Genomic DNA, 114,678 nt, shown 5'->3' on the forward strand with positions numbered 1-114,678 from the left:
TGATTTCGTTCTCCATCGGCAGCGAGAATTTTAGGTTTTTGAGAAATGCACCGACATTCGGGCATTCCTGCAGATACCCCGCACGGACGTTGGTACGCACTTCCGCGCCGCCCAAATTCGGGCCGAAGACATCGTCACCGCCGGTGAGGTAGGTCAACTTCAAGTTGGCATTCATCGGATGCGGCTCCCACCCCAGGAAAACAATGGGTTCGCCTGCCCTGTCGGCGCGCATCACCTGAGCCAGCATCGCCTGCTCGGACGATTCGACGACTTCGAGCGCACCCAGGCCGAACTGGTTTTTCTCGATCATGCCAAGGATCAAACGGTTGCCGTCATTGCCGGGCTCGATCGCGTAGATCTTGCCGCCGAGCGCATCGGCATGGGCAACGATATCCTTGAAGTCCTTGATGCCGAGTTCGGCGCCTTTTTCATTTGTTGCCAGTGTGTATTTGGCGCCAACGAGATTGGCGCCGAGCGTCTCCACGCTTTTATCCTCAAGATAGGGACGGATATCGGCTTCCATGGTCGGCATCCAGTTGCCGAGGAACACATCGATGTCCCGGGTCTTCATCGAGCTATAGGTGACCGGCACAGAGAGAAGTTTGGTCTGGGGCTTGTAACCCAAGGCTTCAAGGACAACCGATGCGGTCGCCGTGGTCGCCGAGATATCACTCCAGCCGACGTCCGAAAACCTTACGGTTTTGCAAGCGGCCGGTTCTTGTGCCTGGGCGTCGACAGCACTCCCGATCACGGAAGCGGCGATTGCCGCGGTAACAGCCAAGAGTGATTTGATGCGCATATTTCATTGCTCCATTTCCAGCCAGGGTCGTATCAGCACGCTGAGAGGAGAAGCAAGCATTTGATGGCGGCAAAGAATTGCGACCGGCAAGACGATTGAAAGCCAAGCTTGAGCCTGCCTATTTGCCATCCCGGCAACAACGGCCAATCTTTCTGCAGCTCTTTTCTTGTGTTTCGGCGTGGAATAATGACCCACATACGAACCTGATTGCCGCTACGGCGACACAGGCCATGTTCCAGGCATAGCGATGCCCGAAATGATTTGCATGGCAGCTCTCCGGCATAACCGCCAATGGCGCGAAGCCGCCATCAGCAATCCACCAACGCCTCCCTTTACACCTTCAACCTCGGTGCATTCCCCGGCCCAAGATCCGGCGTCGATCCTTCCGACGGCGCCGGTTCCGGCGCGATAATACCAGATGGCATGCGAGACCGCAGTTCGTCGTCCTGATCATTCATCACCGGTTTCAGCCGCGCGGTAATGCTGGCCTGGCGGTTTTCGTTAGTGATCTTCATGCCGACGATATCGGTGACGTAAAACGTATCGATGACCTTTTCGCCGAATGTGGTGATATGGGCTGACTTGATATCCAGCGACAGGTCCGACAGCACGGCAGTGATTTCCGCCAGCAGGCCGACGCGGTCGAGGCATTCCACCTCGATGACGGTGAACTTGTTCGAGAGCGCGTTGGAGATCGTCACCGACGGGTGAACGGAGAACGTCTTGTTGCGCTTCTTGGATTTTGCGCGCGAGGCAATGACTTCGGGTAAGCGTTTTTTGCCCGAAAGAACATCCTCGATCATCCGGCCGATCGTGCCGGCGCGGCGCAATTCGTCCGCGTCATCGGTGAATTCGCGGCTGACGAGAATGGTATCCAGCGCGCGGCCGTCATTGGTGGTAAAAATCTGCGCGTCGGCGATGTTGGAACCGGCCGCCGCGCAGGCGCCGGCGATGATAGACAGCAGGCGCGGATGGTCGGGCGCCAGAACCGTGATTTCGGTGATGGCGCGAAAACTGTCGGTGCGCACCATGGTGGCGAGCGCCTTGCCGGCCTTGTCGGTATCGCGGATGAATTCCGCATGGCGGATCTGGTCGTCCAGCGGCACCGAGAGCAGGTACGGCTGGTAATGCATGCGGCCGTAAAGTTTTCTGTCTTTTGCAGTCCAGCCATTTTCGAGCGCCTCAACGAGCGCTTCTTCCGAGGCCTTGGCGCGCTCCTTGCGCGAGCTTTCGGAAAAACCGCCGGACAGCAGAAGTTCGGTTTCATAATAGAGCGTGCGCAGGAGCTGGCCCTTCCAGCCGTTCCACACGCCCGGGCCGACGGCACGGATATCGCAGACGGTGAGGATGAGCAGCGCCTTCAGACGCTCCATCGACTGAACACGTTCGGCAAAATCGGTAATCGTCTTGCGGTCGTTGAGATCGCGGGTCTGGGCGGTCATCGACATCAGCAAATGCTGGTCGATGAGCCAGACAACCAGTTCCGTCTGTTTCGGATTGAGGCCGAAACGCGGGCAGAGTTTTCGCGCCACGCGGGCGCCGGCGATGGAGTGATCCTCTTGGCGGCCCTTGGCGATGTCATGCAGCAGCACAGCCACATAAAGCGCCGTGCGATCCTCGATGGTCGGCATCAGCTTGTTGATCAGCGGATGTTCGTCACCGAATTTGCCCTTGTCGATATCCGACAACGCATCGACGGCGCGGATCAGATGCTCATCCACCGTGTAATGGTGGTACATGCTGAACTGCATGAGGGCGACGATCTTGCCGAATTCGGGAATGAAGCGGCCGAGAACGCCAGCCTCGTTCATGCGGCGCAGCGTCATGCCCGGCGTGCGCGGCGAAGTGAGGATGGAGAGAAAGAGGCGGTTCGCCTCTTCGTTTTCACGCAGGTCGTTGTCGATCAGCCGCAGGCCGCGATTGACTTGTTTCAGCGCATCCGGGTGATATTCCAGCCCGGCCAGATCAGCGACATGGAAAAAGCGGATGAGGCTGACCGGATCACGGCGAAACACATCGGGATCGGTAAGAGCGATACGGCCGCGATCCTCCACGAACTCACTGCTGCCGGGGATTTTTCGCGTACGGTAGCGGAAACGGGAGATCACACCGGTCAGGCCCGGCGCTGGCTTGGCCTGCTCTTCCTCGAGTGCCGCGCAGAGAATGCGGGTGAGATCGCCGACATCCTTTGTGACGAGGAAATAATGCTTCATGAAACGTTCGACGGCCGAAAGGCCCGGACGCGCGTTATAACCGATGGCGGCGGCCACTTCGCGCTGGATATCGAAGGACAGACGCTCTTCCGCCTTGCCGGTCAGGAAATGCATGTGGCAGCGAACGGCCCAGAGAAAATCCTCGGCCTTTTCGAACAGGCGCAGCTCGGCGCGGGACAGGACGCCGCGTTTGACGAGTGCGGCCGCATCGCGCACGCCATAATGATATTTGGCGATCCAGAACAGCGTCTGGATATCGCGCAGACCGCCCTTGCCTTCCTTGACGTTCGGCTCGACCAGATAACGGGTATCGCCGGCCTTCTGGTGGCGCATGTCGCGCTCGGCGAGCTTTGCAGCAATAAAATCCGGGCCGGAATTGTGGACGATCTCGCGATCGAAACGATGATCCAATTCTTCCGCCAGCGACTGTTTTCCGCAGATGAAGCGGGTTTCCAGAATGGCGGTGCGGATGGTCATGTCCTCACGCGACAGGCGGATACATTCTTCCACCGTGCGGGTGGCATGGCCGACCTTGAAGCCGAGATCCCACAGTACGTAGAGCAGAAACTCCACCGACTTGCGCATGGCATCGGTGCTGGAGGACGGTAGCAGAAACAGAAGATCGATATCCGAGCCCGGCGCCAGCGTGGCGCGGCCATACCCACCGACGGCAGCGATCGCGGTGGCGCCGGCCGCCTGCGGATAGACATGCGCGTCGACCAGATCATGGATGGCGACGATCAACTGATCCTGCAGCCAGGAGATCCGCTCCGCGCACAGAATCCCGCCGCCCTTGGTGGCTTCCAGCAGTTCGCGCGCCTTGTTGCGACCATCCGTGTTGACGGTGCGCAAAAGCGGCAGAAGGGCCGCACGCATATCGGCGGGCTTGCCGGCATGGATGGTGGCGATCGCCTCGATATCGGCCTTCAGTTTGGCGACGTCGAGCAGTTCTTCAAAATCGGTATCGGGTCTGGCCATGTCTTCCTACCGGTGCCAGGTCGCCACTTGTCCAACCGACTGGGCTTCGACCTTTTTCACGCACCTTCTTGCACATGATTATGATTGCTGGATGTTTCCAACTTGTTGCGTTCCCGCAACAAGATCAACCCCATAACCTGACAGAGCAGATGTGTTTCTGTCGCGTGCCTTCCATTGACGCGGGCTTTTGGCCGTGACACGGCGGAATTCGCGATTGAAATTCGATTTGGTCGAAAAACCGACCTCGAACAGGATCGTAGTTGCCGATTTTCCCGTTTCATCCAGCAGGCGGCATGCCTCGGCCACACGGCGGTTGTTGACGAATTGTGAGACGTTCAGGCCGCTGGCGCGATTGATGGCAGCCGAAACATCGCGCGCCGGCAGACTGGCCTTGCGGGCAAGCCGCGCAAGGCTGAGATTTTCATCGGCAAACAGCGTTTCGAGAGCCGCCGAGACGAGGGTCAGAATGGCCTCGTCTTCCGGCGATGCGTCAGGCACTCTCTCCTCTCGCGACCGAGGCAACGACGTCGGCATCTCCGGCCAGAGATAATAGGCGATCACCGCGACGATGGCGGCAAGGTTCATGACCGAAACGGCGAGCGGCACTTCGGCATTGCCATAAAATTCCGCATAAACGGCCAGCGCGCCATCGCTGACCGCAAAAAACAGCATGAGGGCAGCGGTCAGCCGCGCGGCGCGAAACGCCGGACGCATGCGCTGCAAGGCGGCTTCGGCCATCACCTCATCGCCGCCTGCGCGGGTGATGCGCCAGAGCGCCACACTGTAACCGACAAAGATGAGAAACAGCAGCAGATCGACAAACTGCCGGGCAAAGGCAACGGAAATGGCAACAGCCAGCGGCGGCAGGATGTGCACCCAAAACCTTTCGACCGGCATGGCGGTCAAACTGCGAAAGGCGAGATAGGCGAGCGGCGGCATGCACGCGGCCGTGACTGGCAGAAGGGGCACGAGGCTTTCGACGCCATAACCGAAGCGCAGACCGATGCCGATACCCTGCGCCGCATAAAGCGCCAGAAAGACATTGAAGATTTTTCGCGTGCCTGGCAGCGCGACACCCTTGAGGCTGAGATGGAGCGTCAGCACGAAAACAAGGCCGGCGAAAAATGGTAGGGGGATGGTGAGCAAGGCGGCGCCCCGGAAATGACGGTGAGTGTGGGTCAGTCGGGGCGGGTTATAACATCGCCCTCGGGGTGATGCATCCCGTGATGGTGGGAGGCGGCTTCCCGATCGAGGTCGGAAACCTAATGCGCCAACTGCAGGCGCAGGCGCGGCCCAACCCAATCGAGAAAACACCTCACCTTTTGCGGCAGGGGATCGGCCGGCTGGTGTATGACGTTGACCGGCAGCGGTTCCGGAGAAAAATCGGTCAGCAATTCCTGCAATGCTCCGGAGCGCAGGTGATCGGAGATCTGATAGGACAGAAGGCGGATGATGCCGATACCGGAAAGTGCGGCCTGAATGGCTGCCTCAGTTGTATTGACCGCCAGTCTCTGGCGCGGTTCGATGGCATAGGCGGTACCATCGCGGCGGTAACGCCATTCCGGCGATGTTGCAAATCCTTGAAAACTGATGCCGTCATGCAGCGCGAGATCTTCGGGCATGCGTGGTACGCCTTTGCGAGCAAGATAATCGGGACTGGCGCAGATGACCCGGCGAACGGCGCCGACACGCGTTGCAATCAGTGCGCTATCGGCCAGATGCCCGATTCGAAGGGCCACATCGACCTGCTCATCCATCATGCTCAGCTGTCGGTCAGCCAATGTCAGGCGCAGGTTTATATCCGGCTGCTCTTTCAGAAACTCCATCGCGATCGGCAGAAGATGGCGTTCGCCGAAGGCAATCGGCGCGGTAACGTGCAGCCCGCCTCGCAGTGTACCGCCGTTCACCTGCCGCTCCGCCGCATCCAGTTCCTCCAGAATGCGGCGCGATGCTGCGACGAAGGCGACGCCCTCTTCCGTGAGGGCGAGACCGCTGCGGGTGCGCAGGACCAGACCTACACCAAGGTGCTTTTCCAGTTCGGCCACCTTGCGGCTGACGGTCGCCAGTGGCGAACGCAGCCGCCGCGCTCCGGCGGACAGGCTGCCGGCCTCGACCACGGCAAGCAATACCGACATTGCCTCGAACCGATCCATGACGATCCTTTCGAAAAACGGGAGGAAATCTCTCAAAATGACAGAGTATCGGATCATTCCCGCACGGCATAGCCTGCACGCGCTCTTTGGGCGATGGCTTTCGCCCGCATTTTCATTGATCCGGGGGACCGCTTCATGCCACAATTTTCACGCAGATCCTTTGTCAGCACCCTTCCTTTCGGCATTCTCGGGACAGGTCTGATCAGTGGCGTTGCGACGCCCACTCTTGCCGCAACACAGGCGACCGCGATGGCAACGGGAAAGCCGGTCAGCGTGACGCCGCTGGCGCAGATCCGCATCGGCCGCTTCACCGTGACCGCACTGACGGACGGTTATGCCGACATGCCCTATGACTATTTTCCAGGGCGCGCGCCGGCCGATGTCGAAAAAGCGGCAAACGCGCAATTCACCGCCCGGCCGAGTGGCGTTCGTTTTCTCTTCAACCAGTATCTTGTCGATGATGGTGAGCACCGTATCCTGATTGATGCCGGTGCGGCGGGGTCTATCGGGCAAACCGGCGCGCTGCCGCAGGCGCTTGAAACACTTGGCCTGCGACCCGACCAGATCGACGCGGTGATCGTCACGCATATGCACCAGGACCATATGGGCGGCCTGATTCTGGGGGACAAGAACAACTACCCCAAGGCGGAGGTCTATATCGATCGCCGCGACGTCAAGCACTGGACCGACCCGGCCAAGCGCAGCGGTGCGCCGGATTATCTAAAGACCAGTTTCGACATGGCGGCAGAAGTCGTGCGCCTTTACCCGAAACTGCAGGCGATCGACGGCGAACGCGAGATCGTGCGAGGCGTCTCGATCGTCGATCTGACCGGCCACACACCCGGCCATATCGGCGTGCGGGTGGAAGATGGCGGGCACAGCCTGATCATGGTGTCGGACATGATCTTTCCGGTCGTGCATCCCGGCGCGACGGATGTATTTTTCCTGTTCGAACAGGACAGGGAGGCGGCCAAGGCAATGCGTGATCGCTTCTTCCCGCAGGCCGCAGCGGAAGGCGCGCTCATTGCCGCCACGCACATGCCCTTCCCCGGCCTCGGGCGTGTCGTTTCCGATGGCGGGCAGATGCGCTGGCAGGTGGCGGATTGGGCGTTGCAGACCTGAGGTATGAGGTGGAGCAATTTGTGAGCGTGGCCATCTCGAGACGAGACATGCCGCGTTTGCGCAAAACTACAGGGGAATGCGATAAAAGGCTGCGCCTCGGAGATCTGAGTTAAGCGGTGGGGCGGGCAATAACGTTGGTCGGGGCGCGACGAAGGGAGTGGCAAGTCGTCAGCCCTCCTTTCTCAAAAAGTGCGGCAATCAGCACTACGATCGTGAAAAAGAGGCGTGAGTATGCGATCCTGTTCGTGCATGTTTGCCTGTCATTGATCGTCTCAGAAAGGCTGTAGGCTGAGCAATGCGTAAAGCGGCTCATGCGAAACCTTTCGGCGCCGGACCGCACCGCTATTTGAAAGGCCCGGCCAAAGCCGGGCCTTCACTTACCTCAGATCGGGCTGAGCACACCGGTGAACAACAGGCCCAGCAGAACGACGCCAATGAGCAAACGGTACCACACGAATGGCATGTAGCTCTTGGTCGAGACCAGTTTCAGGAACCAGACGATGACCGCGTAACCGACCACGAAGGCGATCAGCGTGGCAACGGCCGTCGGGCCGGCGGCGACGGCGGTTTCCTCGCCCATCGTCTTGAACAGCTGGTAGAAACCCGAACCAAACACGGCAGGGACGGCGAGAAGGAAGGAATAACGGGCGGCCGCTTCACGCGTGTAACCCATGATCAGGCCGGCGGTGATGGTGCCGCCGGAGCGGGAAACGCCGGGGATGAGCGCCATGGCCTGCGCGAAACCGAAGATGATGCCATCGCGCCAGATCAGTTGTTTCAGCGCGTATTTTTTCTTGCCGATATGATCGGCCCAGCCGAGGATGAGGCCGAAGACGATCAGCATGATCGCGGTGATGTAAAGGTTGCGAAGCCCGTGTTCGATCGCGTCCTTGAAGGCGAGGCCAAGCACGATGATCGGCAGCGAACCGATAATGATCAGCCAGCCCATGCGGGCGGCATCCTTGTCGTAATCGCCCAGACGAAAGACCTGCCGCAGCCAAGCGGTGGCAATCGCCATGATATCCTTCCAGAAATAGACGAGAACCGCGGCTTCCGTACCGAGCTGGGTGATGGCGGTGAAGGCCGCGCCCGGATCAGTGCCCGATGGCAGGAATTCACCGAGTATGCGCAAGTGCGCGCTCGAGGACACCGGCAGGAATTCGGTCAACCCCTGCACAAGTCCAAGGATGGCAGCATCGGTCCAACTCACGCTCATGGCAACTCCAGGGTTCTGTCTTACGGGGGTATGATTTGCGAAAGGAAATAGGCGGATTTTGAATAGCTCAAGTGCGGCGCGACGCCATTTTCAAGCGCCTGTCTTTCGAACCGGCAATGTGACGATTGTATGATTTTCGAACATTTTCATGTGCGATGTGGCGACACGCTTGTTCGATGGGGAGAGCCAGCCGGCCGTCGGCACGATGGACAGGATGTTGCGCATACAGTGGTCGAATTCTCCGTGTGGCGAAGAGGATCGGCAGGCCTTGTTGCAACGCACAATAATCACGCGTTTCCGCAATAGCCAGCACAAACGAAACAGACTCGGATTTCGCCGATATGACAGTTTGGCAATGAGCTAACCTCTTATTAGGAAATTATTGACCATAATTGCTGATCCGCGGCGCTCCAGAGGAGTGTCAGATGTCCCGCGTAATCTGGGTTTGCAGTTGTCATGGTGGCGTTCGAGTTCCCGCACGGCGTTTCGGTCGTAACTTCCTTTTGCCGAGATGCAGCAACCCGAATGTGCCGCTCTGCGACGCGGCCGGCAAAGGCTTTGGCCGCGGCCCTGCTGGCCCTCCCCTTGCTGATGGCCAGCAGTGGTTTTGCGGCCGCAGAGACGCGGTCTCTCAAGCTCTATTTCACCCATACGGGCGAGCGCGCCAATATCGTTTACAAACGCAATGGCCGTTTCGACCAGAAGGGCCTGAACCAGATCAACCGCATCCTGCGCGACTGGCGCCGCAACGAGCCGACGAAGATGGACCCGCGCCTGCTGGATCTCGTCTGGGAAGTCTATGGCCGCGTCGGCGCAAGAGATTACATTCACGTAGTTTCGGCCTATCGTTCGCCGAAAACCAACAACATGCTGCGTGGCCGCTCACGCACGACCGGCGTTGCCAAGAAAAGCCAGCACATGCTGGGCAAGGCCATGGATTTCTTCATTCCGGGTGTAAAAATTTCGACACTGCGCGCCACCGCCATGCAGATGCAGGTCGGTGGCGTCGGTTATTACCCCACCTCCGGTTCGCCTTTTGTGCATCTGGATGTCGGCAGCGTGCGTGCATGGCCGCGCATGTCGCAGCGAGAACTTGCAAACCTCTTCCCGAACGGACGCACGCTGCACCTGCCCACCAATGGCCGGCCGCTGCCGGGCTATCAGCAGGCGCTTGCCGATTACAAACGCCGGATCGGCCCACGTTCGATCGAAATTGCAGCCACCGCCGAGGATGACGATGATGCAGCACCTGTCATCGCCCGCGGCCGTTCGCGCGACGCCGATGACAGCGGCCTTGTGACTGCCATGCTGCCGACCCCCAAAAGCCGGGCACAGGCGGCGCTCGACATGCAAAGCAAATTCGGAGGCAGCCCGAAGGAAAAGACCGAGATTGCCGAGAAGCGTGAGGAAAAGCAGGTTGAGCTGCTGGCCGCCGCTATTCCGGTTCCCTCACCGCGACCGAAGCCGGTCGAGACGACAGAACTGCCGCCAGACAATATCGTTGTGGCGTCGATCGGCCCGATCCCGGCGCAGCGACCAACTCTGCCCGCCCCCGTCTCCAAGCCGTTTGGCGATCCGGCCATCCGTCAGGATCTCGCCAAGATTCGCGTTCTGAAGGATGCTGCTCCAGCCACTGGCACCGCATCTGCCGAACCTGTCGCTATCCGGTCTCTTGCGCACTGGGCGCTGCTGTCGCCTGGCCAACGTGTCGCCATGAAACCGCCGGTTCTGGTAAAACGTTCGCTGGAAACCGAACCGGGTGCTGCAACGGAAACCGTGGAGCAGAAGCCGATGGCAGCGGGTGGCGCTTTCGATTTCGGTCGATTTGTCGAGGATGAGGGTTAAGCCGCGCGATCAATACGCTCCGTAATCGGGCGGCAAATGCCGTTCCAGTTCCATGGCATCATGCAGAATGCGACCGATACTGATTAATTCGGGATTGAGAACACGATAAAGCACCAGATGCCGGGGGTGCTTCACGATGCCGGTTTCATGACGGGCGCGTTTCCCGCTGTGACGCAGGTGATAACTAGACACGCTATCGCCGAGTTCGGGACGCCAATGACATCCGATCCGCTCGGGATCATCTGCCAGATCACGCAGGGCCGTCACCAAAAGTTTCTGGTAGCGGTCACGCGCGGCACCTCCGAAACGGTCTTCCGTTTCCGCCAGAATATCGATGATATCGGCCCGCGCCCACACGGACAGACGATACGTGCCGCGCTTGGTCACGGGTGGACCTTGCGGACCCTCGCTTCGGCTTCGCGGCCGAGAGCAGCGATCGCATCTTCCAGTTCGTCGTCGGCAATATCGGTAAAGCGACCCTCTTCCAGATCCGCAAATCCCAGTCGCGCGGCTTTTTGCAAAGCTTCCAGCTTGGCGGCTTCTGCCACCTCACGCCGTTCCACCAACCGCAGCCCTTCGCCCAAAACTTGGCTGGCATTCTGATAACGGCCGGATTTCACCAGACGATCAATGACGTCTGCATCGTGATCCGTCAGGACGACATTGCGGGTGGGCATGACTGGACCTCGCGGGTGCGGTTGCGAGGTCCATCATACCAGAATGGCATCATCTGCCAATGCACCCTTGGGCGCGTCACTTCTCCGCTAGCTGCTTGCGCAGCGCATAAAGCGCGTCCATTGCCTCGCGTGGGGTCATGTCGTCCGGGTTAAGCGCTTTCAGCGCTTCCTCAACCTTGGACGGACCACGTCGCGTTTCTTCCTTGCGCACGGCGATCTGGAAGAGCGGCAGGTCGTCGATCAGCTGGCTGGCCGGGTTCTTGCGATCGCTGTCTTCCAGCTTGGTCAGCACATCACGGGCACGCTCCACCACCGCATCCGGCAAGCCGGCGAGACGGGCGACCTGAATGCCGTAGGACCGATCGGCCGCACCGGGGCCGACTTCGTGAAGGAAGATAACCTCGCCATCCCATTCCTTCACCTTCATGGTGGCGTTGGAGAGGCGGTTCAGCTTTTCCGACAGGACGGTGAGTTCGTGGAAGTGGGTGGCGAACAGGCCACGGCAGCGGTTGGCCTCGTGCAGGTGTTCGACCGAAGCCCAAGCAATCGACAGGCCATCGAACGTGGCGGTGCCACGGCCGATTTCATCGAGAATGACCAGCGAGCGGTCAGTCGCCTGATTGAGAATTGCGGCGGTTTCGACCATTTCCACCATGAAGGTAGAGCGGCCACGTGCCAGATCGTCCGACGCGCCGACGCGGGAGAACAGCCGGTCGACAACACCGATATGAGCGGAGGCAGCGGGCACGAAGGAGCCCATCTGAGCTAGGATGGCGATCAGGGCGTTCTGGCGCAGAAAGGTCGATTTACCGCCCATGTTGGGGCCGGTGAGCAGCCAGAGCGCGCCGAATTCTCCGCCATCCTTGGGCGAAAGATCGCATTCGTTGGCGATAAAGGCACCGGCCGACTGGCGGCGCAGCGCCTGTTCGACCACCGGATGGCGGCCGCCTTCGATGGCGAACATGCGGCTGTCATCGACGATCGGGCGGCGATAACCCCATTCCTCCGCCAGCATGGCAAGGCCGGCAGCGACATCGATGATGCCGAGCGCGCGGGCACCGGCCTTGATGGCTTCGGCCTGTTCCGTGACCGCGTTGTTCATGTGGGTAAAGGCTTCGAGCTCGATGACCAGCGCTTGGCCTGCGGCATTGGCGATGCGGGTTTCGAGATCGGCCAGTTCCGTCGTGGTGAACCGCATGGCATTGGCCATGGTCTGGCGATGGATGAAGCGGGCCTTTGCTTCCGGCGTATCGGTCATCGGGCCGGCATTGCCGGCGGTGACTTCGATGAAATAACCAAGCACGTTGTTGTGCTTGATTTTCAGCGACTTGATGCCGGTCTCATCGGCATATTGCAGCTGCAGCCCGGCAATGACTTTTCGCGACTGGTCACGCAACGCGCGGACTTCATCGAGTTCTGCATAAGCGCCATCGGCAACAAAACCGCCATCGCGTTTCAGCAGCGGCAGTTCTTCGGCCAGCAGGCCGGACAGCAGGTTTTCCACATCATCCGGCAGGGCGGCGAGCGAGGCCATAGCCTCTTCCAGTTCTGGCGGCAGCATGACCTTCGACAGGCTCTGACCAACTGTGCGAGCGGCCTGCAGGCCTATGAGGATGGCGCCCAGATCACGTGGGCCACCACGGTCTAGAGCGAGGCGCGACAGTGCGCGCGGCATGTCCGGCACGTGTTTGAGGCCAGTGCGCAGATCGCCACAGAGCGAAGGCTCATCGATCAGGAAGGAGATGGAATCGAGGCGGTGGTTGATAACCTCGGGGTCGGTCAACGGCGACATCAGCCGTTCGGCGAGCAGACGTCCGCCGCCGCCGGTAACGGTGCGGTCGATGGCTTTCAGCAGCGAACCGTCACGGCTGCCAGAAAGCGTTTTCGTCAGTTCCAGATTGCCGCGCGTGGCGGGATCGATGAACAGCGTGGAATTGCCGCTTTCGCGCTCCGGCCTGCCAAGCGGTGGGCGCTCGGCGATCTGTGTCTTTTCCACATAGGCGACGGCAGCAGCGGCGGCCGTCAGTTCCGCGCGCGAAAACGTGCCAAAACCGTCGAGCGTTTCCACGCCGAAATAACGGGTGATGCGGCTTTCGGCCATGGCGCTGTCGAACAGCACGGCGGGCTGCGGCACTGCAACGCGGCCGAGCACATCGAACACCGGCTTAAGTTCGGGATCATGGAAAATGGCATCGGCAAGGATGAATTCGCGCGGTTCGATGCGCAGGATATCGGCGAGCAGACGCGTATGCTCGGTTTCGGCCACGCGGAAAACCCCGGTGGAGATATCGATCCAGGCCAGCGCCATCTGCTGTTCGCTATTGCCGCGGATGCGAGCAAGCGTCATCAGGTAGTTGGATTCGGAAGCAACGAGCAGCTTTTCTTCCGTCAGCGTGCCGGGCGTGACTAGGCGCACGACATCGCGTTTCACCACCGATTTCGAGCCACGTTTCTTGGCCTCGGCCGGATCTTCGATCTGTTCGCAAACGGCGACGCGATACCCCAGCGAAATCAGTTTTTGGAGGTAATCGTCGGCAGCATGGACTGGCACGCCGCACATGGGGATATCATAGCCCATATGCTGGCCGCGCTTGGTGAGCGTGATGCCGAGTGCACGAGACGCTTCAGCGGCATCATCGAAGAACAGCTCGTAGAAATCGCCCATGCGATAAAACAGCAGCGAGCCAGGATTGTTGGCCTTGATCTCGATGAATTGTTCCATCATCGGGGTGGCCGAGCTACGGCTTTCCTCGGTGATCAGGCGGGCTGTATCGAGCGTGTCGGTCGGCAGGCGTTGCAAATCGATGGTCCGTTTTGTGTTGCTTCCGGGAAAAGGCGACCTTATCGATGATGCACCCGGAAACACAACAATGGCGGCGGCAATCCGGCCTTCTGCCCACATGATACTGATAGAAAAACAGGGAAACGGAAACACCATGGCAGCAGACAAGACGCCCAAGGGCCGTGCATCGGTTACCGATCGCGAGGCACTCGACTTTCACGCCAACGGCCGCCCCGGCAAGCTGGAGATCACACCCACCAAGCCGATGGCAACCCAGCGCGACCTGTCTCTGGCTTATTCCCCAGGCGTTGCAGTGCCGGTGAAGGCGATCGCCGCTGACCCTGCCACGGCTTATGATTACACGACGCGCGGCAACATGGTGGCCGTGATTTCCAATGGCACCGCCATCCTGGGCCTCGGCAATCTCGGCGCCCTGGCATCGAAGCCGGTCATGGAAGGCAAGTCGGTCCTGTTCAAGCGCTTTGCCGATGTGGACAGTATCGACCTTGAAGTCGATACTGAAAATGTCGACGAGTTCATCAACTGCGTGCGTTACCTCGGCCCCTCCTTCGGCGGCATCAACCTCGAGGACATCAAAGCACCGGAATGTTTCATCATCGAAAGCCGGTTGCGCGAGCTGATGGACATCCCGGTTTTCCACGATGACCAGCACGGCACGGCGATCATTGCCGCCGCCGGCCTGATCAATGCGCTGGAACTGACCGGCCGTGACCTGAAGACGACCAAGCTCGTCTGCAATGGCGCCGGTGCTGCCGCGATCGCCTGTATCGAGTTGATCAAGGCGATGGGTTTCAACCCGGAAAACATCATTCTCTGCGACACCAAGGGCGTGATCTATCAGGGCCGTACCGAGGGCATGAACCAGTGGAAATCGGCACATGCGGCAAAGACCGACCGCCGTTCTCTGGAAGAAGCCATGAAGGGCGCCGACGTGGTGTTCGGCCTTTCGCAGAAGGGTGCGTTCACCGACGAGATGATCCGCTCGATGGCGGATCAGCCGATCATTTTTGCGATGGCCAACCCGGACCCGGAAATCACCCCGGAAGAAGTAGCGCAGATCCGCGACGACGCGATCATGGCGACCGGCCGTTCGGACTATCCGAACCAGGTCAACAACGTGCTCGGCTTCCCCTACATCTTTCGCGGGGCGCTGGATGTGCGCGCCGTGCAGATCAACGACGCGATGAAGATTGCCGCCGCGCAGGCGCTGGCCGATCTTGCCCGTGAAGATGTGCCGGACGACGTGGCCGCCGCCTATCAGGGTGTTCGCCCACGTTTTGGGCCGCAATACATCATTCCGGTACCGTTCGATCCGCGCCTGATCTCTGCCATTCCGGTGGCTGTCGCCAAGGCTGCGATGGATAGCGGCGTGGCGCGGCGCGACATCACTGATCTGGCGCTTTACGGCCGCCAGCTTTCGGCCCGTATCGATCCGATCGCTGCCAACACGCAGGACATTTTTGAACGCGTACGCCAGTATCAGAAGCGCGTGGTGTTTGCGGAAGCAGAAGAAGAACAGGTCATGCGCGCCGCTGTCGCCTATATGGCGCAGGGGCTTGGCACCGCCATTCTGCTCGGCCGTGACGACGTCATCCGCGCCACAGCGGAAAAAGCCGGCATAGAGCTGGATCGTCCCGGTATCGAGATCGTCAATGCGCGCATCTCGACCCGCGTCGAGGCGTATATCGACTATCTTTATGAACGCCTGCAACGCGAAGGTTATCTACTGCGCGACGTGCAGCGCCTCATCCACAATGACCGTAACCACTTTGCCGCCTGCATGGTGGCGCTGGGTGATGCGGATGCGATGGTGACCGGCACGACCCGCAACTATGCCACGGCTCTGGCCGACGTGCGCCGCTGCATCGATGCCAAGCCGGGCCACAAGGTGATCGGCGTTTCGATGATTCTGGCACGCGGGCGCACAGTGTTTGTGGCCGACACCGCCGTGCATGACATGCCGACGGCCGACGATCTGGCTGAGATTGCCATCGAAGCGGCGCGGCTGGCCAAGCGCATGGGGCATGAGCCCCGCGTGGCGATGCTGGCCTATTCCACCTTCGGCCAGCCGATCGGCGAGCGTTCGGAACGGGTTCGCGAGGCCGTCAAAATCCTCGACGGCCAGCGGGTCGATTTCGAATATGACGGTGAAATGGGTGCCGATGTGGCGCTCAATCTGGAGCGCATGCAGCAGCAGTACCCGTTCTGCCGTCTTTCCGGCACGGCCAATGTTCTCGTCATGCCGGCGATCCATTCGGCCGCGATTTCGACACGCATGCTGCAGGAACTGGGTGGCTCAACCGTGATCGGCCCACTGCTGGTCGGTCTCGACAAGTCTGTGCAGATCGCGCCGATGGGCGCCAAGGACAGCGACATCGTCAACATGGCGGCGATCGCGGCCTATAACGCCGGTATGTAACCGGCAGCGCTCTCCTTGAATGGCGACCGCGAGTGGATTACCTTGGGAGTACAGGTCCACTCGCGGAATGTCGCTCATGAAGACCGTCAATATTCAGGAAGCTCAGAAAGATCTGGTGCGGCTTTTAGAAAAGGCCGCGAAGGGGGAGCCGTTTGTCGTTGCCCAAGAAGGGAAACCGTCGCTGAAGGTGGTGACGGTGGAGGAAGTTGAGCTTATCGAGGCTCCGAAGAAAAAACGGCGGATCGGTTTTCTCGAAGGGCAATTTTCGGTGCCGGACAACTTCGACACGATGTTCGCCGAGGAGATTGAGGAGATGTTCTACGGGAAGAGTAAGTGAGATTTCTGCTCGACTCCCATCTGTTGGTCTGGCTGGCAGCGCAAACGACCAAACTACCTATGGCGGCTCGGCAAATCATTGAAGACGATCGTAATACGCTTTTCTTAAGTTCCGCGAGCATTTGGGAATTGACGATCAAATACACACTGGGCAGAGACGAAATTCCGGTTCACCCAAAGGTTTTGCATCGCTCACTTCAATATAACGATTTCCAGGAGCTCGAAATCAGAAGCGATCACGCCTTTGCGCTGGAAAGACTACCGCCCATCCACAAAGACCCATTCGACCGAATCCTCATCGCGCAGGCGATCTCCGAGGACATGATGCTCATGACCTCGGACGAAACGATTGCCCAATATGAAGGGCCGATCCGGCTGGTGCGTTAGCTCGCGAACCGGCCGGCATCGGCGCCGAAATGATTGATATAGCGACCGGAGATGACGGCGATGGGGAGCACGATCAGCACGTCCGTGGTGTTGAAGGCCTGATCGACCACGGCGCCGTCACCGATCATGGCGCCGAGACGCAGATAACCCTTTACGAGCGGCGGCATGGCCGACAGTGCCTGACGCGGGTTGATTTCTTCTGCAGGCACCATGTTCATGTTTTTGTAGAGTTCCGGTAGCGCCGAAACCATCCACTCGTCCTTCACCTGCGAATTGTGGTGGAGGAAGGAGAGCGCCAGTGCGTGTTCCTGCGGATCGATGCCCGGGAACGAAGCGCAACCGAACATGGCATCCATACCGTGTTTCAGCGCATAGGCCCAGTTGCCCAACCAGAGAAGCTCGACGGTGCGCTTGGTGCGATAGTCAGGCAGGACACAGGAACGGCCAAGCTCCATGAACTGTTTTCCCGAATGACGGGCGAGAAGCGGCGCGAGATCGAATTCTGACGAAGAATAGAAGCCGCCATGGGCCATCGCCACTTCCTGGCGCAGCAACCGATAGGTGCCGACGATCTGGTCTTCAATGTCACCTTCGATGGCATGATCCAAAACGAGAAGATGGTCACAAATATCGTCGAATGCATCGAAATCGCGCTGCCGTCGCATCGCTTCCGCCGGCAATTGTGCGCCCATTTCCTCAACAAAGACACGATAACGGACGGCCTGCGCAGCGTCGATCTCGCGGGAAGATCTGGCAAGGCGGGTTTCGAGAGTGCCTATCCGGCCGAATACGTCCGTGCCCGCAGGGGGCTGCGGGACAAGCTGGTTAGTTTCGATGGCGACGCCCCGAGTCAGCAGTTCGACAGTCATTTTTTTCGCCCGTAAATAGCGCTTCGATGGCTGTCATAAATCATTTCCATGCGACATTGCCGTGACAGTGTTTGTCACATTGGCTGGCGACGTCAAGATGCCTGACGCATGGCTGCCGTTCCGAATTGCCGCACCGAGGACAGAAGTGCGTCTGGCGTGACCGGCTTTTCCATGACATGTGCGGCACCGGCCGAGATGACCTGTGCATGCTGGCTTTCCCTGCTCTCGCCTGTGAGAATTATGACAGGCAGGTTTTGGCCGCGGAGGCTTGATGCGGACGTGATGTTGCCGAGGGCTTCAATGATCTCACCGCCCGGCATATGCATGTCCGAAATAACAAGATCGGGTGGCGTATCGCCGCAGGCGGCAGACAAGAGCGAAGGGAAATCCGCAACACGCGTGACCGTATGTCCGGAGCGTTTCAGAATGGTGGCATAAAGCATAGCGCTGACGGCATCGTCCTCGGCAAGCACGATGGACAGGCCCGGTTGAGCCGTCGCTCTGGTCTCGATAGTCGGCGCCGAGCCTGGCGTTTCGACCAACGTCGCGGCGGCTGGCTCGCGACCGCCTAAACGCCCACGCAGGACATCGATCAGCGTGCGTTCGCGTAGAGGACGGATGAGCCAGGCGTCATACAGTTCCTGTGGCTGGCTGCCACGATCTTCGGGGTTGACCAGAAGAATACGACGCAGACCATCATGAACGAGCGTACCGGCGGGGCCACCGGCGAGACGGTGATCAACGATGAGATCGGTGAAGCGATCCGCACCTCTGCCCGCATCCTCGATCCGCCTTTCGGCCTCGGCATTGCTACCAACCTGAATGCATGTGCCACCCAGCGTTTCGATCAGGCCGATGATGGCCGAAGAAGACGGGCCTTGCGGTGCAAGCAGCAGCACGCGAGATGGGCGCAAAGCCTCGGCGCGGCCAGACGGCTGAGCGCGAGTGCCCTCAACAAAAGCGGCGGCGCTTTCGGTCGGCGCCAGCGGCAGGCGGATGGTGAAGGTGGAGCCGACGCCCTTTTCGCTTTCCACAGAAAGGGAGCCGCCGAATTCCTGTACGATACGATGCGAAATCGCCATGCCGAGACCGGTTCCGCCACTGCGGGCCTCGGCCGTGCCTGCCTGTTCGAATTCGCCGAAAATACGCGCTTGTTCTTCCGCTGTCATGCCGGGGCCGGTGTCGGATACGGTGATGACGACGTTTTCCGTTTCCGGCCAGGCGCGGATGAGGACACCGCCTGTCTGGGTAAACTTCACCGCATTGCCGATAACGTTGAACAGCACCTGACGCAGGCGGGCGGGATCGAAATCGTGCAGATCCGGCAGGTCGGACATGACGGTTGCGCCGATTTCCACCTGCTTTTCGTGGGCGCGCGGGGCAACCATTTCCATAACGCTTTCGATCAACTGGCGCAGGTTCTCGGCGCGCGTGTTGAGCTTGAAGCGACCGGCTTCCATGGTGGAATAGTCGAGAAGATCATCGACCAGCTGGGCGAGTGCCTGCCCGGCCTGGCGGATGCCGCCGATATAGTTCTGCTGCTCCGGCGACAGATGCGTGCGGCCGAGAAGCTGTCCCATGCCAAGAATGCCGTTGAGCGGGGTGCGCAACTCGTGCACGACCGTAGCAAGCTGGCGGGATTTGGTGAGATTGAGCGCTTCGGCTTTCAGCCGCGCAACTTCCTGTTCTTCGCGTGCCAGACGTTCCTCGGTGACATCGCGAGCAAAACCGTGCAGCATAACGTTGCTGTCGGCGTCGCGGACAGGAACATCGCGCCACCAGAAGATGCGAAAACCGGATGGACCGGTGATTTCAAGATCGCGACCCGTGAGTGTCGGCTCTGCGAGATCGATCGGCTGGGCGGACTGGGCACGAGCACGAAATCCAAGCCCTTCGAGCGTGCGACCTTCAGGTGCGTCGCAACGGGTCAGCCGCCGGAAGATGCCATTGGCATCGACGATACGACCATCGACCGTGCGGGTGACGGCAACCTCGCCGAGAGCATCGGCCAAATTGGCGGGATCGATGGGCGGAGCGGCGACGGAAACCGGCGCCCCGCGGTGACTGCCGAGACGGGAAAAGAAGTTCAGCCAGGCCGGACTTGGCGGTGTTTCCGCAACGGCCTGCTTTGGAAAGGCGATCGGAGCCGCAGCATCGTCGCGTGCGCGCTCCTCCTCGGACGGTGCCGGGGCACCGAAGGCAGCGATCAGACGATTTTGCATGTCGGCTATCTTGCGCATGTTTAAAAACTAACATGCGCTTCCTTCCGAATGCTTTCGGGCGAAGGTTAATGGTTTAGATTTTTGGCTGTTCGGGTTTCTTGCGGATCGAACCCAGAATCTCATCCAGAATGACACAGCCGGCCCCGATGGTGATGAAACTGTCGGCGAGGTTGAAGACGGCGAAGGACCAGGTGGATGTATAGAACAGAATGTAATCGATCACATGGCCATAAAGGAAACGGTCGAACAGGTTACCGAGCGCACCGGCTATGATGAAGGCGAAACCGGCATGGGCAAAAGTGCGATCCGCCGGGGTTCGGCGCCACAACCAGATGACGAAGGCGCAGATGGCGAGGCGCATGGTAACGATGAACCAGCCATCCATATGATCGAGCATGGAGAAGGCAACGCCGGTATTATAGGTGCGATACAGTGCCAGCATGGGCACGACATGCACCGCCTCCTCCAGCGGCAGGTAATTGTCGACCGCGATCTTGATGATCTGGTCGAGGATGAGGGCAATGATGATGAAGATCGCGATCGGCAGCGGCCGCGAGAGAAGCGTCGGTCGAAGCGGGGCGGTTTCGGTCGTCATGCCGGTCCTTTTCAGATTTTCAGAAGATGGCGGCGGGCTTCGAACAGCATGACCGCCGTTGCCACCGCGAGATTGAGGCTGTCTGCCAGACCCTGCTGCGGAATACGCACCAGACGCGTGGCCGATTTGGCAAGATTTTCCGGCAGACCCGACTGTTCGTTGCCCATCAGGATCACGACCGGCTTTTTCGAATAATCGACCGTGCGGTAATCAACCGAACCTGCCAGATGCGTGGCGACGATTTCCGCGCCGGCATGTTTTTGCCAGGACAGGAATTCTTCGACCGAAGCGCGGATCAAAGGTGTAGCAAAGATCGAGCCCATGGTAGCGCGCACGGTTTCCAGCGAAAACGGGTCGGTGCATTCCCCAACCAGAATGACGCCGGAAGCGCCGGCGGCATCGGCGGTGCGGATGATTGTGCCGAGGTTGCCGGGATCACGTACCCGATCCAGCGCGACAAAGGTCTGGCCGTTTTCCGGGCGGATGTCCGACAGGCGGGTCCAGCGGCTTTCAAAGATGCCGACAACCATCTGCGGATTGTCGCGGCGGGTGATCGACGACAGAACCTTCTCACTGACTTCCAGCACAAGGCCGCCATTGGCGACGGTCTTTGTCGCCACCTGTTCGACCAGCGGTTTACCCTTGGCGGCCTTGGCATAAACCAGCGTGCGGATCTTCCAACCGAGTTCCAGCGCATCGATGACCAGCTTCAGGCCCTCGGCCATAAACGTGCCGGTTTCCTCGCGGGTCTTCTTGTCGGACAGCGCCTTGATGTCCTTGACGATCGGGTTGGCGAGGCTGGTGACTTCCTTCACCTGGCCGACGCGGCGCGGGCCTTCCCGCCTGAAATCGGAACGATATTCTTCGGTCATTTCGGCACCCAGCGGGAAAAGAGGGAGGTGGAAAGCGCGCGCTCATGGCTTTTGCCGTCAACACCGGCTTCGCGGATGACGAGTTCGCCGGATTCGACGACGCCACCGGCGCCACGCATGGTTTCGCGCATCAGCTCATGGATGGAGTAAAAACTGGCGCGGATGGAATAGGCGGTCAACACGAGGCCGACGGCTTTTGGCGACAGAAGCTCGCGGCAGATATCCAGCATGTTCGGTAGATGCTCGAACAGGTGCCAGACCTCGCCATTCGGCCCGCGCCCGAATTTCGGCGGATCGGTGAGAATGATGTCGTATTTGCTGCCACGCCGTTCCTCGCGCTGGATGAACTTCATGGCGTCCTCGCAGATCCAGCGGATCGGAGCGCGTTCAAGACCAGCGAGTGCCTGATTTTCACGGGCCCAACCGATCGCCTTTTTCGAGGCATCGACATGGGTGACCTCGGCGCCGGCACCTGCTGCCACCAGTGAAGCGACGCCTGTGTAACCGAAGAGGTTCAGAACCTTCAGCGGGCGATCGGCTTTTTCCTGTTGTTCCTTGACCCACGCCCAATGGACGATCTGTTCCGGGAACACACCGACATGGCGGAAGGACGTGAAACGACCGAGAAAATCGATGCCGAGCAGCGACAGAGGCCATGTTTCGCCGAGCGCATCCTTGGGGAAACGCCAGCGGCCCATGCCGTCCTCGTCGGTATCGCCGGTGAAAACGGCGTCGGCATTGTCCCAGATGTGTTCGGGCAGAGCCGGCTTCCAGAGCGCCTGCGCTTCCGGGCGCACGATACGGTAAGGCCCGTATTGCTCGAGCTTCAGCCCATTGCCGGTATCGATCAGATGAAAATCACCGGCGCCGGTGGATTCGAGAATGACCGGAATACGTTCGGGTGGGCGTTCGCCGCTGCGCTTGATCATCAGGCGCTGTTCGGCACTCGCCGCCTGCCGGGCTTCGGCCTCACGCAAATTGCCGAACTGCGCATGTTCGCTACGCTGCGGACGTGGTTTTGCTTCGACGCGCTGTTCCTGCGGACGAGTAGCCTTGAAAGGCTTCGCCGATGAACGCTCATTGTGAGACGCACCGGCCGGCTTGCCGGACGGACGGGCTGGCTTGGCGGCCGATTTACCCGCCGATTGGCCGGGAGCCTTGCCAACTGTCTTGCCGGCCGGTTTTCCGGCGGGGCGCGATCCCGGGCGCCGTTCCTTGTTCTTCATGGTCATTTTCCCGAGCACGATCAGGCCGATCCGGTCGGGCCTTCCTTTATCTGGCGTGCAAATAGCATTGCCGCGCCCCTTGGCAAAGGGCTTTCCCTTTCGCAGATAGGTGACAAAAGACGAAATAAGCGGCATTGCCGCACCGAGAAAAGGAGAAGCCCATGGACGTGACCGGCGAGGAACGCATCGCAGCGAGCCGTGACAAGGTATGGGCCGGGCTCAATAACGCGGAAATCCTGAAGCACTGCATTCCTCATTGCAAAAGCCTGGATTGGCAATCGGACAGAGAACTCGTCGCCGTTATCCGCATCAAGCTCGGGCCGATTGCCAGCAATTTTTCCGGCACGATCACACTGTCGAACGTGAACGCCCCCGCAAGCTATCGGCTTTCTGCAGCGGGAAAGGGTGGCATTCTCGGTTTTGCACAGGGAGCAGCCGATGTGGAACTGATCGAGTATGGCGACGAGACGATCCTGCGTTACGTGGCTGCGGCGGAACTTGGCGGACGACTGGCACAGCTCGGGTCAAAACTGATCGGTGCCGCCACACAGCGACTGGCTGCGCGGTTCTTTTCGGATTTTAATGATGCTGTGAGTGGGCGGAAAACGTTACATCACGCCGGCGCACCGAAATAGTCCTTGAGTGCGGCAAGCTCATTTCGCTCCGCATCCGTAAAATATGTGGCACAGGCTTCCAGACCTTCGAAAGCCAACAACCATTCGCCAACATTGAAAAATTGGCGGATCGACCTGGTTTCCAACGATCGCTGCTCAAGCGCAGATGTGAGACGCTCGATGCCTGCAATAGCCTCGTCTTCGGTCAGCACGAGATGCTTATTTGATCCGCAACTGCTTTGCCTCGACAGGAGAGATCGACGGCTTGCCGTTCTGCTGCCATTTCACGGCTTCGCGGGCTTCCGTGCGGGCCTGCTTGCGATAGCGGCCCTGATTCCACCAGGTGACCATCGAACCGACGCCCATGCCAAAGATCACCGACAGGAAGAGGAGAACAAAGAGCGGCGCAGAAACCGAAAGTACGCTGTCCTGCGGCTGAAAGGGATTAAGCGCAAGCGTGACGCTTTGGCGGTTGGCGACACAGAGCACGATCAGCAGGATGCCGAGCGGTACAAAAATCACGAGATTGGCGATTTTCCTGACCTTTGTCATGGTCCCTCTCATCATTTCTGTATTCAACAAACAGCAAGCCAGCTGGCGGCGTGGTACTCCAGCCGCCCTACTGAACTAGGTCCAAATATTCGCTTTTCAAGCGAAGCGAAGAGTCGTGATCGCCTCAGTCGGCATCTTCTTCGTCGGCAAGATCGGGGTTCAGCCGCTCGCGGAGTTCCTTGCCTGTTTTGAAGAAAGGGACCCACTTTTCCTCGACGAACACGGTTTCACCCGTGCGCGGGTTGCGGCCGGAGCGCGACGGACGGTTTTTGACCGAAAACGCCCCGAACCCGCGCAATTCCACGCGATTGCCACCGGCAAGCGCATCGGTAATCTCATCGAGAACGGCGTTGACGATATTTTCCACGTCACGGTGATAAAGATGCGGATTGCGGGCCGCGACGATCTGCACCAGTTCCGACTTGATCACGATCTTCCCCCAGAAATCATTGAATTATCTGTCACTACCAACCTGCCAAACGGAAACGAGACCGTCAAGGAACAACTTCTCCGCGCCCCATCGCTGCAGCGATTCGGGCGAAAGATCCATTTCAATACCCATCAGCCGCGCGGCATGGCCGACGACCATCGGAAGTGATAAGAACAAACCTTCGTCCTTCTTCTTCCATTCCAGCACCGGCAAGTCTTTTGCAACACCCTTGGTTTCGAGCCAGTCGCGAATTTCCTTATCGCCACCGAGCTGGTCGATCAACTTGACCTTCAGCGCCTGCCGACCGGTATAGATTGAGCCATCGGCGAGCTTCAGGGTTTCCTCGCGCGACAGGCCGCGACGTTCTGCCACAAGGTCGACGAACCAGTCATAGCTGTCCATAATCATCGAGCGGATCATCGCGGTTGCTTCTTCGCTGGCCGGATGGAACGGCGAGGGTTCGGCCTTAAGTGGCGCAGACTTGATTTCCTGATGCGAGACACCGAGCTTCTTCATCAACTCGTCAAACTGCGGATACTGGAAAATCACGCCGATCGAGCCGGTGATCGAGCTTTCTCCCGCGATGATCATGTCACCGGCAGAGGCAATCATGTAGCCGGCTGATGCGGCAAGCGTGCGGATATCCGAAACGACGGGCTTCTTTTCCGCAATGGCGCGAATGGCCTTGAAAGTGCGCTCGCCGCCATAGGTGGTACCACCCGGCGAGGAGATCGACACGATCACCGCCTTGACCTGATCGTTGTTGGCAATGCGATCCAGCCGTTCGAAAAGCTCGGCATTATCGGTGATCATGCCGGAAATTTCGACACGTGCCACATGCGGGCGCACCGTATCCCGCTGATCACCGGCGGCGAAGCGATAAAGGGAAAAGCCAATGGCAATGACCAGAAGGAAGGCGGCTATGCGCCAGAAGGTCAGCTTGCGGCGCAGGCGCCTGCGGTCGGCATAGGCCATTTGATCCATGTTGGTCTTTGTCCCTCGTCAGCTTGGCTTGCACTGGTCCTAAATCCTTTCCCGAGAAAAAGGAACCGGCCCCACAAAAATCAAGAGTGCGCAGCACCATAACCAATCGCTAAACACCTCTGAGGGTGACGCTTGGCAGATCAAACGATTGCGAGTACACGTATTTGTGTCGTCCATTATTGTTTGTTGATGATTAATCGCCATATTCAAGGTTCAGGACGCCGGCTGCCCAAGCGCCGCGGCCATTCGATTGAAAATGCGGACGCATAAACGACTGCCTGGAGAAACCCGCTGCAGACCCTGACCCAATCCGGTCCCGTTAACGACGCCACCATGCGACAAACCAGAGCCTACAAGCTGGCTCAGGCGCATTCGTCGCGCGTAAAAAGGCTGAAGGTGCTTTTGCCGGTCGCCGCGCTGATCATTTCCCTTCTTTTTATCGGTGTATCCTTCATCCGCACCTTTTTGCCGGAAAACCTGACGATCCAGAGCGCCAAGATCGAGGACGGCAAGATCGTCATGGAAAGCCCGGCCATCGCCGGCCGCAATGACGATGGCGTCAGCTATTCCATGACGGCGACGCGGGCATTGCAGGATATTGCCGATCCGAACATGATCTCGCTTGAAAACGTGAAGGCAGCCATGCCGATGAGCAAGGACGTGATCGCCCGGGTTGCGGCGAGCGCCGGCATTTTCGACCGTGCCACGGACCGTATGCAGATGACCGCCCCTTTCGACGTGAACCTGAGCAATGGCCTGACGGCGAAGTTCCAGTCGGCCAACATGGACGTCAAGGCAGGCACGCTAGAGACGCCCGACACAATAACAATCTCCACGCCGGAAGCGTCTATTGTTGCAGACTCGATGAAGATAACGGATAAGGGAAAAACCATTACCTTCACAGGCGGGGTCCGGGTCGATCTCGAAGCCGCCTCGCTCAACAACCAAGATAAATAGAGCCCGGCCATGACCCTTCGCCGTTTCCTGACCCCGATGACCGTCCCGGCCGCCCTTGCTGCCTGTTTGATGGCCGGCAATGCGCTGGCACAGTCCTCCACCCGCATGGAGGGCATGGCGCTTTCCAACGACAAGCCGATCCAGATCGAAAGCGACCAGCTGGAAATTCAGGACACGGAAAAAAAGGCCTATTTCACTGGCAACGTCCGTGTCGTGCAGGGTGCGACAACGATGCGCGCCGGCAAGATGACGGTGGTTTATCTCGGCGAAGGTTCGTCGGTGACATCCGGCAACACCCAGATCGACAAGATTTTCCTGAACGACACGGTTCACCTGACATCTGGCCAGCAGAATGCGACGGCTGATCAGGGTGAGTTCGTCATGGCCTCGCAGACCTTTGTATTGACCGGCAAGCAGGTCGTGCTGTCCGACGGGCCGAACGTTTTTCGCGGCTGCAAGCTGACGGTTCTGATGAAGACAGGAGAAGCCAAGCTGACGCCCTGCCCCAACACCCGCGTGCAGATTCTGCTCGATCCGAAATCGAAGCCACAGCAGTAAACGCGCACAGTGAAGAATTTTTTCGCCAAACAGCCGAAGCCCGGCCAACCGGAACCCTTCGACCCGCGTGACAAGGCGCGTTACGAAGGCACGCTGATCGCGCATGGTCTGACCAAGACCTACGACTCGCGACGCGTCGTCAACGGCGTGTCGCTGGTCGTGCGTCGCGGCGAGGCTGTCGGCCTGCTCGGCCCCAACGGCGCCGGCAAGACCACCTGTTTCTACATGATCACCGGCCTTGTCGGTGTCGACCTCGGCATGATCGCTATCAACGGCTATGACGTGACGCGCATGCCTATGTACCGGCGCGCACGCCTTGGCGTCGGTTACCTGCCACAGGAAGCCTCGATCTTTCGTGGCCTGACGGTGGAAGAAAACATCCTTGCCGTTCTGGAAGTCCACCAGAAGGACAGGAAATTGCGCGCCCGCAAGCTGGACGAATTGCTGGAAGAGTTTCACATCGAACGGCTGCGCAAGTCGCCGGCAGTCGCGCTTTCGGGCGGCGAACGCCGTCGCCTCGAGATCGCGCGCGCGCTGGCAACCGACCCCGCCTTCATGCTGCTCGACGAACCTTTCGCAGGCGTCGATCCAATTTCGGTGTCGGATATCCAGAATCTCGTGCGTCACTTGACGGCTCGTGGCATCGGCGTTCTGATCACCGACCATAACGTACGTGAGACGCTTGGCCTCATCGATCGTGCCTATATCATCCATGCCGGTGAGGTTCTGACCCACGGCCGCGCCGACGACATCGTCAACAATGCCGATGTGCGCCGCCTTTATCTGGGTGACAAGTTCAGCCTCTGACGCATACACGTCATCAAAATAGCGCCGGCTGCATGTCGGCGCTTGACCAAACCCATATAAAAAGCAATTTTTGGGCCAAGTGAGATTTCCCGCATTCCTGCACGGGAAAAAACCCACGACCGGGAGATCGTCAGGGGAGTTTCGCGTCCAATATGGCCCTAGCTGCCAGCCTTTTGCTGCGACAGAACCAGTCGCTCGTCATGACGCCGCAACTGATGCAGTCAATCCAGCTGCTTCAGATGACGCATTTCGAGCTGAACCAGTTCATCGCACAGGAAGTGGAAAAAAACCCACTGCTCGAATTTTCGCCAAATGATGCCCAAGGCGCAGGCAATGAAGCCATGCCAGAGGCCGGTGGCGATGAACGGGACCATGCCAGCTCCGATGATGGCCGTGGCGATGGTGACGGCCAAGCCGACTGGTACGAAACCGGCCGGGCAGATGGTGGCGGGCATATTTCCGATCAGATCGACGCCAATTTCGAAAACGTCTTTCCCGACGACATGCCACAGGCCCGTCCCGATGCACCTGAGCTGATGGGACAATGGAAATCCATGCCCGGCGGCGAAAGCGGCGAACCTTACGATCTTGACGATTTTGTCGCCGGGCGTTTGAGCCTGCACGACCACATCAACCAGCAGATACCGCTACTGGTCGCCTCTTCCGCGGAGCGGCTGATCGCCCAGCATCTTCTCGACCAGCTCGACGATGTCGGTTACCTGCAAGCCGATACAAACGAGATTTCCCAGCGACTGGGCTCAAGCCTTGCGGAGGTGGAGGCCGTTCTTGAGCGCCTGCAAACGCTTGATCCGCCCGGCATATTTGCACGATCACTGTCCGAGTGCCTGGGTATCCAGTTGCGCCAGAAGGACCGGTTCGACCCGGCCATGCGGGCGCTGGTCGATCACCTGGAATTGCTGGCAAAGCGCGATTTCGCGAGCCTAAGAAAACTGTGCGGCGTCGATGAGGAAGATCTGGTCGACATGCTGGCGGAAATCCGTCAGCTCAACCCCAAGCCTGGCAGCGGTTTCGACACGGGCGTTTCGGAAGCAATCGTGCCCGATATTGTGGTGCGATCAGGCGCCGATGGCGGCTGGGCGATCGAGCTCAATCCCGACACCCTGCCAAAAGTTCTGGTCAACCAGACCTATTTCCAGACGGTTTCGAAAACCGTGGCGAAACAGAGCAATGATCAAGCCTTTCTATCCGAGTGCATGCAAAACGCCAATTGGCTGACACGCAGCCTCGACCAGCGAGCCCGTACGATCATGAAGGTGGCGACGGAAATCGTGCGCCAGCAGGACGCGTTTCTTGTCCATGGCATCAGCCATTTGCGACCGTTAAACCTGAAAACGGTAGCCGAGGCGATCAAGATGCACGAATCGACGGTGAGCAGAGTCACCTCGAACAAATACATGCTGACACCGCGAGGCCTGTTCGAGCTGAAATATTTTTTCACCGTTTCGATCAGTTCTGCCGAGGGGGGCGACAATCATTCCGCGGAATCGGTGCGCCATCAGATTCGCAAGATGATTGCGCAGGAATCACCCGACGCCGTTCTTTCGGATGACGATATTGTTATCAGCCTGAAGAAGGGTGGCGTCGACCTGGCTCGCCGCACGGTTGCAAAATATCGCGAAGCAATGAACATTCCCTCCTCCGTACAGAGACGTCGTGAGAAGCGCGCGATGGCAAAGGTTTCCGCTGCTGGCTGAGCCGTTTCGGGGCTTGTGAAACGTCGAGTTTCCCACAGGCGCAGGGCCTTGCACCACATGCTAATTTTCCCTGCCGTTGACTTTCCATACCTCTGCGGCTAGAAGCCCGCCGCATCGGCTTGGAGATATGCGCCGCACCCTTGATCCCTCAATTATGACCTGACAGCGCAATTTGCCTCATCACCGCGTGAAGAGCTTGGATGCATCCGCGGCTTGGCGTAAACTGGTTCGTGCAAGTCACGACAAGAAGGAAACAATCCATGAGTGTGCGTGTATCTGGAAAGCATATGGAGATTGGCGACTCGTTCCGTCAGAAGATCGAAAGCCATATCGGCGATGCGGTTACCAAATACTTCGACGGGGGATATTCCAGCCAGGTGATCGTCGAGAAGGCGGGTTCTTCGCGCTTTTCGGCAGATTGCAAGATCCACCTGGATTCGGGCGTGGTTTTCCACGCAGCCGGTGAGGCGAACGATCCGCAGCTGAGCTTCGATGCTGCTGCAGAACGGATCGAAAAGCGTCTGCGTCGCTACAAGCGTCGCCTTAAGGACCATCATGCCAACGGCAATAGTTCTGAGGACGTCGCATACGCGATCATGGATTCCATTCCTGACGACGACCAGGAAGTGGCGGAGGATTTTGCTCCGACCATCGTCGCCGAAAGCTCCAAGCAGCTGCGCACCATGACGGTGGCCACAGCTGTGATGGCGCTCGATATGACCGATGAACCAGTTCTTCTGTTCCGTAGCCCGGACAAGGAACTGAACATCGTTTACCGCCGTAACGACGGCAATATTGGCTGGGTCGACGCCGCCAATATCAAAGGATAAGAGACTTGTCGGGAGCGGTTAAGAATCCGCTCCCCTCGCCCCGGTGGGTGGCAAAAGGATGAGAAGAATGGCTTTGGCAGATCTGCTGCAGCAAGATGCGATTATCCCCAGCTTGAAGGTGAATTCCAAAAAGCAATTGCTGCAGGAACTGGCTGCAAAAGCCGCCAAACTGACCGGCGTCAATGAGCGAGAGATCTTTGACGTGATCGTGCAGCGCGAGCGTCTCGGCTCCACCGGCGTCGGCCATGGCATTGCCATTCCGCACGGCAAGCTGACCTCGATCTCGCAGATCGTCGGCCTGTTTGCCCGCCTCGACGCACCTGTCGATTTCGAGGCCCTGGACGACGAACCGGTTGATCTGGTTTTCCTGCTGCTTGCCCCTGAGGGTGCCGGTGCCGATCACCTGAAGGCGCTTTCGCGCATTGCCCGCGTGCTGCGCGACCATGATCTGGTGGCCAAGCTGCGCGCCACCGATTCAGCCTCGGCCATCTATGCCTTCCTCAACGAGGAACAGGCTTCCAACGCAGCCTGAGGCATTTTTCAATTTCACAAACAAAAAGCCCGGGTATCATCCATACCCGGGCTTTTTGTTGAATGGATATAAGCGATCAGGCCTTGTCCGCAGCTTCCGCCACTTCGACCTTCGGGCCGCCCTTGGCAACGCCGACCATGGCCGGACGAAGCACGCGCTCGCCGATCTTGTAACCGTCCTGAACGACCTGCACGACGGTGTTGTTCGGCACCGCCGGGTTTGGCACTTCGAACATGGCCTGATGGAAGTTCGGGTCGAACTTTTCGCCTTCCGGCTCGATCTTTTTCACGCCATGGCGTTCAAGCGTCGACAGCATGGAGCGTTCCGTCATTTCCACGCCTTCAAGAAGCGTGGTCAGGCCGGCATCCGCAGCAGCGCGCATTTCAGCCGGGACGGCATCCAGAGCACGGCGAAGATTGTCGGACACGCCGAGCATGTCGCGGGCAAAACTGGTGACGCCGTAAACCTTGGCATCCTTCAGTTCCCGCTCGGTGCGGCGGCGCAGATTATCCATATCGGCGGCAAGGCGCACGAAACGGTCGCGCAGATCGGCATTTTCCGCCTGCAGTTCCGCGATCGGGTCAAACTCGGCGATGTCGGCTTCGTTTGCGGCAGTATCGTCCATCGCGGACGCCACGGCTTCGGCAGTGTTTTCGGTGGCTGCCGCGTCAGTGCCGTTGTTCTTGGTTTCGTCGGTCATGACGGTCTCCGGGTGGTGTTCGTGTGAAGTGGCCCCGATATCAGGGTTTGAGCCGAAAAAATCAAGGCTTTGAGGCGATCAAGCGGCAAGCCGACAAAAATGCCGGTCAAACAGGGGTGCGCGACATGCGGGCCAGAAGCTGTGCTGTGTAATCCACCATGGGCACGATGCGCGAATAATTGAGCCGTGTCGGGCCGATGACGCCGACGGCGCCGACGATACGATCCTCGCCGTCGCGATAGGGTGCGACAATGAGCGACGAGCCGGAAAGCGAAAACAGCTTGTTTTCTGAACCGATGAAGATGCGCACACCCGGCCCGCTTTCGGCAAGATTGAGGATCTCGATCAGACTGTCCTTCTTTTCGAGATCATCAAACAAAAGCCGCAGACGATCCATGTCATCGGCCCCTTCCAAACCCTGAAGGAGGTTGGCGCGGCCGCGCACGATCAGCTGCGCCGGCTTGCCTTCGCCATTATCGCCCGACCAGACGGCAAGGCCACGCGCGACCAGATCCTGCGACAGCGCATCGAGCTCACCCTTCACCTGCTCCTGGAGCCTGGTGATCTGGCTGCGCAGGTCCGGCAGGGTCTGGCCGGTCAGATGCGCGTTGACGTAATTGGCGGCCTCGGTGAGCTGCGACGAAGTTATGCCCGCAGGCAGATCGATGACTCGATTTTCCACCTGATTGTGTTCGCCGACGAGAATGGCGAGCGCCTTGGTGGGTTCAAGCCGGATGAACTCCACATGTTTGAGGACCGGATCGCTTTTCGAGGTGATGACGATACCGGCACCGCGTGAAACGCCCGACAGCATGCGGCTCGCCTCGGTCAACATGCTCTCGATCGGCTGGCCGCGATCCGACGCCCGCACCTCACGATCGATATTGGCGCGTTCTTCCGGCGAAAGATCCCCTACCTGCATGAAGGCATCGACAAAGAAACGCAGGCCCGTCTGGGTCGGCAGGCGGCCGGCGCTGATATGCGGCGAATAGATGAGGCCAAGCTCTTCGAGATCGCTCATGACATTGCGCACCGAGGCCGGCGACAACGACATCGGCAGAAGCCGCGACAGATTGCGCGAGCCGAGCGGTTCACCATTTTCCAGATAGCTTTCGACGATGCGACGAAAGATTTCGCGCGAACGGTCGTCGAGGATGGATTCGCTGCCTGTCGATGCCGAAAATGCCATTTTTCTCTTTACCCTGCCTGCGAACCTTCGTCGTCTGACAATGCAAATATAATGCCGCGCCGGCCATGGCAAAAGGGAAAAGCAGCTTCGCCGCTTATGCTTACCATTCGGCTTTTCCTTTGCAAAAGCGATCCCACAGTTCTAGAAACGCGATCACCATATTCATGGAGTAAAGCATGCGGCCTTCAGGCAGAAAAACCGACCAGATGCGCAAGATCTCTTTCGAGCGCAATTTTTCCAAGCACGCGGAAGGCTCGTGCCTCGTGAAATTCGGCGAGACGCATGTGCTGTGCACGGCAAGCCTCGAAGAAAAGACGCCACCGTGGCTGCGCAATTCCGGCAAGGGCTGGGTGACGGCCGAATACGGCATGCTGCCGCGCGCCACCGGCGACCGTATGCGGCGCGAAGCTGCCACTGGCAAGCAGGGCGGCCGTACGCAGGAAATCCAGCGCCTGATCGGCCGCAGCCTTCGCGCCGTCGTCGATCTGGAAGCACTGGGCGAAAAGCAGATCACCATCGATTGCGACGTCATCCAGGCGGATGGCGGCACGCGCACGGCAGCCATCACCGGCGGCTTTATTGCCCTGCATGATTGCCTGAAGTGGATGGAAGCCCGCAACATGGTGAAGGTCGACAAGGTGCTGAAAGACCATGTCGCCGCCATTTCCTGCGGAATCTTTGCCGGCCAATCGGTGATCGACCTCGACTACCTCGAGGATTCCGCTGCCGAAACCGACGCCAATTTCGTGATGACCGGCTCCGGCGGCATCGTCGAGGTTCAGGGCACGGCCGAAGGCAAGCCGTTCAGCCGCGAAGAGTTTTTGACGCTGCTGGATCTGGCGACCGCCGGCACCGCCGAACTGGTGGCGATGCAGAAGGCGGTCATCGCGGGCCAGTGACTATCATGGGCGGACGGCGATCAGCTATCGTCGCTGCCCGCACCATAGACGTTTGCGGCGTCACCGGGCTCATGGCCGATTTCGCGGGCTTCTAGCAGGATCGCTTTCCGGCCCACTCCAATAGGGTGGACCGCCCACCAGAGACTGGCGGCGATCAGAAACATGCCCGTTGCAAGTCCGATAAGCACTGGCAGCCAAACGGCCATACGCTGCATGCCGATTGATCGATGCACGCAACCGATATGGGATAGCCATGATCGACGGTATTCTCGAAACTGCGCTCTATGTCGATGATCTTGATACCGCCGAAGCTTTTTACGGCACACTTCTTGGCCTCGAAAAAATCTCACGCGCCGACAACCGCCACATCTTCTTCCGTTGCGGCCCCGGCATCCTTCTGATCTTCAACCGCACAGAGACCATCAAGCCACCCTCGCCGGAAAGTCTGCCGGTTCCGGTCCATGGCACGACGGGTGCGGGCCATGCCTGTTTCCGCGTCAGCCCGGAAACGATTGACTTGATCGCCGAAAAGCTCAACAAGGCGGGCGTTTCCATCGAAAGCGACTTTCGCTGGCCGAACGGCGCGCGATCGATCTATTTCCGCGATCCGGCCGGTAACAGCCTGGAATGCGCCGAACCCAAACTCTGGAATCTTTGAAGGACCGCCCATGCGCAAGCTCGAGACCCGCACCATTGTCGTTGCCAGCCACAATGCCGGAAAAATCCGCGAGATCGCCGACCTGATCGGTCCCTTCGGTTTTTCGGCAAAATCGGCGGCAGAACTGAAATTCCAGGAGCCGGATGAGACCGGCACGACGTTTGAAGAAAACGCAGCCATCAAGGCTCTGGCGTCTGCCAAGGCTTCCGGCCTGCCTGCGCTTTCCGACGACAGCGGTCTCGTGATCGACGCGCTCGACGGCGCACCGGGCGTCTATACCGCCAACTGGACCGAACGCGAGGATGGCAGCCGCGATTTTCCTTGGGCGATGCAAAAGGTGGAAACCGCTTTGCAGGACAAGGGTGCGACCACGGCGGACAAGCGTACCGCGCGTTTCGTCAGCGTGCTCTGCCTTGCTTGGCCCGACGGCCACACCGAGATGTTTAGAGGCGAAGTCGAGGGCACGATCGCCTGGCCGCCGCGCGGCGCCGATGGTTTTGGTTATGACCCTATCTTTCAGCCGCAGGGCTTTGACACCACATTCGGCGAAATGACGGCCGAAGAAAAGCACGGCTGGAAGCCCGGCGATGCGGAAGCGCTTTCTCACCGCGCGCGCGCCTTCAAGATTTTTGTCGAAACCTGCCTGGAAGCGTAAACAACACCCTATGGACACCGTGCTCGACCGCCATGCCAAACTTCTGCCCGATACCGGTGAACCCGGTTTCGGGGTCTATGTGCATTGGCCCTTCTGTGCCGCCAAGTGTCCCTACTGCGACTTCAACAGCCATGTCCGCCACCAGCCGGTCGATCAGGAACGGTTCACCGCCGCTTTCCTGAAGGAAATGGCGTGGATGCGGCAGATGAGCGGCCCGAAAACCGTGACAAGCGTGTTTCTGGGCGGCGGCACGCCGTCGCTGATGCATCCGAACACGGTGTCGGCCATTCTCGACGGCATTGCCAAAAACTGGCACATGCCCGATGGCATCGAGATCACCATGGAAGCCAATCCTTCCAGCGTCGAGGCCGAGCGTTTTCGCGGTTACCGCGCCGGTGGCGTCAATCGTGTGTCGCTGGGCGTGCAGGCGCTGAACGACCGCGACCTGAAATTTTTGGGCCGCCTGCATGACGTGGAAGACGCGCTGAAGGCGATCAAGTTGGCGCGCGACATCTTTCCACGCATGTCCTTCGACCTGATCTATGCCCGTCCGAAACAGACCGTGGCCGAGTGGGAAAAGGAACTGCATCAGGCCATCGACTTTGCCGTCGATCATCTGTCGCTCTACCAGCTGACCATCGAGGAAGGCACACCCTTCTATGGCCTGCACAAGGCCGGAAAGCTGATCGTGCCGGATGGTGACCAGTCCGCCGATCTTTACGAGGCGACGCAGGAAATTACCGCGCGTTTTGGCATGCCGGCCTATGAAGTGTCCAACCACGCCGTGCCCGGCGCGGAAAGCCGCCATAACCTGACCTATTGGCGTTACGGCGATTATGCCGGCATCGGCCCCGGCGCGCATGGTCGCCTGTCGCGCGGTTCGTTCAAGATCGCCACCGCCACCGAGCGCAAGCCGGAAGCCTGGCTCGACCTCGTGGAAGCGCATGACCATGGCATGGTGGAACAGGAACAGCTTGGCTTCGACGAGATGGCCGACGAACTGCTGCTGATGGGCCTGCGCCTGACCGAGGGCGTCGACCTTGCCCGCTGGAGCCAGCTTTCCGGCCGCGACCCCAACCCGGAGCGCGAACAGACTTTACTGGAACACGGGTTTATCGAACGCATCGGCAATTCAAGGCTTCGCTGCACGCCCTCCGGCATGTTGATCCTCGATGCCGTGGTGGCTGATCTGGCCTTTTGAGGTTTTGACATGCCGGTCGATGACGCTTTTGCCCGCACCGACCTTGCCCGACTTTACGACGTGCTCAATCCGGCCGGCCCGGATACCGATTTTTATCTGCGGCTGGTCGCCGGACACTCGTCCATCCTCGATATCGGCTGCGGCACCGGCCTGTTGACCCGGCTTTACGCCGAGGCCGGACATAACGTCACAGGCGTGGAGCCAGCAGAAGGCATGCTGACGGTCGCCCAACAGAACGATGCCGACAGTCTTGTAGAATGGGTTGCGGCAACCGCGGCCGACTTTGTCAGCGACAAGCGTTTCGATCTCGTGGTGATGACGGGACATGTGTTCCAGGTTTTTCTCGACGGGGCCGAAACGCTGGCCGCGTTGGAAAACATATGCCGGCATCTGAAACCGGGTGGCCGTCTGGCGTTTGATAGCCGTAACCCGCTGGTTCGGACTTTCGCTGACTGGACCGAGGAGAAAACCCGACGGCGGATCGCTGTCGGTGACGTAGGTGACGTTGACGTCCATCACCAGCTTCTTGCGGTCGACGACGAACGGGTGACTTTTGAAAGCGTGTTCGACTTCATCGGTACCGCCAGACGCGAGACAAGTGACAGCACCTTGCGTTTTCCGTCACAGGAGACGATTTCGACGCTTCTGGCGGACGCCGGGTTTGCAGACGTGACCTGGCTTGGCGACTGGGACGGATCGGCATTTGCGGCGGATAGCCGCGAAATCATCGTGATCGCACGCAGCGCTGGCTGACCATCACGCCTTGACCGCCAGAAGATGCAGCCAGTCGGTTGGTTGGCCGTCATAGGCACCGCCGTGGTTCAGGTCGAAGCCAAGCATCTGCCACGGCAGCGTTTCGCAAAGCGCTTTCAGCCAAGGCTCGGACGGGTAGTTGAAATAACGACCGAGAGCGTCATGCCCTTCCGCCTGCCCAGCCTTGAAACTGGCATAAAAAACACCACCGGGGCGCAGTGCCCGATGGATGCGGGCAAGCACGGAACCGAGTTGCGCGCGCGGCACATGCAGAAGGCAGGCATTGGCCCAGACACCATCGAAGGCGGACACTGCGTCGATCTCATCAAAGGGCAGGACCGAGACCGGCATTTTCAGACGACGTGACGCCTCGGCAGCGATTTCGGCAATGCCGTCGGTGGGTGTCACGCGAAAACCTAGGGACAGCATTTCCGCGCTGTCGCGCCCGTTGCCGCAGCCAAGCTCCAGAATTCTGGCGCCTTTTGTCAGGCGTGCGAGAAAGGGATCGAGACGCTCGCGGCTAGGACTATCAGCGTGTTCGACATAGATTTTGGCATTGTTCGCATAGAACCGGCTGGTGAGATCCTGCGGCTCCGTCATGACCCTCTCCTATCGCGACAACATCAGCTTGGTGCCAAAACCCAGAAACACCATGCCGACGCCGAGATCGATCTTCTTTTTGGCTTTCAGATAACCGGCGGCAACGCGCGGATGGGTAATGAGGCCAACAAGGCAAGTGTAATAGAGGGTCGAGATCGTAATCATCACCACAATGGCCGCCAGCCCGTAAAAGAATGGCGTCCCGACCGGCATAGTGGCGGCAAACAGCGATGCCACGAACAAAGCTGATTTGGGATTGGCGAGATTGGTGGCAAGCCCCATGCGATAGGCAGTTTTCAGCGGCACGTCGATCTTTCGATCCGCCAGTTCCGCCATCGGCCCGGAGCGACGCAGATCGCGAAGGATCTTGATACCGAGATAGACCAGATAAAGTCCACCGACGATTTTTAGCACCAGATAGGCAAAGGGTGCTGTCTGGAACAAGGCATTGATGCCTAGCCAGCCGGCAAGCCCCCAGAAAAATGTGCCGGTTATGGTGCCGGCAGCTGCGACAACCGCGACTTGGCGCGGCGCAGTGAGTGCATACCGCATGACGAGCAACGTGCTTGGGCCGGGCGTGATACAGGCCACCGCCCAGATGGTGGCAACGGACAGAAGAAACACTTTTTTCGCCCCTCAGGCATGTCTTGTTTTCTAAGACATGCGCCCTGCAATCGCTCGTGGTCAAGGGGAGATTGTGCAGTGTGTGATGCCCGCCCTATTCCGCCGGTTTGTCCGCCTCACCTGCCTTGGCCTTGCGGGCAAGCTCGGCACTTTCGCGCCTGATCGGCCCGCCGATCGGGCAGACATCCTGGACGAAACCGGTCAGCGTCGAGGCCAACGTATCCGGCACCTGCTTGTAATAGACGAACTTGCCACGCTTTTCGCTGGCCACCAGACCGGCATGCTCCAGCAATTGCAGATGTTGCGAGATCGACGGTTTCGACATGTCGAAACGCGCGGCGATATCGCCCGCATTCATCTCGTGATGGGCGACATAGGCAAGAATTTTCCGGCGCACCGGTGAGGACAGCGCCTCGAAGATCATTTGCATCGACATAGGCACACATTACCAGAAGTCATTTAGCCAATCAATTAATTGTTGACAGAAAAACATTTAGACGATTACCTAATTATACAAACAAAAAAGGAGAGACGAGATGCAGATCCGATCACACTGGATTTTTGAAAGCGAGCCGAAACATATCTGGCCGAATTTCCTGCTGGCCCGCATGGATGAAACGAAGCCACTACTTTTCCGCCTCGGCATTCCCAAGCCTGTAAGCTGCAAAGTGCTGGAGGGCGAAGGCGCGCTTGGGCGTACCCGCCAGTGCACGACCGATCGCGGAACGATCGATCAGCGTATCGTCACCTTCGAGGAGAACAGGAAGCTGCGCTACAGGATGATCGCAAGCACGGTGTGGTGCCGCGACTGGGTGCGACATCTGGAGGATGAATTTACGCTGACGCCGCTGGAAGACGGCCGCACGAAAGTGGAGCGAATGACGGAGTTTCGCGCCGCCGGCTGGCTCTGGCCGGTACGGCAGATCGGGCTCCTGCTGGCACTGGCGCAGGCGCATCGTTATGCGGCGCGCAACTGGCAGCGGTTGAGCGAGGCGAGGAAAAATGCGGAAATTCAGGAAAGGAAGTGTGCGGCATGACGAAGAGAAACCGACGTCTGTTCCGCCTCATCTATCTTGCCGAGTTCATCATTCTTGGTCTGCCCGTCGTCGTACTTCTGGGATTTTCAGCGATCGTAGGCATTGTTTTCTTTACGGCAGTGAGCTTCGCACCCAAAAGCGCGTTGATCGGTATAACCTCCCTGCTCACATGCCTGAGCGGCCTGATGGCCATCATCAATTTTTGCAGACTGTCGACGGCCTATCTTTTTGAACCAATCGAGAGATTTAGCCACTATAGGCGCGATTTCCAGTTCGGCCTTGGATACGCCGCCCTACCACTGCTTTTCCTGCTCATTATTTCAACACAAGTCGCCTCAAGAGACCCCTTGTCATGGCCCCTGCTGCCGTTTCTGAGCGGCGCGGTGCTCTTAATCCCCATAACACATCTATGGCTCGCCCTGCGCGAGGCAGGCCGAGCCATGATGAAAGAATCCGGCTAAGGATCAGGCGTTGTTGTCGTTGATCAGGCGCTTCAGGAGTTCGATTTCCTGGCCGAGCTTGGTGTCGCCGCCGATCAGATCCTCGATCTTGCGCACGGCATGCAGAACCGTGGTGTGGTCGCGGCCACCAAAACGACGGCCGATTTCCGGGAAGGAACGCGGCGTCAGCGTTTTTGCCAGATACATGGCGATCTGGCGCGGCTTGACAATGACGCGGGTGCGGCGGTTCGACACCAGTTCCTGGCGCGAAACATTGTAATGGCGGGCGACGATGCGCTGAATGTCCTCGATACGGACGCGCTTGGCTTCGCCGGTGCCAACCAGATGGGCCAGCAGCTCATCGACGCGCTCAAGCGACAGAGACGGCTCGAAAGAGCGGCGGAAGATCAGCTGGTTGAACGCACCTTCGATTTCGCGACCGCTATTGGCAACGTTGCGAGCAACGTGGCTGAGGATCTCGTCCGGAATATCCAGCGACGGATCGTCCTGACGCGAGATTTCCAGGCGACGCTTCAGCATTTCGAAGCGCATCTCGTAGTCCGGTGTTTCCATCTCGATGTTGACGCCGCCCTGCAGACGCGAACGAACGCGGGTATCGAGCGATTCCAGTTCCCAAGGCGCGCGGTCGGCAGCAACAACCACCTGCTTGGCACTGTCGAGCAGCATGTTGAGAAGGTGACAGAACTCGTTCTGGATCATCTTGCCCTGCAGGAACTGCATGTCATCGATGATCAGGAGATCGATATTGCGCAGCGATTCCTTGAGTGTCAGGGCATCGTTGTCGCGGATGGCGGTGGCAAAACGCCACATGAAATATTCGGCTGTCAGGTAAACGACGCGCGGATTGCGGTCGCTGTTGACGGCGGCGTTGGCAATTGCCTGCAGAAGGTGGGTCTTGCCGAGACCGACGCCGGAATGGATGAAGAGCGGGTTGAAACGCACGGCATTTGCACCGGCATCCGCAATGGTGCGGGCGGCAGCAAGGGCGACGCGGTTGGACGGGCCTTCAACAAACGTGTCGAACGTGTAGCGGCTATCGAGCGGCGAACCGAACAGCGGGCCGCCGGCGGACGGCTGGCGCTGCGTGGAAGATGCCGAAGCCGACTGGACTGGCGTCGGGAAAGACGCGATATGGCCGATTTCACGCGGCGGCTGGCGACGGGCAGGCTGGGAAGCCGGTGCGGCCTCAGCGGCCGACGGACGCTCTTCAGCGCCGGCACGGACCGGACGGCCGGCAGTGCGCACCAGAATCTCGACCTTGAGGACTTCGGAATCCTCGGCCTGAATGATGGTGGTGATGAGATCGAGATAACGGTTGTTGATCCACGACTTCAGGAAGGTCGTGGGAACGCTCAACCGGACAACGCTCTTGGAAACGGAATGAAGTTTGAGACGTCCGAACCAGCTCGTGTAGACTTCAAGGCCAACCTGCGCCTTCAGACGCGCGCTGAACCGCTCGAAAAGAGCATCATTCTGCATTTCAGATTTTTCCCCTGCCGCCTGGGAGCAAACTGAATCCAACGTCTGCGGTACCGTATCGCTTTCGCCAAAAGCCCGGATCGGAGCCGTGTTCATCTGCATTGCTGTGCCGCCTTCCAATATTACTCACGCCCGGCGGCCATACTTTTGTACCGCCAGGTCGAACTGGTTAAATTGCGATCCGCCGGTCTCTCCTCGTAAGAGCCCTGCGTCTCGCAGCAATTTTTTAAATGCCCCGCGGATCAAAGATCCGATCGCGACTTACCAGGAGCCCTCTTTTCCCCGGCTCCAGATCACATCAATACGCGATGTGACCGAGACACCCCATCCTCGTCATGGGACATCAAATTCTTCTCTCCATAGGGCCGGCCACCGGCCCCACGCATTCGGCAATAACCAACCGCGCCGGAATCCTTGCGAATTCACGGTGTGCAACCGTTGGTTATATGAAAAAACGGAAACTGAACTTTCCGTCACAAGAGTCTAGAGAGTCTTAGTGCCCACTCTATACTTGGCGTTTGTCAGTGTTCCCGACAATTCCCCGCGCCTCTTGTTGAGAGCCATTTAGGCAGGATCACCTGACAAGATCAACAGCGAATTTTACGCAAAATTAAACGGCGCCCGTTGACTCTTCTGGTCTAGTCGGCATCGATTTAAGTCCTTGTTCGAGAATCTCTTTTGAATCAACGGGATTCAAAAATGAGGGGAATACTGGACGCGCGATAAGCGAAAAAATAAAAATTCGCTTGACTCAAAATCGGACAGGTAGCCCACCCCAAAAATCAGTGCAATGCAACCTTTCCTTCCATAAGCATTTGATTTTCAACGAATTTTTATGTCACTGACTTGTTATCAATTAGTCAAATAAGCCGGACAAGGATTCCCGCATAGCGGGAACGTGAAAAAGCCCGGTCAACGACCAGGCTTTATTCATAACAGCGATTTTGACGTTGATTAGGCCGAAAGGGCCTTAACGCGCTTGGCAAGACGCGAGACCTTACGGTCTGCAGTGTTGCCATGCATGACGCCCTTGGTGGCGGCGCGCTGAATTTCCGGCTGAGCGGCCTTGAGGGCTGCTGCTGCGACCGTCAGGTCACCCGTTGCGATAGCTTCTTCGACCTTGCGGATGAAGCCACGAACGCGCGAACGACGAGCCTTGTTGACTGCGGTACGGCGAGCGATCTTGCGGGTCGCCTTTTTCGCCGAAGTTGTATTGGCCATCTCATGCCTCTCTACGAATTCGAACCAAAACTCCACCATCGCCGCGAAGGGTCGTTGCGACCTCACCATTCAGCAATTCGGGAGCAATAGAGGAAGCCGTGATCAGGCTTTCCCAACTGTGGAGGGGCGTATAGCCTTAATGGGCCCAGTCGTCAACGCGCAATTTCACCGGTTTTGCCCGGATTGCGAGTCTTTTCGCAAGCCGCGCCACCTCAACCTCACCTTTGGCACTGCGGGCAATAAAAAGACGAGCGCCCGGCCTGGGTGACGCGATGGATCACGCCCGTACATTCCGGCGTGCGGCAAGCCTGCCCTTCCCTATCATACACAGAGAAGGAATGCTGAAAGTAACCAAGCGTGCCATCCGTCTGGATATGATCCCTGAGCGAGGAGCCACCGGCGGCGATGGCATCGGCGATGACCTCACGGATGGCTTGCGTTAAAGCCACCAGCTCTTTCTTCGGTTTGCCGGTCGGGGTGACGGTGGTGCCGGATGCCCGAAGTGGCGACAGATGTGAACGCCACAAGGCCTCGCAGACATAAATATTACCCAGGCCCGCGATATTGCTCTGGTCAAGGAGCGCGCTTTTGAGCGGTTGGATCTTTCCGGCAAAGCGTTTGGCCAGATGATCAGCCCCTAGAATATTGCCGGTGGGTTCCGGGCCAAGCTCGGCAAAGGCAGGATAGGTATCGAGTTCGGTTCGTGCCCACAGATGCATGAAGCCGAAACGACGCGGGTCGTTATATATGACACGCATCGGGCCGGACGGCGTCGTCAGATGAAAGATGACGTGATCGTGTTTTTCGTCCTTGGAGCGGGCATGATGGAAATTGCCGGGCAGCTCAGCGCCTGCCCCTTCTTCTATTCGGAAGGACCCGGACATGCCGAGATGGGCAATCACAGTCATGCCGTTTTCGAGGTCGATCAGCAGATATTTGGCGCGGCGCCCCAAGGCAGCAATGCGCTGCCCTGCTATGCGATCACCAAAATTTTCCGGAAACGGAAACCGCAGGTCGGGGCGGCGAAGCTCCAGCTTTGTGACGGTCGCGCCTTCCATGACCGGCGAGAGGCCTCGACGGACGGTTTCGACCTCTGGCAATTCGGGCATGGCTTTCCTAACTTCCTGTTTCAACGTCCGGCGGACTGCTCTATAGACCAAGCATAAGACGCCGCATGCACTTCATCACATAGTGTGCGGACAGGCCATTCGCCATGGCCCGATCGACCAGACACATGCCCCATAAGCGGGACAAGAAAGAGGACAACTCCATGGCTGAGACCCGAACCCAGGCAGACGGCGGCATGGAAACCTCCTACGGTTTTCGCGAGGTCAATACTGGCGAGAAACAGGGCCTCGTCAACGACGTCTTTCACAAGGTCGCCAAGCGTTATGACGTGATGAACGACGTCATGTCGGTCGGCATGCACCGCATCTGGAAGGATGCGATGATCAATGCCTTGAACCCGCGCAAGGACGCCGGTTACCGCTTTCTCGACGTGGCAGGCGGCACCGGCGATATCGCCTTCCGTATCGTCGAAGCCTCCGACAAACAGGCCAAGGGCACGGTTCTCGATATCAACGGTTCGATGCTGGGCGTCGGTGCCGAGCGCGCAACCAAGAAGAAGCTCGCCGATAACCTGACCTTCGTCGAAGCCAACGCGGAAGAACTGCCCTTCGAGAACAATTCCTTCGACGCCTATACGATCGCCTTCGGCATTCGCAACGTGCCGCGTATCGACGTAGCATTGTCGGAAGCCTATCGCGTGCTGAAGCGTGGTGGACGTCTTCTCGTTTTGGAATTTTCGGAAGTCGACCTGCCGCTTCTGGAGCGCGTTTATGAAGAGTGGTCGTTCAAGGCCATCCCGCAGTTCGGCAAGATGATCACCGGTGATGCCGAGCCCTACCAATATCTGGTGGAATCGATCCGCAAGTTTCCCAACCAGGAAAACTTTGCGACGATGATCCGCACCGCCGGTTTTTCGCGTGTCAGCTTCACCAATTACACCGGTGGCATTGCCGCCCTGCATTCCGGCTGGAAGCTTTAAGGGCATCGCATGAGCACGATCGGCGCCTATTTCCGCCTGAGCCGCGTGGGCTGGGTTCTCGTCCGCGAAGGCGTGGTCTCGGCACTGCCAACGCAAGGCATGCCGCCGATGCTGGCATTTGCCAAATCGTTGACCCGCATCTTTGTCAAACCGCGCTCCATCAAGGAAAGCCGTGCCGAACGGCTGGCCCGCGCCGTCTCGCGGCTTGGACCTTCCTATGTGAAGATCGGCCAGTTTCTGGCAACCCGGCCGGACGTGGTCGGTGTCGACTGGTCTGCCGATCTGGCGCTGTTGCAGGACCGGATGGCGTTTTTCCCGACCGCCATTTCCAAGGGCCAGATCGAAACGTCGCTCGGTCGGCCGATCGATGACCTTTACACCTCTTTCGGTGAGCCGATTGCCGCAGCCTCCATCGCGCAGGTGCATCCGGCCGAAGTGGCGGGCAAGAAGGTTGCCGTGAAGGTCGTGCGCCCCGGCGTGCGTCAGCGCTTTGCCAACGATATCGAGGGCATGTATCTGGTCGCACACATGCAGGAGCGCTTCATGCGCTCCTCTCGGCGCCTGCGTCCCGTTGAAGTGACACGCACGCTGGAACAGACCACCAAGCTGGAAATGGACCTGCGGCTGGAAGCAGCAGCGCTTTCGGAAATCGGCGAGAACACCAGGGACGATCCCGGTTTTCGCGTGCCGAACGTGGACTGGGAGCGCACAGGCCGCGACGTCATCACCATGGAGTGGATCGACGGCGTGAAAATGTCGGACGTGGCTGCTCTTCGCGCCGCCGGCCACGATCTCGACCAGCTTGCCGAAACGCTGATCCAGTCCTTCCTGCGCCATACGCTGCGCGACGGTTTCTTCCACGCCGACATGCATCCCGGCAATCTGTTCGTCGATCCGAAAGGCATCATCGTCGCCGTAGACATGGGTATTGTCGGACGCCTTGGCAAAAAGGAACGGCGTTTCCTTGCCGAAATTCTCTACGGCTTCATTACCCGCGATTACATGCGCGTCGCGCAGGTGCATTTCGAGGCCGGTTACGTGCCGAGCCACCATGATATTGCGAGCTTCGCGCAGGCGATCCGGGCGATCGGCGAGCCGATCCACGGACAGCCGGCCGAAACCATTTCCATGGCGCGTCTGCTGGCGCTGCTGTTCGAAGTGACCGACCTGTTTGAGATGGAAACGCGGCCCGAGCTGATCATGCTGCAAAAGACCATGGTCGTGGTCGAGGGCGTGTCGCGCATGCTCAACCCGCGTTTCAACATGTGGAAGGCATCCGAACCGGTCGTCGGCCAATGGATCCGTGACAATCTCGGCCCAAAGAGGATCATGACGGACCTCAAGGACGGCATGACGGCTGCGGTGAAACTGGCGGAAGCCCTGCCGGAAATTGCCGCCAAGACCGAGAAATTCCATGGCCAGCTGTTGCAGATGAGCGAACACGGCATTCGCTTCGATGCCCAGACAGCGGAAGCGATCGGCAAGGCCGAGGCGCGGCATACCCGCTCCGGCCGACTGGCTCTGTGGGTGATCGCGATCGCATTGGTCGCGATTGCGGTGATGCTGGCCTGACGGTCAGAACAAGAAGGAACGACATGGCCTGTCGCAGCCAGACACGGTTGCGAGGGCTGCGGATCAGATAGAATCCGCGCACGGGGAGACAGGATGAAAAAATCCGACAGCGTGCATGACATGACGAATTCAGAAAAGCAGGGTCCGGCAGAGGACGTCGCAGACCCGCATACCATCATCGAACTGACCGGCCAGCCGCTCGGTTTTCCCGAACTGATCCGCATTGGTCAGGGCGCTGTTCAAGTCACCGCAGATCCCGAAGGTTTGGCCCGCGTGCGAGTGGCGCGTGCAGTGCTGGAAAAAGCGATAGACGACGGCATTCCCGTCTATGGCGCCACCACCGGCGTCGGAGCCATGAAAGACGTCGCATGGTCGCCGGAAGAACTCGACGCGTTTAATCTCGGCCTCGTGCGCGCCCACCATTTCGGCACCGGCGAACCCTTTCCGATTTCCGTGGTGCGCAACGCCATGGCGCTGCGCGTCAACACGGCGCTGACCGGTTATGTCGGCTGCTCGACCGATCTGGTGGAAGCCTATCTGGCGCTGCTGGCGGCGGACGTCATTCCCGTCGTGCGCCGCACGGGCTCGATCGGCTGTGCCGATATCGGCCTGATGGGACAGATCGGCGCGGTGCTGACCGGTGTTGGTGAGGCGCATTATAGAGGTCGCCGCCTCCCCGCCGCACAGGCTTTCGATGAAGCCGGTCTCAAACCGTTCAAGATGGCACCGCGTGACAGTCTTGCGTCGCTCAGCGTCAATTCCGTCAGTTTTGCCGCTGCCGCTGAGGCGACGCGGGCGGCGGCCGGTGCGATCCGCACCATGCTGGCGACAGGCCTTGCCGCATCTGCCGCAATGGGTGGCTCGCGTGACCCATGGATTGCCGTTACCCATGTCGGCACCCCGCGTGAGGCGATGATCGGCAAATGGCTGTGCAACGCATCCGGCGGCTGGTCTGATGGCGGACAGGAATGGCCGACCGCCACGCATGTGCAGGATCCGCTTAGCTTGCGCATGATCGCGCAGGTTTTCGGATCGGTATTCGAAGCCGTGCTGACGGCGGGACACAAGGTGCTGGCGGCGACCGGACGCTCGGACGACAATCCCGTCATCGTCGATGGCCGGGTGCTGACCTCCGGCGGTTCCCTTCCTCTCGACGTAACGGTACTGCTCGAATCCGCCTCGCTCACCATGGCGCATGCGGCTCGGAATGCCTTCAACCGCTGTGTTCTGCTCGGTAATGGCCAACGGCGTGACCTGCCGGTGAACCTCGTGCCGCACGGGCGCATCGCCACCGGTTTCGGGCCGATCATCAAGCTCGCCGGCGAAATCTTTTCGCGGGTGTTGTCGATGACCAATCCGGTTTCGGCGCAGTCGCTGGTCGTGTCCGGCGGTATGGAAGATGAGGCAGCTTTTCTGCCTCTGGTGATCGAACGGTTTGAACGGCAGACGCAGGCGCTGAAACGTCTGGCGGCGCTGGAGGCGCTGCTCGCGGCACAGGCGATGGATATCTGCAGCGACAGGCCGGGTGGTGCAGCCAAACTGGTTTACGACGTGGTGCGCCGGCATGCGGATTTTTATACCGTCGACCGGCCGCTTTCGGCAGAAGTGGAGGCGATCGAGTTAGACCTTGCTTCGGAAGAGTTCCTTACCGAGCTTATCGCCATCTCGCCGATCCATGCTATCGATGGATTTTTCGCACTGGGCAGTTTTGGCGCTCAGGCGGCAGAATGAATGGCGATGAAAGACGAAGCATAAGTCAAGCAGGATAGCCGGGAGGCAGGGCAATGGCGGATTTCGATCTCGTGCTGCAGGGAACGGTGGTTCTGCCGGACCGTATTGTCGATCAGGGTTATGTCGCCGTGCACGCGGGTAAAATTGCCCAGATCGGCATCGGCGTTCCGCCCGCAGCTCACGAACGACATCTGCTCGGTCATGGAGCGCTGATCCTGCCCGGCGCAATCGATGCGCAGGTCCACTCGCTGTCCCAGAAGGATCAGGAGGATTTTGTCTGGTCCACCCGTTCGGCGGCAGCAGGTGGTGTCACCACCATTGTCGACATGCCCTATGACGAAGGCGATCTGGTTTGTTCGGCCGAGGCCGTGAAACGCAAGATCGACCATGCAGCCCCACAGGCACGTGTGGATTTTGCACTCTACGGCACGATCGACCCCGAAGAGGGTCCTGCCCGTATTCCCGAAATGGTCGAGGCAGGTGTCGCCGCCTTCAAGTTCTCCACTTTCGGCACCGATCCAAAACGGTTTCCGCGCATTCCCCCTGCCCTGCTTGACGCCTGTTTTGCCGCCATTGCTCCGACCGGATTGACTGCCGGTGTGCACAATGAAGATGACGAGGCGGTGCAGGCCTATCTGGCCACCGTCAAAGCCAGCAGTATCAGCGACTGGCGGGCGCATGGACTTTCCCGCCCGCCGATTACCGAGCTTCTGGCCATGCACACGATATTCGAAACCGGCGCACAGACCGGCTGCCCGGCGCATGTGGTGCATTGTTCGCTGGGCCGCGGTTACGACATAGCGGCCGCCTATCGCCGCGATGGTTTTGAAGCGACCGTCGAATGCTGCATCCATTACCTGACGCTGGATGAGGAAAACGATGTCAAACGCCTTGGCGGCAAGGCCAAGATAAACCCGCCCATTCGTCCCCGCGCCGAGGTGGAGGCGCTTTGGCGCAGGATCGCCGACGGCAAGGTGTGGCTAGTCTCGACCGACCATGTAAGCTGGTCGGAGGATCGCAAGACCAATCCCGACATGCTGAAAAATGCCTCCGGCGTGCCGGGGCTGGAAGTGATGGTGCCGCTGTTCGTCAAAGGTGCGCTGGAGCGCGGCATTTCGCTGACATGGGCGGCAAAATTGATGGCGGAAAATCCGGCAAGGCATTTTCGCTTGACCATGTGAAGGGTTCGCTGACCGTTGGGCGCGATGCCGATATCGTGGTGCTGACACCGGAAGAAAACGTTTATGAAGCAGCGGCGCATGGCAACAATGTCGTCGGCTGGAGCCCCTATGACGGCATTCGGCTGCCCTATAGCGTGCAGGCGACCTATCTGCGCGGCAGGCTGGCTGCCCGCGAGGGACATGTGATGGCGGAACCGGGACGTGGCCAATTTATTCGGCCGCCAGTGAGACATATATTAAAAGGGGATATTTGATGAAGTCCAATCTACCGGTCGATGCCACCCGTATTGCTCAGGATATCGAAGCGCTTTCCGAAATTACCGAACCGGGGCGACCGTGGACACGAAGGGCGTTTTCACCGCTGTTTCTGGAGGGTCGCGCCTATGTGGAACGACGGATGAAAGATGCCGGGCTGGAAACGCATATCGACCATGCCGGCAATCTGATCGGTCGCCGACCCGGAAGGAAGGGCGTTGGCACGCTGATGCTCGGTTCGCATTCGGACACGGTACCGGAAGGCGGGCGGTTCGATGGCATTGCCGGGTTGATTGCGGCTCTGGAAGTGGCGCGCTCGCTTTCCGACAGGGGCATCGAACTCGATCACGATCTGGAAGTTGTAGACTTTCTGGCCGAAGAGGTCAGTCCGTTCGGTGTCTCATGCATCGGCAGCCGCGGCATGACCGGGCAACGGCCGCAAGCCTGGCTGGAGCGCATGGCCGATGGCCGCACCCTGGCTGACGGCATCGCCGAAGTGGGTGGGGATGTGACGACCGCGACCGCCCGCGACGACATAAAGGGGTTTCTCGAACTGCATATCGAGCAGGGCACGGTGCTGGAGCGTGAAGGCATCAATATAGGCGTTGTGACGGCGATTTCCGGCATTACCCGTATCGAGATCATCATCGAAGGCCGTGCGGACCACGCAGGTACGACCACGATGCCGTTTCGCAAGGATGCGCTTGTGGCAGCCTCCGAGATCGTTCTGGCCATTCGTGAAACGGGCTTGGAACTCTCGAAGACGCCCGGACATTTTACAGCCACTGTTGGCGAATTCGCCATCGAGCCGAATGCCGCCAATGTCGTGCCCTCCCGGGTGCGCATGCTGATTGACGCGCGCGCCGAATTTGCCGGCGACATGGAGCTTTTTTCTGCGCAGGTTGAGCGGATCGCCACACAGACGGCGGAACGCTGGGGTGTGACCATCGCTGCACCGGAGCGGATTTCTCATGTGGTGGCCACACCTTGTGACGCCGGCCTGCTGGACATCCTTGAACAGACTGCAGGCCGTTCGGGCATCACTCATCGTCGCATGGCGTCGGGTGCCGGTCACGACACGGGCTGGATCGCCAAGGTGGCACCGGCAGCGATGATCTTTGTGCCCTGCAAGGACGGGCGCAGCCATTCCGCCGATGAATGGGCGGAAACCAATGATATCGCGCTTGGAACGGCCGTGCTGTTTGAAGCCGTGCAGGAAATGGACCGGAGATTGTCTGAGGAGAGCTGACACGATGGGACGCATACTGGTCGAGAAGGATGTCGAGGCAGCGGTAAAGGGCGGTTCCGTTTATGCCGCCGGTGGCGGCGGCTGGGCGGATCATGGACGCATGCTGGGTTATGCGGCCGTGGCCGTGGGCAAGCCGGAACTGGTATCGATCGACGAATTGAAGGACGACGACTGGGTGGCAACCGCCGCCGCGATCGGCGCACCCGCCTCGACCACGCCTTGGGAAATGCGCGGTGTCGACTATATCCGCGCCGTCCAGATCCTGCAGGAAACCTTAGGCGAAAAGCTGTCGGGCCTGATCATCGGCCAGAACGGCAAATCCTCAACGCTGAATGCCTGGCTGCCTTCCGCCGTGCTCGGCACGAAGGTGGTGGATGCGGTGGGCGACGTTCGTGCTCACCCGACCGGCGACATGGGCTCGATCGGCATGGCGGGTTCTCCCGAACCGATGATCCAGACGGCAGTCGGCGGCAACCGCGAGGAGCACCGTTATATCGAGCTTGTCGTGCGCGGTGCGACGGCAAAAATTTCGCCGGTGCTGCGAACGGCGGCCGATCAGTCCGGCGGGTTCATTGCCTCCTGCCGCAATCCGTTGCGAGCTTCTTATGTGCGCAGCCACGCGGCGCTGGGCGGCATCTCACTGGCACTGACACTGGGCGAAGCGATCATCGAGGCGGAAAAACGAACTGGTTCGGCCGTGATCGACGCGATCTGCAAGACGACCGGTGGCGAAATCATTGCCGAGGGCGAGATTACCGCCAAGGATGTCGTTTACACCCCGGAAGCCTTCGATATCGGCACCATTACAATCGGTACCGGCAACAAGGCAGCGGTGCTGCATGTGATGAACGAATACATGGCGGTGGAAGATGCCGGCGGCAATCGCGTCGCAACCTTTCCCTCCGTGATCACCACGCTGTCCCCCGACGGCGAGCCGCTGAGTGTGGGCCAGCTATCGGTCGGCATGAAGGTTTTTGTTCTGCATGTGCCGATGGAGATTTTGCCGCTGTCTTCCAGCGTGCTTGATCCGACCGTTTATCCTTACGTGGAGAAGGCGATGGGAATCGAGATTGCGAAATATGCGCTGGCAGAGCGCCGATAGCAAAGCGGAGTTTGCGGCAGGGCCCCGCCCGATCAAATTTCCACACGAGGAGACCCGCATGCCCAAACCCAATTCACGTCACCCCAGCTTCCCCATTCCCGGCGGGCCGGACCTGCGCGCCAAAGGCTGGCGGCAGGAGGCCCTGCTGCGGCTTCTGGAAAACGTGCTGTCGGTGGGCGAGGACCCGGACAATCTCGTGGTCTATGCCGCACTCGGCAAGGCGGCGCGCAATTGGGCGGCGCATAAAGCCATTGTCGAGACACTGACGACGATGCACGAAGACCAGACACTGCTGATTCAATCCGGCAAGCCGGTGGGGCTGATGAAGACCCATGCAAAGGCGCCGCTCGTCATTATGGCCAATTGCAACATCGTCGGCCAATGGGCGAAGGCCGAGTATTTTTACGAGCTGGAGCGCAAGGGGCTGATCTGCTGGGGCGGGCTGACTGCTGGCGCCTGGCAATATATCGGCAGTCAGGGCGTCATTCAGGGCACGTATGAAATTTTCATGCGGATCGCCGAGCGCCGGTTCGGTGGAGATCTGGCCGGTCGTTTTATCCTGACCGCAGGTCTTGGCGGCATGGGGGGCGCGCAACCGCTCGCCGGCCGCATGGCAGGAGCGGCGATCCTGTGCATCGATATCGACCCGGAACGCGCCGCCAAGCGCAAGGCGATCGGTTATCTTGACGAGATTGCCCCCGATCTCGATGCGGCACTGGCGATGATCGATGCGGCGGTGAAGGAGAGGCGTGCCATCTCCATCGGTCTCGTCGGCAATGCGGCAGCACTTTACCCGGAAATTTATCAGCGCGGCATCGTGCCGGATATCGTCACCGACCAGACCTCGGCACATGACCTAGTTTACGGCTACGTGCCGAAGGGCATGGATCTGGCAACGGTCAAAAGCCTGCGCAAGGATGGTCAGGGCCAGTTGATGGCGGCAAGCCGCGCCTCGATCGTTGACCATGTTCACGCCATGCTGGATTTCCAGACGGCCGGTTCGGAAGTGTTCGACAATGGCAACCTAATCCGCACGCAGGCGCGTGAGGGGGGCGTGGCCAACGCATTCGACATCCCGATTTTCACCGAAGCCTATCTTCGGCCACTGTTTGCCCGCGCCATCGGCCCCTTCCGTTGGATGGCGCTCTCGGGCGAAGCCAGCGACATCGCTCGCATTGATGATTTGCTGGTAGAAATGTTCCCGGACAATAAAATCATCACCAACTGGGTGCGGCTGGCCCGTGAAAACATCCCGTTCGAGGGATTGCCGGCACGCATCGCATGGCTGGGCCATGGCGAGCGTACAGCCTTGGCGCTCAAGGTGAACGCACTGGTGGCGAAAGGCGAACTGGCCGGACCGATCGCCTTTTCCCGCGATCATCTCGATGCCGGCGCCATGGCGCATCCAAACATCATGACCGAGCGGATGAAGGACGGATCGGATGCGATTGCCGACTGGCCGCTGCTGGATGCGATGATGTTGTGTTCTTCAATGGCGGACCTCGTGGTCGTGCATTCCGGCGGAGGCGGTTATGCCGGTTACATGACCAGTTGCGGCGTAACGGTGGTGGCCGATGGAACGGCCGAAGCCGAAGAGAGGCTCGACAATGCGCTGACCAATGATACGGCACTGGGCGTCATCCGGTATGCCGATGCCGGTTATGACGAGGCGCTGGACGAGGTGGAGAGGAAGGGCGTACCGCATATCAAGCTGGGGTAACGCGCGTTCCAAAACTACCGCGCCGCCAGCATTTTTGCGCCAAGGCCGCAGATGATGGCGACCACCAACATGCCGACGGTGAAGCTGACGATGGCAGGCCATCCGGCAGCGGCAAAGAAGACCCCACCAACTGTGCCGGCAATGCTGGAGCCCATGTAATAGGCGAGTAGATAAAGCGAGGAGGCATGGCCCTTGGTGCCGCGCGCCAGTTTTGCGACTTGCGCGCTCGCAAGCGAATGGCTCATGAAAAAACCGATGGTCAGAAGCACGATGCCGGCGATGATCAGCGGCAGCGGCGAAAACAGCGTCAGCAGGCAACCAATGGCCGCCGTCAGCAAGCCGACCGGCATGACCCTGAACGCGCCAAAGCGATCACCCAGTCGACCGGCGCCCCATGAAGCAAGGATACCGAAGACGTAGACCGTGAAAATCATGCCCAGCGCCGTCTGGCCGAGATTGTATGGTGCCGCGACCAATCTGTAGCCGATGTAATTATAGCTGGTGACGAAGGCGCCCATCACCAGAAAGCTGACGGCAAACAGGCATGGCAAAGCCGGATTGCGCATGTGACCAAGCCACGCGGAGAGATGGAATTTTGGATCAAAACCACGATGCGGCGTGAAATGGCGCGAGGGCGGCAGCAGCCTGAAGAAGCCGATAGCGGCTGCAAGTCCAAGCAGGCCCATGATGGCAAGCGCCGGTCGCCAGGTGAACATTTCCACCAGTGTGCCGGTGACGACGCGGCCGCACATGCCCCCGAAGGCCGTGCCTGCGATATAAAGCCCAACCGTAGCGCCAAGCCCGCGCGGCTCTACCTCTTCCGCCAGATAGGCCACGGCAACAGCCGGAGCGCCACCCAGCAGAAAACCCTGCAGCGCCCGGATGACCAGAAGCAGGTTCCAGTCCGTGATCATGGAACAGATGATGGTACAGATGGCCGAACCGAGCAGCGATGCGAACATCAGGCTGCGCCGGCCGAACTGTTCGGAAATGGCGGCGGCCAGAAAGATGGAGAAGGCGAGAAAACCCGTGCAGAGCGACAGAGACAGCGAGCTTGCGGCCGGTGTGACACCAAAATCATGCGAGAACAACGGCATCAGCGGCTGCACGCAATATAGCAGCGAAAATGTTGCGAAACCGGACAGGAACAGCGCGATGCTGGCGCGATTATAGGCGCAACTGCCTTTGGCCAAATAGTCCGGCTCGATGGGATTAGCGAGAACCGGTGCCGGCTGAAGCGCCTGTGGGGGAATGGGCTGATCGAGCGTGTTTTCCGCGACGCGAAACATGTCTGCTTGCCTTCAAAATACCTCCCGGAAAACGATCTACGCCGCCCCTCGCCATTAGTCCAATATATGATACAGTCAATCTTGATAGGTTTTACAGATGGCCTGACATATGGAACTCCGGCACATCCGCTATTTTCTAGCCGTCGCCGAGGCCGGCAATTTTACCCGCGCGGCACAAGCGCTCGGCATCGGTCAACCGCCGCTTAGCCAGCAGATCCGCGATCTCGAAAACGAAATTGGTGTGCAGCTGTTTCACCGCGTGCCGCATGGGGCGGAATTGACAGCGGCCGGCGCAGCGTTTCTGCAGGAGGCGAAGGGTGCCATTGCCGCCGCCGAGCGCGCAAAATTGGCGGCGCTGCGTGCCAGCCGCGGCGAAACGGGACGGCTTATGCTGGGATTTACCGCCTCCGCCGCCTTTACGCCGGTTGTCAGCGGCGTGATCCGCCGTTATCGCGCCACATGGCCCGACGTCGACCTGTCGCTCACGGAAATGAACAGCAATCTGCTGTTGGACCGATTGATGCGTGGCGAACTGGATGCCGTTTTCATTCGCCCCGGACTGGAGGACCCGAAGGATGTGAGGCTGCGACGCCTACCGGATGAACCGATGCTGGTGGCCTTACCCATACAACACCGGCTGGCAGCACATCGCCGACTGCCGCTTTCTGCACTTGCCGGCGAACCATTCGTCGTGTTTCCGCGCCAGGTGGGATTGAGCCTCTATAACGACATCGTGCTTGCCTGCCGCGCCGCCGGCTTCGAACTCAATGTGCGGCAGGAAGCGCCACAGATGACGGCGGTGGTCAACCTCGTCGCCGCGGATCTCGGCATATCGGTCGTGCCGGCGTCACTGGCACAGATTCGGCTGGAAGGCGTGACCTACAGACCTCTGGAAGGCGAACCATTGGTAGCGCGGCTGGCATTGGCGATACTGAAAAACCAGCGGTCGCCATTAACCGCAAATCTTGAAAGTCTGCTGCCACGCCAGAAAACCTATGACGACCATTGACGACGTCACTGGTGCACAGCCATCATTCCGCCCTGATCTTCATTCTTTGTTAAAGGAATACATTCCTTTTTCTTTGCCTCTGGAGGCCTCATGGCGCTTGGCGCTTCGCACCGCTTGACTGACGGCGTCGCTGCCGTCGAAACCATGACCCGTTTTGCGCTGGCCGTGCTAGCGCTGGCCTCCGGCGTCTATACCTATCTGGGCGCACGCACGATCCTCGACGGATCACCGACGGCGGTATTTTTCGCCGCCATCATCTATTCCGTTTCGGTCTCTGTCGGCATCTATGCCTTCTGGTCCTACATGATGCGGTTCTATCCGCATGTGACGAGCCGCACCGGACGCACCGGCCTTTTGTTCGTGATGGCTGCAGGCTGCGCGATGATCATGGCGATGTCGAGCTGGCTGAATGCCGCCGCCCTTGCCGGCTCCGCTGCGGTGGAACGGCATCTGGCCCGTTCGGTTGAAGATTACTCCGCTGACCTCGATCGCGCTCACCAGAATGCGCTGGCCGCACAAAGCCTACTGCCTGATATCCAGCGCGCTTCCGAACGCTTTTCCCAATTGGCCGGCGTCGAGCGCCAGTCCGGTTCACTGACGGGCACCACCGGTTCCGGCAGCGTCGTGCAGTTGCTGACCCAGATGTCGGCGCAGATGAAATCGCTGGAAGGCAATATCAATGCCTCGCGTGAGCAGGTCAGCGAACTGGTGGAACAGGGCCAGAAGCGGCTAGAGACGATGCGCACCATCCTCTCGACACCGGGCGCCATCGAGCCGCGTGCCGACCAGTTTTCGGCGGAAGCGGTGGCACTCACCAATGTCATGACGCAGCTTTCGCAGATGTCCGTTGCGCCCTCGATCCGTCGTGCCGCCGACGACCTTTCGCTCGGCTTCATCGCGCCGGTTCCGGACGGCGCGGCACCCGACCTCGTCAACCGCCAGAACCAGGTGATGGAGACGGTGAAGGCGTCCGTCGCCTCACAATCGAAGGCGCTGGCCAAGGCAGCCGACGAAATCCTAGAGCGACCGCCCGCCGCCGAGCGCCGTTTCGTGCCTATGTCACCGGCCGAAGCCGTGCTGCAATATGCCTATGACTTCATTCCGGCATGGGCCGGCGCCATTTCCATCGACCTTCTGCCCGGCGTGATGGTGTTCATCCTTGCGATCGTTCACGGCTCCATTCGCCGGCAGGAAGAAGGCATGTCTTTTGCCGAACGACTGACGGTGGCCGAACTGATGGAAACGCTGGCGCTGCAGAAGGCGATTTCGGAAAAAGGAGCTGAGGCGAAGGTGAGTGAGGCTGCGACAGCTGAAGAGGTAGCGCTGGCCGCAGCCGACGCACGTGCGCAACGAGAACACGAAGCTGACAACCGGACCGAATACCGGGATGACGAGCACTTTTCACGCGACGATCATCATCAGCGGACAACGGAAGGCGACGACACCCATCACGCCACCAATGTCGCGAGCTTCGATCCGGCGAAAAATCCGCGCAAGGGCCCTTGATCCGTGAACCAGTTCAGCCGATCCGTCGCCACCAATGCCACGGCCGAGCCAAAACCGCGTCGCAGCCTGAAACAGGTTCTGGTGTCGATCGATGACGGCGCGATCATGCGCACGGCCTTCTACATGCTGCTGGGTGCGGCGGTGACCTTTCTCGCCGTCGATGTCTATGAGGTGGCCACCACCAAGACGGATACAAGCCTGCCCGGTCACGATCCGCTGACGACGGATGCGCCTGTTCTGCCGCCGGCACTGACCGAGGGCAAACCGCATGCACCACCGGTGGAGCCGGCAAGCCCGGCCGAGGTGCTGCGCAAGCCGATTACGTTTAACCTGATCGGCGGCGGCGTTCTGCTGGCTGAAGGAGCGATAGATCCCGGTGCAGCCGAGCGTTTCAAAACGGAAATCGAAGCGCGTGGCGAATATGTGAAGACGGTGGCGCTTAATTCTCCGGGTGGCTCGGTGGAAGACGCGATTGCCATGTCGAAACTGGTCCGCGAAAAGAAGCTGGTCACGAGGGTCAAGGAAAAGGCGCTCTGCGCGTCTTCATGCCCGATCGTGTTTGCCGGCGGCGTGATACGGATTGCGGAAAAGGATGCCGTGATCGGCGTGCATCAGGTTTTTAACGGCAGCCGCGAGCGGCCTTCGCCGGAAGAGGCGATGTCGGCGGCGCAATCCACAACGGCACGGATTGCCCGGCATCTGGAAGAGATGGGCATTGGCGCCGGCGTCTGGCTAAAGGCGCTAGAGACACCGCCGGATCGGCTTTATTACCTGACGCCGAAGGAACTGGCGGATTTCAAGCTGACCACGCCGGGCGTGACGCCGGCTGCGGCTGCTACCCCCGCACGTCGCCCCTGATGACCAGACCTCACGCCGTACATTTCGTACGATTGCAACTTCTGCCTCAAAGGCTTAGCTTCCGGCCAACATTTTAGGGCAGAGCCATGGATCTTTCGGGCAAGCGTATTCTTCTTATCATCAGCGGCGGCATCGCGGCCTATAAAAGCCTCGACCTGATCCGCCGGTTGCGCGAACGCGGCGCCGAGGTGCGGCCGGTGATGACACAGGCAGCGCAGGAATTCGTTACGCCGCTTGCCGTCGGCGCATTGTCCTCCGGCCATGTTTATACCGAGCTGTTTTCACGCGAAGACGAACAGGATGTCGGGCATATCCGTCTGGCGCGCGACTGCGATCTCGTTCTGGTGGCGCCAGCAACGGCCAACCTGATGGCAAAGATGGCGCATGGTCTGGCTGATGATCTCGCCAGCGCCGTGCTGCTTGCCACCGACCGGCCCGTTCTGATCGCACCGGCAATGAACCCAAAAATGTGGGAGGCGAAGGCGACACGACGCAATGTCGAAACGCTGAAAGCAGACGACATTGCCTTCATCGGGCCGATGGCGGGCGAGATGGCCGAAAGCAACGAGGCGGGTGTTGGTCGAATGGCCGAGCCGCTACAGATAGTTGATGCCGTCATCGCGAAACTGGATACCGGGCCGAAGCCGCTCCTAGGCCGCAAGGTGATCGTTACCTCCGGACCGACACATGAGCCGATCGACCCGGTGCGCTACATCGCCAATCGTTCCTCCGGCAAACAGGGGCATGCGATTGCTGCGGCCTTGGCGAAACTCGGTGCGGACGTGATGCTGATTTCCGGCCCGGTGACAATCGCCGATCCGGCTGGCGTGACCGTGCTGCGCGTGGAATCGGCACGCGACATGCTGGCTGCCGTGGAAGCGCAATTGCCGGCGGATATCGCCGTGATGGTCGCGGCAGTGGCGGACTGGCGTGTGGCGGCATCGGCGGACCAGAAGATCAAAAAGCAGCCGGGCGAGGCACCTGCGCCGCTGGCGCTGACGGAAAACCCGGACATTCTGAAAACTGTCGGCCATCATGCACAACGGCCCAGGCTGGTTGTCGGGTTTGCCGCCGAAACCGAAAATGTGGAAACTAACGGCCGCGCCAAGCTGGAGCGCAAGGGCGCTGACATGATCGTCGCCAACGATGTATCACCTGAAAACGGCGTGATGGGCGGTGACCGCAACCGTGTCAACATCATCTCGGCCGATGGAATCGATGTGTGGCCCGACCTTGCCAAGGATGATGTGGCCGAACGTCTGGCGGCATTGATTGCGGCACGGTTTGCCGGCTGAAACACGGGGGTGCGGATATGAGCCTGTTCACGAAAAAGGATTTTGATGCCTTTGTGAAAAAGCTGCCCGGCACGACATTCGTGGACCAGTGGGACAGCCATGTGGCCAAGGTGGGCGACAAGGCATTTGCGCTTCTGGGCGACGATGAGGCGCGTATCGTCGTCAAATGTTCGGAAGAAAGTTTTGAGATCCTGACGGCGCTCGAGGGTATCGGCCAGGCACCCTATTTCGCCAAGCGCAAATGGGTGCAGATCGGATCGGGCGCGCCGCTGTCACAGGACGAGGTGGCGCATTACATGATCCGATCCTACGAACTGGTTGCGGCGGGGCTGACCAAAAAACTCCGCACGGAACTAGGCATCACCCTGCCTGGCAAATGATCAGGCAGCTTCCGACATAAGCTTGGGCTGAAAGGCTTCCCGCTTCATGCCATCGTCGCAAAGCGTGATGGCGCTGCCATCCGGAATTTCCATCCAGGCATCGACATCGTCATTGAGCGGCTCAGATACGAGGCAATAACCCGTCGTCTTTCCGCATTTCCCGCCCATCGGCGCCGCATACAGCGTCGGCGGCTTGTGGTCGGTAGCATAACGCACCGCGTAAAGCTGATTTCCGTCTGAAAACGCTGCGGTAAAGCGTACCAATGCATCGCCGCCATGGCGATGGGAAAAATCCTCGACCGTGGCGATGGCTTCCGCCACGGCGCCAAAAGGATCGTTCTCAAGACCGAAATGCAGGGCGAGCAGGAACAGAAGCTCGGAATCGGTGGTGCCTGCGCGGGCATCGAACAGCGTATCGGGCAGCAGCGCCTCCATACGACGGCGAATGCGCTCGAACCCGGAAATCTGGCCATTGTGCATGAACGACCAGCGACCATGCACGAAGGGGTGACAGTTATCGCGACGTGTGCCGCCATTGGTGGCGGCGCGCACATGCGCGAGGAAAAGCGGCGAGCGGATCTGACGGGAGAGGCTGCGCAGATTACAATCCGACCATGCCGGCAGGATATCGCGGTAACGACCGGGTTCCGGGTGATCACCATACCAGGCGATGCCAAAGCCATCGCCATTGGTGGCGGTCTTGGCGCGGTTGGCGCAATGGGACTGTTCGATCAGCGAATGTGCGGGCGAGGATACAAGCTCTTCGAGATAAAGAGGGTTACCACGGTAGGCGGCCCAACGGCACATGGGGTTCACTGCTCCGATCAAGACCGCGAACAAGACGCGGCGCATTTGTGGAAGGGTCGACGCATTTGGATAACGAAAGCTTAACCTAGCAGCATTCGTGACAGAATTACGACGGTTGAGGCTTCACATTTTGCAACGCACATAGACAATGTTGCTTAACTGCAACATCGAACGATAGCGTACTGAATGCCCGATATATGGCCATTTCCGGGCAGGCGGGGTTGCCGGTCTGCGGATGCGGACTAGTTATCACCCCATGTCTCAGCAAGCAAAGTCTCGTGAAGCCACACATGATGGCGGTCTCTCACCGTCCTCTTCCGGCGTTTCCGACCTCCTTGGCGATTTCGACCGTTTCGCCGTATTTTTCGATATCGATGGCACCCTGATCGATCTGGCCGCCACGCCTGACGGCATTGTGGTGCCGCCGGAACTGCCGTCCAATCTCGCAGCCGCCTCGCAAAAATTCGGCGGCGCTCTGGCATTGGTGACGGGTCGTGCCCTCTCCTACGCCGACAGGCTTTTTGAACCGCACCGCTTTCCGATTGCCGGTCTGCATGGCGCGGAGCAGCGCATGGCAGACGGCACGGTGGATCGCATCACGGTGACACCGGAATTCGAAGCGTTAAAGGCGGAGATCGCCTCCGATGCGGCCGGATGGGACGGCGTTCTGATCGAAGACAAGGGCGCGGCCGTCGGTGCTCATTATCGTCAGGCGCCGGAGCGGCAGGCCGAACTGGATGCGCTGATGGAACGTGCTGCACAAAAGGCTGGTAGCGAATTCTCTCTGCAACGCGGCAAGATGGTGATCGAGCTGCGCCCGGCCCGCGCCAGCAAGGGTGAGGCCGTGAAGCGCTTCCTGAGCGAAACGCCCTTTGCCGGACGCCTGCCCATTACTGTGGGCGACGACCTGACCGACGAGGCGATGTTTCGCGCCGCCAACGAACTCGGCGGCCATTCGATCCGCATCGGTGACAAGACCCTGCCGGATGGCAGCCCCACCGCTGCAACCCTGCTGCTTTCCTCCGCACAGGAGCTTCGCGATATTCTGGCTGGCCTCGCGCGCTAAGCGGCCTATCATACCGATAATCTCTGAAAGGAATTTGCCTTGAGCCGCCTTGTGGTCGTTTCGAACCGCGTCACCATTCCGAAAAAAGCCGGTGACGCACCGGCCGGCGGTCTTGCCGTTGCCCTGCAGGCAGCGCTGGAGGAACGCGGCGGCATCTGGATGGGCTGGTCCGGCAATTCCAGCGGCGATCGCGAGCCGGAAAAGCTCGACATCATCGAGCGCGGCAATATCACCTATGCGCTGACCGACCTGACCGATACCGACGTTGAGGAATATTACCACGGTTTTGCCAACCGCGTGCTCTGGCCGATCTGTCATTACCGACTGGATCTGGCCGAATATGCCCGCAAGGAAATGGCCGGTTATTTTCGCGTCAACCGCTTCTTCGCTCACAAGCTGGCGCCGCTCCTAAAAGAAGACGACATCATATGGGTGCATGACTATCACCTGATCCCGCTGGCTGCCGAACTGCGTCAGATGGGCATCAAGAACAAAATCGGCTTCTTCCTGCATATCCCGTGGCCGCCGGCCGACGTGCTGTTTGCCATGCCGGTGCATGAACAGATCATGCGCGGGCTTTCGCAATACGACCTCGTCGGCTTCCACACCGATTTCGACCTCGACAATTTTGGCGGCGGGTTGGTGCGGGAGGGCATTGGTGAGCGGCTGGAGGGTGGCAAGAAATTCTCCACCTATGGCCGCACCTTCAAAGGTGGCGCCTATCCGATCTCGATCGAAACCAAGGCCTTTGCCCAGTATGCGGTGAAGGCGGCCCGCAATGTCATGGTCAAGAAGGCCCATGACAGCATCGAGGGCCGCGATCTCATCATCGGCGTCGACCGGCTGGATTATTCCAAGGGCATTACCCAGCGCATCGACGCGTTCGAACAGTTCGTGAAACTCAACCCGGCCTACCAGAACAAGGTGACCTATCTTCAGGTCACGCCGAAATCGCGCTCTGAAGTGCCGGAATATGAGCAGATGCAGCGCACCGTGGCCGAACAGGCGGGACGCGTGAACGGCGCACTCGGGCAAGTGGACTGGACACCGATCCGCTACGTCAACCGCTCCATCGCACGACCGCTGCTGGCTGGCCTCTACAGGCTTGCCAAGATCGGCCTTGTGACGCCGCTGCGCGACGGCATGAATCTCGTCGCCAAGGAATATGTTGCGGCACAGGACCCGGAAGATCCGGGTGTGCTGGTGCTGTCCCGCTTTGCCGGTGCGGCCCGCGAACTGAAGGGTGCGCTGCTGGTGAACCCCTACGATATCGAAGGCACTGCGCACGCCATCGCGCGAGGTCTCAGCATGTCGCTGGAAGAGCGCAAACAGCGGTGGAGCGAGATGATGGACCATCTGCTGGAATACGATATCAACCGCTGGTGCGACGACTTTTTGAAAGACCTGACGGCGGATTGAGATATCCGGGATGCTTGACAGCCACTTCTCACAGGGCTCTGTCTGGCAGCGTCAGACCATTTGGAGGAAAACACTATGAAGATCAGCGCACGCAACCGCTTCAAAGGCAAGGTCGTCGAGGTGACCAAGGGCGCCACCACAGCCCATGTCCGCATCGACCTCGGCAATGGCCTCGTCGTCACCTCATCAATCACCAACGAGGCGGTCGACGAGCTTGAACTGACTGTCGGTTCCGACGCCTATGCCGTGATCAAAGCATCCGACGTGATGGTCGCAATCGACTGAACACCCCAACCAGCCGCTATGCGCACGGAAGATTTTCGTCCGTCTGAAAATCTCCCGGCTGTGGCGGCGCGATCGGCTTGAACAGCGTGCGGTCGGGTTTCAGGTCGATCAACGGCGTGCCATCGAGACAATCGAGGCCGCGAACCAGAAGCACATGGCCGTCGACCCCTTCCAGTTTGACGATCGATGTGCCGATCGGGTTCGGCCGTACCGGCGAGCGCAGCGAAAACGTCCCGTGGATCTTGCCGTTGCTGGCCGGGCTCTGCAGCACGAGGTCGCGTCGCGATTGGTGCAGCCAATAAAGAATTTCCAGACGCTCGAAGTTTTCGACACCCTTCAGCGCCGGCACCCATGGCTCATAAATCTCGATCCGGCACAGCGGTCCATCGTGACGGCCCTGGCGCGGTGTTTCCATACGAGATGTCCACGGCGTCGAAATCCGGCCGATGAAGGTCAGACCAGCATCTGTCGGCTCGGGCGGTGTGATCTGAACCTCATTTTCGCGGATTTCGTTTTCGCGTACCAAATTCATCTCTCCCGATCACATATGCTCGATATGTCTTTTAAAACATATCACATCGATACGAAGGATATCTGCCGCAAAATTCCGGAAAATCGAGACGAGAATGGCACTCTTCCATTCACGAGAATGCGGCGATAAAGCTCACTCATGTTCCAACTCGCGCAAGCCGTCACATTCGAACAGACCGTCAAGAACAGCCGGTTTGCGGCTATCGCCCTTCCCGTTGCCAGCGAGGAAGAGGCAAAGGCTGCACTGGCCGAACACGGCTTTGCCGACGCCAACCACAATTGCTGGGCTTGGCGGATCGGTTCGGCCTATCGTTTTTCCGATGATGGGGAGCCAAGCGGCACGGCGGGCAAGCCGATCCTTGCCGCAATCGACGGCCAGTCGCTGGATCAGGTTCTGGTGATCGTTACCCGCTGGTTCGGCGGCATTCTTTTGGGCAGTGGCGGACTGGTGCGCGCCTATGGCGGCACGGCGGCGGCCTGTTTGCGTACGGCATCGCTGGTAGAGGTGAAACCCGCCATTCAGGGTGTTGTGGAGATCGAATTTTCCGATCTGGCCCGCGTAAAGGCAAAACTTCTGGTCATCACCGATCTCGCCATCTCGGAGGAACAGTTTAGCGCAACGGGCGCCGACCTTGTTCTACGCATACCGGAAGCGGAGACCGAAACCGTTTCACGGCTGATCTCCGACCTTACCAGTGGACGTGCCAAATTAAAGCTCGACGAGCCTTGAAAATCACGCCGCCTTGGCGACGTGATATTCCTTGATGGCAGCCATCTTGATGGCCGGATAACGCTCCGATTCATACCGCAGCGAAAACGAGTCCTGCGCCAGAAACACCGGATCGCCATCGAGATCGCGGGCAATATCGCCGCGCTTGACGGTGACGAATTTTTCCAGCTCCGCCTTGTCATCACACGACACCCAGCGGCACACGGAGAAGCGCGACATTTCGAACGAGACCGGCAGCGAATATTCTGCCGACAGACGCTCCTTCAAAACATCCAGCTGCAGCGCACCGACGACGCCAACGATGGCTGGTGAACCGTCTTCAGGCGAAAACAGCTGCACGACGCCTTCCTCGGCCATCTGCTGCAGGGCTTCCTTGAGTTTTTTCGCCTTCATCGCATCTTCAAGACGGACACGGCGCAGAATTTCGGGCGAAAAGTTCGGGACGCCCTGGAAAACCAGGTTTTCGCCTTCGGTCAGCGTATCACCGATACGAAGCGTGCCGTGGTTGGGAATGCCGACAACGTCGCCGGCAAAAGCGGTATCTGCGATATGGCGCTGCGAGGCAAAGAAGAACTGCGGCGCAGTGAGGCCCAGCTGCTTGCCCGTGCGCGCCAGACGCGCCTTCATGCCGCGCTCCAGCTTGCCGGAGCAGATGCGCGCAAAGGCGATACGGTCGCGGTGGTTCGGGTCCATGTTCGCCTGGATCTTGAAGACGAAGGCGGTCATCTTTTCTTCTGCGGCATGCACCGTGCGGATATCGGCCACCTGATCGCGCGGCGGAGGCGCAAAGTCGGCAAGCGCGTTGATCAGATCACGCACCCCGAAATTACGCAGCGCCGAGCCGAAGAATACCGGCGTCATATGGCCCTCGAGAAAAGCCTGTCGGTCGAAAGGACGGCAAGCCTCCCGCGCCAGTTCGACTTCATCGACAAATGCAGCGCGTTCGTTTTCCGGCAGACGATCAGCCACGGCCTGCGGGCCGTTGACAGTTACAGCCTCTTCACTGTCTGGACCGCGCACCTTGTTTGTCGCCAGCTGATAAGATCCGCAAAAACTCTTGGAGCGGCCGATCGGCCAGGTGATCGGAGCCGTATCCAGCGCCAGCTTTTCTTCCACCTCATCGAGGATCTCGAAAATGTCGCGGCTTTCGCGGTCCATCTTGTTGATGAAGGTGATGATCGGAATGTCGCGCATGCGGCAGACTTCGAACAGCTTTAGCGTTCGCGGTTCAATACCTTTTGCGGCGTCGATGACCATGATCGCCGCATCGACGGCTGTCAGCGTACGATAGGTGTCATCGGCAAAGTCTTCGTGACCGGGCGTATCGAGGATATTGAAGACCTTGTCGGCATATTCGAAGGTCATCACCGAGGTCACGACAGAGATGCCGCGTTCGCGTTCGATCTTCATCCAGTCGGACCGCGTCTGGATGCGATCCTTCTTGGCCTTGACCTCACCGGCGAGCTGAATGGCGCCGCCGAACAGCAGCAGCTTTTCGGTGAGCGTGGTTTTACCGGCATCCGGGTGGGCGATGATCGCAAAAGTGCGGCGGCGGGAAACCGCCTCTGCCAATGTTTCGGCCATTTTTGTCAAATCCTTTGAGTTGCCGCCTTCTAGCGGCTTAGTGGATAACTTTCAATTCGTGTTTGACCCCGACAGTTGCCGCCCTGCTAATAGGATTATGAACATTCACGCATCCTCACCGCCCGAACTGAAACTCCTCCGCCTGCCGAATGGCGACGGACTGGAACTTCCATCCTATGAAACATCCGGTGCCGCCGGCATGGACCTGCGCGCAGCCGTTGCCGAAGACGGCGCCATCACACTCGCGCCGGGCAAGCGAGCGCTTGTGCCGACCGGCTTCGTGTTCGAGATTCCGCATGGCTTTGAAGCGCAGATTCGCCCGCGCTCCGGTCTTGCCCTCAAGAACGGCATCACCTGCCTCAACTCTCCCGGCACGATCGACAGCGATTACCGCGGTGAAGTGAAAGTCATTCTGGCCAATCTCAGCGACGAGGACTTTGTCATCACCCGCGGCATGCGGATCGCGCAGATGGTAATTGCGCCGGTGACGCAGGTTCGTGTGACCGAGATTTCCGAAACGACCGAAACCGCTCGCGGCGCCGGCGGTTTCGGTTCGACCGGCGTATAATGACCGGCCGCGCGGCTGTCCTTCAGGCGAGCGGCCTGACATTCCGGCAATATGACCTTGATGATGCTGCCCGCCGGGCAGCACTGACCGCGCTTCTCTACGACATCTTTGGCATCGACATTACCCCGCTCGACCATCTGGGCGGGCATGATGCCAGCAGCATGGCCTTCGGCTGGTTCGATGATGACGACCGGCTGATTGCCAATCTTTCCGCCTTTACTATGCCGACAATGATCGATGGCCGGTCAGTGCGCGCCGCTGGCCTGCAATCCGGTGCCGTGCGGCCGGAATTTCGTGGACGCGGGCTGTTTCGAGACGTAACGGAAAAGGCCCTTGCATGGTGTGATGCGCAGGCTTTCGAGGCCGTGTTGCTCTACACGGAGAAACCGGCGCTTTACGAAAAGCACGGGTTTGTGGTTTTGCCGCAAAGCCGGTTTCTTGCAGAGATGCCGGCAGTCGGCGGAGCCGGCTGGTCTGCCCGTCGACTTGATCTCCACCAACCCGGCGACCTCGCCCTGACCCGAAAGATGCTGGCGACGAGAACGCCCGTTTCCAAGCATTTTGCAGTTGCGAGCCAAAGCGAAATGTTTCTCCTAAACGCCTGGCTGTCAGACGATGTCCGGCTCGATTATCTGGTAAGGCTGGACGCGATCATCGCCTGGCGTTTCAACCGGGAAAATACGTTCGAACTGCTCGACATCGTGGCGCAAGACATACCGGCACTCGCCGACATCTTGTCCGCGATGGGTCGGACGCCGAGCCGCGTGGCGGTCGATTTCGTGCCCGACCGTCTTGGATGCGGCGTTACAACCGCGGCAGATGACCACCCACTGGTCCTGATGATGCGCGGCCCTGACAATCGCCGCCCAATCGACCCGATCCGCTTGCCGGAACTGGCGCATTTCTGATTGTCAGAAACGGATATCTGCGACCGATTGAACCGTCACGAGATGCACACCAGCATCGAAATCGTCCAGCACCATGTTGTGATGATCGATGATCGCCTCGAAGGACAAGTCACCCATGTCCGCCGTCATATGGCCGTCAGCGAGCAGGGTCACGTCGTAGCCTATGGAAACCGCGCGACGCACCGTCGTATCGACGCAGAACTGCGTCATGCAGCCGCCGACCACGAGACCAGTAATGCCACGCTCCTGCAGGCGGGTTTCGAGATCGGTTTCGAAAAAGCTGTCGCAAGCCCGTTTGCTCACGACAACATCTCCTTCGTCGGCAGCAATTTCGGGTCGAAGTTTCCAGCCTTTCGATCCTTTCGCAAGCCGGTGCGTCTCGCTGCCGTCGTGCTGCACCAGAATGACCGGAATTCCGGCTGCGCGGGCTGATTGCTTGAGTGCGCCAAGGCGGGTGCAGAGGTCATCAAGCGCCTTGTCGATCACGACCTGTCGATCTCCCGCTCCGAGACCCGAGAGGATGGCGTTCTGCACATCGATGATGAGAAGGGCTGTGGTCACGACATGGCTCCCGACGGGTCAAGTTGCTGTTTATCAACATGCTTTGTTGTGGCGAAAGATTTAACCCGGAACGGCGGAAAAACAGAGTTTTTTTCTCATGCCACAGGAAGGTTCCGTCAGACTGTTCTCGCATAGGCGGACAAGAACACTTATTTTCCGATCACATGCCTGAACGGAGAACGACAATGTCCGACAAGAAGCCCGGCCGCGGCCGCATCTATTCCTCCATCACAGACACAATCGGAGACACGCCGCTGGTGCGGCTGGACAAGCTGGCCAGTGAAAACGGCGTGAAGGCCAACATTCTGGCCAAGCTGGAATTCTTCAATCCGATCGCATCCGTTAAGGATCGTATCGGGGTTGCCATGCTGGAAGCTGCGGAAGCGAGCGGCCGTATCGCGCCGGGCAAGACCACGCTGATCGAGCCGACCTCCGGCAATACCGGCATTGCGCTCGCCTTTGCCGCAGCCGCCAAGGGTTACCGCCTGATCCTCACCATGCCGGAAACGATGTCGATTGAACGCCGCAAGATGCTGGCACTTCTTGGCGCCGAACTGGTGCTGACGGAGGGCGCAAAGGGGATGAAGGGCGCGATCGCCAAGGCCGAGGAACTGGCTGCCTCCACACCCGACGCCATCATTCCCCAGCAGTTCGAAAATCCGGCCAACCCGGAAATCCACCGCAAGACGACGGCGGAAGAGATCTGGAACGACACCGACGGCAAGGTCGATATTTTTGTGGCAGGCATCGGCACCGGCGGCACGATTACGGGTGTCGGCCAAGTGCTGAAGGCACGAAATCCGAACGTCAAGGTTATTGCCGTCGAGCCAAAAGAATCACCGGTACTTTCCGGCGGCGAACCCGGCCCGCACAAGATACAGGGCATTGGCGCCGGTTTTGCGCCGAAAATTCTCGACACGGATATCTATGACGAGATCGTCACCGTCGCCAGCGCTGACGCGCTGGAGACCGCCCGCCATGTGGCGCGGCTGGAAGGCGTGCCGGTGGGCATCTCCTCCGGTGCTGCACTGAAGGCGGCAATCGAGATCGGCAGCCGTCCGGAAAATGCGGGAAAGAACGTTGTCGTGATCATTCCGTCCTTTGCCGAGCGTTATCTTTCGACGGCGCTGTTCGAAGGCCTTGGCGGCTGACGCCATCACATGTCTTGCCGGGCTGCGCAAGCGGCCCGGCTATTCCTGACCGTCGTCACGCAGACGCCATCGCCATTCTCTCCCCGGCCATCCTGTAGGAAATCGCTTCCGCCAAATGGATGCGCCCGACCGTATCCTTGTCATCGAGATCGGCCAGCGTGCGGGCAACCTTGAGCACGCGGTGATAGCCCCGCGCCGAAAACTTAAGTTTCTCCGCAGCGTCGCGCAGCAATTGCAACCCGGCTTGATCCGGTGCAGCAAATGTTTCGATCATCGACGTCGAACAGCGGGCATTGGTGGTGATGCCCCTCTGCCCCATCTCTTCGAAACGGTGCTGCTGGCGAGCGCGGGCACGGGCGACGCGCCGGGCAACATCGGCGCTGCTTTCTGCGGCCACCGGGCGGATGAGGTCAACGGCAGAAACCGCCGGCACATCGATGCGGATATCGATACGATCCATCAGTGGCCCGGAAATGCGGGCCTGATAATCACCGGCACAACGCGGGCCACGCGCGCAGGTATGGCCGGGTTCGCCCGCCATGCCGCAACGGCAGGGGTTCATGGCCGCAACAAGCTGGATACCGGCCGGATAGGTGACGCGATGATTGGCACGGGCAATCACGCATTCAGCCGTTTCCAGCGGCTGACGCAGGGCATCCAGCACCTGTGGCGAAAACTCGGGAAACTCGTCGAGGAACAGCACGCCGTGATGAGCAAGTGACGCTTCCCCCGGTTTCGCTCGCAACCCGCCGCCAACCAGAGCCGCCATGGTGGCGGAGTGATGCGGAGCGCGATAGGGTCGGCGATCCGACAGTTTTCCGCCTGAAAGCTGACCGGCGATGGAATGAATCATCGATACTTCCAGCAATTCCGGCGCAGTCAAAGGCGGCAGGATGGAGGGAAGCCGCGCGGCCAGCATGGATTTGCCGGAGCCAGGTGGCCCGATCATCAGCAGGTTATGGCCGCCGGCGGCCGCCACTTCCAACGCCCTTTTGGCGCTTTCCTGCCCTTTGATATCTGCAAGATCGGGCAGATCGGTTGCCGGCGCCCGGATGGCTGGTTGCGGGCGCGCCAGAACCTGTGTGCCGCGAAAATGGTTGGCAAGCGCAATCAGGCTGCGCGGTGCGAGAATATCGATCTCGTTTCCAGCCCAGGCGGCTTCGGCACCGCTGTCTGCCGGACAGATCAGACCTTTTCCCACGGCATTTGCACCTATCGCAGCCGGCAGCGCGCCAGCAACGTGAGCCAGCGTGCCATCGAGATTGAGTTCCCCGAGTACGATATAGCCGCCTAGTGCATCAGCGGGGATGGCACCGAGCACCGCCATCAGCCCAAGCGCGATGGGCAGATCAAAATGCGAACCTTCCTTGGGCAGGTCGGCAGGCGCAAGATTGATGGTTATTTTCTTCGGTGGCAAAGCGAGGCCAGACGCGTGCAGAGCCGCCTGTACCCGCTCCCTGCTTTCGGCCACCGCTTTGTCCGGCAGGCCGACTATATGCATATTGATCTTGCCCGGCCCGATCATGACCTGCACATCGACCGGAACGCCTTCTATGCCCTGAAATGCAACCGTGCCGACACGCGCAACCATGACCATTGCCCCCAATACGCCGGTGCGGGGCAAATACACGCGGTAAACGACCCCGGATTGCAATCAAGCACAGAAGCTCGCGCAAAACAAGAACGATCAGAGAACGTTTTCCCGCATACCGTTAGTTTCAATTGATTCAGGTTGCACTCGAAGAACAAAGGCGAAAAAGGACAGGAACGAAAGAGAACGGCCCGTCTCTCGCGAGACAGGCCGTTCATCAACTTCCGTGATTAATCAGGCGCCGCGCTTGGCTTCGATCGCGTCCCAGAGCAGGCTGGCGACATCGGCGCCGCCGAATTTTTTCACTTCGCGGATGCCGGTCGGCGAGGTGACGTTGATCTCGGTCATGTAGTCACCGATCACATCGATGCCGACGAAAAGGAAACCGCGTTCACGCAGGGCGGGACCGATGCGGGCGCAAATTTCCCGTTCACGTGCCGTCAGCTCTGTCGGTTCGGCGCGGCCACCAACATGCATGTTGGAGCGGCTGTCTGTTTCGGCCGGCACACGGTTGATGGCGCCTACCGGTTCACCGTCCACCAGAAGGATGCGCTTGTCGCCCTTGCGGACTTCTTTCAGATAGCCTTGGGCGATATAGGGTTCGCCGCGATACATCTGACCGAACATTTCCAGAAGCGACGTGAAATTGCGGTCGTCGCGGGTCGAGTGGAACACGCCGGCGCCGCCATTGCCGTAAAGCGGCTTGAGGATGATATCGCCGAGTTCCTGCCTGAAAGCGGCAATCTCGTCCGGATCGCGCGAGATCAGCGTCGGCGGCATCAGGTCGGCGAACTCGGTGACAAAGATCTTTTCCGGCGAGTTGCGCACCCAGGCCGGATCGTTGACGACCAGTGTCTTCGGGTGAATGCGCTCGAGCAGATGCGTCGAGGTGATATATCCCATGTCGAAGGGCGGGTCCTGACGCAGATGGACCACGTCGATGGTCGATAGGTCGACTCGCTCCTTGTCGCCAAGCGTATAATGATCGCCCTTGACGTCGCGCAGCTGCATCGGCTCCAGCGCGGCAAAAATCTTGCCGTCGCGCATGGTCAGCCGGTCGGGCGTGTAATGAAACACCTGATAGCCGCGCGTCTGGGCTTCCAGCGCCATGGCAAAGGTTGAATCGCCGGCAATGTTGATGCCGGAAACATGATCCATCTGGAACGCGACTGTCTTGATCTTTGCCATAAGCCACCCTTTGAAAATGCCCGCCTGATGTAGGACGGCAGGCGCGGGATGGCAACTGCTTCGGATGCCTTATCGTTACGCCTTTTCAGGCGGCAAGGCCGCCCTTGCGCTTCGGCCCGAACTTCGCCCAGGCACGGTAGGCATAGGAAAGCGGCATGGGCATCGGCTTGCGGATGAAGGCAATCTTCTTGACGTAATTGTCGATATGCCAGGTGGCCCAGGTGCCGCCACGGAAATAGCCGACATCGCCGGCCTTCAGCGTGCGTTCGCTGCCGTCCTCGGCGGTCACATGAACTTCACCTTCAAGAATGACAACGGTTTCATCCCAGCCGAAAAACCAGCGGAATGTGCCGGCCGTGCAATCCCATACGGCGGTCGAAGCAAATTTGTCAGCCGCTTCGGAATGCGCGGAGACACGCGCCTGCGGATCACCACTGATAATCCAGCTCGGCTCGACCGGTGCTGCTTTCATCTCCGCCGTGGCGGAGCTTGCCCCGACAAAGGGAGCCGACATTCGAACGAAAGGCGGCTTGCCTTTGTAGCGAAAACCAACTGCTGCGGCAGCGATTGCGATGTAATGCAAAGCCATATCTTGTCCCCGGACCTCAGAGCCGAGAGAAACGATAGGCCAAAAGGGTAAGAGGACGATTTCAGAATTGACTAGAATTGCTCAAATCGCCCTCATTCCGTGACAAGTCAGCCGACCGGTGCCGGGCTGGGTGTGGCCACAGCCATCGCCGCCTCACTCGTGCCGACGATGCGCTTGCCATTGTCAGCAGAGAAAAAGTGTAGCCTGGCGGGATCGACCGCAATGCGCATCGTGCCTGCTATTTCGGCTTCACCGGAAAGCGCGATTGTCAGCAACTGATCGCCGACCAGGCCGTGAACGAGACGCTGCGAGCCGAGTTCCTCGACATATTCGACGGTAAAGGGCATGCCTTCATCGCCCGACACGACCCGCAGGTCTTCGGCGCGCATGCCGACCGTGACGGCGCCCGGGGTCGGAGCATAGGCACCCAGGGCAATAATTGCCGGACCGATGACGAGCTTGTCACCCTGCAGCTCTCCCTTGACGAGGTTCATGGCGGGAGAGCCGATGAAGCTGGCAACGAAGGTGGAGGCCGGCGTGTGATAGACATCGAGCGGCGAGCCGACCTGTTCGATCTGGCCGCCATTCAGCACGACCAGACGATCGGCGAGTGTCATCGCCTCCAGCTGGTCATGCGTGACATAGATCGAGGTGGTGCCGAGACGGCGCTGCAGGCGCTTGATCTCGCCGCGCATGGAAACGCGCAGTTTGGCATCGAGGTTGGAGAGCGGCTCATCGAACAGGAAGACGGCCGGCTTGCGCACAATGGCACGGCCCATGGCGACGCGCTGGCGCTGACCGCCGGAAAGCGCACGCGGCTTGCGATCAAGATACTGGGTGATTTCCAGCATGCGGGCGGCTTCGGTGACGCGAGCGTCGATCTCCGCCTTCGGTGTCTTGCGGTTCTTCAGACCATATTCGAGGTTCTGGCGCACCGTCATATGCGGATAGAGCGCATAATTCTGGAACACCATGGCGATGTCACGGTCGGCCGGTTCGACGCGGTTGACGACACGTGAGCCGATCTTCACCTGGCCTTCGGAGATTGTCTCCAGACCGGCGAGCATGCGCAAAAGCGTGGATTTGCCACAGCCGGAAGGGCCGACCAGAACGATGAATTCACCGTCCTTGATCTCAAGGTTGATGTCGGTGACAGCCCGAACGCCGCCGGTGTAGATCTTTCCGACTTTTTCGACGTCGATGGATGCCATTTTACTTCTCCGTTTCTGTCAGGCCGCGGATGAAAAGCCGCTGCATGAAAATGACGATCAGGATAGGGGGCAGCATGGCCAAAACCGAGCCCGCCATCACGTAATTCCAGGCGATCACGCCGTCCTGAGCGGTCACCATGCGCTTCATACCCATCATCAGCGTGTAATAACTGGTATCGGTGGTTACCAGCAGCGGCCAGAGATACTGCACCCAGCCATAGATGAAGAGGATAACGCAGAGCGCGCCGATATTGGTGCGCGACAGCGGCAGCAGGATATCCCAGAAAAATTTCATCGCGCCGGCACCATCGACACGCGCCGCTTCCAGAATTTCGTCCGGCACAGTCATGAAGAACTGGCGGAACAGGAAGGTGGCGGTGGCGGATGCAATGAGCGGGATGGTGAGGCCCGCCCAGGAGTTGAGCATGCCGAGATCGGCGACGATCTTGTATGTCGGCATGATGCGTACCTCGACCGGCAGCATCAGCGTCACGAAGATGATCCAGAAGGCCAGCACCCGGAAGGGGAAGCGGAAATAAACGATCGCAAAGGCCGAGGTGATCGAGATCAGGATTTTTCCGATGGTGATGACGACCGCCATCACCAGCGAGTTGAGTGCCATATGCGAGTAGTTCGGCAGGCCATGGGCGGCCGATACATTTGTCAGGATGGCTGAATAGTTCTCGATGAAGTGCGATCCTGGAAGAAGCGGCACAGCGCCGGTCAACAGCGTCTGCAGGTCATGCGTGGAGGCAACGAAGGCCACATAGACGGGAAACGCCACCACCACGAAACCGAGGATCAGGAAGGCATGGGTGAGAAAGGTCAGGAATGGGCGGTTTTCAACCATGGTCGATCCTCAATATTGAACGCGACGTTCGACGTAGCGGAACTGCACGAAGGTCAGCACCATGACGATCAGCATCAGGAGTACTGACTGCGCCGATGACGAGCCGAGGTTCAGCCCGATAAAACCATCCTGATAGACCTTGTAGACCAGGATGTTGGTCGACTGGGCCGGGCCACCCGAGGTCGTCGCATCGACGATCGGAAACGTGTCGAACATGGCGTAGTTCACGTTGATGATGAACAGGAAAAAGGTTGTCGGCGAAAGCAGCGGCAATGCGATGGTGAAAAAGCGTTTGACCGGGCCGGCGCCATCAATCGCTCCCGCCTCCATCAGCGCATGCGGCACCGATTGCAGGCCGGCGAGGAAAAACAGGAAATTGTAGGAAACCTGCTTCCATGCGGCCGCGATGATGATGAGGATCATCGCATGGGTGCCATTGAGATCGTGGTCCCATTTGATGCCGAACTGCGACAGGAAATAGGGCATGATGCCGGTCGAGGTGTTGAACAGGAACCACCAGAGAACGCCGGCAATGACCGGGGCGACCGCATACGGCCAGACGAGCAGTGTCGTGTAGATGCGCGACGTGCGCGCCAACCGATCGACAGCAGCGGCGAAGGCAAGTCCAAGGCCCATAGACAGGAGCGTGACGGCGACGGCGAAAACGCCGGTGCGCAGAAGGCTGTCGAGATAGTTCGGATCGGCAAGAAGCCGCTTGTAATGTGTCAGTCCCACGAAGACCGTCGAGAAACCAAATGGGTCCTCGCGTTCGACGGAGGATTTTACCGCCTGCGCGGCCGGCCAGATGAAGAACACCAGGGTGATGATCAGCTGTGGCGCCAGAAGAAGGTAAGGCAGCAGCTTGTTGTTGAATGTCGTTCGTTTGGTATCCATCATGTCCGTCCGCCGTTGCTGCATCGCCAGGTTGCGATGCCCTGCAAACAAGGAAAGGACCGGCAGATACCGGTCCCCTCCCTCATTTCAAAGCCAATGGTTAGTTGGCGGCCTGGAACTCGCGCAGGATGGTGTTACCGCGCTCGACGGCAGCGTCGAGAGCCTGCTTGGCGTCCTTCTTGCCGGACAGGAGCGACTGGAACTCTTCGTCCACAACGGTGCGGACCTGGGCAAAGTTGCCGAAGCGAACGCCCTTGGAGTTGGCAGTCGGCGTACCGCGCATGATCTGCTTGATCGAAACGTCGGCGCCCGGGTTCTTTGCGTAATACCCCTGGCTCTGGCCAAGCTCATAGGCAGCATTGGTGATCGGCAGGTAACCGGTGAACTGGTGCCAGTCAGCCTGGACTTCCGGCTTCGACAGGTAGGAGAAGAACTTTGCAACGCCCTTGTAGGTCGCATCGTCCTTGCCGTTCAGAACCCACAGCGTTGCGCCACCGATGATGGAGTTTTTCGGCTCCTTGGTTTCATCGTCGTAATAAGGCAGCGGAGCGAAGCCCGGGGTAAAGTTCTTGGCATTGTTGATGACGCCAGCGCGACCGGCCGACGAGTTCATCGTGATGGCGCATTCCTGGGCGTAGAACATGGTGGCTGCCTGATCGCCGCCAACCGGGCCGCCGTACTTGAAGAGGCCTTCATCCTGCCACTTCTTCAGGTTTGCCCAATGCTTGACCTGCAGGTCGCCATTGAATTCGAACTTGGTGTCGAAGCCACCAAAACCGTTTTCGAGCGAGCCGAACGGCTTGTCGTGGATGGCGGAGAGGTTTTCAGTCTGAACCCAGGTGATCCAGGCAGAGGTGAAGCCGCACTTGGCAGCGCCCGAGGTCACGATCTTCTTCGAAAATTCCTCGACTTCCTTCCAGGTCTTTGGAGCAACTTCCGGATCAAGGCCAGCCTTCTTGAAGACGTCCTTGTTGTAATACATGATCGGCGTGGAGGAGTTGAAAGGCAGCGACAGGATGTTGCCTTCGGTATCCGAATAATAGCCGGTGACCGGCGTCAGGAACGACTTGGTGTCGAACGCTTCGCCCTGGTCAGCCATCAGCTTATAGACCGGGTAAACGGCGCCCTTGGCGGCCATCATCGTGCCGGTGCCGACTTCGAAAACCTGAACGATGGCCGGCTGCTGCTTGGCGCGGAAAGCGGCAATCGCTGCATTGAGGGTTTCCGGGTAGGTGCCCTTGTAGGTCGGGACGACCTTGTATTCGGACTGGCTTTCGTTGAACTTCTGAGCGACTTCCTCGAGCTTCTTGCCGAGTTCGCCACCCATGGCGTGCCACCAGGTGACTTCGGTCGCGGCAAGCGACGTGGTTGCAGACAGTGCGACTGCAGCAGCAGCCAGAACAAGCTTCTTCATCATGGGAGTACACCCCTCTCCGCCAGTTAATGGTGACGGAGGGATAGTGGGCTTATGTGACAACAACGTAACAGACTCGTGACGGAATGATTACAGTCACTTAACGGGCATGCACAGCATTGCAATTGCTTCAGAATACATCTTGAAAATGTTTGGGAAAACGGCCCGGAAGCACGGCGATGACATCATATCGAAGTGAAAGAAGATGGGCATCACGCCTGCGTGACAGCCATTGCTCGGAAGCGGAATGGATGCGTTTTTGCGTCTCGTAGCCGACAGCGTCGAGAGCCAAGCCCTGTTCTCGCCGCGCCTTGACTTCAACAAAGGCCACGAGATTACGCTTGCGGGCAATGAGATCGATCTCGCCGCTCTTGGTTTTGTAACGCATGGCGAGAATACGGTAGCCCTTAAGCAACAGAAAAGCGGCCGCCAGATATTCGGACCAGTGGCCCCGGCGTTCGGCGCGACGGCGAATTTCCCGTCGATCAGCTTTCTGTCTGGCCGGGCTCATCCTCTCCCTTCAGGGCAATGAGGCGCTGGTAAAGGTCTTTTTTCGACAGGCCAGTCAGGCGTGCCGCCTCGGCTGCAGCCTTCGAGGTCTGCATGGTCGACGCCAATTCACGCAAAAGCACATCGACCTCGACCGCGCCCGGGACGTCATCATAATCCGGTGGCCCGACGACGAGGACGATCTCGCCCTTCACGGTAATATCATCGCCATTATAATGATCGGCCAGTTCGCCGAGCGTGCCGCGGCGAAACTCTTCGAATGTCTTGGTCAGTTCGCGACAGACACAGGCTTCACGCTCCCGGCCCAATACGTCAGCGGCAGAGGCAAGCGTTGCGGCGATGCGGTGCGGGCTCTCGAAAAAGATCAGGGTCGAGGGTATTTTCGACAGTTCCGCGAGACGGTCACGGCGTCCTTTTTCCTTCACCGGCAAAAAGCCGGCAAACAGAAACGCGTCCGACGGCTGGCCGGAACCGACGAGGGCCGCCAGCGGCGCTGAAGCACCCGGAATGGGAACAACACGAAAACCGGCCGAGATCGCCAGCTGACCCAGACGGTAACCGGGATCGGACACCAGCGGCGTGCCGGCATCCGAGACGAGCGCCACCGACTTGCCGCCTTCCAGCGCCGCCAGCAGCTTTGGCCCAACCTCATCGGCATTGTGTTCGTGATAGGCATAAGGCTTGTTGACGATCCCAAAGCGGTCGAGCAACACGCGGGTGACGCGGGTATCTTCGCAGGCAAGAACATCGGCACCGGAGAGCGTTTCCAGCGCGCGCAGCGTGATATCGCCGAGATTACCGATCGGCGTTGCGACCAGATAGAGCGCAGGCTCCAGCGGCCGGGCAGGCACAAACGTGTTTGCGACCCGATAACCGCGCGTTGCCGTTTTTGTCTCTTCCGTCACTCTATTCTCGCTTTCATGCTGTCTTTCCGCCTTTATGGTCGAGGCGCAGGACTTCGGCAAGCCACGGCAATGATCGCTTTTCTGTGCGCATCATCGATGCGGAACAGCGAATTGGGGCAGGCGATGCCTCCACCCTCTTGCGTTTGCTCGTAAATGTCTGCCATTTTGCCCGTCCACATCCATCCGCCTTCCGGGCGGACGACAATAACATACGGTCCGGTCTCCGGCCCGGCACGGTCGAAAGCGATAGCGTCCATGCGTATTACTCTTGAGCGATCCAACCTTCTGAAGTCGCTGAACCACGTTCACCGCGTGGTCGAGCGCCGGAACACGATCCCGATCCTGTCGAACGTTCTGATGCGCGCATCCGGCGCCAATCTCGAACTCAAGGCGACCGACCTTGATCTCGAAATCACCGAGAGCGTGCCGGCCATGGTCGAGCAGGCCGGTGCCACCACCGTTCCGGCGCATCTTCTTTACGAAATCGTCCGCAAGCTGCCGGACGGCTCGGAAGTGATGCTGGCCACCACGCCGGATGGCGGTTCGATGACCGTGCAGTCGGGCCGCTCGAAATTTTCGCTGCAGTGCCTGCCGGAAACCGATTTCCCGGATCTGACCGCCGGCACATTCAGCCATACGTTCAAGCTGAAGGCGACCGATCTCAAGATGCTGATCGAGCGCACGCAGTTTGCGATCTCGACCGAAGAGACGCGTTACTACCTCAACGGCATTTTCTTCCACACGATCGAAGCCGGTGGCGCATTGAAGCTGCGCGCCGTTGCCACCGACGGTCACCGTCTGGCCCGCGCTGATGTGGAAGCGCCGTCCGGTTCGGAAGGCATGCCGGGCATCATCATTCCCCGCAAGACGGTCGGCGAATTGCAGAAGCTGGTCGACAATCCGGAACTCATCGTCACGGTCGAGCTGTCGGATGCAAAAATCCGCCTGACGATCGGCGAGATCATCATGACATCGAAGCTGATCGACGGCACGTTCCCGGATTACCAGCGCGTCATTCCGACCGGCAACGACAAGGAAATGCGCGTCGATTGCCAGAGTTTTACGCGCGCCGTTGACCGTGTTTCGACCATCTCGTCGGAACGTGGCCGCGCCGTGAAGCTCGCGATCTCCGAAGGCCAGCTGACGCTCACCGTCAACAACCCGGATTCGGGTAGCGCCACGGAAGAAGTCGCCGTCGGTTACGAAAACGACGCGATGGAAATCGGCTTCAACGCCAAATACCTGCTGGACATCACCGCCCAGCTTTCCGGCGACGACGCCATCTTCATGCTGGCCGATGCCGGCTCTCCCACACTGGTGCGCGATACGGCGGGCGATGACGCCCTTTATGTCCTGATGCCGATGCGCGTCTAGGATTGGACAAGGCGGCTAGAAATAGCCGCCTTTTTTCATGGCATTTTGAGGCAGCGACATTTTGCCTTGTTTTGGCGACATTTGAGCCCACATAAAACGCTGCGAAACAGCGAGGAGACTGACGGATGGAACTGCGCTTGAAGGAACGGCTCGGCCGCAAATTTGACGAGGAAATCCGTTTCTTCAAAGGCTGGATGGATGGCCCGAAAAGCGTTGGCGCGATCTGCCCAACCTCCTCCGTCACCGCCAAGCGCATGGCAAGCGTCATTAATCCTTCGTCGGGCCTGCCGGTTCTCGAACTCGGCCCGGGCACCGGCGTCATCACCAAGGCAATCATCGAGCGCGGCATCGCGCCGGAAAACCTGGTGTCGATCGAGTTCTCGACGGATTTCTACCAGAACCTCGTCAAGACCTACGAAGGCGTGCACTTCATCAATGGCGACGCCTTCGATCTGGACAAGACGCTGGGTGACAAGAACAATGTGATCTTCGACAGCGTCATTTCCGCCATTCCGCTCTTAAGCTTTCCGATGGAGCGCCGCATCGCGCTGATCGAAGACCTTCTGAACCGCATGCCGGCCGGTCGCCCGGTGATCCAGATCACCTATGGCCCGGTCTCCCCGGTCATCGCCAAGCCGAGCAGCTACAAGATCAAGCATTACGATTTTGTCGTCCGCAACATCCCGCCGGCCCAGCTCTGGGTTTACACGCGCGGCTGACGCGCATGGGTTTCGCGCTCTATATCACTCACCCGCAGGTGCGGATCGACCCGGCCGTGCCGGTGCCGCGATGGGGCATGTCCGATATCGGGCGGGCACGGGCGGAACAGGCGGCGCGCTCCGAGTGGGCAAGACAGCTGGGCCGCATCGTTTCCAGCGACGAGACCAAAGCCATCGAGACAGCCGAGATATTGGCTGCCGCCAATGACCTCCCGGTCACGATCGCCCGCGACACCCACGAGAACGACCGGTCGGCGACCGGCTTTCTGACACCCCCTGAATTCGAAAAAGCCGCTGACTGGTTCTTCGCCCATCCGAACGAAAGTTTTCACGGTTGGGAACGGGCAATCGATGCGCAGACCCGCATCGTTTCGGCCGTGGAGCGCATTCTTTCCGATCACGATCCGAAAGTCCCGATCGCATTTGTCGGCCACGGCGGTGTCGGCACACTTCTGAAATGCCATCTGGCCGGCAAGCCCATTGCCCGCAATGGCGACCAGCCTGCCGGCGGCGGCAATCTCTTCTGCTTTGATCTTGCGAACCGCGCCATCTCATGCGACTGGACCCCTATCGAGATCTGGCAGGGAGTTTAGACCATGAGCGCACGTGACCGACTGATCGTAGGCCTGGACATTCCCACGATTGCCGAGGCCGAAGCGATGGTCGCGACGCTCGGCGACAGCGTTTCCTTCTACAAGATCGGTCACCAGCTGGCCTTTATCGGCGGCCTGGAACTGGCCCGCGATCTCGCGAAAGACGGCAAGAAAGTCTTTCTCGACATGAAGCTGCTCGACATCGACAACACGGTGGCGAAGGGCGTCGAAGCGATTGCCGGCATGGGCATGACCATGTTGACGCTGCATGCATACCCGAAGGCGATGCGCGCTGCAGTCGAAGCAGCCAAGGGATCCGACCTCTGCCTGCTGGGCGTAACGGTGCTGACCTCGATGGATGCGGCAGACCTGACGGAAGCCGGTTATGCCCACACGCCGGAAGAACTGGTGCGCATCCGCGCAACACAGGCACGCGAAGCCGGAATGGGCGGCATCGTCTGCTCGGCGGAAGAATCTGCCGTGGTGCGCGACATCGTCGGCCCGAACATGGCAGTCGTGACGCCCGGCATTCGCCCCAAGGGCGCCGATGCCGGCGACCAGAAACGCGTCGTCACACCTTATGATGCCCTGAAGGCCGGCTCGACGCACCTCGTGGTCGCTCGCCCGATCGTAAAAGCTACCGAGCCGAAACAGGCTGCGGACGCCATTCTGGAAGAGATGCGGCAGGCGCTATGGCCTGCAAACGACGCCTGAGCGTCGAACAGGGGGAGGAGAAGACAATGCCGAAAGGGTACTGGATCGCTCGTGTCGATGTACGCGATGCCGAGCGATACAAGGATTATGTGGCAACAGCCAAACCTGCCTTCGAACGTTTTGGTGCGAATTTTCTCGCGCGCGGCGGGCCGGTCAGCCACCTAGAAGGCGAAGCTCGCAGCCGCAATGTCGTGATCGAGTTTCCATCCGTTCAGGCGGCAATCGACTGCTATAATTCGCCGGAATATCAGGCCGCGGCAAAAATCCGCCAGGAAGTGGCCGACGCCGACATGCTCGTGGTCGAAGGGGTTTGATCGTCCGGATTTTTCCGTTCGAAATTCGGCTGCGTTCTTGCGCAAGATCAACGCGCAAGACCATCGGACCCGCATCATCGCGAGCGCCGGACATTGTGTTCTCCCGCGCTACGCAACCACTTCACCTGTCGTTGCGTTTCGGCTAAGAGAATGCGACAACCCGCCACAGGCCCATTCCCGGAGCATGCCATGACCGCGTCCAATCTTCCGCCACTCGTTACCGTCTTTGGAGGTTCGGGCTTTGTCGGGCGATACGTGGTGCGAGCATTGGCCAAGCGTGGTTACCGCATTCGTGTCGCGGTTCGCCGTCCGGATCTCGCCGGTTTCCTGCGCCCTGACGGTTATCCTGGCCAGATCGCTCTGATGCAGGCAAACTTGCGCAACAAGGAATCCGTCGAACGCGCCGTTGCTGGCGCCTCGCATGTGGTCAACTGCGTCGGCATCCTGTTCGAAAGCGGCAAGAACAAGTTCGATTCCATCCAGGATCTGGGTGCAAAGACCGTGGCGGAAGCAGCAGCAGCGGCCGGTGCGAAGCTCACTCATATTTCCGCGATCGGTGCCGACCCGAAATCCGCCTCCACCTACGCAAGCTCGAAGGGCCGCGGTGAAGCCGCCATTCTGGCAGCCCTGCCGGATGCGGTCATCCTTCGCCCGTCGATCGTGTTCGGCAAGGAAGACAATTTCTTCAACAAGTTTGCCGCCATGGCCCGCAACCTGCCTTTCCTGCCGCTGATCGGCGGCGGCAAGACGAAATTCCAGCCGGTTTTCGTCGGCGACGTGGCGGAAGCCGTGGCGCGCTCGGTCGATGGCAAGGTGGCAACGGGCAAGACCTATGAACTCGGCGGCCCGGAGGTCATGACGTTCCGCAACTGTCTCGAGACCATTCTGCGCGTCACCTGTCGCAAGCGCAGCTTGGTGTCGCTGCCCTTCGGCATCGCATCGTTGATCGGCAAGATCGCGCAATCGGTTCCGCTGATCACCCCGCCGCTGACATCGGATCAGGTCACGCTGCTGAAGACGGACACCGTTGTTTCCGACGCCGCCAAGACCGAAGACCGCACGCTTTCCGGCCTCGGCATCCAGCCCACGCTCCTGAGCAATGTGCTTCCGCTTTACGTGGTGCATTATCGCCCGCAGGGCCAGTTCACCAACACCGGCAAAGCCGCCTGAGCTTTTAGAATTACGGCGAAATAATGAGCGCGAGCAGGCAATGCTCGTGCTTTTTTACATTTATGATGCGGCACAGTGTGACACAAACATCGCACTAGGAAATAGCATCGCGTTAACCGCAGATTCAGTAGAATCCCCTATTGTATCTTTGAAATCCGCCGAATAAATCCCGGGCTTCAGGATTTCAGGAAAGACATTCCCACCGTGACAGAAGTACCTTCCTCCGAAAGGCCAAATTCCATGGGCAAGTCCATCGCACTGTTTTTTGCGTGTGCGGCACTGATCATTCTCGCAGGCTCGTTCATGGCGCCCGGCACGGTTGCCGCCGGAAAGGGTTCCTGCGCTCCGGCCTATGGCGTCGACCCCTGCAGCACGGGTTCGATCGCTCACTGAGCAGACAAGACAATTTCTGATGATTGAGGGTGAGTGCCATGGCGCTCACCCTTTTTCTTTGCGCAAACGCGAGCGCCCCAGCACGGTTAACGGCCGAACGGCATTCTTGATCATTTGTTAGAAAAATTAACTTAAAATGCCGAGAATTGTCGTTCTGGCCGCTTGGTCTGGTAATTAGGCTGTGTCGCCTTATGTCAGCCACATTCGGGACTTGGAGGTCTTCTCCGACTTCCGCTGATAATTGCAGTACCAACAATCGAGTCCAGATGCCCACGCTCTATCATCACCCCATGTCGTCTGCCTCCCGGTTCGTGCGGCTTATCCTGGCCGAATACGGGTTTCAGACCGACCTCGTGGAAGAGCAGACCTGGGAAAAGCGTCGGGAATTTTTGGCCCTCAATCCGGCCGGCACGCTTCCCGTCTATGTTGACGACAATATGCGGGTGCTGAGCGGGCCGAACGTGCTGCTCGAATTTCTCGATGAAACCCATGGCGTATTGAAGCGCGAGCGCCGGCTTCTGGCCGAGGACCCGTTTCAGCGCGCGGAAATCCGCCGCCTGACCGAATGGTTTTTGCTGAAGATGGAACGGGACGTGACGCTGCCGCTGACGCGCGAACGCGCCTACAAGCTGCAGATGAGCGCGGCCCATGGTGGCGGCGCGCCGGATTCGAAAGTGCTGCGTACATCGCGCGCCAACATTCGCCAGCATATGAAATATCTGTCATGGCTTGCCGGTTCGCGCCCATGGCTTGCCGGCGAACGGCTGTCCTATGCGGATCTGGCGGCCGCCGCCTCGATCTCCGTGCTCGACTATCTCGGCGAGATCGATTGGCAGGAGACACCGATTGCCAAGGAATGGTATCAGAGGCTGAAATCGCGGCCGTCCTTCCGGCCGCTTCTGGCGGAACGTGTCCGCGGCCTAACCCCGGTGTCCCATTATGCGGATCTCGACTTCTGAGAATGAGCCCGATGCTGCGCGGGCAGATGCCCCATTGCTGCCGGCTGCCCGCTCGGAAAAGGACCGCCTGCGCACCAGCAAACTGACGGCGCTGATCAAGGCGGAAGCGCAAGCCCAGGGTTTTGATCTCTGTCGCATCACCTCGCCCGACAGTATTCCACACGCACCTGCTCGCCTTGTCGAGTTCGTTGAGGCCGGTCGCCACGGCACGATGGCGTGGATGGAAGAAACGCGCGAACGTCGCGGTGACCCGAAGGTGCTGTGGAGCGAGGTTCGCTCGATCGTGATGTTCGGCATAAATTACGGGCCGGACGAGGATCCCCGTGGCCTGCTGGCAAAGCCGGACAAGGGCAATATTTCCGTCTACGCCCGCAACCGTGATTACCACGACGTCATCAAGGGACGGTTGAAGGAGATCGCCACGCGGTTTGCCGCCCGCGACAGCGTCGATGTGAAAGTGTTCGTCGATACGGCACCGGTGATGGAAAAGCCGCTGGCGGCAGCCGCCGGTCTTGGCTGGCAGGGCAAACACACCAACCTCGTCAGCCGCACGCATGGATCATGGCTGTTTCTCGGCAGTCTTTTCACGACAGCCGAACTGGATTTCGACGATACCGAGCGTGACCATTGCGGTAAATGCCGCGCCTGCCTCGATGCCTGTCCGACCAACGCCTTCCCGGCGCCCTACCAGATCGACGCACGACGGTGCATTTCCTATCTGACGATCGAGCACAAGGGGCCGATCGCGCCCGAGTTCCGGCCGCTGATCGGCAATCGCATCTATGGCTGCGACGACTGTCTGGCCGCCTGTCCGTGGAACAAGTTTGCCGCAAGCGCCAGCGAGATGAAGTTGCAAGCGCGCGAGGATCTGAAGGAGCCGTCGCTCGCTTTCCTGCTGACGCTGGACGACGCACAGTTCCGCAGCTTCTTCAGCGGCTCGCCGGTGAAGCGCATCGGCCGTGACCGGTTTGTGCGCAACACACTGATCGCTGCCGGCAATTCGGGTGATCGCGGTTTCATTGAGATCTGCACCACTCTATCTCGTGATGTTTCGGCCACCGTGCGCGGCATGGCGGTATGGGCGCTTGCTCGATTGATGAGCCGCGAAGAATTCGAACGGTTTGCGTCTGCTCGCGTTATCGATGAGGATGGCGAGGTCGAAGCGGAATGGGCAATGGCAGGAGCGGCATAATGCAGGTCATGATCTTTGGTGCTGGGTATTCCGGGCAGGCAATCGGCGCGGAAACCCTGGCCAGAGGCAAGGCGGCATGCGGCACGACGCGCGGCCCTGACAAGCTTGCCGAACTCGGCAGCCGCGGCATCACACCTTATATATATAGCGGCGAGAATTTTGCGCCCGAACTGCACCGCGCCATGCGCACGATCACCCACCTCGTGCAGTCCATCCCACCCGGCGCGGAAGGCGACAGCGTTTTGCGTCTGACCGGGCGCGATCTGAAAAAATGGTTTCCGGCGCTGACCTGGGTCGGTTATCTGTCGACCGTCGGCGTTTACGGCAATCACGACGGTGCCTGGGTGGACGAAACAACTCCGTGCCATCCGAAATCGGCACGCGCGCTCGAGCGTGTGGCAGCCGAACGGGCATGGCAGGAAGCGGGTCAAGCAGCCGGCATTCCGGTCGCCATTTTGCGGCTGGCCGGCATATACGGCCCCGGTCGCAATGCCTTCGTCAACCTGGCCCGCGGCACGGCACACCGCATCATCAAGAAGGATCAGGTTTTTAACCGCATTCGCGTCGAGGACATCGCAGCGGCAACGCTGTTCCTCGCCTCATCGAAGACCGGCGGCATTTTCAACATCACCGATGACGAACCCGCACCGCCGCAGGATGTCGTGACGGAAGCGGCACGCCTGATGGGCGTGGATCCACCACCGGAACAAGCGTTCGAAACAGCCGAGATGCGGCCGATGGCGCGCTCATTCTATGGCGACAACAAGCGCATCTACAATACGGCCATATGCAACCTTGGATTTCAATTTCAACACCGGGATTACCGTACATCGCTGGCCGACCTCTGGTCCTCCGGACGCTGGAAAGGCTGATCCACCGGCTTGGAAACAGCACCGTAAAAGCCACAAAAACGGATGAAATTTCCTACCAAGGCCATGTGTCAGGTCATAAATTCTTAATAATATGGGCGGCGCCTCACAAAAATTCCGCAAATTGGGCGGCAAAAATCACTGCCGCGCAAAATTATTTTCGCGGTTTTTGTGATCAGTGTGACAGTGCCATGACAAGCGGAATGGTTTTGCGGTTTTTACTGATTTTACTGCGATTCTTGCGTGTCCGTTAACGATTTAGCAACCTGCAGATTCATCACGCATGTTAACGCGTGAAATATTCCGTGATCGAAAAGCCCACTTTTTCGCCTTTTTTGCCCCCGCCTTAGCGTCGGCCACCGCAAATGCGGCTCTTCGACCACTGGGGATACTCCGATTTGAACTTCGTCCGACGCTCACTTTCCATCGCAGCTGCCGTAGCTGCTCTCAGCTGTCTCGGTACTGCGCAGGCAAATGCTGCGCCTGGTTGTGGACATGCCTCCTGGTATGCCCTGACCTCCAAAACCGCATCCGGTGAACGCATGAATGCCAGCCTGATGACCGCAGCCCATCGTTCGCTGCCGTTTGGCACCAAGGTTCTGGTCACCAACAAGCGCAACGGCAAAAGCGTCGTCGTCCGCATCAACGACCGTGGCCCATTCATTCGCGGCCGCATCATTGATGTTTCCAAGGCTGCCGCCAAGAACATCGGTATGGTCTCTTCCGGCACTGCACAGGTCTGCTATCAGGTCGTCGATGGCGGCAACCAGAAGGTCGCGGCCAAGGGCGCCAAGGAAGGCTGATCAGCCTGACAGCTTCGTCGCCACCTCTTGCCCTGCCGCTGAAACCCCGATAGGACCCCGGCCATACGGGTTCAACCGATACGGAGTTTGACATGCGACTGGGCGGACGAGTAGCCGGAGCAATCGAGGTATTGGCAGATATCGAGGCGCGCAGGCGCCCTGTCGCCGATGCTCTCAAGGACTGGGGCCTTTCCCATCGGTTTGCCGGATCAGGCGACCGCGCCGCGATCGGCAATATCGTTTATGACGCGCTGCGCATGCGCCTGTCGCATGCCTGGCTGATGGAAGACGAAAGCCCGACAGCCCTCGCCTTTGCCGTTCTGATCCGCCAGTGGGGTTTTTCACCCGAGACACTGGCCGCAGAACTGGAAGACGATAAGTTCGCACCGGCCCTGCCTTCCTTCGAGCCGCTTCTTTCCCGCGACCTTGCTGACGCGCCGCTCCACATTCAGGGCGACATTCCCGACTGGGTTCAGCCATCCTTCGAAGCCGGTTTCGGCGAGAATTGGCTGGCGGAAGCCAAGGCGCTGGCCGGGCGCCCGACCCTTGATCTGCGCGCCAACACATTGAAGGCGTCGCGCGACAAGGTGGTGAAGGCGCTGGACCGCTCGGGTGCTGCCGCCTCTCCGATCGCCCGCAACGGCGTCCGCATCGCCGCCGGTGAAGGTCCATCACGTCTACCCAACGTCACGGCCGAACTTTCGTTCCAGAAAGGCTGGTTCGAGGTTCAGGATGAGGGATCGCAGATCGTTGCCGATCTTGTCATGCCGGCCGAGGGCGCACAGGTGCTGGACTATTGCGCTGGCGGTGGCGGCAAGACGCTCGCCATGTCGGCTGCCATGCACAACAAGGGCCAGATCCACGCCTATGACACCGATCGCAAGCGACTGGCGCCGATCATCGAGCGCCTGAAGCGTGCCGGCGTGCGCAATGCGCAGGTTCATGACGATGTGCGCCGCATGGAGAACCTGAAAGAAAAGCTCGATACCGTGCTGGTCGATGCGCCCTGCACCGGCACCGGCACATGGCGGCGCCGCCCCGACACCAAATGGCGTCTGACGCAGAAGAATATCGAGGAGCGCACCGGCCAGCAGCAGGAAGCGCTGACCGAGGCTGCGGCTTATGTGAAGCCGGGTGGAACGCTGATTTACATCACCTGTTCGGTGCTGCCGGAAGAAAACGATGCGCAGGCACGTCGTTTTGCCGAGAGCAATCCGGAATTTTCGATCGAGCCTGCGGCCCCTGCCTGGGATGCATTGTTCGGCGAAAACGCCCCACGTCCGCATTCGCGTGACAACGCCACGCTGACGCTCACGCCCGCTTCGACCGATACCGACGGCTTCTTCTTCTGCCGTCTGCGCCGTAAGGCCTGATTTCGCCCTGGCAACACAGCTTGAACGGTCGATAACATAGGCCGTTCAAGTACATGCTGTTGTTTGGAAATACTCCAAACTAGATTATTTGACACAAGTTACCAAAAGCGCGATGAAATCCGTCTCGCAGCCTCGAGATCAACGGGCTGCATCAGGAGGGACGATGATCCGCAAGACCTTGTTCGGCGCAACCTTCGCGCTGCTTTCCGCCTCGGCGGCCTTTGCCGCGACAGAACCCGCGGCCGTGATCAAGCATTACGCCGATGTGGCGCATGCCAAATACGAAGACTCGCTGACGACAGCCAAGGCGCTTGATACCACCATCGACGCGCTGATCGCCAAGCCGAGCGCCGACACGCTGAAGGCGGCGCGCGCGGCCTGGATTGCAGCGCGTGTGCCCTACCAGCAGAGTGAAGTTTACCGTTTCGGCAATCCGCTGGTCGATGACTGGGAAGGCAAGGTGAATGCCTGGCCGCTGGATGAAGGCCTGATCGACTATGTCGATGCCTCCTACGGCACCGAAAGCGATTCCAACGCCTATTACACCGCCAACATCATCGGCCATCCGACGCTGACGGTGAACGGTGAAACGATCGACGCAAAAAAAATCACGCCGGAACTGCTGGAAAGCCTGCAGGAAGCCGGCGAGGTCGAGGCCAATGTCGCGACCGGTTACCACGCCATCGAGTTCCTGCTCTGGGGCCAGGATCTGCATGGCACCGAAGCCGGCGCCGGCGAGCGCGCCTACACCGACTATGACAAGGCCAATTGCACCAATGGCAATTGCGACCGCCGCGGCGAATATTTGAAGGCAGCATCGACACTGCTGATCAAGGATCTGCAGGAAATGGTCGACGCCTGGGCACCGGGCGGCGAAGCGACGAAAAACGTCGAGGCTGATCCGAAGGCGGGCCTGACCGCCATCCTCACCGGCATGGGCTCGCTTTCCTACGGCGAACTCGCCGGCGAACGCATGAAACTCGGCCTGCTGCTGCATGATCCGGAAGAGGAGCATGATTGCTTCTCCGACAACACCCATGCTTCGCACCTGAACGATGCCGTCGGCATCGCTGCGGCCTATACCGGCAACTACACCCGCGTTGACGGCACCAAGATGACCGGCCCGTCGCTCTCGGATCTGGTGAAAGTCAAGGACGCAAAGATCGACACCGAGATGACCGGCAAGCTCGACGCGACGCTGGCCGCCATGAACGCCATGGCAGACCGCGCCAAGGGTGGCGAAGCCTATGACCAGATGATCGGCGACGGCAATAAGGAAGGCAACGCCGTCGTGCAGAAGGCAATCGACGGGCTGATCGACCAGACCAAGACGATCGAACGCGTCATTACCGCTCTCGACCTCGGCTCGGTTTCGCTCGAAGGCTCTGACAGCCTTGACAACCCGGACGCAGTCTTCAAATAGGCCGTTAAAAACTGCGCATCCGCGACAAGATGCTTGTCGCGGATGCCATGAAAATGTCGGATCGTGCCCGCATGAGGCGAATTGTTCGCCGCCATGCGCGTTGCGTCGCGATCCACCCCGTTATGTGAGTTTCGTTCCATGAAGACGTCGAGGGCATTGCTTTTGGTGCTGCCGGTTCTTGTCGCTGTGCCTGTTCTCATGCCGCCGCTGGTGACCTCGACTGTTTCGGCGCAGGACGTGCCTGCCGCCGACACCCCCGTCATGCCGCAGGAACGCACAGATCTCACACCAAAAGATCGCAAACGCGTGGACAGTGTCACGCGCCCGACCGATGATTTTTCCAAACCCGAACAGTTCGAGACCATGCAGGGTGGTGCGGCGACCACAAAAGCCACCGTCAACGGCAACATCTTTTCGCATTTCTCCACCAACCTGACCTTTCAGGAGGAGGAGACGTTCAAGCTTGGCAACGCGCTTTTCACCAAGCTGTGGGTGGCCGCACCGTCGTCGACGCAGGCGTCCGATGGTCTCGGGCCGCTGTTCAATGCGCGCGGCTGTCAGAGCTGTCACCTGAAGGATGGCCGCGGCCATCCGCCGGAAGGCGCGCCCGACGCCACCTCGATGTTTTTGCGGCTGGCACGTCCGGCCAAGACGGATGCGGAAAAGGCGGCTGTTGCAGAACACAGGGTGTTGAACTTTCCCGATCCGGTCTACGGCGAACAATTGCAGGATCTCGCCGTGCAGGATCTGGCCATCGAAGGCCGGATGAAAGTCACTTACGAGGAAATCCCGGTGGAACTGGCAGGTGGCGAAAAGGCGTCCCTGCGCAAGCCAACCTATTCGATTTCCGACCTTGGTTACGGACCCATGCATCCCGACACGACACTGTCGCCGCGGGTCTCGCCGCCGATGATCGGGCTCGGACTGGTACAGGCCATCCACGAAGCCGATATTCTGGCGAACGCCGACCCGGACGACAAGAACGAGGACGGCATTTCCGGCAAGGCCGCATTCGTGCGCGATCACCGCACCGGCGAGCTGAAACTCGGCCGCTTCGGCTTCAAGGCCCAAAATGCCTCGATCCGCGACCAGAGTTCATCCGCCTTTGCCGGTGACCTCGGCATTTCGACACCGGATGCGCCGCGCGATTTCGGCGATTGCACGCAGGCACAGACCAAATGTCTGACATTGCCGACCGGCGTGCAGGAGCGCTTGGGGCCGACCGAAGCACCCGATCCGGTGATGGATCTCGTCACCTTCTATTCCGAAAACCTGGCCGTTCCGGCCCGCCGCGACATCGACAATCCTACCGTGCTGCGCGGCAAGGAAATGTTCTACACATCCGGCTGCACCAGCTGCCATACCCCGAAATTTGTGACGCGGCGCGATGCCGGCAACAAGGCGCAGGCGTTCCAGCTGATCTGGCCCTATGCCGATTTCCTGCTGCACGACATGGGCGAAGGCCTTGCCGATGGCCAGCAGGTTGGCGATGCCGATGGCCGCGAATGGCGCACCCAGCCACTCTGGGGCATCGGCTTGACGAAAACCGTCAACAACCACACCTTCTTCCTTCACGATGGCCGCGCCCGGAACCTGACCGAGGCGGTTCTCTGGCACGGCGGCGAGGCGCAGGCCGCGCGCGACGCCTTTGCGGACCTGCCCAAGGATGACAGACAAGCCCTCATCACCTTTCTGGAGTCGCTGTAAAATGCGCAAACTTTTCGTCGCCAGCCTTGCTCTGCTGATGCCGGCCGCCGTTTTGGCGCAGGAGCCCGCCCCGGCAGTGACCCTGCCCGAAGCCAAGGTGAAGGCAGTGATGACGGCGGCGGTCGATGGGTTCATCAAGCCGGGTTACGATGCGTTTGCGGCATCTGCGGCATCGACGACCAAAGTGGTTGGTGTGCTTTGCGCCTCGCCTTCCAAGGCAAATTACGAGGCGGCGCAAGACGCATTTCGAGACACGGCAAAAAGCTGGGCGCATATCGAAATCGTCCGCACCGGCCCAATCATCGAGCAGAACCGCTTCGAGCGCATCCTGTTTTACCCCGACCGCAAGAGCACCGGCCTGAAACAGGTGCAGGCGGTTCTTTCAAAATCCGACGAGTCCGCCACCGATCCCAAAACGCTCGGCACCAAGAGCGTTGCGACCCAGGGCCTTGGCGCATTGGAATATCTGCTGTTCGGCGCGGATGCCCAGATGCTGGCAACAGCGGAGAAGGACAGTTTTCGTTGCAGGTACGCTCAGGCCGTTGCCGGCAATATCGCCAATGTGGCCGAGGAAGTGTTGGGCATCTGGGATGCTCCCGATGGCATCCGGAAAGCCTGGGAAGAACCCGGCCCGAACAACCCGGCCTTCCGCACAGGCGGTGAGGCGATGACGGCGCTGCTCGGCATTCTTGTCCATGGCGCGGAAGCCGTGCGCGACCAGCGCATCGAGACGTTTTACAAAGGCCCAGACAAGGCAAAGTTTCCCAAACAGGCGCTGTTCTGGCGCTCGCAAAACACTTGGCCGTCCGTCATCGCCAATATCGACGGGCTGAAAACACTGCTTGCCACCTCCAACATGGGCGATCTGCTGCCGGAAAAGGACAAGCCGGTGGTCGCAACAATCGATGCGCAATTGACGGCAATGGCGACGACAGCTGGCAGCGTGACGCCAGATCTCGAAAAAGCCGTGGCCGATGAAGGCGAGCGCCAAAAACTCGATACGCTGCTCGCCGAGGGCAAGGACGTTATCTCCAAGCTGAACGATGGATATGGCGGCGCCATCGGCCTCAGTTCCGGTTTTTCCTTCGCTGACGGCGACTAATCCATGGTCTGGCGCGGTGAAACAATCGACCGACGGGCATTCCTGAAAGCTGCCGGCGTGGCCTTCACCGCCGCGCTTGCACCCGGTTCGTTACAGGCGCTGGAGCGAACGGACGCGGTCTATGCCTCCGGTTTCCGCGCACCGGACGGTTCTTTCGGCATCGCCACCGTGTCCGAACGTGGCGAGATCATCGACCGCGTTGCTCTGCCCGCCCGCGCCCATGGTCTCGCGCATAGCGCTGCGACCGGCCGCATCGTTGCTTTCGCGCGCCGGCCCGGCACGTTTGCGATGATTTTCGATGCCTTGCGACAGGCCGAACCGGTGATCATCACCGCACCCGAAGGCCGCCACTTTTACGGCCACGGCCATTTTTCGCCGGATGGTTCGCGCCTCTACGCCAGCGAAAACGACTTTGAAGGCAATCGCGGCATGATCGGCATTTATGACGCCACCGACCGTTTCCAGCGTATCGGCGAGTTCGATGCCCATGGTCTGGGCACGCACGATATGACCGTGTCCGACGATGGTTCAATGCTGGTGATTGCCAATGGCGGCATCGAAACCCATCCGGATTTCGGCCGTACCAAACTCAATCTAGATCATATGGAGCCATCGCTGGTTCTGCTGGATGCGCGTAGCGGTGCCCTGATCCAGAAACACGCCCTGCCGCCGTCGCTTTCCCAACTTTCCACCCGTCATCTCGATATCGGCGACAATGGTCGCATCTGGTTTGCCTGCCAATGGGAAGGCGCGCGCAACGAACTGCCGCCGCTGGCGGGGTGGATTTCCAAGGGTGAAGACATTTCGCTTCTCGACCTGCCGGAGGAAACGACTGTTCGCCTCGGCAATTATGTCGGCGCCATCGCCGTCAATCGTCGCGAGGGACTGGTTGGCCTGACCTCACCTGTGGGCGGGGCTGCGGTAACGCTGGATGCCAAGACCGGCGCGGTGCTGCGCGAAGAGATCGTCCGCGAGGCTGCCGGCGTTGCCCCTGCCCCCTCCGGCATCGCAGTATCCAGCTATGATGGGCACTTCAATGCGACCGAGAATGCGGTCGCCTGGGACCAACATATCATTTCCCTAAAATAAGCTTTACTCTGGCTTTTGGCGGCCCTATGTCAGGTCTATGCGAAAACTGACAACCTATATTTTATTTGTTGCAGCATGCGTCGCCATCGGCGTTCTGAGTGGCATCGCCAACATGCCCGGCGAGTGGTATCAGGCGCTGGAGAAACCGCCGCTCAATCCACCGAACTGGATCTTTGGCCCGGTCTGGGCAGCGCTTTACGTGATGATCGGCACAGCACTCGCCGAAACATGGTTCGATGAGAACAATCGCAACCGGTTGATCGTGTTCGGTCTGCAGGGCATTTTCAACATCTGCTGGTCGCCCGCCTTTTTCGGCATGCAGAACCCGGTTTTGGGTCTGGCCATCATCGTGCCGATGCTGTTTTTCATTCTTCTTTTCATCGCCATGAGTTGGAACCCCAACCGCAAGGCGGCGCTTCTTTTCGTGCCCTATGCCATCTGGGTATCGTTTGCCACCTATCTCAATCTTGCCATCGTGCTGTTAAATCCCTGATCTATGCCCGCCTCAGACATCGTGGAACGAGGCGCCGCTTGCGATCGCCGACTGCCTCGTGCAAGTTCGCGGTGACCAACAGGAGCAGACATGACAGTGATCGACCCCGGCGACTTTCAGACACGCATCGAAAAAAGCTTTGCCAGCCAGGGCGCGATGGCCATGCTCGGTGCCGAACTGACACGGGTCGAGCGGGGGAGCGTCGAGATCGAGATGCCGTTCGACCCAAAACTCACCCAGCAGCACGGCTTTCTGCATGCCGGTGTCATTGCCGCTGGCCTCGATTCCGCCTGCGGTTATGCCGCCTATACGCTGATCGAGCCGGAAGCATCCATTCTCACTATCGAATTCAAGATCAACCTGATGTCACCGGGCCGTGGCGAGCGCTTTCTGTTTCGCGGCGAAATCACCAAGCCGGGTTCCACCATCATCGTAGCCGACGGGCGCGCTTATGCGTTGGGCGACGGGCCGGCCAAGCTGATCGCCTCGATGAGCGGCAGCATGATGGTGATCCGTGGCCGCGAGGACCTTGCCGAATGACCGCGCCGCTCTTGATTGCGCCCACCAAACAGGTCGCCGGAAAATCCGTCCTCTTCGTGATGGCGGTGGATGCCGAATACGGACCGCATCTCAAAAGCCGCATCACGCCGCTGATGACCGGCGTCGGCCCGGTGGAAGCAGCCGTCGTGCTTTCCCGCGAACTGACACTACTGGAAACCGCTGGCGGCTTGCCACATCTGGTCGTTTCGCTCGGCTCCGCCGGTTCGCGCAACCTCGAGCAGACCGGTGTCTATCAGGTTTCCTCTGTTGCCTATCGCGACATGGATGCATCACCGCTCGGCTTCGAAAAAGGCGCAACACCGTTTCTCGATCATCCCGCCATTCTTCCCTTGCCGCTCGCTGTTCCGGGAATACCGCGGGCCTCGCTTTCGACCGGCGGCAATATCGTTTCCGGCGCAGCCTACGACCTGATTGCTGCCGACATGGTGGATATGGAAACCTTTGCGGTCATGCGCTGCTGCCAGCTTTTCGACGTGCCGCTGATCGGCCTGCGCGGCATTTCCGATGGCAGGCAAGAGCTGAAACATGTCGGCAACTGGACCGAATACCTTCATGTGATCGACGAAAAGCTGGCCGACGCCGTCGATAAACTGACAAAGGCGATCGAAAGCGGCCAGCTTCCGCTATGAAGCCAGCGAGAATCCGCTATGCGCTGGCGGTTTTCTGCCTTTGTCCGGTTGCCAGAAATGCCAAGTTTCTCTAAAGGCTCGCCATGACCCAGATAGCTCATCCCGACAGCATCCTCATCATCGATTTCGGCAGCCAGGTAACGCAGCTGATTGCGCGCCGCGTGCGCGAAGCAGGCGTCTACTGCGAAATCCATCCTTTCCAGAGCGCCGCAGAAGCTTTTGACAAGCTCGCGCCCAAGGGCGTGATCTTCTCCGGCGGCCCGGCTTCGGTCACCACCGAAGGCAGCCCGCGTGCACCGCAGGCGGTGTTCGACAGCGGCGTGCCGATCCTCGGCATCTGCTACGGCCAGCAGACACTCTGCACCCAGCTCGGCGGCGTCGTTGAAGGTGGCCATGCCGCCGAATTCGGCCGCGCCGATGTGGAAGTGAAAAAAGCCAGCCCGCTTTTCGACGGTTTCTGGGAACAGGGCGGCCGTTACCCGGTCTGGATGAGCCACGGCGACCGCGTGACCAAACTGCCGGAAGGCTTTGAAGTCATCGCGACCTCGGAGAACGCCCCGTTCGCCATCGCGGCCGATGAAAGCCGCCACTACTACACGACGATGTTCCACCCTGAAGTGGTGCACACGCCGGATGGCGCAAAGCTGCTCTCCAACTTCGTGCACAAGATCGTCGGCCTGAAATCCGACTGGACCATGGCCGCTTACCGCGCCGAAATGATCCGCAAGATCAAGGATCAGGTCGGCAATGAGCGCGTCATCTGCGGCCTGTCCGGCGGCGTGGATAGCTCGGTTGCAGCAATCCTCATCCACGAAGCGATCGGCGACCAGCTGACCTGCATCTATGTCGATCACGGCCTGATGCGTCAGGGCGAGACCGAACAGGTCGTCGGCATGTTCCGTGATCATTACAACATCCCGCTCGTGGCTGTTGATGCATCCGACATGTTCCTGACGCAGCTTGCCGGCGAAAGCGATCCGGAAGTGAAGCGCAAGACGATCGGCCGTCTGTTCATCGAGGTTTTTGAAGCGGAAGCGGCAAAGATCGCTGCCGACGGCAAGGGCGATCCGCGTTTCCTCGCACAGGGTACGCTCTACCCTGACGTCATCGAAAGCGTCTCCTTCTCCGGCGGCCCGTCTGTGACGATCAAGAGCCACCACAATGTCGGCGGCCTTCCCGAGCGCATGAACATGCAGCTCGTCGAGCCGTTGCGCGAACTGTTCAAGGACGAAGTTCGTGCATTGGGTCGCGAACTCGGCATGCCGGACTCGTTCATCGGCCGTCACCCCTTCCCTGGTCCAGGCCTCGCCATCCGTTGCCCGGGCGGAGTAACACGAGAAAAACTCGACATCCTGCGCAAGGCGGATGCGATCTATCTCGACGAAATCCGCAAGGCTGGTCTCTACGACACGATCTGGCAGGCTTTTGCCGTGCTGCTGCCGGTACAGACCGTCGGCGTGATGGGTGACTATCGCACCTACGAGTTTGTCTGCGCGCTTCGCGCCGTCACCTCGGTCGACGGCATGACGGCGGACTTTTATCCCTACGACATGAATTTTCTCGGCCGCGCAGCGACCCGCATCATCAACGAAGTGCGCGGTATCAACCGCGTGGTTTACGATGTGACGTCGAAACCGCCGGGCACGATCGAGTGGGAATAAGCGGAGCAATCCGTTCTGACTGAGATTGCAAGGGAGGGCGAAAGCTCTCCCTTTTTTCGTTTGCCGGAAAAGCATCTTGCCAGCCACCCGGCGTCACGCTAAGAACGCGCCATCACAGGGGTGCTCCGTAAGGCCGGGGCTGAGATTTGGTCGCATGACCATGGACCCTCAAGCTGATCTGGATAATGCCAGCGGAGCGAGGTAGAGCGATGTTTTCCGGCGCGCAGATTTCTTTGTATCCCATGACCGACGATTTCGTCGGCGTCATCACCAATGCGCTCTCTGCGCTCGATCCCTATCGTGAAAAACTGCGGATCGAAACGGACGATATCTCCACCCTGCTCGTCGGCACGCCTGATGTCGTGTTCGCCGCCATGCGCGACCTCTTTGCCGCGGCAGCGGCAAGCGGCAAACATTGCGTCCTGCATGCCACCATTTCTCGTGGCTGCCCCGGTGAACCGGATGACCCGATGTGTCAGGTGCCGGAATTTTTGGGGCCCTGGGCTCCGCTCGACGAGCGCAAGGCGAAGGCACATGCCGCTGTCGCCGACGCACCGGTCATCGGCCAGGAATCGGCGGCACAGTTCTCGCTCTACACGCTCGGCATCGACGGCCATATGGACGAAATCTACGGCTGCATCGATTTCGTGAAGAACTCGGGCACGTTCGAAAAATCGAAAAACTTCTGCACGAAGCTGCGCGGCGATACCGGCGCGGTTTTCTCCACCGTGCACGAAGCGCTGGTGCGTTTCGGTCCGCCGGCCGGCCATGTGACGATCGACCTGACGGTTTCCGCCAACAGCCCTTCCAAGCGCTGATTTTTCACGCGCTCTCTCGATCGGCCAAGGCCTCGTCATGTCGTTTTCGCAGTCCCAAAGTGGGCGGATTGCCGTCCAGATGATTTCCCATATCCGCCACGCCCTGCCCGCCGTTCTGGCGGTCGGTAGCCTTGTGCTGATCTGGGAAGCCTATGCGCATTTTTCCGGTGTTTCGCCCACGACACTACCGGCACCGTCACGAGTTCTGGCGCAGGCGTACGAATACCGGCAGGCGCTGCTCGACAATGCCATACCGACACTGCGCGCCACGTTGACCGGTTTTGCGCTTTCGCTGATCGCAGCCTTCCTTCTGTCGATCATTGTCGATTTCGTACCGCGCCTGAAACGGGCGCTGTTTCCCGTCTTAATTATCAGCCAGACCTTGCCGCTGGTGGCGATCGCACCGCTGATCGTGTTGTGGTTCGGCTTCGGGCTTCTGCCAAAGATCCTGCTCGTGGCACTGGTCACCTTCTTTCCCATGCTGGTGGCGTTATCCAAGGGTTATGAGGCGACAGAGCCGGAACTTGAACAGTTACTGGCCTCGATGGGCGCGCCGCGCTGGAAACTGTTCTGGCTGGCCCGTCTACCCTCTTCCCTGCCCTTCTTTTTCGCGGGCTTGAGAATTTCCATCACCTATGCGGTCGTCGGCGCGATTTTTGCCGAATATGCGGGGGCGGCCAAAGGGCTCGGCATCTACATGCTGAATGCCAAGAACAATTTTCGCCCCGACCTCGTGCTAGCCGCCGTGTTGGTGAGCGCCGCGCTGACGCTTTGCTTGTTCGCAGCAGCCGTGCTGGCGGAACGACTGGCCATGCCATGGACGCGTCGGACTTCCACCGGAGGGCCAATCCGATGAGCGCGCCAAGGTTGACGCTTGATCAGATCGGTTATCGGTATGGCGACCTGCCGGTACTCGAAAACATTTCCATGGCCGTGCAACCGGGAGAGTTCGTCTCGATCCTCGGGCCATCCGGCTCCGGAAAATCCACGCTGTTTCGGCTGTTGACCTGCGCCATCACCACGGACATCGGCGCGATAGCATTCGATGGCAAGCCTCTCGCGGAAGCCGGACGCCCCTTCGCCTTCATGCCGCAACGGGATGCGCTGATGCCGTGGCGAAAGATCATCGACAACACCACACTGGGCCTTGAGGTTCAGGGGATGCGCCGTGCCGTGGCACGCGAGCGTGTGGCACCGCTGTTTGCCGAGTTCGGGCTTGCTGGTTTCGAACAGAACTATCCGGCAGAACTTTCCGGTGGCATGCGGCAACGTGCGGCACTGTTGCGAACCGTCGTGCAGGACAAGCCGATGCTGCTGCTGGATGAACCTTTTGGCGCGCTCGATGCGCTGACGCGGGCCGGCATGCAGCGCTGGCTTGAGGGCATGTGGGCACAGCACCGCTGGACGGCAATGCTCGTGACTCATGACGTGCGTGAGGCCGTGCATCTTTCCGACCGCATCTATTTGCTGTCACCTCGCCCGGCAAAGGTGATCCGCGAGATCGAAATCGATCTGCCCCGTCCGCGCGGGCGCGATGCCGCCACGCAGGTGCGGGCGGCGGCGATCGAGGCGGACATTCTCGAGACGCTTCTCAAGCCCGATCCAGATCATTCCGGCAGTTCACCGACACGGTCATTCGCTGCCGAGTAAAAATTCACGCGTTTCAGGAGGATTGAACGCCATGACCATGCTCACCCGCCGCACCGCTCTTGCGTCCGCTGCCGGCCTTGCCTTAGCACCACTGCTGGGCCTTCCGGCACGAGCGAGCAACCAGACGGTAAAGGTGGCGCTCGACTGGACGCCGAACACCAACCATATCGGCCTGTTCGTGGCCCGGGATAAAGGTTTTTATAAAGAGGCGGGTCTGGACGTCGAAATCCTGCCCTACACCGACACCTCGGCCGGCACGCTGGTTGCCAACCATGTCGCCGATTTCGGCGTGATCGGTTCGATCGGCCTGTTCACCCAGCACTCGGCCGGTGCCGACCTGATCGGGACATATGCGATCGTGCAGCACGAGACCGGACGCGTGGTCTTCAAGGCCAGTCGCGACGACATCAAGAGCCCCAAGGATCTCGATGGCAAGACCTATGGCGGGTTCGGCAGCGCCTGGGAAAATGCGCTGCTGAGCGCGATGATCCGCCATGATGGCGGCAAGGGTGAATTCGAGACGGTGACGCTCGGCACATCGGCCTATCAGGCGCTGGCAAATGGCTCGGTGGATTTCACGCTGGAAGTCTATACTTGGGAAGGCGTGCAGGCCGAACTGGAAGGCCTGAAGCAGAAGGCTTTCCGGTATGCCGATTATGGCGTGCCGGACGAACATACGGCCCTGCTCGGTTCCAGCAGAAAGTTTCTCGATGCCAAGCCGGACGTGGCCAAAACTTTCCTGCAGGCCACACAGAAGGGTTATGCCTTCGCCATCGACAACCCCGATGAGGCAACCGACCTGCTGATCTCCGCCAACAAGGATGCGCTCACCAATCGCGCGCTCATCCGTGCCTCTCTGCAGGCGCTGATCGACGGCCATTATCTGCGTACGGAAAGCGATGTCGTCGGAAAGATTGATCCGGCCAAGATGGAAGCGATCGGCACCTATCTTTTCGACGCGAAAATCCTGAAAGACGGCGACGGCAAGGTGCTCGAAGCCAAGCCGGACATGGCGCGCTATTTCACCAATGAGGCATTCGGAGGATAAAACAGTCTCCGTCGAACCTCTGCGAATGCCTGCCACCCCTCAGGCATTCGCTATCTGACGGCCAGACAATGGCCATTTTTGCACTGCAGCAAGTTTACAAGCTCAGTTCACGTCGATAGACCTCGACGCACGACAGATCGGGGACCATTGCATGCTGCGCAGACTCTACGACTGGACCATGGCGCTAAGCGCCCGCAAGGCTGCCTCGACATGGCTTGCCGTCATCGCTTTCGTGGAGAGTTCGATCTTTCTGGTGCCGGCAGATGTGCTGTTCCTGCCGATGGCTTTGGCCCGACCGCAGCGCGCCTGGCGTTACGCACTGATCGCGACAGTCGCTTCCGTTCTGGGGGGCATTGCCGGCTGGTGGATCGGTTATTATGCGTTCGACGCGATCGCCAAACCCATCCTGGAATTCTACGGCAAGCTGGACACGTTCGAAGAACTTCGGTCCGGCATCACATTCGAAATGGTGGTGCTATTCCTGGTCACGTCGGGGCTGGCGCACCTGCCGCCGATCAAGGTCGTCACCATTCTGGCGGGGGCGGCGCATGTAAACATCTGGTTGTTCATCGGCTCGGCAATCGTCGCGCGCGGGGCGCGTTTTTACCTGCTGGCTTGGCTTTTGCGGCGGCATGGCGAAGGTATCCGCCACTTCATCGAACACCGTCTTGGCCTGATAACTGCGATCGGCGCAGGCGTGCTGCTCGTCGGTTATGTCGGCTACAAATTTCTGACGCACTGAAGTTTTCAGCAGTCACGAATTTTCAGCAGCGCATGCCAAAGCTCATCTCTCGTTGAGATGAGTAGCGGCAGACATATTGCGATGATGGAAGAAACATTGCTGCTATCTGAGGCAGCTTGCGCAGCAGCATTTAGAGAATGCTGCCACCCCGGACTGCCCCTGTTCGATCCGGGGCAGTCAGATCATCAAGATTCTGATTAGAACTGTACGCGGTCAAATGCCTTCGGGTCGATACCGAGCGTGGCAAGGTCGCGGGCCTGCGGCTTGCGGCCACCTTCAACGGCTGCGGAAGCAGCGGTAGCGGCACCGAAAACTGCGATTGCACGGCCAATAAAACCACCGCGCATATTCTTGAGGTTCGTAGACATGTGCATCTCCTTTTGTTGATTAGAATATGCTCCTGAGCCGCTTTGCATTCAATGCACAAGGCAAGATGGGAGCCATGCAAAACAACGCTGCCTGCCTATGTTTCCGCTTGTTCCCCGAGGATTTTGTAGGCATTCCAGACATCGAAGTTAGACAGGGAGAAGACAGATGAGCGTCACGATTTTCGGCATCAAGAACTGCGACACGATGAAAAAGGCGCGCACCTGGCTGGACGACCACGGCATCGATTACACCTTCCATGATTACAAGGCATCCGGCATTGATCTGGCTCATCTCGATAGCTGGACGGACAAGGCAGGATGGGAAACGGTGCTGAACCGCGCTGGCACGACGTTCAAAAAACTGCCCGACGAGGCCAAGGCGGACTTGACCCGCGACAAGGCGATCGGCCTGATGCAGGAACAGCCGTCGATGATCAAGCGTCCTGTTCTGGAGAAGGACGGCACGCTGCTGGTCGGCTTCAAGCCGGAACTCTACGCCGAAGCCTTCGGCAAATAAGGGACAGCCACGATGTCCAAAACGACACGCGCCACCCAGACGCTCGCCAAGGCCGGTGTCAGCTTTGAGACCGTGACCTATGACTATGACCCCAATGCCGAGCGCGTCGGTCTGCAGGCAGCGGAAGCAATCGGCGAGCAGCCTCACCGGGTTCTGAAAACCCTGATGGCCGAACTGGACGGCAAGGCGGTCTGTGTGGTCGTGCCGTCCGACCGGGAAGTGTCGATGAAAAAACTGGCGGCGGCTTTCGGCGGCAAATCGGCACATATGATGAAGCCGGCCGATGCCGAACGTCTGACCGGTTACCATGTCGGCGGCATCAGCCCTTTCGGTCAGAAGAAGCTCGTGCCGACGGCCATCGAGATGGCTGCAATGGATGAACCACTTGTCTACATGAACGGCGGGCAGCGCGGCTTGCAGGTTCGACTGAACCCGAAGGATGCTCAGCGCGCGCTGAAGGCAATTGTTGCAGCCCTGATAGCTGACTGACCTTCAAATCCGAGGCCTGCGGGTCTATGTCTGTCCCATCGTTTTTTATGAAAACAGGCAGGCACCTCCATGAACATCCATTCCGATATCGCCACGATCGATCCGAAAAAGCTGGAAAAGCTTGCCGAAGTGGCCGTGAAAGTGGGACTGCGGCTGGAAGCCGGCCAGGATCTGGTGATGACGGCGCCGCTTGCCGCCATCCCGTTGGTCCGCCTGATCACCCGCCACGCCTATATGGCAGGCGCCGGATTGGTGACGACCTTCTACTCCGATGAGGACACGACGCTGTCGCGTTACCGCCATGCGCCCGATGCCAGTTTCGACAAGGCGTCCGGCTGGCTTTACGAGGGCATGGCCAAGGCGTTCGCCGGCAATGCGGCGCGTCTGGCGATTGCCGGCGATAACCCGATGATGCTGGCCGGTCAGGACCCGTCAAAGGTGGCGCGTGCCAACAAGGCCAATTCGATGGCCTACAAGCCGGCGCTCGAAAAGATCTCGAATTTCGACATCAACTGGAACATCATCTCCTATCCCAACCCAGCCTGGGCCAAACAGGTGTTTCCGGAACTTGGCGAGCAGGAAGCCATCAGAAAACTTGCCGATGCGATCTTCGCCGCCTCACGTGTCGATCTCGACGATCCGGTCGCGGCGTGGACTGAGCACAACGCCAACCTGCGCAAGCGCTCGACCTGGCTGAACGGCGAGCGTTTTTCGGCTCTCAAGTTTACCGGCCCCGGCACGGATGTGACCATTGGTCTTGCGGACGACCACGAATGGCATGGCGGCGAATCCACCGCCAAGAACGGCATTACCTGCAACCCGAACATCCCGACCGAAGAAGTTTTCACCACACCACATGCGCTGAAGGTGGATGGGTACGTGTCGAGCACCAAGCCGCTGTCGCATCAGGGCACGCTGATCGATGGTATTCAGGTGAAATTCGAGGGTGGCCGCATTGTCGAGGCAAAGGCCACCAAGGGTGAGGAAGTGCTGAACAAGGTGCTGGATACGGACGAGGGCGCACGCAGGCTCGGCGAAGTGGCACTGGTGCCGCATTCCTCACCGATCTCAGCCAGCGGCATCCTGTTTTACAACACGCTGTTTGATGAAAACGCCTCCTGCCATATTGCGCTCGGCCAGTGCTATTCGAAATGTTTCCTCGACGGCGCATCGCTCACCCAGGATCAGATCACCGCCAAGGGCGGCAATTCCAGCCTGATCCACATCGACTGGATGATCGGTTCCGACAAGGTGGACATCGACGGCGTGCGTGCCGATGGTTCGGTAACACCCGTCATGCGCAAGGGCGAATGGGCCTGATTTGAAGGCTGCCACTGAATGCGAAAAGGCCCGGTCTGCTTAAGCGGACCGGGCCTTTTTCATGTCATTGATCAGACGCCGCCTGTCGGGCCGGCTTGTGACCCTTCAGGCCATAATAGGCAATGTAGACGTAGCAGACGATCGGCATGACGAAAGCCAGCTGGATGCCGATCGTATCGGCAAGCGCGCCCTGCACCAGCGGCAGGATGGCGCCCCCGACAATGGCGAGGCACAGGATGCCCGAACCCTGGCTGGTGTGACGGCCAAGGCCATGCAGAGCAAGGCTGAAGATGGTCGGGAACATGATCGAGTTGAACAGGCCGATGGCCAGAACCGCCCACATGGCAACGGCGCCGGTAGACATGATGGTTACGATCAACAGGATGATGACTGCGGCAGCATTGAAGGCCAGCGCCTTGCCGTCATCGACATACCGCATGACAGCAGCACCGATGAAGCGACCGATCATGGCGCCACCCCAGAAATAGGCAACGTAATGCGCGGCGTCGGTTTCCGGAATGTTGCCGATCGTCGGCTCCGCCAGGAAGTTGACGAGAAAGCTGCCGATGCTGACTTCAGCGCCGACATACACGAACAGGCCGACAGCACCGAGAACGAGGTGACGATAACCCCAGGCGGAGCCTCCCGCATGGGCACCGGTTTCGACGGTCTCTTCTTCCTGAACCTGTGGCAGTTTCAGTGCTGCAAAGATGGCAGCGAGCACGAGGAAGGCAATGGCCAAGATCATGTAGGGAAACTGGACGGCACCGGCTTCGGCGACGCGCAGGGCTTCGACCTGCTCAGGCGTGGCATTTTCCATGCCGGCGGTTGCGGCAGACAGGATCAGCACGGCGCCGAAGAGCGGAGCAAGCGTGGTGCCAAGCGAGTTGAAGGCTTGTGTCAGCGTCAGGCGGCTGGCTGCCGTTTCCGGCTTGCCGAGCACGGTGACGTAAGGGTTGGCAGCAACCTGCAGCACGGTGACACCCGCGGCAAGCACAAACAGCGCGCCGAGGAACAGCGCATAAACGCGGTAGCTTGCTGCCGGGATAAACAGCGCGCAGCCGATGGCCGCGATCACCAGACCGACGACGATGCCCCATTTATAGCTGATGCGCTTGACCAGCGCGCCGGCCGGCAGCGAGACGATGAAATAAGCACCGAAAAAGCACAATTGAATGAGCATGGACTGCGTGTAATTCAGCGAGAACACGCTTTTCAGATGCGGAATGAGAATGTCGTTCAGGCAGGTGATAAAACCCCACATGAAAAACAGCGATGTCAGAGCGACAAGAGCAAAACCGTAGTTTTCAGTGCTCGAAACGCCGGAAGAACGGGCTCCTCCGAGATCGGCACCGTTGCCTGTATAACCAGCCACTTGGGAAACCTTTCAACGCAATCAGCAGTCAGCAGCGACGCGATGTCGTGCTGCACTGCGGGACAGATTGTCCCTATGAGCAGCCTATATGCTGCAGGTGCACAGTTTTGGAAGTGATCTCCGTCAATTTCGTTGGCAATACACCTAAATTTTGCGCACCCGAATTCTGCCTTCGTAAAGATTGCATTCAGTCTTTTTCGGTAATCTTCCGTTAGCACTGTCTCCAATGGTTCCGGTTTGCTCCAGTCAGGCGCCGGACATGTGATGCGTACGGATACCGATGCATAAAGCGATCAAGCCTGCATTCTTCATGGCCGCGCTGCTCTTGAGCAGCTGTTCATCGAGCACGACACCGGAATCCCTGGTGCCGACACGGCCATCCCGCGAACTCACCAGTTCGATTCAGCAGGCACCGCCGGTTCCGGCAGCCAGTGTCGGCGGCCCTTCGATTGCCGCCGCGTCACAACCTCAACAACATCAGGAAGTTCTCGCCTGGGCCGGACCGACGCCGAGCGGCCATACCTCCATGGCGCCTGCGCCAATGGAAACCATGACAGCCTCCAGAACGGCCCCTCTTCCAGCATCCGAGACGACTGTCGGCATGCCGGGAACCCCGCTACCCCTGCAGCGCCCGGCCGGCATGATTGAAACCGCAGCACTTTCATCCGGAACGATGAGTGCAGCAGCGCGCTCGCGCATCTACAGCCGCCAGTTCCGCGATGCCAAGCCGATCAATTTCGGCAAGGTGCAACCACGCCACTTTGCCGTTCACGGTGTGGACGTTTCGCGCTGGCAGGGTGAAATCGACTGGCCGAAACTCAGAACCCAGGGCGCCAACTTCGCCTATATCAAGGCGACTGATGGCGGCGACCATCTGGACCCGATGTTCAGAACCAACTGGCGGCGCGCCAAGGAAGCCGGTATTCGCCGCGGTGCATACCACTTCTTCTACTGGTGCCGCACCGCCGGCGAACAAGCTGACTGGTTCATCCGCAACGTACCGCGCGAGCCCGACGCTCTGCCGCCCGTGATCGACGTTGAATACAATGGCGAATCCGCCTGCAAGATGCGGCTTTCAAAGGCCAAGGTCATCGAAAAGATGCAGGTTTTCATGGACAAGCTCGAGCGCCATTACGGCCAGCGTCCGGTGATCTATACCGCTCCCGATTTCTACAAGGACAATCTGCGCGGCGAGTTCGAGAATTATCCGTTCTGGCTGCGCGCCGTCGCCCAGCATCCGTCAAAAGTCTATCCCGACCGCAAATGGGTCTTCTGGCAATATTCCGGCTCGGGCCTGTCGCATGGCGTCACGGGCAAGATCGACCTTAATGTCTTCAACGGCAGCGAACAGCAGTGGCACAACTGGCTGAACCGTCAGCGTGGTTCGGGCGGCGTTGCAAGTCGATAAAACCGGCTGGCGGTAACCGCCAACCGAAAAGAGGCGCCTGCGATATCGCAAGGCGCCTCTTTTTGTTTGTGCAGATGAAATCCGATGCCTGACCTGCCGGCTCAGCTCGCCAGCCTTGTCGGCCTGTTGCGAACTGCCAGTTCGGGCATTTCCTGAAGAAGCTCAGCCACCTGTTCAGCACGCAATGGCCGCGCCAGCAGGAAACCCTGCACCTCGTTGCAATGATCGGCAGTGAGGATCGCCAGCTGTTCGTTGGTCTCGACACCCTCGGCGGTAACGGAAATGCCAAGCGCACGGCCAAGCCCGAGAATGGCCTGCACGATCGGACGCGCACTTTCCTTCCGGTCGAGATCGGACACGAAACTGCGGTCGATCTTGATGACGTCGAACGGGAAGTTGCGCAGATAGCTGAGCGAAGAATAACCGGTACCGAAATCGTCCATGGCAAGGGTGACGCCGACTTCCTTTAGTTCTTTCAGCAGACTGATGGCGCGATCGGCATCTTCCAGAAGAATGCCTTCGGTGACTTCAAGCTCCAGCAGCGACGGTTCGAGCCCGGTTTCCTCGAGGCAATCGCGGACCTTTTGGACGAAATCGGCATCCCGGAACTGCACCGGCGACACGTTTACGGACACGCCGATGCCATTCCAATGGGTGGCTGTTTCACAGGCCGTTCGCATGATCCAGTCACCCAGAGGCACGATCAGGCCATTCTGCTCGGCAAGCGAAATGAATTCCGCAGGGTTGATACGGCCGCGTTCCGGGTGCGCCCAGCGCACCAGCGCCTCGACGCTGCGGATTCGCCGCGCACGCGTATCGAACCGCGGCTGATATTCGAGATAGAACTCGCCGGCCGCAAGGCTGTTGCGCATGCCTTCGGTCATCTGCCGCTGCACTGCGATCTTGCAGTTCATATCGGTCGAGAAGAAACTGAACTGTCCGCGGCCGTTTTCCTTCGAGCGATAGAGAGCAGCATCGGCTGCGCGCAACAACTCGTCCGGCGTGATGCCATCAGACGGCGACATCGCCACGCCGATAGAAACGCCAACCGACAATTCGACCCCTTCATGACGGATAGGTGCCGTGACGATGTCATGAATATGCATACAAAAACGTTCGATGGCTTCCGTCGGCATACCGGGCGCGGCAATGACGAACTCATCGCCGCCAACACGGGCGACGATCTGATCGTCCCGCAACGCACGGCGCATGCGATCAGCGACTTCCCCCAGAACACGGTCGCCGACATGGTGACCGTAAGTATCGTTGATCGGCTTGAAACGGTCGAGATCGAGATAGAAGACGACCATGCTGCCGGCGGGACCGGCCAGGCAGTTTTCCATGAAGGACGAGAGTTTCACACGGTTCGGCAAAGACGTGGCAGAATCGTGCTGGGCCTGGCGGCGGGCATCATCGAATGCAGCGGCCAGTTCCACGTTGGAACTGACGTCGGTCGCATATTTGATGACCTTGGTCGGTTTGCCGTTGAGATCGAAGATCGGGTTATAGCTGGCCTGAATCCAGATCTCGCGACCATCCTTGCCGACACGTTTGTACATGCCGGAATGGTAGCTGCCGGACCGCAGTGTATCCCAGAAACCCACATAATCGGCGCTGGCGGCCTCGTCTCGTGCGATCAGCACGGAGTGATGGCGACCTCTTATCTCGTCGAGCTCATAACCGAGCATGTGCAGGAAATTCGGATTGAGGTCCATGACAGTGCCATCGAGATCGAAGACGGCCACGCCCTGCGACTTGTGGATCGCCTCGATCTGTCCCTGATAATCGGCCTGGCGCAGCTTCGCCTCGGTCACATCGGTCGCATATTTGACCACCTTGAAGGGACGACCGCTCGGATCCTTGATCGGATTGTAGGTGGCTTGCAACCACACTTCATGACCGTTCTTGCCGATGCGCTTGTATTCACCGGCACGGAAGTGGCCATTGGCGAGATCATTCCAGAAACTCGCATATTCTGCGCTGTCGGCTTCCTCCTGCTCGACGAACATCCTGTGATGTTTGCCGCGAACATCGACGAATTTGTAACCGGTTGCCGTCAGGAAATTCTCGTTGGCTTCGATGATCGTGCCGTCGAGCTCAAAGGAAACAACGCACTGGGCATTGTGAATGGCAGCAATCTGGCCCTCGTGTTCGGCCTGAACGATACGCTCGTCGGTCACAACGGAAGCGTATTTGACGACCTTGACCGGTTTTCCATTGGCATCGAAGATCGGATTGTAGGTAGCCTGGAGCCAGATCTCAGTACCGTCCTTGCCATAACGCTTGAACATGCCTGAACGATGCCGGCCCTTGCGCAGGTCACTCCAGAACGTTGCATATTGCGTGCCATGCGCATGTGATCGTTCGACGAACATCTTGTGATGTCGGCCCTGAACCTCTTCCAGAGCGTAACCGACGGCCTCGAGAAACTGCTCGTTGGCATCAAGAATGGTGCCGTGCATATCGAAGGTGATGACGCTGTTCGACTTGTGAATGGCATTGATCTGCCACTCGTAATCAGCCTGACGCAACTTCTGGGCCGTTACATCGCTGGCATATTTGACGATCTTCATCGGCCGTCCGGCCGGATCAAAAATCGGACTGTAGACGGCCTGCAGCCAGACGTCCTCGCCATCGCGGCGGCGGCGGCGATATTCACCGCTCTTATGTTCTCCGCGGGCGAGCGAACGCCAGAATTCCCGATATTCGACAGCATCGGGATCATGCACGAAGATTGAATGGTGGCAGCCGATGATCTCGTGCAGCGCATAGCCGGTTGCATCGAGGAACTGGGTATTGGCGTCCAGCACTAACCCATCCAGCGAAAAATGGATGACCGCCTGATTGGCATTGATGGCGGCAATCTGCCCCCGCTCATCCGCTTCACGCGCCTTTTCCTGGGTGACGTCTGTGACGATCTGCAGAATCTCGATCACGACACCGTCTTCGGACTGGATCGGCACATAACGTGATTGCAGCCACATTTCCGCACCAAGCTTGGCGATCCACAGCGAGATCATCTCTCGCGATTCACCCGTGCGCAGTCTTTCCCAAAGGTCCTTCTGGCGCCCGCGCTCCACTGCCTTTGACAGGAACATCGTGTCGGCATTGCCGAGAATATCGGCAAGATCATAGCCCATCATCCGCAGAAAATGCGGATTTGCGGCGGTTATCTTGCCGTCGACATCATACTTCACCGTGGCGAAGAGCTGATTGAGGGCGCGAACCTCTGTTGAAAGGTTCAGATAATCGGCGACGGGCTGCGGCATCGGCGGGACACTGATTCGTTAAAACTGCCGCCAGCCTATCGCGCACTCTCTAAAGTAGCGTAAACATTTGAATTCATTGTGTTTATAACTTATTGTCACTTTTCTATATTCTAAAAATAGAACACAGAAGCGACAACCGCCATCAGTTGCAAACCAAATGGCGGCATTCTCGCGATACAGTATCGAACAATCAGGCCGAAACGGTCTCGTCCACGGTATCGGCGCCGGGGGCATTCTTTTTGACCGATTCAATGCAGTTCTTGGCACTGGCCTTCGACGCGTAGGTTTCGGAGCGCACCATGGCCTCGCCATTGGCGGCCTTGAACCTCACGAAATGTTCGCCATTCTTGCTTTCAACGATCTCGAAACGATAACCCGACCCGGTCTCGTCCTTGGTGAGGTCGACAGTTGCAGCGTCCGGCGCATTTTTCTTGATGGACTCGATGCAGTTTTTGGCGCTGGCTTTGGACGCGTAATTTTCCGACCAGACCATCACTTCGGCATTGTAGACGAACTGGACGCGGAACTGCTCGTTTGCAGCTTTCACGATCTTGAACCTGTGCATGCGACAACTCCCCATGAATCTGGTCATGAAACCTGTAAATCGCATGGCGGTCGTCGCCATGTATCAGAAAGGTGTAATGCAGGCGGGGGTTAAGTCAAGGGAAGCCTGTCGGTGATGATCTACTGGTTGAGAGCGAGAACGGTTGCGTTTCAAACATGAGCAGGAGGTGTCTCGAGTGAAGCGGAATTTCATCTATGTCGGCAATGCCGCCAGCAACGATATCAGCGTGTTTCTGTTGTCGGAGGACGGCCATGCCGAACTGGTCCAGACCCTGCCTTTCGCCGGGATCACGGCGGTGGGCAATGCCACGCCGATTGCCGTCAGTCCGGACCAGAAGTTTCTTTATGTCGGTATCCGGGCCGCCCCCTTCAAAGTCCTGGCCTTCGAGATCGATCCCGCAACCGGGCATCTGCTGCAGATCGGCCGCGCGGCGCTGGCCGACAGCATGGCCTATCTCTCCACCGACCGAAGCGGAAGATTTCTGTTTTCCGCATCCTATGGCGGCAACGTGATTTCCGTCAATTCGATAGACGACAATGGCGTGGCCGAAGATCCAGTGCAGGTGATCGAAACCGGGCTTAATGCCCATGCCATTCTCCCCTCGCCCGACAATCGCTTCGTGTTTGCAAGCAATCTCGGTTCCGACCAGGTCCTGGTGTTCCGCTTCAACGAGAATACCGGCGTGATTTCAGATGGCGATCCTCAGAGGATTGCATTCGAGGCAAAATCCGGTCCTCGCCATTTTGTTTTCTCGCCGGATGGCCAGTTCACATTTGCGATTACCGAGTATAGCGCCGAGGTGATCGCCTTCGCCTATGATGCGGCAGGCGGAAGCTGGAAAAAGCTGGATGCCGCCGGCATTCTTCCGGCAGATTTTGATGGAGTCAGTGCCAGCGCAGACATCCATATCACACCGGACAGCCGGTTCATCTACGCTTCCGAGCGCATGTCCAGCACGCTCAAGCTTCTGCATTTCGATGCGGCGAGCGGAAAACTGCAAACCCGTGAAAGCATTGTCACCGAAAAACAGCCGCGTGGCTTTACCATAGACCCGACCGGCCGCTTTCTGCTGGCTGTGGGTGAGCTATCGCACCGAATGACCATCTATTCGATCAGTTCAGCAACCGGCGCGCTACAGGCGGTAGCATCCTACCCGACCGGCCGGCAGCCGAACTGGGTGGAGGTGATAGGCTTCGAGTAAGACGACGGGATAAGCGACATAATGTCGGTAGACTTCGCCCCGCCAAAAGGCCCATACCTGAGCGCATCGGGATGGAGGTTTGAAATTTCATGGCAGACAACAGTCTCACCGCTTCGGCGGGAGGGCGGGCGGAGTTTTGGCGCGGCTTGATATGGATGGCCGGCAGCATGGCATCCTTCATCGGCATGTCGATCGGCTCGCGCGAAATGGCAGCGACGATGTCGATCCAGCAGGTGATGTTTTTTCGCGCGCTGGTCGGGCTGCTGATCATTCTGATCGTGGCGCGAAAACTTTTTCCCGAAGTGCGTCAGATGAAGATGCTGAAACTGCATCTCTTACGCAATGTGGTGCATTTCACAGCGCAATATCTTTGGACGGTGGGCATCGTGTTCCTGCCGCTGGCTTCCGTCTTCGCGCTGGAATTCACCATGCCGATCTGGGCCGCCTTCTTTGCCTGGATCTTTTTGAAGGAAAAGCTGACGACACCGCGCATCATCGCCACGATAGGCGGTTTTATCGGCGTGTTAGTTATCGTGCGGCCGGGTCTCGCGATGATCCATCCCGCCGCCGGACTGGTGCTGATCGCAGCCGCCGGTTTCGCCATCGCGCTGATCGTAGTGAAGGAGTTGACGCGCCATTGCTCGCCGGGCGTCATCGTCGTCTGGATGATCCTCATCCAGCTGCCGCTCGGCTTCGTGGCCGCACTCACCGACTGGCAGCCGGTGCAGATGGTGTCCGTGCCGTGGATGTTCGTTTCCGGCATCGGTGGGCTGACCGCCCATTATTGCCTGGCGCAGGCGCTGAAACGGCTGGAGGCCTCGATCGTCATGCCGGTCGACTTTTTGCGCGTGCCGCTGGCGGCGATCGTCGGGTATTACGCCTATTCGGAAGCCATTGACCTGTTTGTCTTCCTGGGTGCCGGCATCATCGTTCTGTCGAACTATCAGGTGGTGATGACGGAGCGCAGACGCGTGCGCTAAAGAAAAAGGCGGGCTCCTTGGCCCGCCTCACATCAATCAATCGTCTTTCATCTTCAGTGCGGCGATGAACGCTTCCTGCGGAATATCCACCTTGCCGAACTGGCGCATGCGCTTCTTGCCTTCCTTCTGCTTGTCGAGCAGCTTGCGCTTACGGGTGGCATCACCACCATAACACTTGGCCGTCACGTCCTTACGCATGGCCGAGATCGTCTCGCGGGCAATCACGTTACCGCCGATCGCGGCCTGGATCGGGATCTTGAACATGTGCCGCGGGATCAGGTCCTTCAGCTTTTCGCACATGTCGCGGCCGCGCTTTTCGGCCGCCGTGCGGTGCACCAGCATTGAGAGAGCGTCCACGGGCTCGCCATTGACCATGATCGACATCTTGACGAGGTTGCCCTCGCGGTAAGCGTCGAGGTGGTAATCGAACGAAGCGTAACCCTTGGAGATCGACTTCAGGCGGTCGTAGAAATCGAACACGACTTCGTTGAGCGGCAGCTCATAGGTGAGCATGGCGCGCTTGCCGACATAGGTCAGTTCCGTCTGGATACCACGACGATCCTGGCAAAGTTTCAGAATACCGCCGAGATAATCGTCCGGCGTCAGGATGGTGGCCTTGATCCACGGCTCGCGGATCTCGGAAATTTTCACCACATCCGGCATGTCGGCCGGGTTGTGCAGCTCGCGTTCCGAACCGTCGGTCATGGTCAGCTGATAAACGACCGAAGGGGCGGTTGCGATGAGATCGAGGTTGAACTCGCGCTCCAGACGCTCCTGGATGATTTCCAGATGCAGAAGGCCAAGGAAGCCGCAACGGAAACCAAAACCGAGAGCGGCGGACGATTCCATTTCGAACGAGAACGAGGCGTCGTTGAGACGCAGCTTGCCCATGGCGGCGCGCAGGTCTTCGAAATCCGCGGCATCGACCGGGAAGAGACCACAGAACACAACGGGTTGAGCAGGCTTGAAGCCCGGCAGCGCTTTCGCTGTCGGCTTCTTGTCTTCGGTGATCGTGTCACCGACGCGGGTATCGGCCACTTCCTTGATGGAACCGGTGAAGAAACCGATTTCGCCCGGACCAAGGCTGTCGACCGCCAGCATTTTCGGGGTCAGCACGCCGACGCGCTCGACCTGATATTTGGCGTCCGTGCCCATCATGCGGATGGTCTGGCCCTTTGTCAGTACGCCATCGAGGATACGCACCAGAACCATGACGCCGAGATAGGTATCGTACCAGCTATCGACCAGCAGAGCCTTAAGCGGACCCTTGTCGCCGGCTTCGCTCTTGGGAGCCGGCAGCTGGTGGACGATGGCTTCGAGAACATCCGGGATGCCGAGACCGGTTTTCGCCGAGATCAGAACGGCCTGCGAAGCATCGATGCCGATGACTTCCTCGATCTGTTCCTTGATGCGCTCCGGTTCGGCCGCTGGCAAATCGATCTTGTTCAGGACCGTGACAATCTCGTGGTCGTTGTCGATCGCCTGATAGACGTTGGCGAGCGTCTGGGCTTCGACGCCCTGCGACGCATCGACGACCAGAAGCGAACCTTCGCAGGCCGACAGCGAACGCGAGACTTCGTAGGCGAAGTCGACGTGGCCGGGCGTGTCGATGAGGTTCAGCACATAGGTTTCGCCGTTATTCGCCT

At 59.3% G+C, this 114,678-nt stretch carries 112 protein-coding genes and 2 pseudogenes (2 of these 114 running past the window's edge); 69 read left to right on the plus strand and 45 right to left on the minus strand.

Translation table 11 applies throughout. The features are described 5' to 3' along the window. The 4 genes from GAO09_RS01330 to GAO09_RS01345 all read right to left on the minus strand — a co-directional run. Nucleotides 1–799: the 5' portion of a choline ABC transporter substrate-binding protein gene (locus GAO09_RS01330; protein WP_153352263.1), read on the minus strand. 155 nt of this gene lie to the left of the window's left edge; 799 of the gene's 954 nt are visible here — the first part of the coding sequence; its start codon is at nt 797–799; its stop codon lies beyond the left edge, outside the window. A 332-nt stretch (nt 800–1,131) separates the two neighbouring features. Then, the gene (locus tag GAO09_RS01335) at nt 1,132–3,990 is read right to left on the minus strand and encodes a [protein-PII] uridylyltransferase (RefSeq protein ID WP_153352264.1); all 2,859 of its coding nucleotides are present in this window, start codon (nt 3,988–3,990) and stop codon (nt 1,132–1,134) included. Nucleotides 3,991–4,068: 78 nt separating this feature from the next. Further along, the gene (locus GAO09_RS01340) at nt 4,069–5,136 is read right to left on the minus strand and encodes a helix-turn-helix domain-containing protein (RefSeq protein WP_153352265.1); all 1,068 of its coding nucleotides are present in this window, start codon (nt 5,134–5,136) and stop codon (nt 4,069–4,071) included. Nucleotides 5,137–5,252: 116 nt separating this feature from the next. Then, the gene (locus GAO09_RS01345; RefSeq protein WP_153352266.1) at nt 5,253–6,143 is read right to left on the minus strand and encodes a LysR family transcriptional regulator; all 891 of its coding nucleotides are present in this window, start codon (nt 6,141–6,143) and stop codon (nt 5,253–5,255) included. Nucleotides 6,144–6,278: 135 nt separating this feature from the next. On the opposite strand from GAO09_RS01345, the gene GAO09_RS01350 reads away from it, so the two are divergent. After that, nucleotides 6,279–7,265, plus strand: a complete 987-nt coding sequence (locus GAO09_RS01350; RefSeq protein WP_153352267.1) for an MBL fold metallo-hydrolase — start codon at nt 6,279–6,281, stop codon at nt 7,263–7,265. Between the two features lie 382 nt (nt 7,266–7,647). Here the strand turns inward: GAO09_RS01350 and GAO09_RS01355 are convergent, their stop codons facing one another. Continuing rightward, nucleotides 7,648–8,481, minus strand: coding sequence for an undecaprenyl-diphosphate phosphatase (locus GAO09_RS01355; protein WP_153352268.1), 834 nt, complete (start codon nt 8,479–8,481; stop codon nt 7,648–7,650). Nucleotides 8,482–9,006: 525 nt separating this feature from the next. Here GAO09_RS01355 and GAO09_RS01360 point away from each other — a divergent pair. Next, complete coding sequence (locus GAO09_RS01360) at nt 9,007–10,326, plus strand: peptidoglycan L,D-endopeptidase MepK (RefSeq protein ID WP_235937878.1); 1,320 nt, start codon at nt 9,007–9,009, stop codon at nt 10,324–10,326. Between the two features lie 9 nt (nt 10,327–10,335). On the opposite strand, the gene GAO09_RS01365 is transcribed toward GAO09_RS01360, so the two are convergent. The 3 genes from GAO09_RS01365 to mutS form a co-directional block, all read right to left on the minus strand. Then, nucleotides 10,336–10,713, minus strand: coding sequence for a type II toxin-antitoxin system RelE/ParE family toxin (locus tag GAO09_RS01365; RefSeq protein WP_324184950.1), 378 nt, complete (start codon nt 10,711–10,713; stop codon nt 10,336–10,338). Next, entirely contained in the window at nt 10,710–11,003 is a 294-nt protein-coding gene (locus tag GAO09_RS01370) for a type II toxin-antitoxin system ParD family antitoxin (protein WP_153352270.1), read from the minus strand. Before GAO09_RS01370 ends, GAO09_RS01365 begins: the two co-directional genes overlap by 4 nt. Nucleotides 11,004–11,079: 76 nt before the next feature. Beyond that, nucleotides 11,080–13,728, minus strand: a complete 2,649-nt coding sequence (mutS, locus tag GAO09_RS01375) for a DNA mismatch repair protein MutS (RefSeq protein ID WP_153352681.1) — start codon at nt 13,726–13,728, stop codon at nt 11,080–11,082. A 211-nt stretch (nt 13,729–13,939) separates the two neighbouring features. Between mutS and GAO09_RS01380 the strand changes: the two genes are divergently transcribed. The 3 genes from GAO09_RS01380 (at nt 13,940) to GAO09_RS01390 (ending at nt 16,948) form a co-directional block, all read left to right on the plus strand. Beyond that, nucleotides 13,940–16,225 (plus strand): NADP-dependent malic enzyme, encoded by a 2,286-nt coding sequence (locus GAO09_RS01380; RefSeq protein ID WP_153352271.1) that lies wholly within the window; start codon nt 13,940–13,942, stop codon nt 16,223–16,225. A gap of 76 nt (nt 16,226–16,301) precedes the next feature. Continuing rightward, the gene (locus GAO09_RS01385; protein ID WP_153352272.1) at nt 16,302–16,562 is read left to right on the plus strand and encodes a type II toxin-antitoxin system Phd/YefM family antitoxin; all 261 of its coding nucleotides are present in this window, start codon (nt 16,302–16,304) and stop codon (nt 16,560–16,562) included. Next, nucleotides 16,559–16,948 carry a type II toxin-antitoxin system VapC family toxin gene (locus tag GAO09_RS01390; RefSeq protein WP_324184951.1) on the plus strand — a complete coding sequence of 130 codons (390 nt, stop codon included), beginning with the start codon at nt 16,559–16,561 and terminating at the stop codon, nt 16,946–16,948. The genes GAO09_RS01385 and GAO09_RS01390 overlap by 4 nt, the downstream gene beginning before the upstream one ends. Here GAO09_RS01390 and olsB read toward each other — a convergent pair. The 5 genes from olsB to GAO09_RS01415 all read right to left on the minus strand — a co-directional run bounded on the left by olsB (nt 16,945) and on the right by GAO09_RS01415 (nt 22,732). Further along, entirely contained in the window at nt 16,945–17,817 is an 873-nt protein-coding gene (gene olsB, locus GAO09_RS01395) for a l-ornithine N(alpha)-acyltransferase (protein WP_153352273.1), read from the minus strand. The two genes, GAO09_RS01390 and olsB, sit on opposite strands and share 4 nt — an antisense overlap. Nucleotides 17,818–17,909: 92 nt before the next feature. Further along, nucleotides 17,910–20,039: a hybrid sensor histidine kinase/response regulator gene (locus tag GAO09_RS01400; RefSeq protein ID WP_209018565.1), complete on the minus strand. Its 2,130-nt coding sequence runs from the start codon at nt 20,037–20,039 to the stop codon at nt 17,910–17,912. 73 nt (nt 20,040–20,112) lie between these two features. Further along, nucleotides 20,113–20,634 (minus strand): signal peptidase II, encoded by a 522-nt coding sequence (gene lspA / locus GAO09_RS01405; protein ID WP_153352275.1) that lies wholly within the window; start codon nt 20,632–20,634, stop codon nt 20,113–20,115. An 11-nt stretch (nt 20,635–20,645) separates the two neighbouring features. Then, nucleotides 20,646–21,506 carry a TrmH family RNA methyltransferase gene (locus GAO09_RS01410; RefSeq protein ID WP_153352276.1) on the minus strand — a complete coding sequence of 287 codons (861 nt, stop codon included), beginning with the start codon at nt 21,504–21,506 and terminating at the stop codon, nt 20,646–20,648. Continuing rightward, entirely contained in the window at nt 21,503–22,732 is a 1,230-nt protein-coding gene (locus tag GAO09_RS01415; RefSeq protein WP_153352277.1) for a class I SAM-dependent rRNA methyltransferase, read from the minus strand. Before GAO09_RS01415 ends, GAO09_RS01410 begins: the two co-directional genes overlap by 4 nt. A gap of 161 nt (nt 22,733–22,893) precedes the next feature. Here GAO09_RS01415 and GAO09_RS01420 point away from each other — a divergent pair, with 161 nt between their 5' ends. Then, nucleotides 22,894–23,367, plus strand: coding sequence for an SRPBCC family protein (locus GAO09_RS01420; RefSeq protein WP_153352278.1), 474 nt, complete (start codon nt 22,894–22,896; stop codon nt 23,365–23,367). Here GAO09_RS01420 and GAO09_RS01425 read toward each other — a convergent pair. The 4 genes from GAO09_RS01425 to sppA form a co-directional block, all read right to left on the minus strand. Continuing rightward, a complete protein-coding gene (locus GAO09_RS01425; RefSeq protein WP_153352279.1) occupies nt 23,346–23,558 on the minus strand; it encodes a hypothetical protein in 213 nt (70 codons plus the stop codon). The two genes, GAO09_RS01420 and GAO09_RS01425, sit on opposite strands and share 22 nt — an antisense overlap. 7 nt (nt 23,559–23,565) lie before the next feature. After that, nucleotides 23,566–23,898 (minus strand): LapA family protein, encoded by a 333-nt coding sequence (locus GAO09_RS01430; protein ID WP_153352280.1) that lies wholly within the window; start codon nt 23,896–23,898, stop codon nt 23,566–23,568. A gap of 124 nt (nt 23,899–24,022) precedes the next feature. Further along, a complete protein-coding gene (locus tag GAO09_RS01435; RefSeq protein ID WP_112729732.1) occupies nt 24,023–24,328 on the minus strand; it encodes an integration host factor subunit beta in 306 nt (101 codons plus the stop codon). A 24-nt stretch (nt 24,329–24,352) separates the two neighbouring features. Beyond that, a complete protein-coding gene (gene sppA, locus GAO09_RS01440; protein WP_153352281.1) occupies nt 24,353–25,312 on the minus strand; it encodes a signal peptide peptidase SppA in 960 nt (319 codons plus the stop codon). 333 nt (nt 25,313–25,645) lie between these two features. Between sppA and lptC the strand changes: the two genes are divergently transcribed. From lptC to ptsN, 6 genes are all read left to right on the plus strand, one after another. After that, nucleotides 25,646–26,269: an LPS export ABC transporter periplasmic protein LptC gene (lptC, locus tag GAO09_RS01445; RefSeq protein WP_153352282.1), complete on the plus strand. Its 624-nt coding sequence runs from the start codon at nt 25,646–25,648 to the stop codon at nt 26,267–26,269. 9 nt (nt 26,270–26,278) lie between these two features. Beyond that, nucleotides 26,279–26,827, plus strand: a complete 549-nt coding sequence (locus GAO09_RS01450) for an LptA/OstA family protein (protein WP_153352283.1) — start codon at nt 26,279–26,281, stop codon at nt 26,825–26,827. Nucleotides 26,828–26,836: 9 nt separating this feature from the next. After that, entirely contained in the window at nt 26,837–27,634 is a 798-nt protein-coding gene (gene lptB, locus GAO09_RS01455; protein WP_410767976.1) for an LPS export ABC transporter ATP-binding protein, read from the plus strand. A 152-nt stretch (nt 27,635–27,786) separates the two neighbouring features. Continuing rightward, entirely contained in the window at nt 27,787–29,349 is a 1,563-nt protein-coding gene (gene rpoN, locus GAO09_RS01460; protein ID WP_153352284.1) for an RNA polymerase factor sigma-54, read from the plus strand. Between the two features lie 260 nt (nt 29,350–29,609). Beyond that, nucleotides 29,610–30,179, plus strand: coding sequence for a ribosome hibernation-promoting factor, HPF/YfiA family (gene hpf / locus GAO09_RS01465; RefSeq protein ID WP_153352685.1), 570 nt, complete (start codon nt 29,610–29,612; stop codon nt 30,177–30,179). Nucleotides 30,180–30,246: 67 nt separating this feature from the next. Next, entirely contained in the window at nt 30,247–30,711 is a 465-nt protein-coding gene (gene ptsN / locus GAO09_RS01470; protein WP_153352285.1) for a PTS IIA-like nitrogen regulatory protein PtsN, read from the plus strand. Between the two features lie 76 nt (nt 30,712–30,787). Here ptsN and grpE read toward each other — a convergent pair whose 3' ends face one another. Together grpE and hrcA are read right to left on the minus strand one after the other, a co-directional pair. Continuing rightward, complete coding sequence (grpE, locus tag GAO09_RS01475; RefSeq protein WP_153352286.1) at nt 30,788–31,411, minus strand: nucleotide exchange factor GrpE; 624 nt, start codon at nt 31,409–31,411, stop codon at nt 30,788–30,790. 106 nt (nt 31,412–31,517) lie between these two features. Next, nucleotides 31,518–32,600, minus strand: coding sequence for a heat-inducible transcriptional repressor HrcA (gene hrcA, locus GAO09_RS01480; RefSeq protein WP_153352287.1), 1,083 nt, complete (start codon nt 32,598–32,600; stop codon nt 31,518–31,520). 176 nt (nt 32,601–32,776) lie between these two features. Here hrcA and rph point away from each other — a divergent pair, with 176 nt between their 5' ends. The 5 genes from rph to GAO09_RS01505 all read left to right on the plus strand — a co-directional run bounded on the left by rph (nt 32,777) and on the right by GAO09_RS01505 (nt 36,766). After that, nucleotides 32,777–33,499: a ribonuclease PH gene (rph, locus tag GAO09_RS01485; protein ID WP_153352288.1), complete on the plus strand. Its 723-nt coding sequence runs from the start codon at nt 32,777–32,779 to the stop codon at nt 33,497–33,499. Nucleotides 33,500–33,752: 253 nt separating this feature from the next. Beyond that, a complete protein-coding gene (locus tag GAO09_RS01490; protein ID WP_153352289.1) occupies nt 33,753–34,157 on the plus strand; it encodes a VOC family protein in 405 nt (134 codons plus the stop codon). A 10-nt stretch (nt 34,158–34,167) separates the two neighbouring features. Continuing rightward, nucleotides 34,168–34,812 carry an RdgB/HAM1 family non-canonical purine NTP pyrophosphatase gene (gene rdgB, locus GAO09_RS01495; RefSeq protein WP_153352290.1) on the plus strand — a complete coding sequence of 215 codons (645 nt, stop codon included), beginning with the start codon at nt 34,168–34,170 and terminating at the stop codon, nt 34,810–34,812. A gap of 10 nt (nt 34,813–34,822) precedes the next feature. Continuing rightward, nucleotides 34,823–36,013: a radical SAM family heme chaperone HemW gene (hemW, locus tag GAO09_RS01500; RefSeq protein WP_153352291.1), complete on the plus strand. Its 1,191-nt coding sequence runs from the start codon at nt 34,823–34,825 to the stop codon at nt 36,011–36,013. Between the two features lie 9 nt (nt 36,014–36,022). After that, entirely contained in the window at nt 36,023–36,766 is a 744-nt protein-coding gene (locus GAO09_RS01505; protein WP_153352292.1) for a class I SAM-dependent methyltransferase, read from the plus strand. A 3-nt stretch (nt 36,767–36,769) separates the two neighbouring features. Here GAO09_RS01505 and GAO09_RS01510 read toward each other — a convergent pair whose 3' ends face one another. From GAO09_RS01510 to GAO09_RS01520, 3 genes are all read right to left on the minus strand, one after another. Continuing rightward, nucleotides 36,770–37,366, minus strand: a complete 597-nt coding sequence (locus tag GAO09_RS01510; RefSeq protein WP_153352293.1) for a class I SAM-dependent methyltransferase — start codon at nt 37,364–37,366, stop codon at nt 36,770–36,772. A 9-nt stretch (nt 37,367–37,375) separates the two neighbouring features. Then, nucleotides 37,376–37,990, minus strand: coding sequence for a LysE family translocator (locus GAO09_RS01515; protein ID WP_324184953.1), 615 nt, complete (start codon nt 37,988–37,990; stop codon nt 37,376–37,378). A 94-nt stretch (nt 37,991–38,084) separates the two neighbouring features. Further along, nucleotides 38,085–38,420, minus strand: coding sequence for a metalloregulator ArsR/SmtB family transcription factor (locus tag GAO09_RS01520; protein ID WP_153352687.1), 336 nt, complete (start codon nt 38,418–38,420; stop codon nt 38,085–38,087). Nucleotides 38,421–38,526: 106 nt separating this feature from the next. Here GAO09_RS01520 and GAO09_RS01525 point away from each other — a divergent pair, with 106 nt between their 5' ends. Further along, complete coding sequence (locus GAO09_RS01525; protein WP_209018566.1) at nt 38,527–39,027, plus strand: SRPBCC family protein; 501 nt, start codon at nt 38,527–38,529, stop codon at nt 39,025–39,027. Further along, a complete protein-coding gene (locus tag GAO09_RS01530; protein ID WP_153352294.1) occupies nt 39,024–39,488 on the plus strand; it encodes a hypothetical protein in 465 nt (154 codons plus the stop codon). Before GAO09_RS01525 ends, GAO09_RS01530 begins: the two co-directional genes overlap by 4 nt. A 3-nt stretch (nt 39,489–39,491) precedes the next feature. Here the strand turns inward: GAO09_RS01530 and dnaA are convergent, their stop codons facing one another. From dnaA to mutM, 3 genes are all read right to left on the minus strand, one after another. Further along, nucleotides 39,492–41,069 carry a chromosomal replication initiator protein DnaA gene (gene dnaA, locus GAO09_RS01535; protein ID WP_153352295.1) on the minus strand — a complete coding sequence of 526 codons (1,578 nt, stop codon included), beginning with the start codon at nt 41,067–41,069 and terminating at the stop codon, nt 39,492–39,494. Nucleotides 41,070–41,921: 852 nt separating this feature from the next. Next, complete coding sequence (rpsT, locus tag GAO09_RS01540; RefSeq protein ID WP_132276416.1) at nt 41,922–42,188, minus strand: 30S ribosomal protein S20; 267 nt, start codon at nt 42,186–42,188, stop codon at nt 41,922–41,924. Between the two features lie 218 nt (nt 42,189–42,406). Further along, entirely contained in the window at nt 42,407–43,297 is an 891-nt protein-coding gene (gene mutM, locus GAO09_RS01545; RefSeq protein WP_153352296.1) for a bifunctional DNA-formamidopyrimidine glycosylase/DNA-(apurinic or apyrimidinic site) lyase, read from the minus strand. Nucleotides 43,298–43,458: 161 nt separating this feature from the next. Between mutM and ubiE the strand changes: the two genes are divergently transcribed. The 7 genes and pseudogenes from ubiE (at nt 43,459) to GAO09_RS01580 (ending at nt 53,045) form a co-directional block, all read left to right on the plus strand. Continuing rightward, a complete protein-coding gene (gene ubiE / locus GAO09_RS01550) occupies nt 43,459–44,235 on the plus strand; it encodes a bifunctional demethylmenaquinone methyltransferase/2-methoxy-6-polyprenyl-1,4-benzoquinol methylase UbiE (protein WP_153352297.1) in 777 nt (258 codons plus the stop codon). A 9-nt stretch (nt 44,236–44,244) separates the two neighbouring features. After that, a complete protein-coding gene (gene ubiB / locus GAO09_RS01555; protein ID WP_153352298.1) occupies nt 44,245–45,807 on the plus strand; it encodes a 2-polyprenylphenol 6-hydroxylase in 1,563 nt (520 codons plus the stop codon). 120 nt (nt 45,808–45,927) lie between these two features. Beyond that, on the plus strand, nt 45,928–47,538 hold the full coding sequence (locus GAO09_RS01560; RefSeq protein ID WP_153352689.1) for an aromatic amino acid ammonia-lyase: 1,611 nt from the start codon (nt 45,928–45,930) through the stop codon (nt 47,536–47,538). 53 nt (nt 47,539–47,591) lie between these two features. Then, nucleotides 47,592–48,973: pseudogene (locus tag GAO09_RS01565) on the plus strand (dihydroorotase). Then, entirely contained in the window at nt 48,973–50,223 is a 1,251-nt protein-coding gene (locus GAO09_RS01570; RefSeq protein WP_153352299.1) for a Zn-dependent hydrolase, read from the plus strand. Before GAO09_RS01565 ends, GAO09_RS01570 begins: the two are co-directional and overlap by 1 nt. A gap of 4 nt (nt 50,224–50,227) precedes the next feature. Beyond that, on the plus strand, nt 50,228–51,325 hold the full coding sequence (locus GAO09_RS01575; protein WP_153352300.1) for a DUF917 domain-containing protein: 1,098 nt from the start codon (nt 50,228–50,230) through the stop codon (nt 51,323–51,325). Between the two features lie 58 nt (nt 51,326–51,383). Continuing rightward, nucleotides 51,384–53,045, plus strand: coding sequence for a urocanate hydratase (locus GAO09_RS01580; RefSeq protein ID WP_153352301.1), 1,662 nt, complete (start codon nt 51,384–51,386; stop codon nt 53,043–53,045). Nucleotides 53,046–53,059: 14 nt separating this feature from the next. Here the strand turns inward: GAO09_RS01580 and GAO09_RS01585 are convergent, their stop codons facing one another. Beyond that, a complete protein-coding gene (locus tag GAO09_RS01585) occupies nt 53,060–54,334 on the minus strand; it encodes an MFS transporter (protein WP_153352302.1) in 1,275 nt (424 codons plus the stop codon). A 109-nt stretch (nt 54,335–54,443) separates the two neighbouring features. Between GAO09_RS01585 and GAO09_RS01590 the strand changes: the two genes are divergently transcribed. The 5 genes from GAO09_RS01590 to GAO09_RS01610 all read left to right on the plus strand — a co-directional run bounded on the left by GAO09_RS01590 (nt 54,444) and on the right by GAO09_RS01610 (nt 59,382). After that, nucleotides 54,444–55,343, plus strand: coding sequence for a LysR family transcriptional regulator (locus GAO09_RS01590; protein WP_153352303.1), 900 nt, complete (start codon nt 54,444–54,446; stop codon nt 55,341–55,343). A 90-nt stretch (nt 55,344–55,433) separates the two neighbouring features. Then, a complete protein-coding gene (locus GAO09_RS01595; protein WP_235937879.1) occupies nt 55,434–56,849 on the plus strand; it encodes a hypothetical protein in 1,416 nt (471 codons plus the stop codon). Nucleotides 56,850–56,954: 105 nt separating this feature from the next. Beyond that, nucleotides 56,955–57,707, plus strand: coding sequence for a COG3904 family protein (locus GAO09_RS01600; RefSeq protein WP_153352690.1), 753 nt, complete (start codon nt 56,955–56,957; stop codon nt 57,705–57,707). Nucleotides 57,708–57,793: 86 nt separating this feature from the next. Beyond that, complete coding sequence (gene coaBC / locus GAO09_RS01605) at nt 57,794–59,002, plus strand: bifunctional phosphopantothenoylcysteine decarboxylase/phosphopantothenate--cysteine ligase CoaBC (protein ID WP_153352304.1); 1,209 nt, start codon at nt 57,794–57,796, stop codon at nt 59,000–59,002. A gap of 17 nt (nt 59,003–59,019) precedes the next feature. Continuing rightward, nucleotides 59,020–59,382, plus strand: coding sequence for an MmcQ/YjbR family DNA-binding protein (locus GAO09_RS01610; RefSeq protein WP_153352305.1), 363 nt, complete (start codon nt 59,020–59,022; stop codon nt 59,380–59,382). Here GAO09_RS01610 and GAO09_RS01615 read toward each other — a convergent pair whose 3' ends face one another. Then, entirely contained in the window at nt 59,383–60,189 is an 807-nt protein-coding gene (locus GAO09_RS01615; RefSeq protein ID WP_153352306.1) for a class II glutamine amidotransferase, read from the minus strand. It lies immediately after the preceding gene. A 256-nt stretch (nt 60,190–60,445) separates the two neighbouring features. On the opposite strand from GAO09_RS01615, the gene otsB reads away from it, so the two are divergent. The 3 genes from otsB to GAO09_RS01630 all read left to right on the plus strand — a co-directional run bounded on the left by otsB (nt 60,446) and on the right by GAO09_RS01630 (nt 62,959). Further along, the gene (gene otsB, locus GAO09_RS01620) at nt 60,446–61,255 is read left to right on the plus strand and encodes a trehalose-phosphatase (protein ID WP_153352307.1); all 810 of its coding nucleotides are present in this window, start codon (nt 60,446–60,448) and stop codon (nt 61,253–61,255) included. A 39-nt stretch (nt 61,256–61,294) separates the two neighbouring features. Then, nucleotides 61,295–62,674: an alpha,alpha-trehalose-phosphate synthase (UDP-forming) gene (otsA, locus tag GAO09_RS01625; RefSeq protein ID WP_153352308.1), complete on the plus strand. Its 1,380-nt coding sequence runs from the start codon at nt 61,295–61,297 to the stop codon at nt 62,672–62,674. 75 nt (nt 62,675–62,749) lie between these two features. Beyond that, nucleotides 62,750–62,959, plus strand: a complete 210-nt coding sequence (locus GAO09_RS01630; protein WP_153352309.1) for a TOBE domain-containing protein — start codon at nt 62,750–62,752, stop codon at nt 62,957–62,959. A 16-nt stretch (nt 62,960–62,975) separates the two neighbouring features. On the opposite strand, the gene tsaA is transcribed toward GAO09_RS01630, so the two are convergent. Continuing rightward, a complete protein-coding gene (tsaA, locus tag GAO09_RS01635; RefSeq protein WP_153352310.1) occupies nt 62,976–63,485 on the minus strand; it encodes a tRNA (N6-threonylcarbamoyladenosine(37)-N6)-methyltransferase TrmO in 510 nt (169 codons plus the stop codon). A 144-nt stretch (nt 63,486–63,629) separates the two neighbouring features. Here tsaA and GAO09_RS01640 point away from each other — a divergent pair, with 144 nt between their 5' ends. Further along, nucleotides 63,630–64,220, plus strand: a complete 591-nt coding sequence (locus GAO09_RS01640) for an IMPACT family protein (RefSeq protein ID WP_153352311.1) — start codon at nt 63,630–63,632, stop codon at nt 64,218–64,220. Between the two features lie 3 nt (nt 64,221–64,223). On the opposite strand, the gene GAO09_RS01645 is transcribed toward GAO09_RS01640, so the two are convergent. Further along, complete coding sequence (locus GAO09_RS01645) at nt 64,224–65,804, minus strand: peptide chain release factor 3 (RefSeq protein ID WP_153352312.1); 1,581 nt, start codon at nt 65,802–65,804, stop codon at nt 64,224–64,226. A gap of 97 nt (nt 65,805–65,901) precedes the next feature. Here GAO09_RS01645 and dut point away from each other — a divergent pair, with 97 nt between their 5' ends. Together dut and GAO09_RS01655 are read left to right on the plus strand one after the other, a co-directional pair. Next, nucleotides 65,902–66,372, plus strand: a complete 471-nt coding sequence (dut, locus tag GAO09_RS01650; protein ID WP_153352313.1) for a dUTP diphosphatase — start codon at nt 65,902–65,904, stop codon at nt 66,370–66,372. Continuing rightward, entirely contained in the window at nt 66,372–67,280 is a 909-nt protein-coding gene (locus tag GAO09_RS01655) for a GNAT family N-acetyltransferase (protein WP_153352314.1), read from the plus strand. The genes dut and GAO09_RS01655 overlap by 1 nt, the downstream gene beginning before the upstream one ends. A gap of 3 nt (nt 67,281–67,283) precedes the next feature. On the opposite strand, the gene GAO09_RS01660 is transcribed toward GAO09_RS01655, so the two are convergent. Then, nucleotides 67,284–67,841: a cysteine hydrolase family protein gene (locus GAO09_RS01660; protein WP_338015036.1), complete on the minus strand. Its 558-nt coding sequence runs from the start codon at nt 67,839–67,841 to the stop codon at nt 67,284–67,286. A gap of 185 nt (nt 67,842–68,026) precedes the next feature. On the opposite strand from GAO09_RS01660, the gene cysK reads away from it, so the two are divergent. After that, nucleotides 68,027–68,992: a cysteine synthase A gene (gene cysK, locus GAO09_RS01665; RefSeq protein WP_153352315.1), complete on the plus strand. Its 966-nt coding sequence runs from the start codon at nt 68,027–68,029 to the stop codon at nt 68,990–68,992. Between the two features lie 55 nt (nt 68,993–69,047). Here the strand turns inward: cysK and GAO09_RS01670 are convergent, their stop codons facing one another. The 9 genes from GAO09_RS01670 to rsmI form a co-directional block, all read right to left on the minus strand. Continuing rightward, nucleotides 69,048–70,583, minus strand: a complete 1,536-nt coding sequence (locus GAO09_RS01670) for a YifB family Mg chelatase-like AAA ATPase (protein WP_153352316.1) — start codon at nt 70,581–70,583, stop codon at nt 69,048–69,050. 234 nt (nt 70,584–70,817) lie between these two features. Continuing rightward, nucleotides 70,818–71,771: a glutathione synthase gene (gene gshB / locus GAO09_RS01675; protein ID WP_153352317.1), complete on the minus strand. Its 954-nt coding sequence runs from the start codon at nt 71,769–71,771 to the stop codon at nt 70,818–70,820. An 85-nt stretch (nt 71,772–71,856) separates the two neighbouring features. Continuing rightward, complete coding sequence (locus GAO09_RS01680; protein ID WP_153352318.1) at nt 71,857–72,360, minus strand: cupin domain-containing protein; 504 nt, start codon at nt 72,358–72,360, stop codon at nt 71,857–71,859. 107 nt (nt 72,361–72,467) lie between these two features. Then, complete coding sequence (locus GAO09_RS01685; RefSeq protein ID WP_153352319.1) at nt 72,468–73,571, minus strand: sn-glycerol-3-phosphate import ATP-binding protein UgpC; 1,104 nt, start codon at nt 73,569–73,571, stop codon at nt 72,468–72,470. A gap of 1 nt (nt 73,572) precedes the next feature. Continuing rightward, entirely contained in the window at nt 73,573–74,421 is an 849-nt protein-coding gene (ugpE, locus tag GAO09_RS01690) for a sn-glycerol-3-phosphate ABC transporter permease UgpE (RefSeq protein WP_153352320.1), read from the minus strand. Between the two features lie 9 nt (nt 74,422–74,430). Beyond that, nucleotides 74,431–75,315 (minus strand): sn-glycerol-3-phosphate ABC transporter permease UgpA, encoded by an 885-nt coding sequence (gene ugpA, locus GAO09_RS01695; RefSeq protein WP_153352321.1) that lies wholly within the window; start codon nt 75,313–75,315, stop codon nt 74,431–74,433. Between the two features lie 100 nt (nt 75,316–75,415). Beyond that, a complete protein-coding gene (ugpB, locus tag GAO09_RS01700) occupies nt 75,416–76,729 on the minus strand; it encodes a sn-glycerol-3-phosphate ABC transporter substrate-binding protein UgpB (protein WP_153352691.1) in 1,314 nt (437 codons plus the stop codon). A 130-nt stretch (nt 76,730–76,859) separates the two neighbouring features. Beyond that, complete coding sequence (locus tag GAO09_RS01705; RefSeq protein ID WP_153352322.1) at nt 76,860–77,240, minus strand: YraN family protein; 381 nt, start codon at nt 77,238–77,240, stop codon at nt 76,860–76,862. Next, nucleotides 77,215–78,144: a 16S rRNA (cytidine(1402)-2'-O)-methyltransferase gene (gene rsmI, locus GAO09_RS01710; protein ID WP_338015037.1), complete on the minus strand. Its 930-nt coding sequence runs from the start codon at nt 78,142–78,144 to the stop codon at nt 77,215–77,217. The genes GAO09_RS01705 and rsmI overlap by 26 nt, the downstream gene beginning before the upstream one ends. 255 nt (nt 78,145–78,399) lie before the next feature. On the opposite strand from rsmI, the gene dnaN reads away from it, so the two are divergent. The 25 genes from dnaN (at nt 78,400) to GAO09_RS01830 (ending at nt 101,540) form a co-directional block, all read left to right on the plus strand. Then, a complete protein-coding gene (gene dnaN, locus GAO09_RS01715) occupies nt 78,400–79,518 on the plus strand; it encodes a DNA polymerase III subunit beta (RefSeq protein ID WP_153352324.1) in 1,119 nt (372 codons plus the stop codon). Between the two features lie 125 nt (nt 79,519–79,643). Further along, a complete protein-coding gene (pmtA, locus tag GAO09_RS01720) occupies nt 79,644–80,237 on the plus strand; it encodes a phospholipid N-methyltransferase PmtA (RefSeq protein WP_153352325.1) in 594 nt (197 codons plus the stop codon). Between the two features lie 5 nt (nt 80,238–80,242). Further along, the gene (locus GAO09_RS01725; protein WP_153352326.1) at nt 80,243–80,830 is read left to right on the plus strand and encodes a histidine phosphatase family protein; all 588 of its coding nucleotides are present in this window, start codon (nt 80,243–80,245) and stop codon (nt 80,828–80,830) included. A gap of 3 nt (nt 80,831–80,833) precedes the next feature. Continuing rightward, nucleotides 80,834–81,544, plus strand: a complete 711-nt coding sequence (pyrF, locus tag GAO09_RS01730; RefSeq protein WP_153352327.1) for an orotidine-5'-phosphate decarboxylase — start codon at nt 80,834–80,836, stop codon at nt 81,542–81,544. Between the two features lie 26 nt (nt 81,545–81,570). Beyond that, nucleotides 81,571–81,858, plus strand: a complete 288-nt coding sequence (locus GAO09_RS01735; RefSeq protein WP_132276346.1) for a DUF1330 domain-containing protein — start codon at nt 81,571–81,573, stop codon at nt 81,856–81,858. A 189-nt stretch (nt 81,859–82,047) separates the two neighbouring features. Further along, the gene (locus GAO09_RS01740) at nt 82,048–83,028 is read left to right on the plus strand and encodes a complex I NDUFA9 subunit family protein (RefSeq protein ID WP_153352328.1); all 981 of its coding nucleotides are present in this window, start codon (nt 82,048–82,050) and stop codon (nt 83,026–83,028) included. Nucleotides 83,029–83,268: 240 nt separating this feature from the next. Beyond that, nucleotides 83,269–83,421 carry a hypothetical protein gene (locus tag GAO09_RS29500; RefSeq protein ID WP_209018567.1) on the plus strand — a complete coding sequence of 51 codons (153 nt, stop codon included), beginning with the start codon at nt 83,269–83,271 and terminating at the stop codon, nt 83,419–83,421. Nucleotides 83,422–83,687: 266 nt separating this feature from the next. Further along, nucleotides 83,688–84,380, plus strand: coding sequence for a glutathione S-transferase family protein (locus GAO09_RS01745; RefSeq protein ID WP_153352329.1), 693 nt, complete (start codon nt 83,688–83,690; stop codon nt 84,378–84,380). Continuing rightward, nucleotides 84,361–85,572, plus strand: a complete 1,212-nt coding sequence (gene queG, locus GAO09_RS01750; RefSeq protein ID WP_153352330.1) for a tRNA epoxyqueuosine(34) reductase QueG — start codon at nt 84,361–84,363, stop codon at nt 85,570–85,572. Before GAO09_RS01745 ends, queG begins: the two co-directional genes overlap by 20 nt. After that, nucleotides 85,572–86,444 (plus strand): SDR family oxidoreductase, encoded by an 873-nt coding sequence (locus tag GAO09_RS01755; protein ID WP_153352331.1) that lies wholly within the window; start codon nt 85,572–85,574, stop codon nt 86,442–86,444. Before queG ends, GAO09_RS01755 begins: the two co-directional genes overlap by 1 nt. Nucleotides 86,445–86,839: 395 nt before the next feature. Next, nucleotides 86,840–87,244, plus strand: coding sequence for a septal ring lytic transglycosylase RlpA family protein (locus GAO09_RS01760; RefSeq protein ID WP_209018568.1), 405 nt, complete (start codon nt 86,840–86,842; stop codon nt 87,242–87,244). Between the two features lie 92 nt (nt 87,245–87,336). Continuing rightward, nucleotides 87,337–88,617 (plus strand): RsmB/NOP family class I SAM-dependent RNA methyltransferase, encoded by a 1,281-nt coding sequence (locus GAO09_RS01765; RefSeq protein WP_153352333.1) that lies wholly within the window; start codon nt 87,337–87,339, stop codon nt 88,615–88,617. Nucleotides 88,618–88,780: 163 nt separating this feature from the next. After that, entirely contained in the window at nt 88,781–90,040 is a 1,260-nt protein-coding gene (locus tag GAO09_RS01770) for an imelysin family protein (protein WP_153352334.1), read from the plus strand. 138 nt (nt 90,041–90,178) lie between these two features. Then, nucleotides 90,179–91,747 (plus strand): di-heme oxidoreductase family protein, encoded by a 1,569-nt coding sequence (locus GAO09_RS01775; protein ID WP_410767989.1) that lies wholly within the window; start codon nt 90,179–90,181, stop codon nt 91,745–91,747. Nucleotide 91,748: 1 nt separating this feature from the next. Beyond that, entirely contained in the window at nt 91,749–92,849 is a 1,101-nt protein-coding gene (locus GAO09_RS01780) for an imelysin family protein (RefSeq protein ID WP_153352335.1), read from the plus strand. 3 nt (nt 92,850–92,852) lie between these two features. Beyond that, the gene (locus GAO09_RS01785) at nt 92,853–93,938 is read left to right on the plus strand and encodes a DUF1513 domain-containing protein (RefSeq protein ID WP_153352336.1); all 1,086 of its coding nucleotides are present in this window, start codon (nt 92,853–92,855) and stop codon (nt 93,936–93,938) included. Between the two features lie 37 nt (nt 93,939–93,975). Next, entirely contained in the window at nt 93,976–94,431 is a 456-nt protein-coding gene (locus tag GAO09_RS01790) for a TspO/MBR family protein (RefSeq protein ID WP_153352337.1), read from the plus strand. 90 nt (nt 94,432–94,521) lie between these two features. Further along, nucleotides 94,522–94,971: a PaaI family thioesterase gene (locus tag GAO09_RS01795; RefSeq protein WP_153352338.1), complete on the plus strand. Its 450-nt coding sequence runs from the start codon at nt 94,522–94,524 to the stop codon at nt 94,969–94,971. Then, nucleotides 94,968–95,621 carry a 5'-methylthioadenosine/S-adenosylhomocysteine nucleosidase gene (locus GAO09_RS01800; protein ID WP_153352339.1) on the plus strand — a complete coding sequence of 218 codons (654 nt, stop codon included), beginning with the start codon at nt 94,968–94,970 and terminating at the stop codon, nt 95,619–95,621. Before GAO09_RS01795 ends, GAO09_RS01800 begins: the two co-directional genes overlap by 4 nt. 83 nt (nt 95,622–95,704) lie before the next feature. Then, complete coding sequence (gene guaA / locus GAO09_RS01805) at nt 95,705–97,282, plus strand: glutamine-hydrolyzing GMP synthase (RefSeq protein ID WP_153352340.1); 1,578 nt, start codon at nt 95,705–95,707, stop codon at nt 97,280–97,282. Nucleotides 97,283–97,491: 209 nt separating this feature from the next. Further along, on the plus strand, nt 97,492–98,100 hold the full coding sequence (locus GAO09_RS01810) for a YkoF family thiamine/hydroxymethylpyrimidine-binding protein (protein ID WP_153352341.1): 609 nt from the start codon (nt 97,492–97,494) through the stop codon (nt 98,098–98,100). A gap of 37 nt (nt 98,101–98,137) precedes the next feature. Beyond that, entirely contained in the window at nt 98,138–98,956 is an 819-nt protein-coding gene (locus GAO09_RS01815) for an ABC transporter permease (protein ID WP_153352342.1), read from the plus strand. Beyond that, nucleotides 98,953–99,750, plus strand: coding sequence for an ABC transporter ATP-binding protein (locus tag GAO09_RS01820; RefSeq protein ID WP_153352343.1), 798 nt, complete (start codon nt 98,953–98,955; stop codon nt 99,748–99,750). The genes GAO09_RS01815 and GAO09_RS01820 overlap by 4 nt, the downstream gene beginning before the upstream one ends. Nucleotides 99,751–99,781: 31 nt before the next feature. Next, a complete protein-coding gene (locus tag GAO09_RS01825) occupies nt 99,782–100,798 on the plus strand; it encodes an ABC transporter substrate-binding protein (RefSeq protein ID WP_153352344.1) in 1,017 nt (338 codons plus the stop codon). A 151-nt stretch (nt 100,799–100,949) separates the two neighbouring features. Then, complete coding sequence (locus GAO09_RS01830) at nt 100,950–101,540, plus strand: YqaA family protein (protein WP_153352345.1); 591 nt, start codon at nt 100,950–100,952, stop codon at nt 101,538–101,540. Between the two features lie 197 nt (nt 101,541–101,737). On the opposite strand, the gene GAO09_RS29505 is transcribed toward GAO09_RS01830, so the two are convergent. Beyond that, entirely contained in the window at nt 101,738–101,908 is a 171-nt protein-coding gene (locus tag GAO09_RS29505; protein WP_209018569.1) for a hypothetical protein, read from the minus strand. Between the two features lie 166 nt (nt 101,909–102,074). Here GAO09_RS29505 and GAO09_RS01835 point away from each other — a divergent pair, with 166 nt between their 5' ends. From GAO09_RS01835 to GAO09_RS01845, 3 genes are all read left to right on the plus strand, one after another. Further along, nucleotides 102,075–102,425, plus strand: coding sequence for an ArsC family reductase (locus tag GAO09_RS01835; RefSeq protein ID WP_153352346.1), 351 nt, complete (start codon nt 102,075–102,077; stop codon nt 102,423–102,425). Nucleotides 102,426–102,437: 12 nt separating this feature from the next. Beyond that, complete coding sequence (gene ybaK, locus GAO09_RS01840; RefSeq protein ID WP_153352347.1) at nt 102,438–102,914, plus strand: Cys-tRNA(Pro) deacylase; 477 nt, start codon at nt 102,438–102,440, stop codon at nt 102,912–102,914. Nucleotides 102,915–102,983: 69 nt separating this feature from the next. Next, nucleotides 102,984–104,234 carry an aminopeptidase gene (locus tag GAO09_RS01845; RefSeq protein WP_153352348.1) on the plus strand — a complete coding sequence of 417 codons (1,251 nt, stop codon included), beginning with the start codon at nt 102,984–102,986 and terminating at the stop codon, nt 104,232–104,234. Between the two features lie 64 nt (nt 104,235–104,298). Here the strand turns inward: GAO09_RS01845 and GAO09_RS01850 are convergent, their stop codons facing one another. Continuing rightward, nucleotides 104,299–105,609, minus strand: a complete 1,311-nt coding sequence (locus tag GAO09_RS01850) for a sugar MFS transporter (protein ID WP_324184958.1) — start codon at nt 105,607–105,609, stop codon at nt 104,299–104,301. Between the two features lie 280 nt (nt 105,610–105,889). Here GAO09_RS01850 and GAO09_RS01855 point away from each other — a divergent pair, with 280 nt between their 5' ends. Continuing rightward, the gene (locus GAO09_RS01855) at nt 105,890–107,017 is read left to right on the plus strand and encodes a glycoside hydrolase family 25 protein (protein WP_153352349.1); all 1,128 of its coding nucleotides are present in this window, start codon (nt 105,890–105,892) and stop codon (nt 107,015–107,017) included. A 101-nt stretch (nt 107,018–107,118) separates the two neighbouring features. Here the strand turns inward: GAO09_RS01855 and GAO09_RS01860 are convergent, their stop codons facing one another. The 3 genes and pseudogenes from GAO09_RS01860 to GAO09_RS29835 all read right to left on the minus strand — a co-directional run. Beyond that, nucleotides 107,119–110,286, minus strand: a complete 3,168-nt coding sequence (locus GAO09_RS01860; protein ID WP_153352350.1) for a GGDEF and EAL domain-containing protein — start codon at nt 110,284–110,286, stop codon at nt 107,119–107,121. 190 nt (nt 110,287–110,476) lie between these two features. Beyond that, the gene (locus GAO09_RS29830) at nt 110,477–110,647 is read right to left on the minus strand and encodes a YegP family protein (RefSeq protein ID WP_324184996.1); all 171 of its coding nucleotides are present in this window, start codon (nt 110,645–110,647) and stop codon (nt 110,477–110,479) included. 51 nt (nt 110,648–110,698) lie between these two features. Then, a pseudogene (locus tag GAO09_RS29835) lies at nt 110,699–110,911 on the minus strand (YegP family protein); the annotation flags it as partial. A 115-nt stretch (nt 110,912–111,026) separates the two neighbouring features. On the opposite strand from GAO09_RS29835, the gene GAO09_RS01870 reads away from it, so the two are divergent. Then, nucleotides 111,027–112,052, plus strand: coding sequence for a lactonase family protein (locus tag GAO09_RS01870; RefSeq protein WP_338015038.1), 1,026 nt, complete (start codon nt 111,027–111,029; stop codon nt 112,050–112,052). 89 nt (nt 112,053–112,141) lie between these two features. Then, nucleotides 112,142–113,032, plus strand: coding sequence for a DMT family transporter (locus GAO09_RS01875; protein WP_209018570.1), 891 nt, complete (start codon nt 112,142–112,144; stop codon nt 113,030–113,032). Nucleotides 113,033–113,068: 36 nt separating this feature from the next. On the opposite strand, the gene lepA is transcribed toward GAO09_RS01875, so the two are convergent. Next, nucleotides 113,069–114,678, minus strand: partial view of a translation elongation factor 4 gene (lepA, locus tag GAO09_RS01880; RefSeq protein WP_153352353.1) — the 3' portion only. Its footprint extends 214 nt past the window's final position; only the last 1,610 of its 1,824 coding nucleotides appear in the window; the start codon falls outside the window, past its right edge; its stop codon occupies nt 113,069–113,071.

It is taken from the genome of Endobacterium cereale, assembly GCF_009617585.1.
Taxonomy (GTDB): Bacteria; Pseudomonadota; Alphaproteobacteria; order Rhizobiales; family Rhizobiaceae; genus Neorhizobium; species Neorhizobium cereale.

Coding starts and splice junctions, on each gene's coding strand:
- GAO09_RS01335 (WP_153352264.1), bottom strand. CDS start 3,990: ATGGCCAGACCCGATACCGATTTTGAAGAACTGCTCGACGTCGCCAAA.
- GAO09_RS01345 (WP_153352266.1), bottom strand. CDS start 6,143: ATGGATCGGTTCGAGGCAATGTCGGTATTGCTTGCCGTGGTCGAGGCC.
- GAO09_RS01350 (WP_153352267.1), top strand. CDS start 6,279: ATGCCACAATTTTCACGCAGATCCTTTGTCAGCACCCTTCCTTTCGGC.
- GAO09_RS01355 (WP_153352268.1), bottom strand. CDS start 8,481: ATGAGCGTGAGTTGGACCGATGCTGCCATCCTTGGACTTGTGCAGGGG.
- GAO09_RS01360 (WP_235937878.1), top strand. CDS start 9,007: ATGTGCCGCTCTGCGACGCGGCCGGCAAAGGCTTTGGCCGCGGCCCTG.
- GAO09_RS01370 (WP_153352270.1), bottom strand. CDS start 11,003: ATGCCCACCCGCAATGTCGTCCTGACGGATCACGATGCAGACGTCATT.
- mutS (WP_153352681.1), bottom strand. CDS start 13,728: ATGATGGAACAATTCATCGAGATCAAGGCCAACAATCCTGGCTCGCTG.
- GAO09_RS01380 (WP_153352271.1), top strand. CDS start 13,940: ATGGCAGCAGACAAGACGCCCAAGGGCCGTGCATCGGTTACCGATCGC.
- GAO09_RS01385 (WP_153352272.1), top strand. CDS start 16,302: ATGAAGACCGTCAATATTCAGGAAGCTCAGAAAGATCTGGTGCGGCTT.
- olsB (WP_153352273.1), bottom strand. CDS start 17,817: ATGACTGTCGAACTGCTGACTCGGGGCGTCGCCATCGAAACTAACCAG.
- GAO09_RS01400 (WP_209018565.1), bottom strand. CDS start 20,039: ATGCAAAATCGTCTGATCGCTGCCTTCGGTGCCCCGGCACCGTCCGAG.
- lspA (WP_153352275.1), bottom strand. CDS start 20,634: ATGACGACCGAAACCGCCCCGCTTCGACCGACGCTTCTCTCGCGGCCG.
- GAO09_RS01410 (WP_153352276.1), bottom strand. CDS start 21,506: ATGACCGAAGAATATCGTTCCGATTTCAGGCGGGAAGGCCCGCGCCGC.
- GAO09_RS01415 (WP_153352277.1), bottom strand. CDS start 22,732: ATGAAGAACAAGGAACGGCGCCCGGGATCGCGCCCCGCCGGAAAACCG.
- GAO09_RS01420 (WP_153352278.1), top strand. CDS start 22,894: ATGGACGTGACCGGCGAGGAACGCATCGCAGCGAGCCGTGACAAGGTA.
- GAO09_RS01430 (WP_153352280.1), bottom strand. CDS start 23,898: ATGACAAAGGTCAGGAAAATCGCCAATCTCGTGATTTTTGTACCGCTC.
- sppA (WP_153352281.1), bottom strand. CDS start 25,312: ATGGATCAAATGGCCTATGCCGACCGCAGGCGCCTGCGCCGCAAGCTG.
- lptC (WP_153352282.1), top strand. CDS start 25,646: ATGCGACAAACCAGAGCCTACAAGCTGGCTCAGGCGCATTCGTCGCGC.
- GAO09_RS01450 (WP_153352283.1), top strand. CDS start 26,279: ATGACCCTTCGCCGTTTCCTGACCCCGATGACCGTCCCGGCCGCCCTT.
- rpoN (WP_153352284.1), top strand. CDS start 27,787: ATGGCCCTAGCTGCCAGCCTTTTGCTGCGACAGAACCAGTCGCTCGTC.
- hpf (WP_153352685.1), top strand. CDS start 29,610: ATGAGTGTGCGTGTATCTGGAAAGCATATGGAGATTGGCGACTCGTTC.
- ptsN (WP_153352285.1), top strand. CDS start 30,247: ATGGCTTTGGCAGATCTGCTGCAGCAAGATGCGATTATCCCCAGCTTG.
- grpE (WP_153352286.1), bottom strand. CDS start 31,411: ATGACCGACGAAACCAAGAACAACGGCACTGACGCGGCAGCCACCGAA.
- hrcA (WP_153352287.1), bottom strand. CDS start 32,600: ATGGCATTTTCGGCATCGACAGGCAGCGAATCCATCCTCGACGACCGT.
- rph (WP_153352288.1), top strand. CDS start 32,777: ATGCGGCCTTCAGGCAGAAAAACCGACCAGATGCGCAAGATCTCTTTC.
- GAO09_RS01490 (WP_153352289.1), top strand. CDS start 33,753: ATGATCGACGGTATTCTCGAAACTGCGCTCTATGTCGATGATCTTGAT.
- rdgB (WP_153352290.1), top strand. CDS start 34,168: ATGCGCAAGCTCGAGACCCGCACCATTGTCGTTGCCAGCCACAATGCC.
- hemW (WP_153352291.1), top strand. CDS start 34,823: ATGGACACCGTGCTCGACCGCCATGCCAAACTTCTGCCCGATACCGGT.
- GAO09_RS01505 (WP_153352292.1), top strand. CDS start 36,023: ATGCCGGTCGATGACGCTTTTGCCCGCACCGACCTTGCCCGACTTTAC.
- GAO09_RS01510 (WP_153352293.1), bottom strand. CDS start 37,366: ATGACGGAGCCGCAGGATCTCACCAGCCGGTTCTATGCGAACAATGCC.
- GAO09_RS01520 (WP_153352687.1), bottom strand. CDS start 38,420: ATGCAAATGATCTTCGAGGCGCTGTCCTCACCGGTGCGCCGGAAAATT.
- GAO09_RS01525 (WP_209018566.1), top strand. CDS start 38,527: ATGCAGATCCGATCACACTGGATTTTTGAAAGCGAGCCGAAACATATC.
- GAO09_RS01530 (WP_153352294.1), top strand. CDS start 39,024: ATGACGAAGAGAAACCGACGTCTGTTCCGCCTCATCTATCTTGCCGAG.
- dnaA (WP_153352295.1), bottom strand. CDS start 41,069: ATGCAGATGAACACGGCTCCGATCCGGGCTTTTGGCGAAAGCGATACG.
- rpsT (WP_132276416.1), bottom strand. CDS start 42,188: ATGGCCAATACAACTTCGGCGAAAAAGGCGACCCGCAAGATCGCTCGC.
- mutM (WP_153352296.1), bottom strand. CDS start 43,297: ATGCCCGAATTGCCAGAGGTCGAAACCGTCCGTCGAGGCCTCTCGCCG.
- ubiE (WP_153352297.1), top strand. CDS start 43,459: ATGGCTGAGACCCGAACCCAGGCAGACGGCGGCATGGAAACCTCCTAC.
- ubiB (WP_153352298.1), top strand. CDS start 44,245: ATGAGCACGATCGGCGCCTATTTCCGCCTGAGCCGCGTGGGCTGGGTT.
- GAO09_RS01560 (WP_153352689.1), top strand. CDS start 45,928: ATGACGAATTCAGAAAAGCAGGGTCCGGCAGAGGACGTCGCAGACCCG.
- GAO09_RS01570 (WP_153352299.1), top strand. CDS start 48,973: ATGAAGTCCAATCTACCGGTCGATGCCACCCGTATTGCTCAGGATATC.
- GAO09_RS01575 (WP_153352300.1), top strand. CDS start 50,228: ATGGGACGCATACTGGTCGAGAAGGATGTCGAGGCAGCGGTAAAGGGC.
- GAO09_RS01580 (WP_153352301.1), top strand. CDS start 51,384: ATGCCCAAACCCAATTCACGTCACCCCAGCTTCCCCATTCCCGGCGGG.
- GAO09_RS01585 (WP_153352302.1), bottom strand. CDS start 54,334: ATGTTTCGCGTCGCGGAAAACACGCTCGATCAGCCCATTCCCCCACAG.
- GAO09_RS01590 (WP_153352303.1), top strand. CDS start 54,444: ATGGAACTCCGGCACATCCGCTATTTTCTAGCCGTCGCCGAGGCCGGC.
- GAO09_RS01595 (WP_235937879.1), top strand. CDS start 55,434: ATGGCGCTTGGCGCTTCGCACCGCTTGACTGACGGCGTCGCTGCCGTC.
- GAO09_RS01600 (WP_153352690.1), top strand. CDS start 56,955: ATGCGCACGGCCTTCTACATGCTGCTGGGTGCGGCGGTGACCTTTCTC.
- coaBC (WP_153352304.1), top strand. CDS start 57,794: ATGGATCTTTCGGGCAAGCGTATTCTTCTTATCATCAGCGGCGGCATC.
- GAO09_RS01610 (WP_153352305.1), top strand. CDS start 59,020: ATGAGCCTGTTCACGAAAAAGGATTTTGATGCCTTTGTGAAAAAGCTG.
- GAO09_RS01615 (WP_153352306.1), bottom strand. CDS start 60,189: ATGTGCCGTTGGGCCGCCTACCGTGGTAACCCTCTTTATCTCGAAGAG.
- otsB (WP_153352307.1), top strand. CDS start 60,446: ATGTCTCAGCAAGCAAAGTCTCGTGAAGCCACACATGATGGCGGTCTC.
- GAO09_RS01630 (WP_153352309.1), top strand. CDS start 62,750: ATGAAGATCAGCGCACGCAACCGCTTCAAAGGCAAGGTCGTCGAGGTG.
- GAO09_RS01640 (WP_153352311.1), top strand. CDS start 63,630: ATGTTCCAACTCGCGCAAGCCGTCACATTCGAACAGACCGTCAAGAAC.
- GAO09_RS01645 (WP_153352312.1), bottom strand. CDS start 65,804: ATGGCCGAAACATTGGCAGAGGCGGTTTCCCGCCGCCGCACTTTTGCG.
- dut (WP_153352313.1), top strand. CDS start 65,902: ATGAACATTCACGCATCCTCACCGCCCGAACTGAAACTCCTCCGCCTG.
- GAO09_RS01655 (WP_153352314.1), top strand. CDS start 66,372: ATGACCGGCCGCGCGGCTGTCCTTCAGGCGAGCGGCCTGACATTCCGG.
- cysK (WP_153352315.1), top strand. CDS start 68,027: ATGTCCGACAAGAAGCCCGGCCGCGGCCGCATCTATTCCTCCATCACA.
- GAO09_RS01670 (WP_153352316.1), bottom strand. CDS start 70,583: ATGGTTGCGCGTGTCGGCACGGTTGCATTTCAGGGCATAGAAGGCGTT.
- gshB (WP_153352317.1), bottom strand. CDS start 71,771: ATGGCAAAGATCAAGACAGTCGCGTTCCAGATGGATCATGTTTCCGGC.
- GAO09_RS01680 (WP_153352318.1), bottom strand. CDS start 72,360: ATGGCTTTGCATTACATCGCAATCGCTGCCGCAGCAGTTGGTTTTCGC.
- GAO09_RS01685 (WP_153352319.1), bottom strand. CDS start 73,571: ATGGCATCCATCGACGTCGAAAAAGTCGGAAAGATCTACACCGGCGGC.
- ugpE (WP_153352320.1), bottom strand. CDS start 74,421: ATGGTTGAAAACCGCCCATTCCTGACCTTTCTCACCCATGCCTTCCTG.
- ugpA (WP_153352321.1), bottom strand. CDS start 75,315: ATGGATACCAAACGAACGACATTCAACAACAAGCTGCTGCCTTACCTT.
- ugpB (WP_153352691.1), bottom strand. CDS start 76,729: ATGAAGAAGCTTGTTCTGGCTGCTGCTGCAGTCGCACTGTCTGCAACC.
- GAO09_RS01705 (WP_153352322.1), bottom strand. CDS start 77,240: ATGAGCCCGGCCAGACAGAAAGCTGATCGACGGGAAATTCGCCGTCGC.
- dnaN (WP_153352324.1), top strand. CDS start 78,400: ATGCGTATTACTCTTGAGCGATCCAACCTTCTGAAGTCGCTGAACCAC.
- pmtA (WP_153352325.1), top strand. CDS start 79,644: ATGGAACTGCGCTTGAAGGAACGGCTCGGCCGCAAATTTGACGAGGAA.
- GAO09_RS01725 (WP_153352326.1), top strand. CDS start 80,243: ATGGGTTTCGCGCTCTATATCACTCACCCGCAGGTGCGGATCGACCCG.
- pyrF (WP_153352327.1), top strand. CDS start 80,834: ATGAGCGCACGTGACCGACTGATCGTAGGCCTGGACATTCCCACGATT.
- GAO09_RS01735 (WP_132276346.1), top strand. CDS start 81,571: ATGCCGAAAGGGTACTGGATCGCTCGTGTCGATGTACGCGATGCCGAG.
- GAO09_RS01740 (WP_153352328.1), top strand. CDS start 82,048: ATGACCGCGTCCAATCTTCCGCCACTCGTTACCGTCTTTGGAGGTTCG.
- GAO09_RS29500 (WP_209018567.1), top strand. CDS start 83,269: ATGGGCAAGTCCATCGCACTGTTTTTTGCGTGTGCGGCACTGATCATT.
- GAO09_RS01745 (WP_153352329.1), top strand. CDS start 83,688: ATGCCCACGCTCTATCATCACCCCATGTCGTCTGCCTCCCGGTTCGTG.
- queG (WP_153352330.1), top strand. CDS start 84,361: ATGCGGATCTCGACTTCTGAGAATGAGCCCGATGCTGCGCGGGCAGAT.
- GAO09_RS01755 (WP_153352331.1), top strand. CDS start 85,572: ATGCAGGTCATGATCTTTGGTGCTGGGTATTCCGGGCAGGCAATCGGC.
- GAO09_RS01765 (WP_153352333.1), top strand. CDS start 87,337: ATGCGACTGGGCGGACGAGTAGCCGGAGCAATCGAGGTATTGGCAGAT.
- GAO09_RS01770 (WP_153352334.1), top strand. CDS start 88,781: ATGATCCGCAAGACCTTGTTCGGCGCAACCTTCGCGCTGCTTTCCGCC.
- GAO09_RS01775 (WP_410767989.1), top strand. CDS start 90,179: ATGAAGACGTCGAGGGCATTGCTTTTGGTGCTGCCGGTTCTTGTCGCT.
- GAO09_RS01780 (WP_153352335.1), top strand. CDS start 91,749: ATGCGCAAACTTTTCGTCGCCAGCCTTGCTCTGCTGATGCCGGCCGCC.
- GAO09_RS01785 (WP_153352336.1), top strand. CDS start 92,853: ATGGTCTGGCGCGGTGAAACAATCGACCGACGGGCATTCCTGAAAGCT.
- GAO09_RS01790 (WP_153352337.1), top strand. CDS start 93,976: ATGCGAAAACTGACAACCTATATTTTATTTGTTGCAGCATGCGTCGCC.
- GAO09_RS01795 (WP_153352338.1), top strand. CDS start 94,522: ATGACAGTGATCGACCCCGGCGACTTTCAGACACGCATCGAAAAAAGC.
- GAO09_RS01800 (WP_153352339.1), top strand. CDS start 94,968: ATGACCGCGCCGCTCTTGATTGCGCCCACCAAACAGGTCGCCGGAAAA.
- guaA (WP_153352340.1), top strand. CDS start 95,705: ATGACCCAGATAGCTCATCCCGACAGCATCCTCATCATCGATTTCGGC.
- GAO09_RS01810 (WP_153352341.1), top strand. CDS start 97,492: ATGTTTTCCGGCGCGCAGATTTCTTTGTATCCCATGACCGACGATTTC.
- GAO09_RS01815 (WP_153352342.1), top strand. CDS start 98,138: ATGTCGTTTTCGCAGTCCCAAAGTGGGCGGATTGCCGTCCAGATGATT.
- GAO09_RS01820 (WP_153352343.1), top strand. CDS start 98,953: ATGAGCGCGCCAAGGTTGACGCTTGATCAGATCGGTTATCGGTATGGC.
- GAO09_RS01825 (WP_153352344.1), top strand. CDS start 99,782: ATGACCATGCTCACCCGCCGCACCGCTCTTGCGTCCGCTGCCGGCCTT.
- GAO09_RS01830 (WP_153352345.1), top strand. CDS start 100,950: ATGCTGCGCAGACTCTACGACTGGACCATGGCGCTAAGCGCCCGCAAG.
- GAO09_RS29505 (WP_209018569.1), bottom strand. CDS start 101,908: ATGTCTACGAACCTCAAGAATATGCGCGGTGGTTTTATTGGCCGTGCA.
- GAO09_RS01835 (WP_153352346.1), top strand. CDS start 102,075: ATGAGCGTCACGATTTTCGGCATCAAGAACTGCGACACGATGAAAAAG.
- ybaK (WP_153352347.1), top strand. CDS start 102,438: ATGTCCAAAACGACACGCGCCACCCAGACGCTCGCCAAGGCCGGTGTC.
- GAO09_RS01845 (WP_153352348.1), top strand. CDS start 102,984: ATGAACATCCATTCCGATATCGCCACGATCGATCCGAAAAAGCTGGAA.
- GAO09_RS01855 (WP_153352349.1), top strand. CDS start 105,890: ATGCATAAAGCGATCAAGCCTGCATTCTTCATGGCCGCGCTGCTCTTG.
- GAO09_RS01860 (WP_153352350.1), bottom strand. CDS start 110,286: ATGCCGCAGCCCGTCGCCGATTATCTGAACCTTTCAACAGAGGTTCGC.
- GAO09_RS01875 (WP_209018570.1), top strand. CDS start 112,142: ATGGCAGACAACAGTCTCACCGCTTCGGCGGGAGGGCGGGCGGAGTTT.